Source organism: Microcoleus sp. FACHB-SPT15, from assembly GCF_014849525.1.
In the GTDB taxonomy this organism is placed as follows: domain Bacteria; phylum Cyanobacteriota; class Cyanobacteriia; order Cyanobacteriales; family Coleofasciculaceae; genus Symplocastrum; species Symplocastrum torsivum.
Window position 1 is genome coordinate 1 of sequence record NZ_JACJNU010000021.1, and the last position, 102,666, is coordinate 102,666.

At 46.2% G+C, this 102,666-nt stretch carries 90 protein-coding genes and 2 pseudogenes; 45 read left to right on the forward strand and 47 right to left on the reverse strand.

Annotation, left to right across the window (positions count from 1 at the left end; genetic code table 11):
• Window positions 1-109: 109 nt before the first annotated feature.
• Both H6F98_RS06715 and H6F98_RS06720 read right to left on the reverse strand, forming a co-directional pair.
• On the reverse strand, window positions 110-454 hold the full coding sequence (locus tag H6F98_RS06715; RefSeq protein WP_199348338.1) for a DUF3368 domain-containing protein: 345 nt from the start codon (window positions 452-454) through the stop codon (window positions 110-112).
• A complete protein-coding gene (locus H6F98_RS06720; protein ID WP_192217899.1) occupies window positions 447-698 on the reverse strand; it encodes a UPF0175 family protein in 252 nt (83 codons plus the stop codon). Before H6F98_RS06720 ends, H6F98_RS06715 begins: the two co-directional genes overlap by 8 nt.
• 31 nt (window positions 699-729) lie before the next feature.
• Here H6F98_RS06720 and H6F98_RS06725 point away from each other — a divergent pair, with 31 nt between their 5' ends.
• Window positions 730-1,056, forward strand: a complete 327-nt coding sequence (locus H6F98_RS06725; RefSeq protein ID WP_192217900.1) for a hypothetical protein — start codon at window positions 730-732, stop codon at window positions 1,054-1,056.
• 328 nt (window positions 1,057-1,384) lie between these two features.
• On the opposite strand, the gene H6F98_RS06730 is transcribed toward H6F98_RS06725, so the two are convergent.
• Window positions 1,385-2,770 (reverse strand): (Fe-S)-binding protein, encoded by a 1,386-nt coding sequence (locus H6F98_RS06730; RefSeq protein ID WP_192217901.1) that lies wholly within the window; start codon window positions 2,768-2,770, stop codon window positions 1,385-1,387.
• A 46-nt stretch (window positions 2,771-2,816) separates the two neighbouring features.
• The gene (locus tag H6F98_RS06735) at window positions 2,817-4,154 is read right to left on the reverse strand and encodes an FAD-binding oxidoreductase (protein ID WP_192217902.1); all 1,338 of its coding nucleotides are present in this window, start codon (window positions 4,152-4,154) and stop codon (window positions 2,817-2,819) included.
• Window positions 4,155-4,361: 207 nt separating this feature from the next.
• Between H6F98_RS06735 and H6F98_RS06740 the strand changes: the two genes are divergently transcribed.
• Both H6F98_RS06740 and blaOXA read left to right on the forward strand, forming a co-directional pair.
• The gene (locus tag H6F98_RS06740) at window positions 4,362-6,998 is read left to right on the forward strand and encodes an EAL domain-containing protein (protein ID WP_192217903.1); all 2,637 of its coding nucleotides are present in this window, start codon (window positions 4,362-4,364) and stop codon (window positions 6,996-6,998) included.
• Window positions 6,999-7,062: 64 nt separating this feature from the next.
• Window positions 7,063-7,920 (forward strand): class D beta-lactamase, encoded by an 858-nt coding sequence (gene blaOXA, locus H6F98_RS06745; protein WP_192217904.1) that lies wholly within the window; start codon window positions 7,063-7,065, stop codon window positions 7,918-7,920.
• Between the two features lie 196 nt (window positions 7,921-8,116).
• Here the strand turns inward: blaOXA and H6F98_RS06750 are convergent, their stop codons facing one another.
• The 3 genes from H6F98_RS06750 to H6F98_RS06760 all read right to left on the reverse strand — a co-directional run bounded on the left by H6F98_RS06750 (window position 8,117) and on the right by H6F98_RS06760 (window position 10,574).
• Window positions 8,117-8,470, reverse strand: coding sequence for a DUF1257 domain-containing protein (locus H6F98_RS06750; RefSeq protein WP_192217905.1), 354 nt, complete (start codon window positions 8,468-8,470; stop codon window positions 8,117-8,119).
• A gap of 156 nt (window positions 8,471-8,626) precedes the next feature.
• The gene (locus H6F98_RS06755; RefSeq protein ID WP_192217906.1) at window positions 8,627-10,138 is read right to left on the reverse strand and encodes an AAA family ATPase; all 1,512 of its coding nucleotides are present in this window, start codon (window positions 10,136-10,138) and stop codon (window positions 8,627-8,629) included.
• Window positions 10,139-10,223: 85 nt separating this feature from the next.
• The gene (locus H6F98_RS06760; protein WP_192217907.1) at window positions 10,224-10,574 is read right to left on the reverse strand and encodes a hypothetical protein; all 351 of its coding nucleotides are present in this window, start codon (window positions 10,572-10,574) and stop codon (window positions 10,224-10,226) included.
• Between the two features lie 159 nt (window positions 10,575-10,733).
• On the opposite strand from H6F98_RS06760, the gene H6F98_RS06765 reads away from it, so the two are divergent.
• Both H6F98_RS06765 and H6F98_RS06770 read left to right on the forward strand, forming a co-directional pair.
• On the forward strand, window positions 10,734-11,363 hold the full coding sequence (locus tag H6F98_RS06765; RefSeq protein WP_313929803.1) for a hypothetical protein: 630 nt from the start codon (window positions 10,734-10,736) through the stop codon (window positions 11,361-11,363).
• Window positions 11,364-11,600: 237 nt separating this feature from the next.
• A complete protein-coding gene (locus H6F98_RS06770) occupies window positions 11,601-12,227 on the forward strand; it encodes a response regulator transcription factor (RefSeq protein WP_199348341.1) in 627 nt (208 codons plus the stop codon).
• 6 nt (window positions 12,228-12,233) lie between these two features.
• Here the strand turns inward: H6F98_RS06770 and H6F98_RS06775 are convergent, their stop codons facing one another.
• Window positions 12,234-12,815, reverse strand: a complete 582-nt coding sequence (locus H6F98_RS06775; protein ID WP_192217909.1) for a TIGR00730 family Rossman fold protein — start codon at window positions 12,813-12,815, stop codon at window positions 12,234-12,236.
• Window positions 12,816-13,009: 194 nt separating this feature from the next.
• Here H6F98_RS06775 and H6F98_RS32710 point away from each other — a divergent pair, with 194 nt between their 5' ends.
• A complete protein-coding gene (locus H6F98_RS32710) occupies window positions 13,010-13,531 on the forward strand; it encodes a hypothetical protein (protein ID WP_199348339.1) in 522 nt (173 codons plus the stop codon).
• Window positions 13,480-13,845 (forward strand): transposase, encoded by a 366-nt coding sequence (locus H6F98_RS32715; protein ID WP_313929808.1) that lies wholly within the window; start codon window positions 13,480-13,482, stop codon window positions 13,843-13,845. The genes H6F98_RS32710 and H6F98_RS32715 overlap by 52 nt, the downstream gene beginning before the upstream one ends.
• Before the next feature lie 161 nt (window positions 13,846-14,006).
• Here the strand turns inward: H6F98_RS32715 and H6F98_RS34395 are convergent, their stop codons facing one another.
• The 3 genes from H6F98_RS34395 to H6F98_RS33965 all read right to left on the reverse strand — a co-directional run bounded on the left by H6F98_RS34395 (window position 14,007) and on the right by H6F98_RS33965 (window position 15,456).
• Window positions 14,007-14,315, reverse strand: a complete 309-nt coding sequence (locus tag H6F98_RS34395; RefSeq protein WP_313929804.1) for a zinc ribbon domain-containing protein — start codon at window positions 14,313-14,315, stop codon at window positions 14,007-14,009.
• On the reverse strand, window positions 14,264-15,208 hold the full coding sequence (locus H6F98_RS06785) for a transposase (protein WP_313929805.1): 945 nt from the start codon (window positions 15,206-15,208) through the stop codon (window positions 14,264-14,266). The genes H6F98_RS34395 and H6F98_RS06785 overlap by 52 nt, the downstream gene beginning before the upstream one ends.
• 125 nt (window positions 15,209-15,333) lie before the next feature.
• Window positions 15,334-15,456 (reverse strand): hypothetical protein, encoded by a 123-nt coding sequence (locus H6F98_RS33965; RefSeq protein WP_277927530.1) that lies wholly within the window; start codon window positions 15,454-15,456, stop codon window positions 15,334-15,336.
• 100 nt (window positions 15,457-15,556) lie between these two features.
• Between H6F98_RS33965 and H6F98_RS06790 the strand changes: the two genes are divergently transcribed.
• The 6 genes from H6F98_RS06790 (at window position 15,557) to H6F98_RS06815 (ending at window position 25,085) form a co-directional block, all read left to right on the forward strand.
• The gene (locus H6F98_RS06790) at window positions 15,557-17,254 is read left to right on the forward strand and encodes a CHAT domain-containing protein (protein ID WP_192217910.1); all 1,698 of its coding nucleotides are present in this window, start codon (window positions 15,557-15,559) and stop codon (window positions 17,252-17,254) included.
• 208 nt (window positions 17,255-17,462) lie between these two features.
• Window positions 17,463-18,086: a hypothetical protein gene (locus H6F98_RS06795; protein WP_192217911.1), complete on the forward strand. Its 624-nt coding sequence runs from the start codon at window positions 17,463-17,465 to the stop codon at window positions 18,084-18,086.
• A 775-nt stretch (window positions 18,087-18,861) separates the two neighbouring features.
• Window positions 18,862-19,887, forward strand: a complete 1,026-nt coding sequence (locus tag H6F98_RS06800) for a glycosyltransferase family 4 protein (protein WP_192217912.1) — start codon at window positions 18,862-18,864, stop codon at window positions 19,885-19,887.
• Window positions 19,888-20,173: 286 nt separating this feature from the next.
• The gene (locus tag H6F98_RS06805) at window positions 20,174-23,263 is read left to right on the forward strand and encodes a GAF domain-containing protein (protein WP_192217913.1); all 3,090 of its coding nucleotides are present in this window, start codon (window positions 20,174-20,176) and stop codon (window positions 23,261-23,263) included.
• A gap of 243 nt (window positions 23,264-23,506) precedes the next feature.
• Window positions 23,507-24,325, forward strand: coding sequence for an SDR family oxidoreductase (locus H6F98_RS06810; protein ID WP_192217914.1), 819 nt, complete (start codon window positions 23,507-23,509; stop codon window positions 24,323-24,325).
• Between the two features lie 100 nt (window positions 24,326-24,425).
• Window positions 24,426-25,085, forward strand: a complete 660-nt coding sequence (locus H6F98_RS06815) for a DUF2834 domain-containing protein (RefSeq protein WP_192217915.1) — start codon at window positions 24,426-24,428, stop codon at window positions 25,083-25,085.
• A 240-nt stretch (window positions 25,086-25,325) separates the two neighbouring features.
• Here H6F98_RS06815 and H6F98_RS06820 read toward each other — a convergent pair whose 3' ends face one another.
• From H6F98_RS06820 to H6F98_RS06850, 7 genes are all read right to left on the reverse strand, one after another.
• Complete coding sequence (locus tag H6F98_RS06820; protein WP_192217916.1) at window positions 25,326-26,237, reverse strand: WGxxGxxG-CTERM domain-containing protein; 912 nt, start codon at window positions 26,235-26,237, stop codon at window positions 25,326-25,328.
• A 72-nt stretch (window positions 26,238-26,309) separates the two neighbouring features.
• Entirely contained in the window at window positions 26,310-26,474 is a 165-nt protein-coding gene (locus H6F98_RS06825) for a hypothetical protein (protein ID WP_192217917.1), read from the reverse strand.
• Between the two features lie 471 nt (window positions 26,475-26,945).
• On the reverse strand, window positions 26,946-28,292 hold the full coding sequence (gorA, locus tag H6F98_RS06830; RefSeq protein WP_192217918.1) for a glutathione-disulfide reductase: 1,347 nt from the start codon (window positions 28,290-28,292) through the stop codon (window positions 26,946-26,948).
• Window positions 28,293-29,001: 709 nt separating this feature from the next.
• Window positions 29,002-29,169 (reverse strand): hypothetical protein, encoded by a 168-nt coding sequence (locus H6F98_RS06835; protein ID WP_192217919.1) that lies wholly within the window; start codon window positions 29,167-29,169, stop codon window positions 29,002-29,004.
• 24 nt (window positions 29,170-29,193) lie between these two features.
• A complete protein-coding gene (locus H6F98_RS06840; protein WP_192217920.1) occupies window positions 29,194-31,260 on the reverse strand; it encodes an AAA family ATPase in 2,067 nt (688 codons plus the stop codon).
• Complete coding sequence (locus tag H6F98_RS06845) at window positions 31,257-31,505, reverse strand: hypothetical protein (RefSeq protein ID WP_396810874.1); 249 nt, start codon at window positions 31,503-31,505, stop codon at window positions 31,257-31,259. Before H6F98_RS06845 ends, H6F98_RS06840 begins: the two co-directional genes overlap by 4 nt.
• A gap of 20 nt (window positions 31,506-31,525) precedes the next feature.
• Window positions 31,526-32,905, reverse strand: a complete 1,380-nt coding sequence (locus H6F98_RS06850) for a DNA phosphorothioation system restriction enzyme (protein ID WP_242058424.1) — start codon at window positions 32,903-32,905, stop codon at window positions 31,526-31,528.
• 151 nt (window positions 32,906-33,056) lie between these two features.
• On the opposite strand from H6F98_RS06850, the gene H6F98_RS06855 reads away from it, so the two are divergent.
• The 5 genes from H6F98_RS06855 (at window position 33,057) to argG (ending at window position 36,616) form a co-directional block, all read left to right on the forward strand.
• Window positions 33,057-33,866 carry an Rpn family recombination-promoting nuclease/putative transposase gene (locus tag H6F98_RS06855; RefSeq protein WP_192217922.1) on the forward strand — a complete coding sequence of 270 codons (810 nt, stop codon included), beginning with the start codon at window positions 33,057-33,059 and terminating at the stop codon, window positions 33,864-33,866.
• Between the two features lie 194 nt (window positions 33,867-34,060).
• Complete coding sequence (locus H6F98_RS06860) at window positions 34,061-34,375, forward strand: helix-turn-helix transcriptional regulator (protein ID WP_192217923.1); 315 nt, start codon at window positions 34,061-34,063, stop codon at window positions 34,373-34,375.
• Between the two features lie 128 nt (window positions 34,376-34,503).
• Complete coding sequence (locus H6F98_RS06865; protein ID WP_192217924.1) at window positions 34,504-34,770, forward strand: hypothetical protein; 267 nt, start codon at window positions 34,504-34,506, stop codon at window positions 34,768-34,770.
• Between the two features lie 252 nt (window positions 34,771-35,022).
• Window positions 35,023-35,232 carry a hypothetical protein gene (locus H6F98_RS06870; protein WP_192217925.1) on the forward strand — a complete coding sequence of 70 codons (210 nt, stop codon included), beginning with the start codon at window positions 35,023-35,025 and terminating at the stop codon, window positions 35,230-35,232.
• A 145-nt stretch (window positions 35,233-35,377) separates the two neighbouring features.
• Window positions 35,378-36,616, forward strand: a complete 1,239-nt coding sequence (gene argG, locus H6F98_RS06875; RefSeq protein ID WP_192217926.1) for an argininosuccinate synthase — start codon at window positions 35,378-35,380, stop codon at window positions 36,614-36,616.
• Between the two features lie 127 nt (window positions 36,617-36,743).
• On the opposite strand, the gene H6F98_RS06880 is transcribed toward argG, so the two are convergent.
• From H6F98_RS06880 to H6F98_RS06895, 4 genes are all read right to left on the reverse strand, one after another.
• A complete protein-coding gene (locus H6F98_RS06880) occupies window positions 36,744-37,250 on the reverse strand; it encodes an iron uptake porin (protein ID WP_192217927.1) in 507 nt (168 codons plus the stop codon).
• Between the two features lie 171 nt (window positions 37,251-37,421).
• Window positions 37,422-37,892 (reverse strand): hypothetical protein, encoded by a 471-nt coding sequence (locus tag H6F98_RS06885; protein WP_192217928.1) that lies wholly within the window; start codon window positions 37,890-37,892, stop codon window positions 37,422-37,424.
• A gap of 181 nt (window positions 37,893-38,073) precedes the next feature.
• On the reverse strand, window positions 38,074-38,727 hold the full coding sequence (locus tag H6F98_RS06890) for a DedA family protein (RefSeq protein ID WP_192217929.1): 654 nt from the start codon (window positions 38,725-38,727) through the stop codon (window positions 38,074-38,076).
• Window positions 38,728-38,838: 111 nt separating this feature from the next.
• Window positions 38,839-39,087 carry a Ycf34 family protein gene (locus H6F98_RS06895; RefSeq protein WP_192217930.1) on the reverse strand — a complete coding sequence of 83 codons (249 nt, stop codon included), beginning with the start codon at window positions 39,085-39,087 and terminating at the stop codon, window positions 38,839-38,841.
• Between the two features lie 84 nt (window positions 39,088-39,171).
• Here H6F98_RS06895 and H6F98_RS06900 point away from each other — a divergent pair, with 84 nt between their 5' ends.
• A complete protein-coding gene (locus H6F98_RS06900) occupies window positions 39,172-40,443 on the forward strand; it encodes a CCA tRNA nucleotidyltransferase (RefSeq protein WP_313929806.1) in 1,272 nt (423 codons plus the stop codon).
• On the opposite strand, the gene H6F98_RS06905 is transcribed toward H6F98_RS06900, so the two are convergent.
• On the reverse strand, window positions 40,440-41,537 hold the full coding sequence (locus tag H6F98_RS06905) for an FAD-dependent oxidoreductase (protein WP_192217931.1): 1,098 nt from the start codon (window positions 41,535-41,537) through the stop codon (window positions 40,440-40,442). The genes H6F98_RS06900 and H6F98_RS06905 overlap by 4 nt on opposite strands.
• 79 nt (window positions 41,538-41,616) lie before the next feature.
• Between H6F98_RS06905 and H6F98_RS06910 the strand changes: the two genes are divergently transcribed.
• From H6F98_RS06910 to H6F98_RS06935, 6 genes are all read left to right on the forward strand, one after another.
• On the forward strand, window positions 41,617-42,459 hold the full coding sequence (locus H6F98_RS06910; RefSeq protein ID WP_192217932.1) for a YaaW family protein: 843 nt from the start codon (window positions 41,617-41,619) through the stop codon (window positions 42,457-42,459).
• 26 nt (window positions 42,460-42,485) lie between these two features.
• A complete protein-coding gene (locus H6F98_RS06915) occupies window positions 42,486-43,832 on the forward strand; it encodes an O-antigen ligase family protein (RefSeq protein ID WP_242058421.1) in 1,347 nt (448 codons plus the stop codon).
• 117 nt (window positions 43,833-43,949) lie between these two features.
• A complete protein-coding gene (locus H6F98_RS06920) occupies window positions 43,950-45,017 on the forward strand; it encodes a hypothetical protein (protein WP_192217933.1) in 1,068 nt (355 codons plus the stop codon).
• 224 nt (window positions 45,018-45,241) lie between these two features.
• A complete protein-coding gene (locus H6F98_RS06925) occupies window positions 45,242-47,461 on the forward strand; it encodes a GspE/PulE family protein (RefSeq protein ID WP_242058422.1) in 2,220 nt (739 codons plus the stop codon).
• Between the two features lie 209 nt (window positions 47,462-47,670).
• Window positions 47,671-48,231 (forward strand): J domain-containing protein, encoded by a 561-nt coding sequence (locus tag H6F98_RS06930; RefSeq protein WP_192217934.1) that lies wholly within the window; start codon window positions 47,671-47,673, stop codon window positions 48,229-48,231.
• An 85-nt stretch (window positions 48,232-48,316) separates the two neighbouring features.
• A complete protein-coding gene (locus H6F98_RS06935) occupies window positions 48,317-48,589 on the forward strand; it encodes a DUF3143 domain-containing protein (protein WP_192217935.1) in 273 nt (90 codons plus the stop codon).
• Window positions 48,590-48,721: 132 nt separating this feature from the next.
• On the opposite strand, the gene H6F98_RS06940 is transcribed toward H6F98_RS06935, so the two are convergent.
• From H6F98_RS06940 to lysA, 3 genes are all read right to left on the reverse strand, one after another.
• Window positions 48,722-49,462 (reverse strand): isoprenyl transferase, encoded by a 741-nt coding sequence (locus H6F98_RS06940; RefSeq protein WP_396810889.1) that lies wholly within the window; start codon window positions 49,460-49,462, stop codon window positions 48,722-48,724.
• Between the two features lie 5 nt (window positions 49,463-49,467).
• Window positions 49,468-50,403, reverse strand: a complete 936-nt coding sequence (gene cdaA / locus H6F98_RS06945; RefSeq protein ID WP_192217937.1) for a diadenylate cyclase CdaA — start codon at window positions 50,401-50,403, stop codon at window positions 49,468-49,470.
• Between the two features lie 679 nt (window positions 50,404-51,082).
• Window positions 51,083-52,483 (reverse strand): diaminopimelate decarboxylase, encoded by a 1,401-nt coding sequence (lysA, locus tag H6F98_RS06950; protein ID WP_192217938.1) that lies wholly within the window; start codon window positions 52,481-52,483, stop codon window positions 51,083-51,085.
• A 102-nt stretch (window positions 52,484-52,585) separates the two neighbouring features.
• Between lysA and rimI the strand changes: the two genes are divergently transcribed.
• The 3 genes from rimI to H6F98_RS06965 all read left to right on the forward strand — a co-directional run bounded on the left by rimI (window position 52,586) and on the right by H6F98_RS06965 (window position 56,863).
• The gene (gene rimI, locus H6F98_RS06955) at window positions 52,586-53,239 is read left to right on the forward strand and encodes a ribosomal protein S18-alanine N-acetyltransferase (protein WP_192217939.1); all 654 of its coding nucleotides are present in this window, start codon (window positions 52,586-52,588) and stop codon (window positions 53,237-53,239) included.
• A 263-nt stretch (window positions 53,240-53,502) separates the two neighbouring features.
• A complete protein-coding gene (locus tag H6F98_RS06960; protein ID WP_192217940.1) occupies window positions 53,503-55,971 on the forward strand; it encodes an ATP-dependent Clp protease ATP-binding subunit in 2,469 nt (822 codons plus the stop codon).
• Between the two features lie 103 nt (window positions 55,972-56,074).
• Complete coding sequence (locus H6F98_RS06965) at window positions 56,075-56,863, forward strand: S-adenosyl-l-methionine hydroxide adenosyltransferase family protein (protein WP_192217941.1); 789 nt, start codon at window positions 56,075-56,077, stop codon at window positions 56,861-56,863.
• A gap of 128 nt (window positions 56,864-56,991) precedes the next feature.
• Here H6F98_RS06965 and H6F98_RS06970 read toward each other — a convergent pair whose 3' ends face one another.
• Both H6F98_RS06970 and H6F98_RS06975 read right to left on the reverse strand, forming a co-directional pair.
• Window positions 56,992-57,423, reverse strand: a complete 432-nt coding sequence (locus H6F98_RS06970; RefSeq protein WP_192217942.1) for an HNH endonuclease — start codon at window positions 57,421-57,423, stop codon at window positions 56,992-56,994.
• Window positions 57,413-57,820 carry a hypothetical protein gene (locus tag H6F98_RS06975; protein WP_192217943.1) on the reverse strand — a complete coding sequence of 136 codons (408 nt, stop codon included), beginning with the start codon at window positions 57,818-57,820 and terminating at the stop codon, window positions 57,413-57,415. Before H6F98_RS06975 ends, H6F98_RS06970 begins: the two co-directional genes overlap by 11 nt.
• 176 nt (window positions 57,821-57,996) lie before the next feature.
• Between H6F98_RS06975 and H6F98_RS06980 the strand changes: the two are divergent.
• Window positions 57,997-58,468, forward strand: a pseudogene (locus H6F98_RS06980) (hypothetical protein).
• A 76-nt stretch (window positions 58,469-58,544) separates the two neighbouring features.
• On the opposite strand, the gene ftsH2 reads toward H6F98_RS06980, so the two are convergent.
• Window positions 58,545-60,431 carry an ATP-dependent zinc metalloprotease FtsH2 gene (ftsH2, locus tag H6F98_RS06985; RefSeq protein ID WP_192217944.1) on the reverse strand — a complete coding sequence of 629 codons (1,887 nt, stop codon included), beginning with the start codon at window positions 60,429-60,431 and terminating at the stop codon, window positions 58,545-58,547.
• Window positions 60,432-60,850: 419 nt separating this feature from the next.
• Entirely contained in the window at window positions 60,851-62,083 is a 1,233-nt protein-coding gene (gene petH, locus H6F98_RS06990; RefSeq protein WP_192217945.1) for a ferredoxin--NADP reductase, read from the reverse strand.
• Window positions 62,084-62,627: 544 nt separating this feature from the next.
• Between petH and H6F98_RS06995 the strand changes: the two genes are divergently transcribed.
• The 6 genes from H6F98_RS06995 to H6F98_RS07020 all read left to right on the forward strand — a co-directional run bounded on the left by H6F98_RS06995 (window position 62,628) and on the right by H6F98_RS07020 (window position 66,026).
• Complete coding sequence (locus H6F98_RS06995; protein WP_192217946.1) at window positions 62,628-63,632, forward strand: phosphoribulokinase; 1,005 nt, start codon at window positions 62,628-62,630, stop codon at window positions 63,630-63,632.
• Window positions 63,633-63,754: 122 nt separating this feature from the next.
• Window positions 63,755-64,093: a hypothetical protein gene (locus tag H6F98_RS07000; RefSeq protein WP_192217947.1), complete on the forward strand. Its 339-nt coding sequence runs from the start codon at window positions 63,755-63,757 to the stop codon at window positions 64,091-64,093.
• Window positions 64,094-64,145: 52 nt separating this feature from the next.
• Window positions 64,146-64,445: a Uma2 family endonuclease gene (locus H6F98_RS07005; protein WP_192217948.1), complete on the forward strand. Its 300-nt coding sequence runs from the start codon at window positions 64,146-64,148 to the stop codon at window positions 64,443-64,445.
• A 128-nt stretch (window positions 64,446-64,573) separates the two neighbouring features.
• The gene (locus tag H6F98_RS07010; protein ID WP_192217949.1) at window positions 64,574-64,798 is read left to right on the forward strand and encodes a hypothetical protein; all 225 of its coding nucleotides are present in this window, start codon (window positions 64,574-64,576) and stop codon (window positions 64,796-64,798) included.
• Window positions 64,798-65,214, forward strand: a complete 417-nt coding sequence (locus H6F98_RS07015) for a PIN domain-containing protein (protein WP_192217950.1) — start codon at window positions 64,798-64,800, stop codon at window positions 65,212-65,214. Before H6F98_RS07010 ends, H6F98_RS07015 begins: the two co-directional genes overlap by 1 nt.
• A 440-nt stretch (window positions 65,215-65,654) precedes the next feature.
• Window positions 65,655-66,026 (forward strand): pentapeptide repeat-containing protein, encoded by a 372-nt coding sequence (locus H6F98_RS07020; protein ID WP_192217951.1) that lies wholly within the window; start codon window positions 65,655-65,657, stop codon window positions 66,024-66,026.
• Window positions 66,027-66,245: 219 nt separating this feature from the next.
• On the opposite strand, the gene H6F98_RS07025 is transcribed toward H6F98_RS07020, so the two are convergent.
• The 6 genes from H6F98_RS07025 to H6F98_RS07050 all read right to left on the reverse strand — a co-directional run bounded on the left by H6F98_RS07025 (window position 66,246) and on the right by H6F98_RS07050 (window position 77,511).
• Entirely contained in the window at window positions 66,246-66,827 is a 582-nt protein-coding gene (locus H6F98_RS07025) for a TIGR04376 family protein (RefSeq protein ID WP_192217952.1), read from the reverse strand.
• 67 nt (window positions 66,828-66,894) lie between these two features.
• Complete coding sequence (locus tag H6F98_RS07030; RefSeq protein WP_192217953.1) at window positions 66,895-69,504, reverse strand: CHASE2 domain-containing protein; 2,610 nt, start codon at window positions 69,502-69,504, stop codon at window positions 66,895-66,897.
• Between the two features lie 126 nt (window positions 69,505-69,630).
• The gene (locus H6F98_RS07035) at window positions 69,631-70,398 is read right to left on the reverse strand and encodes a DUF928 domain-containing protein (RefSeq protein ID WP_192217954.1); all 768 of its coding nucleotides are present in this window, start codon (window positions 70,396-70,398) and stop codon (window positions 69,631-69,633) included.
• 127 nt (window positions 70,399-70,525) lie between these two features.
• The gene (locus H6F98_RS07040; protein WP_192217955.1) at window positions 70,526-73,333 is read right to left on the reverse strand and encodes a CHAT domain-containing protein; all 2,808 of its coding nucleotides are present in this window, start codon (window positions 73,331-73,333) and stop codon (window positions 70,526-70,528) included.
• 10 nt (window positions 73,334-73,343) lie between these two features.
• Window positions 73,344-76,250 (reverse strand): S-layer family protein, encoded by a 2,907-nt coding sequence (locus H6F98_RS07045; RefSeq protein WP_192217956.1) that lies wholly within the window; start codon window positions 76,248-76,250, stop codon window positions 73,344-73,346.
• A gap of 46 nt (window positions 76,251-76,296) precedes the next feature.
• A complete protein-coding gene (locus H6F98_RS07050; protein ID WP_192217957.1) occupies window positions 76,297-77,511 on the reverse strand; it encodes a hypothetical protein in 1,215 nt (404 codons plus the stop codon).
• Between the two features lie 652 nt (window positions 77,512-78,163).
• Here H6F98_RS07050 and H6F98_RS07055 point away from each other — a divergent pair.
• Window positions 78,164-78,499, forward strand: coding sequence for a hypothetical protein (locus H6F98_RS07055; RefSeq protein WP_192217958.1), 336 nt, complete (start codon window positions 78,164-78,166; stop codon window positions 78,497-78,499).
• 124 nt (window positions 78,500-78,623) lie between these two features.
• On the opposite strand, the gene H6F98_RS07060 is transcribed toward H6F98_RS07055, so the two are convergent.
• The 5 genes from H6F98_RS07060 to H6F98_RS07080 all read right to left on the reverse strand — a co-directional run bounded on the left by H6F98_RS07060 (window position 78,624) and on the right by H6F98_RS07080 (window position 84,144).
• The gene (locus H6F98_RS07060; RefSeq protein ID WP_192217959.1) at window positions 78,624-78,962 is read right to left on the reverse strand and encodes a type II toxin-antitoxin system PemK/MazF family toxin; all 339 of its coding nucleotides are present in this window, start codon (window positions 78,960-78,962) and stop codon (window positions 78,624-78,626) included.
• Between the two features lie 45 nt (window positions 78,963-79,007).
• A complete protein-coding gene (locus H6F98_RS07065) occupies window positions 79,008-79,466 on the reverse strand; it encodes a type II toxin-antitoxin system VapC family toxin (RefSeq protein WP_192217960.1) in 459 nt (152 codons plus the stop codon).
• On the reverse strand, window positions 79,463-81,568 hold the full coding sequence (locus H6F98_RS33395) for a tetratricopeptide repeat protein (RefSeq protein ID WP_192217961.1): 2,106 nt from the start codon (window positions 81,566-81,568) through the stop codon (window positions 79,463-79,465). The genes H6F98_RS07065 and H6F98_RS33395 overlap by 4 nt, the downstream gene beginning before the upstream one ends.
• A gap of 188 nt (window positions 81,569-81,756) precedes the next feature.
• The gene (locus tag H6F98_RS07075; RefSeq protein ID WP_192217962.1) at window positions 81,757-83,172 is read right to left on the reverse strand and encodes a 1-acyl-sn-glycerol-3-phosphate acyltransferase; all 1,416 of its coding nucleotides are present in this window, start codon (window positions 83,170-83,172) and stop codon (window positions 81,757-81,759) included.
• Window positions 83,173-83,295: 123 nt separating this feature from the next.
• Entirely contained in the window at window positions 83,296-84,144 is an 849-nt protein-coding gene (locus tag H6F98_RS07080) for a methyltransferase domain-containing protein (protein ID WP_192217963.1), read from the reverse strand.
• Window positions 84,145-84,222: 78 nt separating this feature from the next.
• Here H6F98_RS07080 and H6F98_RS07085 point away from each other — a divergent pair, with 78 nt between their 5' ends.
• A complete protein-coding gene (locus H6F98_RS07085) occupies window positions 84,223-85,557 on the forward strand; it encodes a TrkH family potassium uptake protein (RefSeq protein WP_192217964.1) in 1,335 nt (444 codons plus the stop codon).
• A gap of 158 nt (window positions 85,558-85,715) precedes the next feature.
• Window positions 85,716-86,411, forward strand: coding sequence for an NAD-binding protein (locus H6F98_RS07090; RefSeq protein ID WP_192217965.1), 696 nt, complete (start codon window positions 85,716-85,718; stop codon window positions 86,409-86,411).
• Here the strand turns inward: H6F98_RS07090 and H6F98_RS07095 are convergent.
• Both H6F98_RS07095 and queA read right to left on the reverse strand, forming a co-directional pair.
• Window positions 86,400-87,815, reverse strand: coding sequence for a tetratricopeptide repeat protein (locus tag H6F98_RS07095; RefSeq protein ID WP_192217966.1), 1,416 nt, complete (start codon window positions 87,813-87,815; stop codon window positions 86,400-86,402). The two genes, H6F98_RS07090 and H6F98_RS07095, sit on opposite strands and share 12 nt — an antisense overlap.
• A gap of 297 nt (window positions 87,816-88,112) precedes the next feature.
• Window positions 88,113-89,360, reverse strand: a complete 1,248-nt coding sequence (queA, locus tag H6F98_RS07100) for a tRNA preQ1(34) S-adenosylmethionine ribosyltransferase-isomerase QueA (protein ID WP_192217967.1) — start codon at window positions 89,358-89,360, stop codon at window positions 88,113-88,115.
• A 151-nt stretch (window positions 89,361-89,511) separates the two neighbouring features.
• On the opposite strand from queA, the gene H6F98_RS07105 reads away from it, so the two are divergent.
• Window positions 89,512-89,901: a hypothetical protein gene (locus tag H6F98_RS07105; RefSeq protein ID WP_192217968.1), complete on the forward strand. Its 390-nt coding sequence runs from the start codon at window positions 89,512-89,514 to the stop codon at window positions 89,899-89,901.
• A gap of 269 nt (window positions 89,902-90,170) precedes the next feature.
• Here H6F98_RS07105 and H6F98_RS07110 read toward each other — a convergent pair whose 3' ends face one another.
• Window positions 90,171-90,761 carry a YraN family protein gene (locus H6F98_RS07110; protein ID WP_313929807.1) on the reverse strand — a complete coding sequence of 197 codons (591 nt, stop codon included), beginning with the start codon at window positions 90,759-90,761 and terminating at the stop codon, window positions 90,171-90,173.
• An 83-nt stretch (window positions 90,762-90,844) separates the two neighbouring features.
• Here H6F98_RS07110 and H6F98_RS07115 point away from each other — a divergent pair, with 83 nt between their 5' ends.
• Window positions 90,845-91,354: a pentapeptide repeat-containing protein gene (locus tag H6F98_RS07115; RefSeq protein WP_192217982.1), complete on the forward strand. Its 510-nt coding sequence runs from the start codon at window positions 90,845-90,847 to the stop codon at window positions 91,352-91,354.
• A 53-nt stretch (window positions 91,355-91,407) separates the two neighbouring features.
• Here H6F98_RS07115 and dnaG read toward each other — a convergent pair whose 3' ends face one another.
• On the reverse strand, window positions 91,408-93,369 hold the full coding sequence (dnaG, locus tag H6F98_RS07120) for a DNA primase (RefSeq protein WP_192217969.1): 1,962 nt from the start codon (window positions 93,367-93,369) through the stop codon (window positions 91,408-91,410).
• Between the two features lie 620 nt (window positions 93,370-93,989).
• On the opposite strand from dnaG, the gene H6F98_RS07125 reads away from it, so the two are divergent.
• Together H6F98_RS07125 and H6F98_RS07130 are read left to right on the forward strand one after the other, a co-directional pair.
• Window positions 93,990-94,187 (forward strand): hypothetical protein, encoded by a 198-nt coding sequence (locus H6F98_RS07125; RefSeq protein ID WP_192217970.1) that lies wholly within the window; start codon window positions 93,990-93,992, stop codon window positions 94,185-94,187.
• Window positions 94,188-94,190: 3 nt separating this feature from the next.
• On the forward strand, window positions 94,191-94,796 hold the full coding sequence (locus H6F98_RS07130; protein ID WP_192217971.1) for a Uma2 family endonuclease: 606 nt from the start codon (window positions 94,191-94,193) through the stop codon (window positions 94,794-94,796).
• A gap of 51 nt (window positions 94,797-94,847) precedes the next feature.
• On the opposite strand, the gene H6F98_RS07135 is transcribed toward H6F98_RS07130, so the two are convergent.
• A complete protein-coding gene (locus H6F98_RS07135; RefSeq protein ID WP_192217972.1) occupies window positions 94,848-95,522 on the reverse strand; it encodes a Uma2 family endonuclease in 675 nt (224 codons plus the stop codon).
• Window positions 95,523-95,733: 211 nt separating this feature from the next.
• Here H6F98_RS07135 and glpX point away from each other — a divergent pair, with 211 nt between their 5' ends.
• From glpX to H6F98_RS07150, 3 genes are all read left to right on the forward strand, one after another.
• Window positions 95,734-96,771, forward strand: a complete 1,038-nt coding sequence (gene glpX / locus H6F98_RS07140; RefSeq protein ID WP_192217973.1) for a class II fructose-bisphosphatase — start codon at window positions 95,734-95,736, stop codon at window positions 96,769-96,771.
• Between the two features lie 727 nt (window positions 96,772-97,498).
• Window positions 97,499-98,785, forward strand: a complete 1,287-nt coding sequence (locus H6F98_RS07145) for a glutamyl-tRNA reductase (RefSeq protein WP_192217974.1) — start codon at window positions 97,499-97,501, stop codon at window positions 98,783-98,785.
• A gap of 302 nt (window positions 98,786-99,087) precedes the next feature.
• Entirely contained in the window at window positions 99,088-102,222 is a 3,135-nt protein-coding gene (locus H6F98_RS07150; RefSeq protein WP_192217975.1) for a UPF0182 family protein, read from the forward strand.
• A 41-nt stretch (window positions 102,223-102,263) separates the two neighbouring features.
• Here the strand turns inward: H6F98_RS07150 and H6F98_RS07155 are convergent.
• Window positions 102,264-102,539: pseudogene (locus H6F98_RS07155) on the reverse strand (YdhR family protein); the annotation flags it as partial.
• Window positions 102,540-102,666 lie beyond the last annotated feature (127 nt).

The window sequence follows — 102,666 nt, forward strand, 5'->3', positions numbered from 1 at the left end:
GCTTAAGAAAATCTAAAACTACATGGGTACAAAGCTGACGGGAACGATATCTCTATCTCAAGCAGAGCAAGCTCTTGCTTACTAAACAGTACATCTGTATGGGGGAACTTCAGTTTAATCCATACAAATCAGCGATTCGTCGCGCCAAGCTATCATCAAAAACCAGCAAGCTGCCAGGGTTTTCTAAACCCAAAGCAATCACCTCAGCCTCGCCTTGTCCTAAATCGATAACAGCAGGGATAATTGTTGCCGATGCAACTGGGCGAATTTCAATCCATTCGATAGAGTTGACTTCTGGCACATCAACCCCTTGCAGTTTGCCAGTTTCTAGTTCTTGCGGAACTGCTGGCGGTACTGTAATCGTGCTGTAGAGTTGTTGCAGTAATTCTAGACAGCGTACTTGGTGAAGATAGAGGAGTGGCGATGTGTTGACAATGACCAGAGCTTCAGGCATTGTTGACATCCTGCTCTAGTTGTTCAGTTGTTAAGGAGAAGGGAGATACCTGATAACGCCCCAGTAGCATCAGGAATTCCACTCGTGACATATCCGCCAATTGAGCAGCGCGTCCTGATGATAATTTACCCAGTTCAAACAGCTTTACCGCTGCCAAGATACGGAGTTCTCTTGAGATTGTTTCGGGTGTTTCTTTGAGGCTGATTAACACTTCTTCAGGAATCTCGATTTGAACTGTACTCATGTTTGATAGCTCACTGTTCACAGTAGATTCAATGTCATTATTTTGGTGGCTGCTTGCTGTGATCGCGTTTTGGATGGATGAGGGGACAGTGCAATCACTTAATCGAGCAGTTGAATTGACACTCTGCTGGATGAATCGCGCCCAATTTTCAGTGAGCGCCAGTGCGCTTACCCCTCCCCTACAGAGTCACCTTTGTAAAGCCAGAGGCACTTCTCAGGAGAGTGTTCGACCCATTTCTCCAGCCATGTTTCGGTATGCCCTACCGTACATTTCAAACCTCAAAAAATTGGTTCTCTGGTACCTGGTGCTTAAAGGTTTTACCAGAACCAAGCTTTTCTGTACGGAACCCCCAACATAACAGTTTTAAGGTGCTTTGTAGTATTATAGTATTACATTAAACTGGATACTCAATATGAGCTGGTATTGTTGAAGCCTCTAATTGCCTATTCGTCTACTTCCAGCTTTTTTTGACAACTACGTTTCTAAAGTCAACATAGAAGCTGAGTTAGAGCGATGCGCCCGTTCTTCTGTCTAAGAAAATCTCTGGTGAAAGCAATTTAGAGTTTTAAATCTTGAGTAGCTCCAGTTATGCAAAACTATACCTCGGTTTATGAAACGTTCGTAAGCCTTGCACAACCGCTATATGATCGTGAGGACGAGAGCAAACAAATTGAGGAGGCATGGAGTTAAAGATTGAGATGAATGCCCCGAATCGAATAATCTAACAATTCCATTGGATGCTTAATAGCAATCTCCTTTCCTTTTAAGCGCAAATGTTTGGTAATTTGTAACGTACAGCCGGGATTAGCAGAGGCAATCAACTCTGCGCCTGTATTGAGCAGATTCTCAACTTTTTGTTGTCCCAACTCATCCGCAACTTCTGGTTGTAGCATATTGTAGACACCAGCACTGCCACAACACAAAGCCGCGTCTATAGGTTCTCGCAACTTCACGCCTGGAATTTTTCGTAACAATTGGCGGGGTTGCACGCTGATTTTTTGTCCATGTAATAGGTGACAAGCATCTTGATAAACCATTGTCAATTGGTTATCAGTCAGTGGTGAAAGTTTTGCTGTCAGTCCTACCTGAGCTAAAAATTCTTGAGCATCCTTTACCTTAGCTGCGAATTCTTTAGCTTTTTCGCGATACTCTGGGTCATCTGCTAGGAGGTGGCCGTATTCTTTTAACGTGTGACCACACCCAGCCGCATTGATAATGACTGCATCAACGTCTGTGCCTTCAAAGCTATCAATCATCTGTCGTGCCAAGGCGTGGGATTGTTGAGTTTGTCCTTGATGTTCTGGTAAGGCGGCACAACACCCTTGAGTTTTCGGGATGACGACTTCACAACCATTCGCGGTTAAAACCCGCACAGTTGCTTCATTGATGGGTGAGAAGAATAAGCGCTGCACACAACCGAGAATCACACCAACTCGATAACGTTTCTCTCCTTGAGCGGGAATGACATCTGGTAAGGTGTCTTGGAAAGTCTTTAGGGTGAGTTGCGGCAAAATTGACTCCATCGCGGCTAAGCGAGGGAAGACTTTCTCCAGCAAACCAGTAGCACGAACAAGCTTTTGTACTCCCAACTTCTGATAAAGATAGAGGGGAGCAAGCAGGAAGCGCAAACGTTTCGGATAAGGGAATAGGCTAAAGATCAGGGTTCTAAGTAGTCTATCGGGGAGAGAACGGGGATAGTTTCGCTCAACTTGAGGACGAGTTGCCGCAATCAGCTTGTCGTACTGGACTCCGGAGGGGCAGGTGGTGACACAAGCGAGACACCCTAAGCAAGAATCAAAATGTTGCGCTGTTGCCTCGCCAAGAGTAGCCTCACCGTTTTTGATGGCATCCATCAGATAAATTCGCCCTCTGGGAGAATCCATCTCCTTACCAATCACCCGATAACTGGGACAGGTGGAGAGGCAAAACCCACAGTGAACACAGGTATCAATTAGCTTTTGTTCAGGAGGATGCTGGGCATCAAAATTGGAGATTGAGGCGGTTGGGGCAATCTCCCCAGAGGTATCTAGTTTTGGCAATTCATTACTGGGTGTGGTCGATGAAATCTGCATATTCCCTGTATTTTCTTAAATCTTTGCTTCGTATGGTTTTTGAAATCTAAATCCCGCCGACAAATCGGGAGGGGCTTAAAAGGTTTTTTGGATCAAATTGCTGTTTAATTCGACGCATAATCTCTAAAGCATTGCCGTTGTAACCCCAGATATCTAGCTGTTGCTTAAGAGAAATAGGTGCCTCTAGAACACTCAAGAAGCCGCTTTGCTCTTGGCAATAGCGTCGCAGTTCTAAGATTGTCTGCGGTGTTGTCACGGTTGGGTCGAGTCGCAGTAACCCCAATCCGCTCCCAGCGTGAATTAATCCTAATCCTGACGAGGAGGTTAGAGTGTCCAGCTTAGTCAAGGTTGCAACGGCAGCAGTAGGTGATACCCCTATTTTGCAAGTAATTGCTGGCGGCTGTGTTGATTCCCAGATTTGTTCTGGCAATTGTTGCCATAGTTTTGCTTCATCAGCCTCGGTGTAGAAAGTGCCTGATAACCCTAATTGCTGTCCAACTTCGAGTAACCGAGAAGACTGTTCTTTAACCGACTCGCTTACACTTTGAAAGCGAGCGATTAAGCCTATACCTTGACCAAAACTGAGTTGACTGACAAGCTGGGTGGATAATAAATCAACGGCAGTAGGGGTTAGAGCGGAAGCGAGCAAGGTTTTTGTTGCCGATGCGATCGCCTTTGCCTCACCCGTTAACACGACAGTTCCCCCGGCTTCAGGTATAGGATAAACTCGCATCGTAACTTCTGTAATAATTCCCAGCGTCCCATAAGATCCAGTAAACAGCTTCATCAAGTCGTAACCTGCAACATTTTTCACGACTCGACCACCCGCTTTGGCAATTTGCCCATCACTACGGATAAAGGAAAGACCAAGCAGCATATCCCGAATGCCGCCGTACCGATGACGTAGAGAACCAGCGTCTGCGGTTGCAACAATCCCGCCAATTGTTGCGTCTTGAGGATAGGCGGGTTCTAAGGGGAGGAATTGATTAGTTTCGGTGAGAACATTTTGTAGGTCGCTGAATTTGACTCCAGCTTCTACGGTAACTGTCAGGTCATTAACCGCGTGTTCAATTATACGGTTGAGGCGTTCGGTACTAACGACCAGATCAATGTCTTTGCTCACTCCTCCCCAGCCCAGTTTGCTGCCGCAGCCGCAAGGGAGAACACTCCAACCGTTGTGGTGAGCGTGGCTCATGACATGGGCAAGTTCTTGAGTTATGCTGGGGTAAACTACGCCACTGAGTAAGTTTTCTGTACTGTTTGCTTTTGCAATCTGCTCTCGCCATCTAGGGTTTAAGCTTTCCCAGTCACAGATGCCATCACCAATGATTGGTTCAAGTTTTTGGGTGATGGACGCCGCGTCCCGCTTTGCGATCGCATTCATACCTTGTTTATCCTTATTAAGTTCGACGCTGACAGCCTTACCACTCTGCTTCTTGTCACTGATTCGTCAATAAAACTTATAGCCCAACCCAAAAATGGATATGGGGACAGAGTTCCATTTACTTCTATTTACTCTAGTATCGTAGGCTACCAGTAGTAAGAATGAAGGTAGGAAAGCCTACATTAATTTGTTTGAGGAGTGCCGGGGATGGCTCGTCGGAAAACTAAACAACCAGGTAAGCAAGCTTTAGACCGAGAAAGTTTGCTCAATCGGCTGACTACTAGCATTCGTCAATCCCTGGAACTGCAAGAGATTTTGACAACAACAGTACAAGAAATTCGTTCGTTTCTTAATACAGATCGCGTTAAGATTTACCGCTTTGGGTCTGACGAAACTGGGGAAGTGATTGCGGAGTCAATCAACACTAATCGCTTACCGTCTCTTTTGGGCTTACACTTTCCTGCTGAAGATGTTCCCCCAGTTGCCCGCGAACTGTTTGTCAAAGCTCGTCAGCGCGTGATTGTTGATGTTGTTGCAGGTCGCAAGACACTCAACCAGTTAGACTCCCCAGAAACTGGCAAAGCTTTAGTTCGAGAGGATATCCGCCATTACCCAGTTGATGCCTGCCACCAGGAGTATCTCACAACAATGGGGGTGCGTTCTTCGCTAGTTGTGCCAATTTTACATCAAAACCAATTATGGGGGTTGTTGGTATCGCACCATCTAGATCCACGACACTATGAAGAGAGAGAGTTGCAAGTTGTGCAGCTATTGGTCGATCAAGTATCAATTGCGATCGCCCAATCTGATCTGCTCCACCGCGCCCGTCTTCAAGCCTATCATGAAGGCAAAATCAACCAAATCAGTAGTCGGCTTCACTCCCCCTCAAAAGTGACAAAAATCCGGCAGACTGTTCTGGAGGAAGCCGTTATTGCCTTGGAAGGGTCAAGCGGGAGACTTTACATCACCGCTGAACCCACAGGTCAAGCGGCTCAACTTTATACAACTGGAGACCAGCCAACCCTACCCTGGATTGAGGAAAGTAGCTTTTGGCAGCGCCTGATGAATTCTTTTGAGGATGCCTCTATGGAAGAATCAGGACTTGAAACCTGGGAAGTTACACCGACAGAATCACTGATGCCTTCTTCTACCAGCTATTCTGGAGCAGGTGGGGTGGTTTCTCATCTCTACACGATTTCTGACCTCTACCAGGAACCCTCACTACAAAATTTAGTTTCGGCATTTTCGGAGACAACCATCCGTAGCCTATTAATTGTGCCTCTCCAGTATCATCAGCAATGTGTTGGCTGCCTCACGATCTTTCGTAACGAGATTGAAACAGAAACCCTGTGGGCTGGATGTAGGGATATCGACACCCGTAACCTACGCCCTCGTGCTTCGTTTGAAGCTTGGCGAGAAGTCACAAAAGGACAGGCAAAGGCGTGGACACCAGAAGACATTAAGCTAGCGCAAGCGCTGGGTATTCACCTATACATGGCAGTAATGCAACGGCGTGTTGAAGCCATGCTCCAGCATCAGGCATCTCATGATCGATTGACAGGTTTGCCTAACCGGATGCTGTTTGATGAGCGGCTTTCTTTGGCGCTAGCTCATACACACCGCTATGGAGAAATGCTAGCTGTAGTGTTTCTCGATTTGGATGGCTTCAAGACAATTAACGACACTCTTGGTCATGCCGTAGGCGACCAATTATTGCAAATTGTCGCTGAACGGTTGAAAGGATGTCTACGCTCAGAGGATGTTCTTGCCCGTTGGGGTGGAGATGAATTTACCTTGCTACTGTCAACGATTGGTAGTGCAGAAGACACGGCTAAAATTGCTACCAAGATTCTAAATGTCCTCAACGCTCCACTAAAGCTTGGGGGTCAAGAACTACACATTAAGGCAAGCTTAGGGATTGCGTTGGCTCCCTATGATGGGGAAGACGCTGAGACGTTGTTGAAGAATGCGGATGCTGCCATGTACCGTGCCAAGCAGCAGGGACGCAACAACTATCAGCTTTATACCTCTGCAATTGGCACAAAGGCACAAGAGCGATTGGTCTTGGAAAACAATCTTTATAAAGCCTTAGAACGCCAAGAGTTCCGATTACATTACCAGCCACAAATCGACTTACGAACAGGTGAGATTGTGGGGATGGAGGCGTTGATTCGCTGGCAGAACGAAGAGACAGGATTTATTCCACCCAGTTTGTTTATTCCCCTGGCAGAAGAAATGGGTTTGATTAATGCGATCGGGGAATGGGTACTTTGGACGGCTTGCGCCCAAAATCGCACTTGGCAATCTCTAGGGTTGCCGCCGATACGGATGGCAGTTAATCTTTCGGCACTTCAGTTCCAGCAAAAAAATTTGGTGAATATTATCGCGCAAGTGCTGGAGTCAACAAAGCTGGAAGCACGTTATTTAGAACTGGAAATCACTGAAAGTATTGCAATGCATGATATCCCCGTGACGATTTCCGTATTGCGGACGTTGCAGAGTATGGGAATTCAAATTGCGATCGATGATTTCGGGACAGGCTACTCTTCCCTGTCGTCTCTAAAACACTTTCCTCTCGATAAGCTGAAAATTGATCAATCCTTTGTCCGGGAGTTGGTGACGGATTCGTTTGATGCGGCGATTGTTAAAGCCCTTATTGCATTAGGGCATGGACTGAAGTTAGAAGTGATTGCTGAGGGAGTTGAAACACAAGAACAGTTGACGTTTTTGCGATCGGTGAAATGCGATGGTATGCAAGGCTACCTTTTGAGCCGTCCTTTATCTGCTGAAAACGCGACAAATCTGTTTATCAATAGAACGAAATTGAGTTTGTTAGAAGGCTAATTATTTTTATGTGCATGGCGGTGTATTATCTCCCTGTTATGCATTCAATCTGTGAGGAGAGTCAATGCTGTTTCGTAAAAGGCGTGTTGTCTTCGTTGTCCTAGGTTGCCTCGCCTTGCTCATCCTGATTCGCTTTGGGGGAGTGCGTGTTTTGGCTCAACCAACTCCTACCCCATCTGAAGATACAGTAACGGTTACTGAAGCACCAGATTTGGGACGACTCTTTAGAGAATTAGGACTTGAGGGGTCGATCTTAATTTACGACTCGAACAATAACCAAGCCTACGAACACAATCCTCAACGCAATGCCAGTGCAATCACTCCGGCTTCTACATTTAAAATTTTCAACGCGATGGTAGCGCTAGAAACGGGTGTCATTGCTGATGATGTGGCTGTTCTCACCTGGGATGGAATTCAGCGAGACATCGCGGCTTGGAATCACGATACAAATTTGCGTCAAGGTTTCAAGGATTCAACCGTCTGGTTCTACCAAGTGCTTGCCCGTAAAGCTGGACACGAGCAGATGCAGAAATTCATTGATCGGGTTGGTTACGGAAACCGCCAGATTGGCACGGTGCAAGATATTGATCGCTTCTGGCTGCAAGGACCCTTACAGATTACACCCAAGCAGCAGATTGACTTCTTACAACGATTGTATCGAGGTGATCTGCCCTTCTCAAAACGGACAATGGATCTTGTCAAAGACATCATGATACGCGAACAGACTCCGAACTACACGTTGCGGGGAAAGACGGGATTGTTGAGCAGCACCAAGCCAGAAATAGGGTGGTTTGTCGGCTATCTCGAACAGAACAATAATGTTTACTTCTTTGCCACAACCCTAGATATGCGTAAACCAGAGGATCTCGCTTCCCGGATTGAGATTACGCGACGTAGCCTCAAGGATTTGGGCTTGCTGTAGTAGCGCGATCGCTCTCAATTGTTGGTGTTAAGAGCCAGTTTTTCAAAGTCCCACTAATCAAGGGAATATAGAATTGAGTCGAGCCTGCAAACACAACACATGACCAAAGAATTCTGTGCCTACCCAGTCAGTAAGCACAAAAAAACGGGTCAACCTAATGTTGGTTAACCCGTGAGCTTGGGAACGCCTAGATAGACTATTTCTGCAGCACAAGTTTAACGTTGGCATTCTGCAAGCCACGCTGCTTGACTTCTGCCAAGGTCTTGTTCACTGCATACTTCTGGTTGATTGAGTTGATCAACTCGGTTTGGTTGTGCTTCTTAGCAACGCCCCAAAGGTCAGCAATCAGGTCGAAGGAACCATCGCTATTGCGAGACCAGCCGAGGTCATACTCACCTTCCAGAACAGCAACGAGGTCGGCACGAACCCGCTGACCGTTGTAGCCACGGACATCAGCTTCGGACTTAACGGAGATACCCAGGTCACGGAGAGAAGCCTTCAAGATTTCGGCGTCAGTGATCTTGGTGCGAAGAGTGCTAAAGTGAGACATTTGGATTTCCTCCAGTAGAGATAGAAGAGAAACGACAACGTAGCGTTTTACTTTGCTGTACTAAGCCGCTTAAGTCAAGATGCGGCTTTTTTTGTCAAACTGCTAGCAAGAAGAAGTTGCTAGCCTTTCCTCCTGTTGGGAGCAGGAGAAAGCCTGTTAGAACTCCATTCGCTGATATTCAGCAACGGAGGATGCAGCAGGTCGCGCGCGCTGCCTAGCCCAGTCCCTGAGGGCTGTTACCTGCTCTGTCATTGTCCGAGAAAGCGGAAGAGTCGCTTTGATAGCGGCAATGATATCTAGTTGCGTAAATTCCCGGTCTTGAGCAAATGCTTCGTACATCGCAGCAACTAGTGCTTGCTCAATTTCTGCTCCAGAAAAACCATCGGAAACTTTCGCTAACTGCTCAATATCAAAACGGGTGATGTCTCTACGACGCTTACTCAGGTGAATGTTAAAGATTTGCTGGCGCTCTTCCGGTGTCGGTAAGTCTACAAAGAAGATTTCATCAAAGCGACCTTTGCGGAGAAACTCTCCCGGTAGACGCTCAACTCGGTTAGCTGTCGCCATTACGAACACAGGTGAGGTCTTTTCTTGCATCCAGGTGAGGAAGGAACCGAAGATGCGGCTTGACGTTCCCCCATCTGAGTCAGAAGACCCTGTAGTGCCAGCAAAAGACTTATCAAGCTCATCAATGAAGAGGATGGCTGGAGAAATGGATTCCGCTGTTTTGAGGGCGTTGCGTAAGTTTGCTTCAGACCGACCTACCATTGACCCATCATAGACCCTGCCCATATCCAGGCGTAGCAGGGGCAGACCCCAGAGGCGAGATGTAGTTTTGGCAATTAACGACTTACCACACCCAGGTACACCTAGAATTAACATTCCTTTGGGTTGGGGCAATCCGTATTCTCTCGCTCGTTCGGTAAATGCATTGGAGCGCTGCTTGAGCCACCGCTTTAGCTCTTCTAAACCCCCAACCGAATCTAGAGTTTCATCTTCTTCAATGTACTCTAAAATTCCGTTGCGGCGGATGAGCTGCTTTTTCTCAGAAAGGACGATATCAACTTCAGCCTCAGTAAGGCGTCCAGCTTTGACTTGTGCTTTCCGATAAACTTTCTCAGCTTCGTCGTGGGTTAGACCCAACGCTGCTTTTAAAAGCTTTTCCCGCGTTTCTGTTGTTGTGCGGCGAGCTTTGCTTTGCTCTAGTTGTTGGGACAGCACTTGGTTGAGTTCTGTGAGATCTGGCATCGGGTAGTCGAGAACAACCACCTCTTTTTCCAGCTCAATCGGAACTTGCTGTACCGGGGACATTAGAATAATTGTTTTCTGTGTACCCTTAAAACTTGCGATCGCATCCCTCAACCATCGGGTTGTTACTGGCGAATCAATAAAGGGATGTAAGTCTTTAAATATATAGATACCAGCTTCTTTCTGCTGAATAACCCATTGAATCGCCGCCTCAGATGAGATGGTATTGTGCTGGGTAACGTGGCGTGATTGTCCATACTCTACGATTCCGTGGGTGACAGTCCACACGAATACACGCCGTTGTTGTGACTTCGCTTGAGCAATCATGGCTATTGCCCTTTCAGTCCGCTCTTCCTCGGAAGTCACGAGGTAGATCAGAGGATATTGAGCCTGAATGAGAATATTGATCTCTTCTTGCATGATTATCGACCCAATTAGAGACGGCGCAACCACAACCCAAGCATCATCGAGAGAGCAACACTTGTTAGCTCTTCGTTTTGCAACTTTAACAAGGAACTAGTTCCTCTTCACCTTGAGAGCCAGTAGGAGAACCTACTCCCTCTCGAACCTTTTCTACTGGAAGCTCTTCAGCCAGAATGCTGGGTTGACTATCCAGGGATACCATTTCTCCACCTTTGAGAACTACAGAGTTAGAACATTCAGGACAGCTATAGACCTGATGCGTTCTGCCGTAGCTTGCCTCTACTTCATCAACCAACTCCGGGTGGTGTAGATAGAAGACAATTGCTCTCTCTACCATGGCTGACATGGATTCCGTGTCAACTGCTGCTCTAATTTTGAGCTGGCGGTGAAGTCCTGGCGGGAGATACAACGTAACCTTTTGCTTGTCTTGCATAGAATTTTCAATCGTTTTACCCGGGTATGCAAAAAGCTTATCGACTTATTTGGTGGCTGTCAAGACATTAAACCAGCATGACGGCATAATTGTTACATTACTTAGTATTTTCCGGCTATCAAGAGTCATGGACTGGATCAAGAAAGGCACCAAACGCAAGTGGAAGCCGTCTTATCAGTGTCCATCATTAACTACGTCACCAAAGGAGCTAGAGAAGTTAGTCGCTATAAGACACACGTCACCACTCAGAGGCGAAAAGCTGTTGGCAGATGGCGAGTTAAGGCTTTGGTAATCGGCAAGATCATTGTCAGTATCATGCCGCTGATTGTCCTGCTGTTAAGCTGTAGCCAGTTCAATATGCGATCGCCAGATAGCTGGAGTATTTACCGCAACTCACGTTACAACTTTGAGTTTCCCTATCCCAGTAACTGGATAGCTTTTCCCATGCCGGACAATCGCGATGGTCGAGCCTTTCGTGACCCACAAAACCCAAACATAGAAATTAGGGGATGGGCAGCTAACAACCTGGCAGAAAGTAAGGCGCCATCACAAGAAGGAACACTAAAACAGCCACAACGCTCTCAACAACAGAATTTCATAACAGAGCAAGGATTGACGGGGAAACTGAGAGTGGAGGTTGGCTCTGATTTGAGTTTGATGACATTATCCTTGAGCCAGGGAAATGTGCTGTATAGCTGGCAAGGACAAAGCGAGAGTGAGCAATTTGCCGATTACTATCGTTTTTTCAACTACGTTGCTCGGCAATATCGCCTTCCAGTATCTGAGTGAAGAAGATGCAGAGTTGGGGGAGAGAATTTTTAGACATTTGGTGAAAACGTAGTTACATCTTCCCTTGACACAGGTTTCCCTCCTTTTCACTGCCGACAAGCTTCAGTTCTTCTAAAGGTTGCGTATTTCAGTTATTCAATGTTTGTAAAATACGATGATTCGATCTCATTATATTTGGCACAAGTTATGTCTTCCGAAACTCCACCATCACTAAATTTGCCAACTGAATCTGTACCCTTGCGGATTTTGATTGTGGAAGATGATCCCATGATGCAGCTAGGTTTAGAGCAGTCATTAACCGCTCATCCCCAAATCACGATTGTGGGACAGGCTGAAGATGGCTACATGGGTGTCGAAGCCGCAATGAAATTCAAACCCGATATTGTGGTGATGGATATTGGTTTGCCACGTTTAGATGGGATTGCCGCCACTCAGCAAATCAAAGCCGCACTTCCCGATGTCAGGGTTGTAATGCTGACCTCTCATACAACAGAACGGGAAATTATTGCCTCACTTTCTAGCGGTGCAGATGCCTACTGCATTAAAGGCGCAAGTGTAGATCGCTTGTTAAAAGCGATCGCAGCCGCTGCTGAAGGAGCAACATATCTAGATCCTCAAATTGCTCGTCAAGTCCTTAAGCATCTCACTCCTCCTTCTCCTAGCGGTAATCTCGCCAATTTGTCGCCGCGAGAAATGGAAGTCTTAAAACTAATTGTTGAAGGCTACAGCAATCCAGAAATTGCTACAGAACTCTACCTCAGCCCGAATACAGTGAAGACTCACGTTCGAGGAATTATGAACAAGCTAGCTGTTGATGACCGGGTTCAAGCAGCAGTTGTTGCACTGCGTTCCGGCTTGGTGTAATTGGTTTTAGGTTTCGTCTCGATTAATCCATTTATTAACCAAGAGGGGTTTGTATCCTGCTAGCAAATCGAGCAGTGGGATGGGTTCTTTCTCCTCTAAAACTAGGGCACGGTGTTGAGGGCGAATAAACTGTTCAGTGACACCGTGATTGCATAAAGCAATAAAGTGGTCATAGTAGCCCTCAATATTCAGTAAACCGCAAGGCTTTCTGTGCAAGCCAAGCTGCGCCCAAGTTAGCACCTCACAGAATTCTTCAAACGTGCCAAAGCCTCCTGGTAGTGCCACAAAAGCATCTGATAGTTCTGCCATTAAAGCTTTGCGCTCATGCATTGAACCAACAACTCGGAGTTCAGTTAGCCCAGTATGAGCAATTTCCTTGTCTACTAGGGCTTGAGGCATCACCCCAATGACCTCACCACCTGCTTCGAGGGCAGAATCGGCAACTACTCCCATTAACCCAACATTGCCACCCCCATAGACGAGTCCAATTCCTTTGAGTGCAAGCGCCTTACCCATTGCTTGTGCGGCTTGCTTATAGGCGGGTCGTAACCCTGGACTGGAACCACAAAACACACAGATCCGTTGCATAGCGATCACTATCCTAGATTGAATTTAATACGGCGCTGCACTCTCAGGACTTACGCAACTGTCACACGCGATCGCCACCCAGTGACTAGACCAGCTCGGCAGAAGTAACCCACCAGGCTAGAAAGGAGTGAAAACTGGGGTAAACTGCCAATAGCCAAAGCCTCAAAAAACAAGCCAGTTGGCAGCTTGAACCCATGTCCAGTCCCCAAGCCGAAAAAATTATCCTCTCCCACAGACAACAAACCCTACTTAAACAGATTGTGCGTCGTACCACGAACCCTTACCGCCTCGTGAGGCGAGCGCAGTTGATTTTATTGGCGGCCGCCGGAGTAGGTAACACTCAGCTCAATCGAGAGTTGCAATTAGAACGAGGTCAAGTGCGCTTGTGGCGAGAACGATGGCTAGCAGCTACATCTCAACTAGCAACTGTAGAAGCAGAAAACAGCAGTGACCGAGAGTTGATGGCGTTAATCATGAGAGTCTTAAGCGATCGCTCCCGTCCTGGAACAACCAATTACTTCAGCACAGAGCAAGTAGTGCAAATTGTTGCCTTAGCCTGTGAAAATCCGCAAGCATCAGGATATCCGATCAGCCACTGGAGTTCCAATGAGTTAGCCATATCGCTCAAACCCTGGATACTGACCCGGAAGCTGGCTGGATTTTCATTGTTGACCAACTTAACATTCACCAATCCGAATCTTTGGTGCGTCTGGTAGCAGAACGTTGCGAGATTAAAACTGACTTGGGCATCAAAAAGAAAATAGGTATTCTCAAGTCCCTGAAAACTCGTGCGGCTTTCCTGTCTGATACTAACCACCGGATTCGCTTTGTCTATATTCCCAAACACACGTCTTGGCTCAATCAGATTGAATGTTGGTTTAGCATCTTAATGCGGCGCTTACTCAAGCGAGGTAACTTCACCTCAACCGCAGACCTCAAGCAGAAAATTCTTGACTTTATTACCTACTACAACCACACCTTTGCTCAACCCTTTCAATGGAAGTTTGAGGGCTTTTCAGATCAGGGCTAGGCTGGTGGGTTATTTCTGCCGAGCTGGTCTAGGCTAAAGTCATAGCAATTAGAGGATGTTTTAGTTGTTGTTTTCCTAAAACACACTCCATAGCACTCTGGTGGTCTTGACAGGCAAGTAAACTACCTACACCATACCTGTACTCAGGTTGGTGTAGGCTTTCAGTAGCCCTGTACCAAATCGAATAAACTAGATTGAAAGTACTCAACTTTCCGACGTAGTTCACACGACAGGTACGAACCTCTAGGGCTGTTTACAGAAGCCCCCAAAAGTTTAATTACGTTGGCACCATTAAAATCAGCATCGCCCTTCCAGTGGCAGTGCCCACAAGAGAAAGTCTTACCACTTCGGTAGGACTTTCCTTTTACTCGATGGATGTGCAAACACTTGTGGCAAGTTTGGCTCGTGTAAGCTGGATTTACTTTGACGACTTCAACTCCAGCACCAAGAGCTTTGTAGTCCAAGAACATTCGTAGCTGAAAAATGCCCACGAATTTGAGCGTCTACGTTCAGTTTTGTTCCTTGGTTGCTCGTTTGTTCGCTCTCGAATTCCTGTTAAGTTTTCGATTGCAATTGAGCATTCAGACTGTTTTGCCTTGCCGACAATGTGCTTACTGACATTATGGTTAACCCACGACTGAAAGCGTCTCTCTCGACCAGATAACCGTTGCAAAATCTGTCTAGCCCTACGTCTAGTTGATCTTGTGCCTTCTGAAGCCTTCTTCTGGAGAGATGCTCTTACCCTTGAATACTTATCCCGAATTTCTGTTATTTGTTGACCTGAGAAGCTTTCTCCTTCACTTGTTGCCGCTACGTCACGTCGCCCTAAGTCCACCCCAATTACACCTTGGGATTTTTGAGGACTTGGGGCATCATTCTTTACCTGGATATTGACGGAGTATGTACCATTCTGGTGTTTAACCAATATTGCCGATGTTGGTGTAAAGCCAGAAAGTTTCCCCTTCTGATAACTGCCAACGTCAACCAAGAAACGCTCTCTCCCCCCAACCAGCGTTAACGACACTGACCAATCTTTCTCTCTGAAAGAGAAGATTCGAGCGTCGTAATCAGCAGAGGTTGGAAGAAACTTCTTGACGGGTTTGTTCATCCGCTTGGCTGTTTTGCGGTTGGCACTTACCCGATTGATGGCACGGATAGCAAGGTTAGAAGCCAGCCCAAAGCGTTCCCGCACTTCGCCGTAAACCTGGTTTTGGATGGTTACGTTGTGGGTAATCTTGGGTTCTATGACTTCATTGATATAGTTGCAAGCGTCCGCAAACGCCTGGAGAGTTGCCTCTATCTTGACAACCTGCTCAGGTGTCGGGTTAATCTTGCAGACTATCGTTAGCACTTGCTTTTCCATGCCAAAATTATATCACTGCAATGAGCATTTATTAGAAAACTCCGTTCCTCCGTTTCCCGGCATTCCTCTGGTCACTCGCGTCAATGCGCGGTACTCGCCTTACGGCTACGATGTGTCCGCGCTGACTATAGTGGGAGCCTCCTGCCGAAATAGGTGAGGTTCACTTCTTGCTGGGTACAGCCTACCATTCCCTGGGTCACACGCTTTGCCGCTTTTTCCCAACTTGCGATCGCGTTTGACAGTTGCATAAGTTCTGTTAGAGAAACACCAAGTGAGAGCGCACAGAACAGCGAAGACTCGGTAGACTGATAAAACAAGAGGTACAGTCGCAATTCTTCTCGGCTTTTAATGTCAGAAAATCCTTGCCTCAGTTTAGCGATCGCGCGTCTGTCAACGGCTGGGGCAGAAAACTTTGCTATATGGGTACTCAAAGCCCCCTATCCTGGGGGCTATGCTCTGCATCACTCTACTTGGTCTGAAACCATGACTCAGACTTGGCTAGCGTGGCAGGAAATGTTTTCGTTGAGGGGGTTACCCCATGTTCCTCTCATCCACCATGCAACCCAGTCTGCCCGTACTCTGCCACCCGACAGTGATGTTGGGGCAACGGGTCAGACAACCAGCTACAGTAGTCGCTTGATGCAGCGCTTGGGTATTGATCTATGGTCGTGGCTGTTTGATGGCCCGATTCAACAAGCGCTTGCGGAAAGTAGGGGAATTGCCATGGGGCAAAATAAACCTCTACGACTGCGATTGGAAATTCGCGACCCGGATTTCATCCCTCTGCCTTGGGAAATCATGCAGCCGATGGCGGGTAAACAAGCAATTTCTCTATCTCAACAACTACTGTTTAGTCGCACAACCAGTGATGTTGACTCGCTTAAAGCCTTGACACGCTTAAACCAGTCATTAAACATCTTGCTGGTATTGGGTCAGGATGCCAAGTCTTCCACCCGTCCTACGGCTGGGTTACAGTTAGAACAAGAGGCAGCCGCGTTAGTCAATATTCTCAAAGCCTGCGGACAACCGATCAGCACAAGCGAAAAGTTTGCCTCACCTGTTCCCTGCCATGTGGAGACACTGTTACAACCCACACCCGCTGAACTGATTAGCGCTCTGGAAACGGGTGTCTACAATATCCTGTTTTATGCGGGTCATGGAGAACCTGCGCCAGACGGGGGTTTGCTGTTTTTGCGCCCAGATGCAACGATTAACGGCACAGAACTAGCTCAGGTTTTGGTGCGAACTCAAGTGACATTGGCGGTGTTCAACGCCTGTTGGGGCGCCCAACCTGATCAAGTAGGGACTCAAACAACGCCACGCAGTAGCTTAGCGGAGGTGCTAATCCACCACGGTGTTCCTGCTGTTTTAGCAATGCGTGACTCGATAGCCGATCAAGAAGCTTTGAGTTTTATTCAAACGCTGGCTCAAGCCCTTGCCACTAGAATGCCGATTGACCAAGCTGTCGCCGTGGCAAGGCAACAACTGTTGACGCTTTACAAATTTAATCAACCGGCTTGGACTCTCCCCGTGCTTTATATGCATCCTGAGTTTGAAGGCGAGTTGATTAAACCGATCGAAGAGGGCATTACAGAATTACCGAGTATGCAACCCAGTTGGGTTGGCGCCCCTGCCCCCGTTGCCTCATTGCGTTCACTAGAATCTACTGATAAGGTTTGGCGAATTCGAGGTGGACTGATGCGAGTAGGACGTCGCCAGGAAAATGATTTAGTGATTCAAGAGCAGTGGGTGAGTCAGCAACATGCAGAAATTATCTGTCGTGATGCTTTCACCGCTCAAGAGGCTACTCCTACTTACTTTTTACGTGATTTTTCCCGCTATGGGACATTAATTTTACGTCCCGATAACGGCAATGTAGCTAAGCCAGTAAGTAAGAACAATGGCTATCACGATCATCAGGCAGTTGGTTGGCAAAAAATACACCATCAGGAGGTGCCATTACAATCTGGTATCCAGATAAAGTTCGGAAGTACTCACGGTCAAACCCTGGAATTTGTGATTGAATCTTCAGACCATTCGGGCTGACAGATCTACCTGTTATTGCTAATCATCCCCGTACTCGCTTGTTAATACCATGCTTCACTAAATAGCGCTCGCTGCTGTATTAAGTAACGATCACAAAAAGTGAAGACAGCTATCGTTGATTTTATGACTTGTTACGGAACTGCAGAGAGTGCGGATGTAGCTTAATTCATGCCAGGTTTCATCTACCCAAAAACACAGGAGAGCCATTATGGCAAGCCAACCTATTCACTATGAAAATTGCGAGGATGCTTTGAGCTGCATACAAGGAGAACTCTTAGAAGCACTCTTACAGCCACAGGAGGATTGTTATCCTTGGAATCCAGCAGAACCTGAAGCGGAAGCCTATTTTGCGGAACTGGAACGGGGATTTTCCCTCTGTGACTGGCAAGAAGAAGAAGTTGAGAGCGCCTCTCTAGCGTTCTTTGACCAGCTACATCAGTGCTGGGCATCACCTATGCTACCAGCAACTGAGACATTGATTACCTCTTTATCAAAGCGATTTGCTACCCTGCCTCAGGAATGGCTAGAAGCGATCGCAAACCGTGCCCGACAAGCTTTCTCAACGAACTTGTCGCTAGCTGACCAACTTGTGATGTGTGTGGAGTCGTTACTACCCAATTGGGCAGAGGATGATTTATTAGTCCTCGCACGTCCTTGGGCATACGCGATGCGAGGAAATTCCGAGCAAGCTGTTGCAGAAACTACGGGTGTTCCTCAACCCAGAGACTGGGCCGCTTTATCTCAGGTGGAACAGGTGCGATTGAGTTTGGCAGTTGCCCACTCGGCGCTTGCTCAACTCAAAGATGACACCAATGATTTGGAATCGTCATAAACGCTGACAAAAGAGCAAAGGTAGCATCTAAACAAGTTGAGGCATTGCTTAAGACAAAATTCTCGCCACTCGCTTGGTGGCAAGTGGTAAACGAAATCTGGAAGATTTACTCTAAACGCCAACCGCTAAGCGGTATGGCGTTGATTTTTATAAGAAGTTTTTGAGTACTCTTACAAAGATTTAAGCTATAGCCAAGGTTTGACAAGCAGGTTAGATGTGTCGGCTGACTTTTTTAACAAATTAGTTGGGATCGAATCAATTTAAAAGCCGATCTATAGTTTATAGTGAGCCTTAATTAGATCTCAGCTCTGGGTGCATCACTTTTGCTGTGTAGTTTTTAGAAGATTAGGCTTTGTCTACCCGTCAATTATGTAAAGAAGTTTTACAAAAAACAACATCCTGCATAAAGTGGAGAACTTCACCTGATTGATATTTAGAAGTTCAAAAAACCACGGACTTGGCAGTTTATAGACACAACCTGTACTTCTTGCCTAGATAGCAAAGCTAAGGCAGATCAGTACTACAGCGATGTAGTAAATACTGATTTTTGCAAGAAACCTCGTGTGTTAAGCACACAATACCGGATAGAAGCTGACTTTTAAAGACGAGCTACAAAGCAAAGCTTTAAGTCAGAGCAATAGCTGCAATTTTCTCTAAGTATTTTCTTAGGGTGCAGTACATAAGATTGAAGACTTGTAACTCATCAAATCAGAAGAGAAATCAAGTCCAAATCTCGCTTGCTTTTCAAGCGTAGCATTATATGGAGAATAAACTTATGCATTGGACTGTTGTTGCTCCTTTTATACGGGAGCAGAGCGATTCCCAGTGGTTGACCCCTTTCGTTCCAGGGCAACGGCACCAGTTCCGTTGTGTTCCACGTCAGGGGTCTACTATAAATTGGCATGAGGCAGCCTTGCCTGTGACGGGAAGAGAGGAGTGGCTAAGATTGTGGAACCAAAGCCAAGAAGCAGTAAAAGCCAAACAAGGTGGCATAATCACGGTCTTTCCCCAATTAGCGGCAACGGTAGGACTACAGCAGCGTTTCGCTCTCAAACGTTTTCCAGTGGTAGCTTGGTGGTTCAATGTTGGCACTTGTTACTCTGGTCTCAAAGCTTGGCTTGCCTGTAACAGCTTGAAAGATGTTAATCGATTCATAGTCCACACAAGCTGTGAGCGGGAAATTTATAGCCAGTGGTTAGGACTACCTTTGGAACGTTTTGAATTTGTCCCCCTGCAAGTGCCAGAGATTCCCGTTACTTACAAAGAAGAAACTACCCGTCCCTTTATCCTAGCGACAGGCTCTGCATGTCGTGACTACCCACTACTTTTCGAGGCTGTGAAAAAGCTTAACATACGGACAGTCGTTGTTTCTGGACCACGGGCGCTAGCAGGATTGTCCGTTCCACCTCAGGTCGAAACCCCTTTTGGTCTGGAGAGGCAAGAAATCTTACGCCTAGGACAGGAGGCGCGGATAAACGTCGTGCCGATGACCCAAGAGGGACCGACGGCAGGAACACGGGCAATTGTCGAGGCGATGCGTATGAGTCGTGCTGTAATCGCTACACGTCGTAGTGGGATAGAAGACTATATCAAGGATGGCGAAACTGGGATTCTGGTGGAACCCAACTCAGTCGATGACCTAGTCCAAGCGATCGACAAGTTGTGGAATGATCAGGAACTACGTGAGCGATTGGGTCAAGAAGCCGCCCGTTACACGGCGGAAAATTGTTCCGATGAGGCGGCGGGAGCAGCTATGGGTCGAATCCTTGACCAAGTTGCAAACGAAACCCATCTAGGCTGAGAGACCGGGTTAGAGGTATACAGTGATTGAGTGACCTAGATGCAATTTGATAATAGAGAGTCTCGTTTCTTTCCAATTTCTTAACATCTCGTGACTATACTAGAGACTCCATATAATGCTACGCCCTCTCTATAAATAGAGGGCTTTTTTTTCCACAAAAACGACTCACCACAACTCAACGGCAACTTCCTTTAATAAGCCCAGCCTGGTTGCTGTACTCTATTAAAGAACTTTCAGTGGTTAAGATTTTCTAGACTAAGGTTATTTAGCATTCTCACCACTTGAAATGACAATAGCCGAACCTAACGGAGTCGAACCCTCAACGAGTACGCAGCCTGTCGGTGTCGCTATCCATTCCTGTCCGAATCTTCTGCAAGGGGTGGCACAAGCAACTAACCAGCTCCTGACAACAGAGGATGATGCCATAGCTATCAACAGAGCTTTGGCAACGTTGGGACAAGTAACATCTGTAGATCGGGTCTATATTTTTGAAATTCATCCCCATCCTGAAACAGGCGACCCGGCTCGAAGTCAGCGATTTGAGTGGGCAAGGGAAACTGTTACGGCTGAAATTGATAATCCCCTGTGGCAGAACCTTTCCTATACCGCTTGTGGTGTGAACCATTGGTACGAAACTCTTAAGGTTGGACACTCGTTTAGTGCGCTAGTTCGGGAATTATCAGCAGCGGAACGGCAAATCTTGGAACCGCCTGGGGTTGTATCAATCTTGGTTGTCCCAATTCCAGTTCATGGCAAGTTATGGGGTTTTTTAGGCTTTGATGATTGTCATTCTGAGCGCCGTTGGTCAGAGGATGAGTCAGCCGTTTTGATGACAATGGCAGCAACGATTGGCTCCTGCATAGCTCAGCAGCAAGCAGAAGTTGCTCTGCGAGAAAGCCAATTACGGCTTGAGAAAATTGCCGCGAATGTACCTGGAATGATTTTCCAATTCCTTCAGCGTCCAGATGGTTCCCGCTCAGTGCTTTATGCCAGTTCGGGTTGTCGAGAACTGTATGAGTTGGAACCTGAGGAAATTCAAGCCAACTTTCAGGTGCTGGCTGACTTGATGCATCCAGATGACCTTGAGGTTTATGAGCAGTCTGTCGCCGCTTCCGCCGCTACGGGAGAAACTTGGGTTTGGGAAGGTCGTATGGTAACACCTTCTGGCAAACTTAAGTGGATTCAATGTGCCTCCCGCTTGGAACGACAGCCGAATGGGGATTTGCTCTGGGATGGATTGGTTGTGGACATTACAGACCGAAAGAAAGCGGAGGAGGATCTAAGAGCGAGTGAAGGACGGTTACAGAGTTTCTTTGAAGCCACTTTTGAAGCTGTTTTAATTCACGATCGCGGTACGATTCTTGATGTTAACTGTGCTACTGAGGCTTTGTATGGTTACTCAAGAGCAGAACTGATTGGTCGCTCAGTCCTGGAAATCACGGCTCCTTGCTCATGGGATTTAATTCGGTCGAGAGTAAAATCTCCCTCAGATGTACCCATTGAAGCGATGGGTTTGAAGAAGGATGGCACAATATTTGTCGGGGAGGTTTCAGCAAAAGATATTGTTTATCAGGGGCATAAAGCGCGTGTAGTTGGGATGCGTGATATAACCGCTCGTAAACAAGCGGAGGATGCTCTACGTCAAAGTGAAGCAAAAAATCGTGCTCTCCTTCATGCAATTCCCGATTTGATTTTTCGCTTTAGCAGAGATGGCACTTATTTGGACTGTCAAGCGGAAAATGCGAGTGATTTGGTTGCACCAGCGGGTGGCTTGATTGGGAAAAAACTCCAAGATTTTGTACCAGCACCTGTGTCTCAGCAATTTATGGAGTACATGGCAAAGGTTCTCACAACGGGTGTCACCGAAACTCTAGAGTACCAATTGCCAATTAACAACAAACTCCGTTACTGGGAAGGACGCTTTGCCGTTTGTGGTAATGATGAAGTGCTGGTAATTGCACGGGAGATTACTGAACGTAAGCGTGCAGAGGAAGAACGACAGCTTACAGTTCAGCGCGATCGCCTTTTAGCTCAAATTGCTTTACGGATTCGGCAATCGCTTGATCTTGAGCAAATTCTCCAGACTACCGTTACTGAAGTTCGACAATTTCTAGAATGCGATCGCGTTTTTTTCACGCATATCGATAAGCACCTGCGGGGTGAGGTTTGTGTAGAGTCGGTTTCACCCAAGTGGGGTTCCGTTATGGAAGTATTGCGAGGCAACCCAACTTATATCAAGGAAATCAAAGCGCTATTTGAATCCGGTAATGTTCAAGTCATCAGCGATGTAACGCAGGCGGGTGTCTCTCCCCTACGAGCGCAATACTTTGCACAATATCAAGTTAAAGCTTGCTTGGCTGTGCCAATTATTGTCAGTGACAACCTGTTTGGCAACTTGGTAGCCCACCAATGCGATCGCACCCGCGAGTGGCAACCCTTTGAAGTTGAATTACTCCGCGCCCTTTCGACACAAGTAGCGATCGCCATACAGCAAGCTCAACTCTACCAACAGGTACAAGCGCTCAATACCAACTTAGAACGTCAGGTAGAAGAGCGTACCCAACAACTCAAGCAAAAATACACTGAACTTCAAGAACTTAACCGCCTCAAAGATATCTTTTTGTACGCCGTTTCCCACGACTTAAGGACACCCGTTCTTGGCTGGTTAATGGTACTGAAAAACTTACTCAATCATGAGCCGTCAGCCGTTAGCTGTCAGCCATCAGCCTCTATAGATAACGGACAAAAAATGATTGCAGTATCTCGCTCGGTTCTGGAGCGGATGGTTCAAAGTAGCGATCGCCAATTGCGCCTAATTAATTCGCTCTTAGAAGTTCATACCAGTGAAGTTGCAGGAGTTGCCCTGGAGCGAGAACCCTTACAAATCGGTGAACTTGTGCAGTTATTGGTTGAAGATATGGAGCCACTACTGACAAAAAATCAGGTCACATTGGTCAATCAGGTTCCCACCAATTTACCCATGATTAACGGTGACTCTTGCCAACTCAGACGTGTATTTGAAAACTTGCTGACGAATGCCTTCAACCATAACCCAATAGGAATTCAGCTAATACTAGATGCCCAAGTCAAGAAAGGAATGATTTACTGTACTGTTACCGATAACGGTGTGGGGATGAGTCAGGAACTATGCGATCGCCTTTTTCAACTGTATTTCGTCGCTCAGGATGCCAAGGACTCCCCTCAAGGACATCGACCCTATACTGGCTTAGGTTTAGGGTTGTATCTGTGTCGCCAAATTATCACAGCTCACGGTGGTGAAATTGGAGTTAAAAGTCGCCAAAGAGCAGGTACAACCTTTTGGTTTAGTTTACCTACAACACATAAGAAGGTTCCAGCTAAAGGCTATGGGCGATAGGCTGTAGTCTATGTGCTTCGTATATTGAATCTGTCTGCTGAGAATAGTTTTGACTATTCGGCTCTTCAGTACTGAAGAACAAAAACTCTCCCTCTGATAAAGGCAACTGGTGGGAAAATTTTGCCACAAAAGTTGAGGTGGCTTGGAGATTGAAAGTCTGACAAAAGTTAGAGGATTTCCTGGCTTCTATTAAACAGACTTATAGACGAAGACAGCATTCTCGCAGAGTCTAGACGATATAAAATGCCATCCACCGTACTTATTACAGGCGCTTCTCAAGGTATCGGCAAAGCAACTGCTCTTTTATTTGCCCGCCAAGGGTATGACCTTGTACTTGCAGCGCGTCAGCCTGAGCGCTTAGAAGCTGTCGCTTCTGAGGTTCGTTCGCTTGGGCAAAATGCTCTATCCGTGCCTACGGATGTGAGAGATTCTGAGCAAGTGAACACACTCGTAAAGAAGACACTGGAATACTACGGAACTCTTGACGTACTGATTAATAATGCAGGCATCTATCTCTTAGGCTCGGTGGAAGCATTCTCGCTTAGCGATTGGCACCAAGCTATAGACACGAATTTCTGGGGCTATGTCCACACGATTCACGCGCTATTGCCTCATTTCCTAGAGCGGGGGAAGGGAACGATTGTTAATGTGAGTTCTATTGGTGGCAAGGTGCCAATTCCTTACCAAGTTCCCTATACAGCGAGTAAGTATGCTGTCACTGGGTTAACCCAATCGCTGCACGCAGAACTTGAACCCAAAGGTATTAAGGTTTGTGGAGTTTATCCAAATTTCATCTCAACCGATTTGATGGAACGGGCAATCTTTCGAGGTAAGGATGAAGAGGATGCTCAAGCTCGCGAGGATTTGCTAAGAAAAGGACTGAGTGTTCCGATTATTGAAAAGCCTGAGAATGTGGCACAGGCGATCTGGGATGCCGTCAAGCATCAGAAGTCTGATGTCATGGTTGGCTCAGCAAATGTCTCAAACGCCTCTTATAAGATGTTTCCTGGCTTAATGCAGTGGGTATTCCGAAAAGCTCTTGGGGTAAAAGATAAGACCTAATACAAATTAGCTTTTTGATGTTAACTGTTCACAGTTAACGGTTCACGGTCAACTCTCAATTAAGTTGAGAGTATTAGCGAAGCAACTTTTTATCAGGATTATGGGCAGAAAACTTGCGCTTTGGTTGATCTGGACAGCCTTTACGGCTTATACCTTGTTGCTTGCCCCTCTTGATCAGCCGGGTACATTGACGGTTATTGGTAAGCTGGTAACGCTTCAGTTGGAGGGGATAAATCCTTATGTTATTACCCTCTTCAGCCTCATGGGTGTTTGGCCAATGGTTTACGCCTGTCTCATGTTCATTGATGAGCGATCGCAAACTATCTCGGCTTGGCCATCTTTCTTGGCATCAAATGGTTCAGGAGTAATCGGCATGATTCCTTATTTAATGCTCCGTGAACCTAGTGAAGAATTTACTGGGAATAAGGGTTTCTTGTTGGAATGTCTAGATTCTCGTCAAACTGGGGTAGCGCTTACCTTAACGACAATAGGCTTGCTTGCCTACGCAGTACTTACTGGAGATTGGGGAGATTTTGTTCATCAGTGGCACACCAGCCGCTTTGTTCATTTAATGAGCGGGGATTTTTGCCTGATGTGTGTCGTATTTCCCTCATTGCTTGGTGATGATATGGCTCGTCGAGGACTCCGGGATTCCCTGATTTTTTGGGCGGTGTCGCTAGTTCCTCTGTTTGGGGCGCTAGCGTATTTGTGTCTCCGTCCTCCTTTGCCAGAGTCCAATACTTTACTAGAAAATCAGTAAAACCTAGCGACTGGAGTTACGCCTACCTGGAATGTAGGTAATCCAGCAGAAGGCAATGATCAAGAATATCCACGCTAGTCCTAGTATCAGACTGTAAGTTTTCTTGAGAAATGCTTCGCTAATCCGCCACGCGCTAACTCCCAGACTTTTTCTCCTCAAGAAAGGGGAGCCAAATCCTGGCTATCCAGTAATGTTGTACTCCCCTTTCGTCTCTAGTGGCAGACTGCAAGCTTATGCGCCTTAGTATCTCGAAGAGCCAGTGCGACTTGCCTCATTTGGATCGCGGTAAGCGGTGACTTCTTTTGGCTTGCGGAACAAATTGGCTAACCCGATTAGACCGAGCAAGCCTAGAGCACCCCAATTTGAAGCGCGATTTTCTGTTTCTGCAGACTCAACTCCCTGGTAAGTGTTGGTACCTGTCGTTGCATCGGGAGATGTAGTTGTACCTGTTGTCGCGTCAGGTAATGTGGTCGTACCTGTTGTTGCGTCAGGAGATGTAGTCGTACCTGTCGTCGCGTCAGGTAATGTGGTGGTGCCTGTCGTTCCGCCAGGAGTTGTAGTTGTACCTGCATTCCCAGTACCCCCAGATGTAGTTGTATCTGAAAGTGTTCCATCTGGAGCTGTCGTCGTGCCTGTAGGCGCTCCAGTCGGAGATGTAGTAGTGCCTGAAGTCGTGCCACCCGGAGAAATGGCGCTGCCTGCTGCACCCGTACCGGAAGTTGTACCACCAGTACCCGTACCAGTACCGAAAGTTTCTGCACCAGCACCTGTACCCGTACCGGAAGTTGTGCCACCAGCACCCGTACCAGTACCTAAAGTTCCTGTCCCAGCACCTGTACCCGTACCGGAAGTTGTGCCACCAGCACCCGTACCAGTACCTAAAGTTCCTGCACCCGTACCAGAAGTTGTATCACCAGCACCAGCGCCAGTACCCAAAGTTCCTGCTCCACCCGTACCGGAAGTTGTACCTGCTCCACCCGTACCGGAAGTTGTGCCTGCTCCACCCGTACCGGAAGTTGTGCCTGCACCTGAAGTTCCACTACCAGCACCCGTGCCAGTTTGGGCAGAAGCTGGTATAGCTAAGGGCAGAGTGGCTAAGCTCAGAGCAAAAGTGCTAGCCCAAACAATCTTAGAAAAATTAAAAGGCTTCATGTAGTGATTCCTCTTGTGTTATGAACCTCTGGAGGTTTCTTTTTTCAAAAACGGTATTTTCAACATTGCTAGCTACTGATGTCTAGCTTGATTTGGCTGTTCTAGCAACTCATTGGAATGGCTTACTAGATAGGCATAAGAGGAAGAGAGGTTGCAAAAGTGAAACTTATCTAAGCGTTCAGGGTTTTGAAAAAGCGATCGCCAGTCGTTTTCTCTTTCCTTGTTAGACTTAGCCAACAAGCCCTTCTCTCAAGTAATTACTTTAGTTTCTACTGCTTATTTAAACTTCATTCCAAAGAAATAGATCAAACTTATCGTCTCTAATTATTGGGATTTGGAAGAGGTACTACTTGTGGAACAGGACACAATACCGATCTGCGCTTATGATCTTTGCTTCGAGTAAACTTACTAAAGTTCTACCTATAGAATGAATTGATTTCAAGAAATTGTGTAACTATAAACACAAAAGCTAGCTAAGCTTATGAGGACATCAGTTCTTTAACTATCCTCCCCCATTAATTCGTGATTAAAGTAATATTATTAACCAAACTTATCTTTTCAGGCGCTTAGTTAAAACTAGCTAAAGAGGCAAAGTAAAAGAATTTCTGAGATAGAGTTATAGGCTGTGAAACCTAGATAGAGTCAGGAAAACAAAAAAGCTGATGGCTGATAGCTGAGGGCTTGCTGCTAAATGCGTTATGTTGCCATTCATCGCAGAGTAAAAAACTCTTCGGCTATTGAAGGATGAATGCCAATAGTTGAATCAAAGTCTTTCTTAGTAGCACCTAGGCGTATGGCTAGAGCTAGACATTGAATAATCTCTATCGCTCCTTCACCCACCATGTGAATACCCAGCACCCGATCTGAGCTATTGTCAACAACTAACTTGATTAGGGTCTTTTCGTCTAGTTTAGGCAGACTGTGTAAAAGAGGACGAAACTCAGAGCGATAGCATTGCACAGAATCACCCAACTTTTCATGCGCTTGGGCTTTACTCAAACCAACAGTCGCTGCCTCAGGGTGGGAGCTAACGGTTGATGGAACATATTCATAACTCACAGTATGGGGGTTGTTGCCAAACACAGTATCGGCAAAAGCTCTGCCTTGAGCAATGGCAACCGGAGTAAAACTAAGCTGATTTGTACAATCCCCAACGGCAAAAATATTCGCGATTGTAGTTCGACTATATTCATCCGTCACAATTGCACCTTGGGTCACCTGAACACCCACCTTCTCCAGAGCCAAGCTAGTGATATTGGGAACACGCTCTGTAGCATAAAGGACGGTATCCACACTCAACGTGTTATGGATTTTTCCTGATAGGATTAAATCCAGTTCATCTCCCACACGTTTAATTTCTTTGATCACCGTCTTATCAAGAATTTCAAGACCTCGCTTTCTGAGACCATCAGTAACAGCTATGCGAATATCTTCATCAAAAGCAGATAGAATCTGGTCTTCCTGAATTACCTGAGTAACCTGGGAGCCAAGATTTTTCATGATGCCTGCTAACTTCACGGCAATATAATCACCGCCGATTACTGCAATATGTTTGGGTTGCTGCTTGAGATTAAATAGTTCACCTGCGGTGATGGCATATTCAATTCCTGGTATGTCTGGTTTGACAGTTTTTGCCCCCACAGCAATCAAAATTTTGTCAGCCGTCATCTCGCGCCCTTCAACTTCTAATGTATGAGGATTGCTAAAGGTTGTCCGACCTTTAATCAGCTCAACTCCTGCTTTTTGCAATGATTGAGTATGCACTTTGCTTAGACGCTGGATTTCCTGCTCCTTAGCGGCAAGAAATTGCTGCCAGTCGAACATCTTCATGTGATGGTTCTTCCAGCCATAACCCTGTGCAACTTGAGCATCCTCAGAGAAGTCAGCAGCAAAGGACATTAGTTTTTCGGGAATACAGCCTCGGATTACACAGGTACCACCGACTAAATCCTGTTCCGCGATCGCAACACGAATACCATAGCTAGCAACCTGTTTAGCCGCCGCAATGCCTCCAGGCCCCGCACCAATGACAAAAAGGTCATAATCGAATGTCATAACTTAATCTCCTAGTATTGCCCTAAGAGAAGCATTGTTTTCTTGAGAGCGTAGAAACCTCTCACAAAGGGTTACCACTACCAGATGTTCTGAGTATCTCCCTACTAAGCAAGGTAACTGCTCCTATTTCACCCAACTTCCATCTAACGAATGGCTCTAACATTAAGTGAGTCTGTCAGCATGAATACTAAGGCTCCTTTTGAACAAGAAAAGGTAGAGGGCAGAAGGCAGAAGGGATTTATGCCCTCTGTCTCCTGCCTTATTCAAGCCATGTAAAGCCTCAGGTGTAATAGAAGTAGAGGAGAGTGTGTTATTCAAGCTGACTTAAGTTTTGACATCCCGGCAACGTTTGATATTGCTATGTGAGAATTTGAGGGTTTTGAATTGAGACAGACAAGCCTCAAGATAAGGACACTCTTCACACTGAAGCTCTTTTCCTGGATTGGAACACCCACAGGGAGGATTCAAAAAACACTCCTCAGGGTGTTTGGGCGTATGAACCTTTTTGAGTACCAAGTGGAAAGCTGTTTCTCGCAAACAAAGAATTAAATCTCGATGAAACATAACACCCCGCTTATCTAAGCAGAAAATGATGGTTATAAAAACAAAAAAATCTGTAGTTTATGTAACAAGTATTCAATTTTTATTGAAAACAGGCATCAATCCTGAGGAGTAAGCCCTTCAAAAGGCAAAGTTCAAAATGGGTGAATCAAAAGAAAGTCGGTCGGCAGAAAAAATTGAAGTAAGTGAAGAAACGCCAAGAAGCGGATGGAATCGAGTTGAAAGCGTTGGGTACTGCAATTTCCATGCTGTCCTCTAGCTTCAATTCCATCACTAACAGCGCAGTAAGGTCTAATTTATCCTCAGTCTTCAACATTTATCTACGATTTCACGGGTTTAGCTAGAAACCATAATCTACCTCTACAATTTCTGTATATTCAAACTCACTAAGGCTTTGCTTTACCAAAGGATATTGAACTCCGCCTAACTCAATTGCATCTTCTTCACAATCAAGCTTAGGAGAGTAGTAAGTCAGAACATATTGTCTACCAATATGATTCGCCATTTCTTCGTCAACTTCTCCCCGCCACTGGGTTTTAGTCACTAAAACTACTAATTGATTTGCCAACTGAGGAAGTGTCTTTGCAATTTGCCTACGATAGATTTCGTCCAAACTCCCAAACGGTGAATCCATGACAATAGGAAAGGTGCTACTATCGGGTCCCATAAGGGTATTGTCTTGAATCCAGTCCCGTACTTGGTCAATAATGGCACCAATAAATGAGAGGCTTAGGATTTGATTCTCGCCAGTAGAAGCTGCAACAATTGTTTCTGTGCCTATCGTGGTTTCCGTTAGCGTCAGCTCATATTTATCACTTAGCTTAGGAATGTAAGGAGTGAAAGAAATTGAGTTAAATATCTCCTGAACTCGCTTCTCTAAGGAAGAACGAAACTGGATGTCCAACCGGGATTTTACTTCTATCAATCGCTCAATCGATTCTTGAGTAGCCGCAATCCGCCGTTGGGCAAGAGATTGCTTAGTTTCATTCATTTTGTGCTTAGCAATCTGCTTGACTTTTGCTTCAATGTCATTGGCTATTCGAGAAATCTGCTGCTGATTTGCCCCAGTTTCTAAAGTTAAGTCACGAATCTTTTCCTCCGTCTCGTCCAGGCGTTTTTGTAGTTGACTAATATCTTCGTTAGGAAAGCTCCTCAGCTTTTTCTTAATATCGTCCAGTTGCGTCTCAATTCCAGAGAGTTCAGCCCTCCATCTGGCAATATTGTCTTGCTGTATATCAACTTCCTCCCAAAAGTCAGGTACTTGCTTATCAATTTCATCTACCTGAACACTCATACGAATTGCTGTTTCCTCAACATCAGCAATTCCTGCTTTATCCATCCAAGCTGACACTTGCTGATGGGCATGGCTTCCCTCAATGAGTTCTGCACCACAGATACAGCATTGCTTCTTCAGCAAATCATCAACAAACTGTCGTTTAATTCCTCCTGGTAATTCCCCTCTCTTTCGCAAGTCATCAACAATTGCTCTAAATTCTGCCGTTGCCTCCGAAAGCAAAGCCGTGTAACTTCGTGTAGAGATTGCTCGTTTAAGAGCCTCTTTAGCCTGTTGAAGTTGTTCTCGCAATAGCTTCTCTCTAGCTTCAAGCTCGTCTCGTAGCTGTTGCAACTCCTCAGCACCACTTAGTTCTAGTAAGCGGTTTCCAAGAGTTTTCTTTAACTCTTCTTGATGTTTTGATTCTTTTGTATTTTCAACTTGTCGCTTTGAGAGATGTTCACTCTCTTGTTCTAGTTTAGCTTGCTCTTTTAACAGGGTTTTTGTTTCAGAATCTCCAATGAATGCAAGTTCCGACTCCAGCGTTTTTCTTGCTTCTTTTAGATGCTTAACAGAACGATTTAGCACCTCTACTCCCAGAAGTGTTTTTGTCGCTTCAGCAATTTCTGATTTTTTATCAGAGCGAACGATCTGCTCAATTCTTTCCCCATCAAAAAAGAAGTATTGATGCAAGCTAGTAGGTAAAATTCGACCAATAATATCCTCTGGTAGTTGTTGAGGCAATAACCAGCGTCCATCATCTCCCGCTATTTGGAGATATAATTCACTCTTGCTTTGCTCAACTCCAGTCTCCGTCTTGTAAGCACGGCACAAACGTCTCGCTTGATAACGCCTGTTGTGATGCTCAAAGCCCAGTTCTACCCAACAGTCTACTGATTCTTTGAGTTTGGCTTCTGCGATCGCACGTTTATTTACTAATTGCTCTTCCGAAGCAAACGCAGCAGTAAATTTCTCATAGAGTACCCAAGTAAATGCATTAAGTAACGTTGTTTTACCTGCTCCGTTATTACCATGAATAATTGTTGTATTCTGTTCTCCAGATGCAAGTAGAATCTCCGGAGTTTTGCCATAAAACTGACGAAAGTTAAAGAGTTTAATAGATGTCAGCTTCATTGCACAGCTTCCTTAATAATCTTTAAAATATCTTCATTAATATTTCGCGGGAATTTCATATACAGCTTATCTTTTTCAGCTTGCAATACCCTCTCAATAATTTGGCGAACTTCCGGTGAAGCACTTGTAATTGGCTCTTGAACATCACTAAGATTAATATTGGTGTTATAAGAAGAACGCTTTTCGGATAAAAGATTTGGTACAACTACCGTTGCGTCATCTAGATATTTAAATGTCATAACCATATTGAGATTTTCCTGATACTTCACATATCTAACAGCCCATACCTTTTTTGAAGCTGTAGAAGTTTAATCCTAGCTTCTCCGGCATTATCTGCTAAGTCGGCAAACTCTAAAAAGCGCCTCAACTCTTTTTTCAGCAGATTGCGTTCGACTTCCAGCGTTTCTCGCCCTAAGTCTGGCGGCAAAACGATCATGTCGAACAAAGTAGCGCGTTCCTTACCGGAATGTGGACGCAAAACTCGCCCCCGTCGCTGAATGAACTGGCGTGGATTGCCGCTACTTGCAAGAATGACAGCCGTTTGAACAGCCGGGATATCAACGCCTTCATCTAAACATCGAATTGCTACTAAACCTTGCAACTGTCCAGTTTCAAATTGACGGCGCAACTCTTCCCGTTCAGACAAAGGAGTTTCGGCAGTGTAGGTATTGATTCGATAACCCAGTTCTGTGCCCAATAGCCGTGCGACTGCTGCCAACTGACGGTTACTTTCTTCTGTCACTGCCCCTTCTATTGAACCGTCTCCACAATAAAACAGAGTGTGGCTAGTATCCAAACGCCTAACCATTAGCTGCTGCAATGCGTTTAACTTATTAGCAGCTGCCCCAATTAACCGAGAACGTTGCATTAATAATGATGTTAGGGTGTCATTGTTCTCAATCTTTTCATTTTCCTCATCCATCAGCGCCCAGCCAATCCGTTTCGTCAACTTGGCATAGGTACCTGTCTCTGCTTCGGTTAATTCCACGAGTACAGGATAGTAAAGATAGTGAACAAGCGCCCCTTGGCGAATTGCATCAGCGAGGGTAAGTTCCGGTTGTAAGACAGAACCAAAGTAGTCAAATATAGCGTCAGTTCCATCCTCATCAAAGTAACGTTCTGGGGTTGCCGAGAGTGCTAAACGTAGCCCTATGTTACGAGGTAAACTTTCTTCTAGGCGTCGGGAACCCAAGTTATGTGCTTCATCTCCAATGATTAAGGTTTTGTCAGGAAAGTACTTTAGCTGGGATTGCAATCCTTCTCCAATCAGAGTGGCATTGGTAGTGATTATGCAAAGAAAGGGCTGATTGCCAGCATGGATGTTGTAAAGCCCGGTGGAGAGTTGATTTTGCCAGGTACGGACATTCTCAAAAGCTAAGATTGGCTCTAATCCAAAATTCTGGCATTCTCTTGCCCATTGCGTTACTAAATGGCGGTAGGGGCAGACAACAAGCAATACCTGCAAGCGAATTTTTTGGTACAGTTCAGTTGCGATCGCTAATGCTGTAATCGTCTTCCCACTACCAGTCGCCATCTTCAGCGTCCCCCGCCCCTGGTTCGCAAACCAGTTCTCTACAGCTTGGCGCTGATACTGCCGCAACTGAATAGATGGCGGTAGTCTTGGATATCCGGAAGGGGGTTGCAGATGGTAGCTTCCCTTAGCTTCAGCTACCGATAAGAGCTTGTTTATCGAGTAATTATCATCCTGTACAGGCGAGTACCCTTCATGCTGAGATGGGACTTTATAACCATTCTTTGAGAACAACTTCACTATCGAACTGCCCCTGATATCAAAAGTGAAAACCGATACCCTGTTCTATCAACTATTTCAGAATTTTCCCAGTATATTCTTTGAACTGATCGGACAGCCGACAACTGATACAAGCATCTACCAATTCACCGCACCAGAAGTCAAACAACGAGCATTCCGGTTTGATGGGTTGTTTCTGCCTGTAGCTGAGTCCTCCGAACTGCCAATTTATTTTGTCGAAGTTCAGTTCCAAAAAAAGCCGAAGTTTTATTCTCGCCTATTTGCAGAGATTTTCCTTTACTTCTATCAATATGAGGTACCGACCGAAGAGTGGTACGCCATTGTCATCTACCGCCGCCGTAGCCTTGAAGTCCCATCCCCCAGGCGATATTGGGAATTAATGGAGCATCGGGTACGACGGATTTACCTAGATGAAATTGAACAGGAAGCAGCGCAATCTATCGGAGTTGGGATAGTACAGTTAGTCGTAGAGTCAAAAAAGAAAACAGGCAACCTTGCCCGACAGCTAATCACTAAAGCAAGGCAGGACTTGCCAGATGCCACTCTCCAGCAACAAATCATAGAATTGATAGAAACAGTCGTTTTGTACAAATTTCCCAATCTAAGCCGTGAGGAACTAGAGACTATGTTGGGATTGAGCGAATTGAAGCAAACCAGGGTTTATCAAGAAGCCCGTCAGGAGGGTCTTGAGGAAGGTCAGCTACAAACTAAATTAGAAATGGTGCCCTGGCTACTGGAGGTGGGAATAAGCGTTGAGGAGATAGCCCAACGCTTGGGGCTGGATATGGAAACGATAAGACAAATAGCAGCAGAACAAACAACAAGTCCCGAATAGTTGTTTTCCTTTTGAGGAATCAGCCTGACTTGATATAGCGATCGCTTATTGTCGGCAAAGCTCACATGACTCCCGATCGCTATCTAGAACATAGCAACTTGACAACCAGCGAATCTAACCGCATTATAGACATATATCAATATTCAAATGAATCAAAAGAGTTTAGTTCTGTATTCACTCCACGGAAGTGAAGGATGAATATCACCCAATTTTCTCGCACAGCTAAAGCGTTGTCCGACCCACGACGCTTTGAAATCTTAGAAGCGATCGCATCGACAGAAGAGTCAGCCTGTTCAGCACTTGTCGAACAGTTTCCAATTTCCCAAGCGACAGTCTCTCATCACCTCAAAGAATTGGCTAATGCTGACTTAATCAGCGTGCGTCGAGAAGGACAGCATTGCTACTACCAATTTTGCCCACAAGTGCTTGACCAATACATTGAAGAACTACAGCGGCGTACAAGTGGAAGACATTTCCAAACCATAGAGCATAAGGTAGTTGCTCATTAGAGCTTTTTCAATGAACGGTAGCAGAGGTCAGACTCAGATTTGACCTACACTCAATTTAGACAAATATCTATTTGTCGATGATGGGGATGTGACTAATGCCCAAAACCTAAGACACGCGGTAAACAACTATGCTGATGAACGTTCTTTTGCTCTCAATAGGTCTGTGGGCTGTTTGGACTGGTATTAAAGTCTGTGAACAAGTCCATGGAATTGCGCTGGTCTTGACTGGATTAATTGTGCTGGTTTGGGGATTGACTGTATCTCCCCTATGGCTCCAAATCTTGGTTGAGGTTGCCTTGATTGCTCTCGGTCAATTCTTGTATAAGTTGTACGCCAAGGAATTTCTCCGCAATCGTAGAAGATACACCAAGCGTTTGAGCGATTGCACTCAGTAAGTGGATCAGTGTCTCCTTGAAGAAAGACATCACACCCATGCCTGAAAGTCTCCAAATATCGACAATAGGCACTTCTTGAACTTGAATCTGTAAGCTCCTTCGCTCCCGTTAATCGTATAGTTAGCGGGAGCTTTGCACAGTTGGATATGCTTTAACGCAGGATAAGCCGTTTGTTTGTTTATCCTGACCCATTTCCTAAGTACACAACCAGATACAATATTTCATTCAATCGTTTTCCAGGGTGAGACGTTAATGGGTTGTGCTGAAAAAGTTGTACTAGCCTACTCAGGCAGAGTAGATACCTCTGTATGTATCGCTGAACTCAGAGCGGATGAAGAAATTGACTGGATGACACAGGCGATCGCATATACTCCCAATGACCCAAAATCTTTTGAAGTTGGCTTTAACCAAGGCATTTTCACCACAATTAACAGTACACCCTCAACCTCCTTGTGGCGCTAAGCCGTCAACTCAAGCAACTGGCTGCGATTTATGGTGTCAGGCGAGTTAATCTAAGAACTCCCTACCCAAGTTCATCATTAATTGAAAAACACACTCAGGTGCGAGTGTGCTTAGTACGAGATGTTACTTAAAAGGAAAATTTGGCATGAAAGCTCAAGATTTAAAAGGAAAAACCATTGCATTTGCTGGCTCCGGTGGTCTTGATAGCTGCACAATAAGCCGTTGGCTCACAGATCAGGGAGTACAGGTGGTGTGCTTTACTGCCGACCTAGGGCAACCTGATGAAGATGATACAGAAGCCATCAGAGAGCGGATGCTTTTATCGGGGGCAACAGATTTTGTCTTATTACCAGCACGAGAAGCCATAGCAGAAGCTGGTCTTAGTGTCATTCAATCTCAAGCTTGCTATGAAGGGCGCTACTGGAATACCACAGGAATCGCCAGATGTGTCCTGGCAAAAGCCATGATCCAACAGATGCAAGAGAGAGGACTGACCATATTCAGCCATGGAGCAACAGGACGTGGCAACGATCAAGTCCGCTTTCAACTGATTGCCAATATGCTTGCTCCGGATTTTGAGGTATATGCTCCGTGGCGCGATGAGGAATTTCTAGCACGTTTCCCTGGTCGTAGTGAGATGATTGACTTTTGCCAAGAGAAAGGACTCTCTGTCACGGCGACGAAGGATAAACCTTACTCGACGGATGCAAATCTCCTTGGTTTAACCCATGAATCAGGACTCCTAGAAGAGTTGACCACACCTGCCCATTTTGTCAAGCCAATCATGGGTTGCTATCCGGTGGATGCTCCAGATGAAGCAGAGGAGTTCACCGTACACTTTGAGCAAGGTCGCCCAGTTTCGGTTAATGGTAGTTCTGTAAACTTAGTTGAGGCAATTCTTCAGACCAATGCGATCGGCGGAAAACATGGCATCGGTATCGGTACTCACTTAGTCGAGAATCGCTTTGTAGGGATTAAGTCACGAGGGGTGTATGAAAGCCCAGGTGTAGAACTGCTGGGAACCTGCTATGCACTTCTACTACAACTGATTTTAGATCGCCGTGCGCGTGAGTTTTATGACCAACTTTCTCTACTAATTGCCAAGCAGATTTATCAGGGATATTGGTATGACTTAGCGACTCAGATGGCACTGCAAGCGATTCAACCTACAGCAGAACTGGCGACAGGATCGATTACAGTCTCCCTTTACAAGGGAAATATTTCCTTTATCTCAGCAAGTAATACGCCTCATTCCCTATATTCAGAAGAAAATGCCTCGATGGAAGGCATCGGGAGTTATAACCATGCCGACTCTGAGGGATTGCTACGTGTGTTTGGGGTGAGTGCGCGTGTACTAGCGACAAGTGGTCAGATTAAGGGATGAACCGAAGTCCTCTAACAAAACGTCTTTGAGTGCTATTAAACAGAAATAACGCACCACTGAGGAAGGGTGAGAGGGATTTTCCAAACTGCGGGGAAACTCTCGCACCTGCTGCAATAGGGAGTAATCTCTATTGTCTGTTCTCGGTATCAACACCATCTACTCGCATTTGTAGACGTTCTAGCTCTGTTCTCAGGTTTTCTAGTTGTCGTTTCGAGACAGCTAAATCTTCTTGCGTAGCTAAATCGGCAGTACTACCGTTAATCAGTTGCTCAACTCGATTCAAGCAAGCATTCAACCCAGCCGCAAACTCATATCGGCTTATCGGTTGATTGCCTTGAAAGGTGCCATCGCCATATCCACTAACACAACCATAACCCTCTACTGGAGAGGGTGAGGACTGAGACGTTGAGTTAGGAGAATTAACATCTGATTGCCCAAAAATTCCAGTTTCCTGAGTTGGGGTAGATTGTGCGATCGCTTCCGGGGTACTAGCCGATTGAACCGAGAAGGCAACCGTCTGATCTGGTTGCCTAGTTTCAATCTCGGCAGCAGTGGTACGGGTTGCCAAAATTAAGGTAATACCCAGGATGACTACACCAGGCAACTGTGTGTTCTTAAAAAACGTTGGCATCATTATTCAGCCCGCAAACGTGCGTTTTTGTCAAGTGTATTAATTTTATTTGTCTGCCATGAATTAAGCGATCGCACCACAACCTCGTTGCTTGTAGAAGATACTCAGAACTCATGAACAGCCAATCCAATCTCATTGGATACAATCTATAGATTTCGTTGACGGTTAAAACCATCAATTAGTTTCCTTCTTAATTTTTGGCTTATTCAACTCTCTACACTTCACCAAAGCCTGTTCATGAGCATCCTTGTACTCCTTACCGCCTAACATAACGTCACCATAATATTCATAAGGTGCTTCCCCATAAACAGGAAGTGGCGGATCGTCTGGATAGTCTTCTTTCGCTTCTTCTACAGCAGCTTTCAGTTCTTCTACGCTAAGACGTTGTGCGGGGAAATAATAGCGTTCTTGAACATTGTCTCCTTGCTGTAGCCGCGTTGGGTCAACAAGACGATCATCAAGCTCAACCCAGCTATGTTCAATCGGAGTATACGGCTTTCCATCAACTACTAAAAAGCCTTGAACATACATTGAGCCTTCAAGCAGCAATGCGGCTTTGTAAGACTTGTTAAACGAGTCTTTTTCCTTACTTTTGATTTGGAGAGCGATTTCTCTGGAGAGGGCTGCATCTAACGGTTTGTTCATATCTGTTACCTTGAGTGTCACTCCTCAAAGTGTCACACATAAGAATACTCGTCTAGTTAAAGAAGCGTAGGCTTAAATAGTGTGAGGAGCAAATGAAATGAAAAAGCGCTTGGGGTCGAAACACGGCAAGACTCCCAGGCGCTTTTTCCATGCTCAGCAAAAAATTCTCTTTCCCTATGCTTTACTCTCCTGGCGCTGATGGCTGCTCTCCAGTAGAGGACTGCTTGAGTTTACGAGACTCCAACCACATGGGAACAGCAATCCAAGCGATAACAAGAACAAGCGCAACGATCGCAAATCGTGCCACCCAGGAGACTAATTGCTCTAAAGGCACTACTCGTCCTAAAAAGAAGGACAACGTTACCATTACTGATGCCCAGAGAGTACCACCAGCTAAATTACATAAAATAAATTGTGGGTAAGGCATTTTGGCAATTCCTGCCATTGGTCCGGCGAAAATCCGCAACAGAGCCACAAATCGCCCAAAAAATACAGCTCTAGCTGCATTTTCACTAAATTGATTTTTCGCTTCTGTAAGTTGCTCTTCCGTGATGCGAAAGAAACGCCCTACTCGCACTAAGAAGGGCCAACCTCCTACCTTACCAATCCAGTAGCCAAAGTTGTCGCCAATGACAGCACCTGCGATCGCAGTACCCAATACCAACCAATAATTCAGCTCGCCGCTACCAGCTAAGAAACCGCCCACCAAGGTGATCGTTTCCCCAGGTAGGGGAATCCCTGCACTTTCGAGAGCAATTCCCAAAAAAACAGCCCAGTAGCCGTACTGCCTCGCAATTTCCTGGATCGTCTCCAGTGAAAGAAACTCAAAAGACATCCAGCTTAGCCTTTACAAAAATTCATCGCTTCTCACATCTTGGCGTGATCCCAGGAATTGTGTCAATAAACCGTAAGTAACAAGGTACAGATTCCCAAGTGGTAGTTTCTGTTAGGTTGGGACTAACTCACCCGGACGTAGCTTTGCCCACTTCCCAGTTTCTTGCTTAAAGCTGAGGCAGCCGACAACATCCCATTCCATCTCCACATAATCTTGATGGGGGCGGATGTTGACATTGATGCTGGGTTCAGTCGCTTCAAAATTGGGAGTTTCTGTCAGATGAGGCACCTCATGCTGCGTTTCTACAGCATGGTAGGTAGTGCAGCGGTCTACATAGTGGCAGTTAACGCAAATACACATTGCCAAAGACTCCAAGTCACCTCTTTAATCTAGCTTAGCCAGGACATTGGTTAACCTGTATTTGGATTGATTTTATTTAAGCTGGTGAACGTAAACCTAGACATCGCATCCTCTGCTCTTTCTCCTCAAACATGGCCCTTTAGCCAAGAGTGGCTACCACCACAAGCTTGTTTAGTCGGTGGTGTAGTACGGGATGCGTTGTTGGGAAGACGTGCAGAGTATCTGGACTTAGACTTTGTTTTACCCACAGATGCTATACAGACAGCGAGAAAGCTAGCTAATCACTACAAAGCTGGCTTTGTTGTACTCGATCCTCAGCGGCAGATTGCTAGAGTCGTGTTTGAAACAGCAACCGTTGACTTGGCTCAACAAGAAGGTGAGAGCCTTGAGACTGACTTGCAGAGGCGAGATTTTACGATAAATGCGATCGCCTACAATCCTCATACAAAAGAACTCATTGACCCACTCCAAGGCATCGCTGACTTGCAAGCAGGTGTCATTCGGATGGTAAAGGCTGCCAACCTAGAAGATGACCCATTACGACTCCTACGCGCTTATCGGCAAGCCGCTCAACTCGGTTTTAAGCTTGAGCCAGAAACCCAGGCAGTCATTCGCCAGTTAGCCCCCCTGTTAGGACAAATCGCAGCAGAACGGGTGCAAGTCGAGTTGAGCTATCTCCTTAAAACCTCTCAAGGAACACCTTGGCTTATAGCTGCTTGGAAGGATAACTTACTACCAGTTTGGTTCCCCGATTCAACTGCTCAAGGCATAGCGCAGCTAGCTGCTATTGACCAAGCAACTGCTGTGTTGAGAGAAACTTGGACTGAACTAGGAAGAGAACTGCAAGCGCCAGTGGGCGGAAAGTCAGCCTCTTTGCTAAGTCTGGCGAAGCTGGTGAGTTTGTTGCCCACCATACCAGAAATCGCTGAAGAGCAACTGTTGCGTTTGAAGTACTCTCGTGCTGAGATTCGGGTTGTAGTCACAGCAATCAAACACTTACCTCAACTGCTACTCCATATCACCTCCCCAATGTCATTACGGGAGCAGTATTTTTTCTTTCAGGCTGTTGGGTCAGTTTTTCCCGCCTTAGCTGTTCTAGCGATGGCAAGGGGAATGCTAGTGGATGAAATTGCACCTTTGGTCAACACCTACCTCAACCCCGATAATCAGGTTGCCCATCCGATACCCCTAGTTACTGGTAACGAGTTGATGAAAGCCCTTAATCTCCCGGCTAGTCGCCAAATCGGTAAACTACTCATAGAAATTCAGCTAGCACGCATTGAGAACAAAATCTCCTCTGTTGAAGAGGCTATCAAGTTTGCCGCCAAGCTGGTTGACTCTGAGTTAAGTTCTTAAACGGCATCCCAAAAACTTTCCCCTGGTAAACTGCGCTGTTGCAGTTGGTGATTTATCTGAGTCGCTGCTGCAAGCCCAGACTGTAAAGCGCTTTCGATCCGGTTCCCACCACACCAGTCGCCACAACAAATCACTGGTAAGGGTGTTGTGGTAGCGAGGTAGTCCATAGGTAAAGAACGTCGAGGAAAAGCATAGCGCCATCGGTGGACTTGTAACCATTTGGGTGTGTCCAGCCAGGGAATAAGCAACTGTGCAGCACGAGACAACATCTGACGTCCAGCCGGGTGTAAGTCAGTAGCGTCTAAATAACGGCTGGCAAAGTCAGCAGTGCTTTGAAGGACAAAGATTGGTGTTGAGGTATCGAGACGCTTGCTGCTATCTAAACCAATCCAGCCTAGATAAGGGTCTTGGCTAAATGTAATAGATTTCCAGGCTGGGTTTAGCTCGTCTAAATCTTTTTGCCGTTGGGTTGGGTAAAGTGCGATCGCACTTAGGCAAGGGTCAAACTCAACAGAGCGTAGACTATCTAAAAACACTGATGGTAAACCCATACCTGCTAAGGGTTCTAGTATCATGAGAGCTTGAGGCGCTGGAATTGCAACAACAACAGCTTTAGCCATTAGTTCACTAGGTTGCTCATCTGTTGGCTCTAGGGTAAGCCGCCATGCTTGTTTCTCAGTCGGCACCATTGCCTGTACTCGTCGGTTTAGCCAAATATCTAAACCAGTGGCAAGTACTTTAGCAACGGCTGTCATTCCTGCGGGTGCGACGTAACAAGTAACTGATGAGGGATGCAACTCACTTCCAACTCCAAACTCCGGTTTTGCTGAATCGAGTTCGTAAGTTGTAGTAGTCCAGGTCTGGAGAATGTTGCGCTGTAGTAGTATTTCAATGAGTTGCTGTACCAACTTTCCTTGCGATTCCAGATAGCGTACTCCATGATCAGCACGGGTGTCATGTAGGCGACGTGTTGCCACTCGCCCTCCGACACCACGGGATTTTTCTACAACGACAACACTATACCCAGCTTGGTGTAGCTGTTGGGCGCAGGTGAGTCCTGCTAAACCAGCACCGATAATGGCGACATCAAACACAACTAATGCTCCTCGTGCATTGAGTTATTAGAAGTAGAATAATTGACAATACCGAACTGGGGTTGTGGAGGGAACGACGTTGGATGAATTAAGAGCCGCCTTAGACTTAGCGACAGAAGAAGAATTACAGCAGTTGACGGAAATATTATTTCGCCGTAAATTTAATCCTCTAGATTACGTTCAAACACCTGACCCAATGGATATTCAAAGCCAAGACCGTGAGGCTTGGTTGGATGCTATAGAGGAGCGATTTCGCTTTTTGGCAGCAGATGGCATGACGGTGTTGAAGGGACGCACTAATGAATTTACCTACCGACAGGCGTTGATTCAGGTTTGCCATTACCTCAAGATTCCTTACTCGAAAAAGTTTGCAACTACTGAAATCGAGGCAGAGATATTCCTCAATTTGATGGGTCGAGCCTGGAAACGCTTACCTGCATCAGAGCGTAAATCCCTAACAGTGCGAGTACAGCGATCGCTTGCTCAATGTAATCTCTCTGAGCCGCTACCTGTCCATATCCAGCACAATCCTATGGCTTTACTGGTCAAGGGTGGCAGTGTGCTAGCGGTTAGTTCCATCCTGAAACCGATACTGCTGCAACAGATGGCACGTCAGTTTGCGATTCATTTTGCTACCTATCAGGTGGCTAAAGAAACCCTTGTTCAGGGCGGTGCGATCGCAACGGCACAGTTTCAGAATCAGTTGGCGCTGCAAACGGCAAAACGGGGAATGGCAATGAATGCGGCTCGCTATGGTGCAACTCGGAGCATCTTTGCCATGCTGGGACCGCTACTCTGGGGCTATTTCTTTGCTGATTTAGGCTGGAGAGCGATCGCAACAAATTACGGTCGTATCATCCCTACAATTTTTGCTTTAGCACAAATTCGCTTGACTCGTGCTGAATGTTGGGAGCCAGTTTAAAGTTGTTATTAGTTATTAAGTGTTAGTTGTTAAAGGGAAAGCGTCGGTCATCTCATCCTCGCTCTTCAGCAGCATGGAATTTTGCACAACTGGGGCTGCTGGTTTTCCCCTTGATGCCTGCTTTAGGAGCGCTAGGACTATTTATTGCAATAGTTGTCACTTGGAAGCAACAGTACCAGAGGATTGTTGCACGTCCTCTGACCTGGGGGCTAGCGATTTTGAGTGTCTGGCTGGTGGTAAGTTGCTGCTTTGCCTTTAAACCTGTTGAAGCTTTCCTCGGCTTAGCAAATTTTCTCCCTTTCTTCATCTTTTTTGCTGCCTTTAGTGTTCTGATTCAGACACCAGAACAGTTACGGCGATTGGCTTGGATTCTAGTTATTCCCTCCCTCCTAGTCGTTATCCTTGGTTTTGGTCAGCAGTTTTTGGGTTGGTCTAGTCCAGAACTAGTACAAGCTATCTTTGGTTGGGTGCTGGAAGCTAACGGCAATCCTCCAGGTCGGATGGCTTCGGTGTTTATGTATGCCAATATCCTGGCAGCTTATCTCCAGATGGTTTTGATTTTGGGGCTAGGGCTATGGATTGAGACGTTTCAAACTTGGCGACAGCGCCGAAATCAGTTTCCTTATCGGCTGTTATTTTTGAGTGTAGTGGTGATTGGTAATGCTCTTGCGCTTTTTCTGACCAGTTCTCGTAATGCTTGGGCGATCGCATTTTTGGCAAGTCTTGCCTTTGCACTTTACTTAGGTTGGCGCTGGCTCGTAGTAGGTGTTACCGCTCTTGCTGCTACCATCCTTTGGGCATCTTTTGGTCCCGAATTTGGGCGTCAACCACTGCGTAGCATTGTCCCTGCATTCTTTTGGGTACGCCTTGCTGATCAAATCGAGCGACCTGTTGCTCAACTACGATCAACGCAATGGCAGTTTGCTTGGTCGATGACTCAGGAACGTCCCTGGCTAGGTTGGGGGCTAAGAAACTTCACCCCACTCTACGAAGCAAAAATGCAGCTTTGGCTTGGTCATCCCCACAATATACTGCTGATGTTGACAGCAGAAACAGGGATTCCAGCTACATTGCTATTTTGTAGCTTAATTACCTGGATTTTGGCGCAAGCTGTCCTACTTATCAGCATCTGGTCAGATGTTGCACCCTCAACAGCTAGGCTGCAATGGCATCAAGATAAATTAATTCTTTTCACTTATTTAGTCGCTTTTGCTGGCTGTACTCTATTCAATTTACTAGACGTAACACTCTTTGATTTGCGAATGAATGTACTAGGTTGGCTACTGCTTTCAGCGATTTGTGGCGTAGTTCACCATTACCAGGCACTTCTGCTTTGGATACAGTTCGATAAAGTGGCTAATTCCAACCAATGAATAACTTTATTACTATTAATACTTAATCACAAATTTACTTCTGTACGGATAGCATCAATCTATTCTTAATTTATAGAATTTATATACCAACTTTTAATCTTCTTCTAGGCAAACAGTATGAGAATTGAAATTGTGGTGACTACAGCAGTGCTGTTCGCGATCGCTCTAGCTGCTCCGGCTAAAGCAAGAAGTCCTGTTCATGCTGCACAACTGCTGGAAAATAAGCAATGCCAAAAGTGTGACAGGAGCGGAGCTGATGTGAAGGAAGCTAGGCAAGAACGTAGAGAGCAACGCCAACAACTTCAAGAGGCTCGTCAGGAAGTCATAGAACAACGACAACAACTTCAAGATATTCCGCAAGATGCCCCCCAAGAACGAATAGAGCAACGACAACAACTGCAAGAGGCTCGCCAGGAAGTCATACAGCAACGCCAACAACTTCAAGAAGCTCACCAGGAAGTCATACAGCAACGCCAACAACCGCTAGATATTCCGCAGGAGACTCGCCAGGAACTCACAGAGCAACGTCAACAACTTCAAGAGGCTCGTCAAGAGCGCACAGAGCAACGTCAACAACTTCAAGATATTCCGCAGGATGCTCGCCAAGAGCGTACAGAGCAACGTCAACAACTTCAAGAGGCTCAGCGGGAAGTCACAGAGCAACGCCAACAACTTCAAGATGTTCGACAAGATGCTCGTACAGAAGTCATAGAGCAACGGCAACAACGGCAAGCTGTTCGTTCGTACTGGGAACTGGCGAATTGGCAGTATCAGAATCGGCAGTATGTTTATCCAGATGTTCGATTGCACTGGCAACCAGAGGATTGGCAGCATTTTTATCCAACTGTAACTGGAAGTCCAGCCTCAACCGTAAGCAGCATCAGGGTCGATTTTGTTTCTCTCACGAATGATCAGGTGACAGTTTTAATTGAAGGCGTGAATGGTAAACAGGAGCTTGCCTTCAACGGCAGTCAGACCAAGCAGACTATTCACCTTTCACCTGGAGTTCACAAGCTTTGGTTCAAAAACCCTCAAGGTAGCTCATGGATGTCCGGCACTTTAAACCTTGGGATGACTAATCTGATTCAGATTAGATTTGACAAGGATCAGAGGCTAGTACAGGTTGGTAATGACCTGTTCTCTTGGAATGAAGATAGACATTTCTCCAATGAGTCTATTGAGTAGAACAGATTCTTATGTACTAGATTGGCTACGCTTTCAGCTATTTGTGGCGTAGTTCATCATCACTAGGCAATTCTAGTTTGGAGACAGTTCCATAAAGCGGCTAATTCCAGTTAGCTATCAGGTTTTGAATTTTGTAAATTATTTAATCGACATTCCTTAGTCCTGCTACGATTGGCAAAACTATGATGCAGCATGGGACTATACCATCAAGTTAGCCTGATGCCATGTCTGTACCCAGTTATTTTTCTCCTGTTGCGAAAATATTAACTCAGTCAGGCTATGTTAACCCCACTCAGATGCGGCAGGCGATCGCAAAATTTCAGAAATCAGGCAGATCGATAGCACAAGGTGGTCTCTCTTTAATAGAAGTCCTCGAATCCATTACCCAGCAACCTCTGCCAGCGCATCTACAACACCATCTACTGCATGACTTTTCTTGTTCTTCTTCTTCCTTTGCCGAAAAATTGATTCAGTCGGGTTATGTGAACCCTGACCAGATGCAGCAAGCCTTAACAGAATCCCGTAAGTCAGGAAGACCGTTGATGGAAAGTCTTGAGTCGATAACTGGGCATCAATTTCCACCTGACTTACTGCGCGAGTCTAAAAAACAACTGCTGTTTGAACTAAAAATTCTTTATGGTGTTGAATTTGTAGATTTAGAAACTCAGGAGATTATCTGGCATCAAGTTGCTCAACTGATCGATACATTCATTCCCATTGATATCTGTAGTCGCTATCGACTATTACCCATAGCGAAGAAGGAAACACAGCCACCAGCTATCTTGGTGGCAATGGTTGACCCCGATAATCTAGATGCCCAGGATGATTTAACTCGGATTCTGCGACCTCAGGGGATTGGGTTGCAACGGATGGTGATTACTCAAGAAGATTATCAGCAGCTAATTTCTAAGTACCTTGATGAACACCTTGCCCGTCAGAGGCAACTGGAGGTTGAAAAAGCGGTAGACGTTAAAGAAGACATTGAAAGTTTTAACATGTTGCAGAATACACCAGATGAAGTTGAGGTGGATCTGGATTCCTCTTGGAATGATGCCTCTGGTGCCTCGGTAATCAATATGGTTAACAAAATCATGGCGAAGGCACTGCAAGAGGATGTGTCTGACATTCACGTTGAACCTCAGGAAAATTCTTTACGCATTCGCTTCCGTAAAGATGGCGTGCTGCACCAAGCGTTTGATTTACCCAAGAAAATCACGGCAGCGATTGCCGCCCGATTCAAAATTATGGCGGATTTGGACATTGCGGAACGACGACTGCCCCAAGACGGGAAAATCCGGCGGATGTTCCAAGGTCGCAAAGTGGACTTTCGGGTCAGTACCCTACCCAGCCGCTATGGTGAGAAAGTCGTTTTGCGGATTTTGGACAACTCCACCACGCAGCTAGGTTTGGATAAGTTGATTACAGATGAGGAAACGTTGCAAATGGTCAGAGAAATAGTACACAAACCATTTGGACTCATCTTGGTGACGGGACCAACTGGTTCTGGGAAATCAACAACTCTATACTCGATGCTGGCAGAACGGAATGACCCTGGAGTCAATATCAGTACGGCTGAAGACCCGATTGAGTATTCTTTACCAGGAATTACTCAGGTGCAGGTGGTGCGAGAAAAGGGCATGGACTTTGCCTCGATTCTCCAGTCATTTCTGCGGCAAGATCCAGATGTGATTCTGGTGGGTGAGACACGGGACAAAGAAACAGCGAAAACAGCGATTGAAGCGGCTGTTACAGGACATTTAGTCCTAACAGTCCTACATGCGAAGGATACGGCTAGTGCGATCGCACGTTTAGTCAAAATGGGCGTTGAATCCTTCATGCTTGCTGATGCGCTGATTGGCATCATCTCGCAACGTTTGATGCGGCGTGTTTGTTCCAATTGTCGTACTTCTTATCATCCCAGTGCGGCTGAACTGACGAGATTTGGTTTGTCTCCTGCGAGTGAAGAGGAAGTGACCTTGTATAAAGCTAATACGCTGCGACCTGAGGAAATCAATGAAGCTAGAGCCACTGGTAAACTTTGCCAACAGTGTAACGGCTATGGCTACAAAGGACGTGTTGCCGTTTATGAAATCATGCGCGTTAGCGATCGCATCGAAACTTTAATCATCGAAGGCGTTCCTACAGAGCAGATTAAGGAAGCCGCAATGGACGAGGGAATGACAACATTATTAAGCTACAGCTTAAACCTTGTGCAACAAGGCTACACCACACTCGATGAAGTAGAACGGGTAACATTCACTGATTCTGGGATGGAGGCAGAACTCAAGGCAAAACGCAAGACTTCTCTGACCCGTCACTCTTCCCCTAATGCCAATGTCGAAGCACAATTGACCAATCCTCGGCAGCGACTTCAAGAACTGGAGAAACAACTGGAGGCACTCACTCATCAGTTTCAACAACTGAAAAACGAGATTGAGAACTGATAAGAGTTGAATGCTCTTTTTCAAAAGCCTGTGTGCGCTCTTGCTCGAAAAGAAGCCAGCTTGCTAACGTAGCGCCCCCTCTTCGCTTCGCTTAGAATGATCAGAAACCCTTTAAACAGAGGCAGGCTGGAAGTGCGGTGGCTCAAGATCGGGTAAGACAAACAATCAGGGAGCGCGTAACCTCAAATTCAACGAGTTATTACGCGCTAATGGGGTTACATCCTAGTGCCTCACCGCTGGAAATTCGACGTGCCTATCGGGAACTCAGTAAGCGCTATCATCCTGATACAACTGACCTCCCCGCTGCAACGGCAACTTCTAAATTTCAACAGCTTAACGAAGCTTATGCTACATTGAGTAGTCCAGAGCGGCGAGTGCTGTATGACCAGAAGATTGGCTACTCAAGGCTAAATGTGATTCAAGCCCCTCCAGGCTTAGATGATCCAGTTAGACAACCTAAGCGAGTCTACAAGTCTTCGGCTTACCTTGACCCAACTGACCGACCTCTCTCGCCTGGTGAGCTTTTCGCACTATTCATTCTCGGCTTAACGTTTGTAGGTTGCTTACTACTAGCGATCGCGATTGGTCTAACACGAGGGGATTCAGCTTTCCAAGTCTCTCAACCTAACAGTAATCCCTCACCAACTCAACGACAGCAGAGGATACCAATCAATAATGTTGAACTTCAGCCACTCTCAGAAAAACCGTTGTTGACAACCAAAGCGCCAATAATTTCTGAATCAAGTACGTCGATAGGTATCACTCTATAAGCCGTCTGACAAGAAGCAACCTCTGACTACAGCTAGACATGATTCCTCGTCTCTTGTACCAAAAATTTATAACTCTTAACTCCCTATGACTCTTCCGTTAGCTGACACCCCTTTATATAACCATCCTCTTCATGAAATAGAGCAGTGGCTACAAGCACAGGGGTGTGAACAAGACCGTAATGATTTACACTGCTGGCGCGTTGAGCGACCAGATTGGAAAGCAGAACTCTGTCTGGAAGTTGAAGAGCTAACAGTACGATATCTTGAGGCAGGTGAAGGTAAGCGGGATATTTTACGCTCCTTCAAGTACTCTCTGACTCGTGAGGATGTAGAAGCGGCAGTTTTCTCTGGTCCTTGATTAGATTTTTGATTTTGGATTGGGTTAGTGGGTTAAAGCCAAAAATTTGCGGACTTTATCAGTAACCTTGTAATCCAAAATCCCAAATCTGTTAGCGGATCAGCTCCATTAGAGCTACTGCATCTAAAATTTTCACACTTTTCCAAATCGGCGATCGCGTTGCTGATAGGCAGACAAAGCCTGATGAAACTGCACCCGGTCAAAATCTGGCCAAAGGGCATCTGTGATATAGAGTTCAGCATAAGCCATTTGCCAAAGCAGAAAGTTCGAGAGGCGCATCTCTCCACTGGTGCGGATGAGCAAATCAGGGTCACACACATTGGCTGTATAGAGGTGACGTGAAAACAGCGCCTCGTCAATCTCATCCGGTTGGAGGTGACCTTGCTGGACTTGTGTTGCGATCGCACGGGCAGCGTGCAAGATTTCCTGCCGTCCTCCATAGTTGGTGGCAACAGTAAACTGAATGCCACGATTATTCTTCGTTTCCTGCATTGAGCGCTCAATTTGTTCCTGGAGACTTCGGGGCAAATCCGCTAAGTTCCCGACAAACTGAATCCGCACATTCTCCTTCATCATCTCCTGGAGTTCTCGCACCAACACCCGCTCAAACAGCGTCATTAAGAAATCAACCTCTTCATGTGGACGTCCCCAGTTCTCTGTAGAAAATGCATAAGCGGTGAGGGCTTGAATTCCCCAGTCATTGCAGCACCGTAGCAACCCTTTGAGGGCATCTACCCCTTGTCGGTGACCCATAATTCGGGGTAGACCTTTACGTTTAGCCCAGCGCCCATTTCCATCCATAATCACCGCCACATGCCTGGGCAAACGGTCTTGGTCAAGGTCACTTGGTAATTCTTGTAAGATAGTTGGCATATAAGTCATTTCTTCTCTTGAGAAGTTGATGACGGAAGACGGAGTAAACGCAAAACCATTCTCCTTCCCTTAGACTTAATTTGGCGACCAAAACTGCGTAACCCTGGAGCGACTGCCTCACGGTCAACAGCGGTCGAAAATCTCGCCTCTAGCAATTCTTTCAATTTACTGCTGGTTAATGGTCGGTTTAGAGTTCCCCTTTCCGCCAAAGAAATTGAACCTGTCTCTTCAGATACAACTATACAAAGGCAGTTTTCGACACGCTCTGTAATTCCCATTGCTGCTCGATGTCGGGTTCCCAGTCGCCGCGAAGCCGTGCGGTCTGAAAGGGGTAAAATTACACCAGCAGCAGCCACACGAGAATCACGAATCAAGACTGCCCCATCGTGTAACAGTGTAGATGTCTGGAAAATTGTCTGTAGCAGCTCTTTAGAAATCTCAGCATTAAGCTGAACACCCGGTACTGAAACATCCCGCTCATCAATCGGACCACTCGTCTCCATTATCATCAGAGCGCCTACCCGATTTTGGGATAATTCTTTGACAGCGTCCACAATTTCATCAATTACACTGTCTGGTTTTGGATTTGGGCGTCGCCTCGCTTGAAACAAGTGTACGATTTCTCCCCGCCCTACTTGTTCTAGAAAGCGGCGAAACTCTGATTGGAATATTACAGCCATTGCCACGGCTGAACCAACCACCAACTTTTCTAGCACAAAACTCAACAGCGTCAGCCCTAGACGATTACTGAGCGCTGCTGCCAACATTAGGACAATTAAACCCCGAACCATCCACAAGGTGCGGCGTTCCCCAATGATCAGGAGTACCAGATAAGTGAGCGCCAGAACCAATCCAACATCGATGCTGTGAAGCAACAAGGACTGTGCCCAGCTGGGGTCAGAAACAGGTCCCGACGACGGCGGCAATGACGACGGGGGCATTGGACTTTAATAAAATTAGCTATTTGGATGCTTGATTCTGGCTTGATTTTAGCGGGATAAAGCCGCCAGTTGTTAGGTATTCAGTCGGTAGGTATAAATCAATATCAGTTAAGGAGATTGTTCCTAATTAGTTTTTAGGTCTTGAACAAGTTGGAGCAAATGGCTAAAACGTCTTTATTACAAGACTTTTTAATCTACCACTCTCCAACCTGCAACCAATAACCACAAAACATACTGTTGTTTTGATTTATACCTAACGGCTTAGGAGTATGGATTTATTAACCTTCAATTCCTTGGTTAGGGGCAGGACAGGGCAATGCCCCTACAGGTTTTGAATTTTGCCAATTACAGGACTTACACAGTGAATCGTTAAAGCCTGGTTCTGTCGTAGGAGCAAGGCGCATTGCGTGTGCCCTTACAGTGTGTTGCCGTGCGTAAGTCCTGAATTATCTAATCCACGTTCCTTAGGCATTAACCGTTGGCAATACGATTGAGCTGCTTATAGATTTTTACACTCGCCACAAGTTAATTTTGCGATCGCGCCCTTTCTTGACACAAGCTTTACAAACCTCGAACACCTCTCTTAACGTTTTACAGTTCAAGAGTAGCTTCTAACTTGATTGGACTATGCCCCCTGAGACATGCTCAAGAAAGTCTGGCGCTGCCTCCACAAACCGATTTAGGTCAGTCGTTTTGGTAAACGATCCTGCCGAATTAAATCATCGTAGGTTTCTCGCTCCAAAATTAGCTGAGCTTCCCCCTCATTTACTAACACCGCTGCTGGTCGAGGTAGACGATTGTAGTTAGATGCCATGCTGTAATTGTAGGCTCCGGTGCCCATTACAACAAAGATATCTCCTGGCTCTGTTTGAGGCACGATTGCTTCTTTGATGAGAATATCTCCCGATTCGCAGTGTTTGCCCGCAATGGTAACGGTTTCTGTGAGGGCATCTGACATCCGATTAGCAACAACAGCGCGATATACCGACTGGTAGGTAATTGGACGAGGATTATCGGACATCCCGCCATCAACAGCCAAGTAGGTTCGCATTTCGGGAATGATCTTACGGCTACCCAATGTATAGGCAGTGACACAGGCTGGTCCAATAAGCGATCGCCCTGGCTCAGCGAGAAGCTTCGGTAAGGGCAACTGCTGCTCCTCACAAACGGCGACAAGCGCTTCACAAACCCCTTTTACCCACTCGTCAATACTTGGGGGATCATCTGATTCTGTATAACGAATCCCCAAACCACCCCCAACATTTAACTCTTGAATTCGCAACCCGTAGCGCGAGGCTTTATTCAGAGAATCTACAAGAACACCCGCCAAATCTCTGTGAGGTTGCCTCTCAAAAATTTGAGAACCAATATGAGCGTGTAAGCCAATGCAGTTCAGGATTGGGTGTTGGCTAATAAAGGCAAAAACATCGTCTAAGGCGTTGGGATCAAAACCAAACTTACTATCGAGGTGTCCCGTGCGAATGTACTCATGAGTGTGACACTCGATCCCTGGAGTCAGCCGCAGCATAATCCGAAGCGGTTGCTCTTGGAACGTCCCGGCAATGTCTGCCAAAGTCTGTAACTCTAGCCAGTTATCCACCACAATGGTGCAACCGCTCTTGATCGCTAACTCCAGTTCAGCGATTGATTTGTTATTGCCGTGGAAATAGAGCTTCTCAGCACTGACACCTGCTTTGATTGCCGTATAGAGTTCACCGCCTGAAACCACATCGATCCCCAAGCCTTCTGAAGAAGCGATCGCACAAACGGCAAGACAACTCCAAGCTTTGGAAGCATAGAGGACAAGTGATTCCCCTGTGTAGTAACGAGCAAAGGCATCGCGGTACTGGCGACAAGCCGTTCTTAGGGTTACCTCATCTAAAATATAGAGAGGGGAACCAAATTGCTCTACCAACGTCTTCACATCACAGCAACCAATTTCCAAGCAGTCATTGCTGTTGACTTTAGCCGACAGAGGTAGCAGTTCCTGATTGGGTGAACGCTCAGAGAGTGGACTAGTGGGTGAGGAGAGATACTGACATCCAGTATTTTGCACCTGGGCAGAGAAAGTCGATCGCATAATGTATTTGTTTTCCTTGGTTGGCTTTAAAGGCGGAACTGGCGATGAGCCGACAAAGATGCTCCGCCTTGGGTCTCCTTAATCAGTGTACAATTGAGGGCTGTGACTTTCTTAGAACTCCATCCGCTAACAGCAGCAGAGCTGAGCGCAGTCGTGAAACTAGACGAACTGTGCTTTGGCGGACTTTGGACGCGATCGGGTTACGAGCGAGAGTTGGATAGTCCCAGCAGTCAGTTGCTGGTTTTAGAAGCGCGGCGAGAGACCAAGGAATCCGGATTCCCAATCGTATCGTCTGAAAGCTTTACTCAAAACTCGCTCAAGGCAGAGATTGAAGCCGACCCGACCTCTCAAAAATCCTTACTGGGATTAGGTTGTTACTGGTCGATTTTAGAGGAGGCTCATATTACAATTCTTGCGGTGCATCCAAACTACCAGCGTCAAGGGCTGGGTCAATTAATGCTGTATGCTTTGCTTCGGGATGCTAAAAAACGTCAGTTGGAGTGGGCAACCTTGGAGGTGAAGCCATCGAATCAAGCAGCATTGTCTCTTTATCACAAGTTTGGCTTTACTGAAGCTGGACGACGCAGACGTTACTACAAAGACACGGGGGAAGATGCTCTAATTCTCTGGCGCGGCGGTCTGCAAGCGCAGGAATTTGAGGAAATTCTTACCAATTGTTACCAACAAGTAGAGCGTCAACTCACTTTATGGGATTGGCAACTGTGGACAGACGAAGCCATTGAGGAGGCAAGCTAGGGTATCAAACCAGCACTTGTTTACTCAAAGACTTCGCCCTCTACAAGGAGGCTCAAATGACTACTAGTCAAGCGAGATGAGCATCCCTAAAGAGTTAGCTAATCCCTAAGGCAAAAACCTACATTCCCAAAGATCCCCACTGATTAGGTAGGGAAATCCCAACCAAAATCATTGCATCCGGTTGTCGTAAAACAGACAGCCGGAGAATTGCCCTATGCTAAAATCAGCTTACACGGGCACGCAACAGGTGATGGAATTACGCCATGTTTGAACGCTTTACAGAAAAAGCCATTAAGGTGATCATGCTGGCCCAGGAAGAGGCACGTCGCCTGGGGCACAACTTTGTCGGCACGGAGCAAATTCTCCTGGGTTTGATTGGGGAAGGGACGGGCGTCGCCGCCAAAGTCCTCAAGTCGATGGGTGTCAATCTCAAAGACGCTCGAATTGAAGTAGAGAAAATCATCGGCAGGGGTTCCGGCTTCGTTGCGGTAGAAATTCCGTTCACCCCCAGAGCCAAGAGGGTTCTAGAGCTTTCTCTAGAAGAAGCTCGCCAACTGGGGCACAACTACATCGGCACGGAACATCTGCTTCTGGGGTTAATCCGGGAAGGAGAAGGAGTCGCCGCTAGAGTGTTGGAAAACTTGGGAGTCGATCTGACCAAGGTAAGAACACAAGTGATTCGGATGCTCGGTGAGACGGCAGAAGTCTCAGCCGGAGCTACGAGTGGGCGCACTAAGACACCGACACTCGATGAATTTGGCTCGAATTTGACGGTGATGGCGTCCGAAGGCAAGCTTGACCCGGTGGTCGGGCGTGCTAAGGAAATTGAGCGGGTAATCCAAATTTTGGGACGCCGCACGAAGAACAACCCCGTGTTGATTGGAGAACCTGGGGTTGGTAAAACAGCGATCGCAGAAGGATTGGCTCAGCGGATTGCTAACAATGACGTACCCGACATCCTCGAAGAAAAGCGGGTCGTTACTCTGGATATTGGTTTGCTAGTTGCTGGCACCAAGTATCGAGGCGAGTTTGAAGAGCGCTTGAAGAAAATCATGGATGAGATTCGTCAAGCTGGGAACGTCATCCTAGTCATTGACGAAGTTCATACTCTGATTGGTGCGGGTGCGGCGGAAGGTGCGATTGATGCCGCCAACATTCTGAAGCCGGCATTGGCAAGGGGTGAACTCCAGTGCATCGGTGCGACGACGCTGGATGAATACCGCAAGCATATTGAACGGGATGCCGCACTGGAGCGTCGTTTCCAGCCTGTAATGGTTGGTGAACCGTCGGTCGAAGAGACGATTGAGATTCTCTACGGTTTACGCGAACGCTACGAGCAGCACCACAAGCTCAAAATCTTAGATGAAGCCCTAGAAGCGGCAGCGAAGCTTTCAGATCGTTATATCTCTGACCGCTTTTTACCTGATAAGGCAATTGACTTGGTGGATGAGGCTGGAAGCCGAGTTCGCTTGATCAACTCCCAGTTGCCACCAGCGGCGAAGGAGTTGGATAAGGAACTGCGTCAAGTGCTGAAGGATAAGGACGATGCGGTTCGTTCCCAAGACTTTGATAAGGCTGGGGAATTGCGCGATCGCGAAATGGAAATCAAAGCCGAAATTCGCGCGATCGCACAAAGCAAAAAGACTGAAGTGGGTGCCGAAGATGCTTCTCCTGTTGTTAATGAGGAAGACATCGCCCACATTGTTGCCTCTTGGACAGGTGTTCCGGTGAACAAGCTCACCGAGTCTGAGTCTGAGAAGCTGCTGCACATGGAAGATACCTTGCATCAGCGGCTGATTGGTCAAGAGGATGCCGTTAAAGCTGTCTCGCGGGCGATTCGTCGGGCACGGGTAGGCTTAAAGAACCCCAACCGACCCATTGCTAGCTTTATCTTCTCTGGTCCTACCGGGGTTGGTAAGACAGAATTGGCGAAGTCCTTAGCGTCTTACTTCTTCGGTTCCGAAGAGGCGATGATTCGCTTGGATATGTCGGAATACATGGAGCGCCATACAGTTTCTAAGCTGATTGGTTCACCTCCAGGATATGTGGGCTACAACGAAGGTGGTCAGCTAACCGAAGCAGTTCGCCGTCGTCCTTATACCGTGGTACTGTTCGATGAAATCGAAAAAGCGCACCCCGATGTCTTCAACATGCTGCTGCAAATCCTTGAAGACGGGCGTCTCACCGATGCTAAGGGTCGGACAGTGGACTTCAAGAACACCCTGCTGATTATGACCTCAAACATTGGCTCTAAGGTGATTGAGAAAGGTGGCGGTGGTCTTGGCTTCGAGTTTGGCGAAAACCTTGCCGAGTCTCAGTACAACCGTATCCGTTCACTAGTCAACGAAGAACTCAAGCAGTACTTCCGCCCAGAATTCCTCAACCGTCTGGATGAAATTATCGTCTTCCGCCAGTTGACGAAGGATGAGGTGAAGGAAATCTCCGAGATCATGCTCAACGAGGTCTTTGGTCGCCTCACAGAACAGGGTATTACGTTGAAAGTGACCGACAAGTTCAAAGATCGGTTGGTGGAAGAGGGTTACAGCCCCAGCTACGGTGCCCGTCCCCTGCGTCGAGCAATCATGCGCCTCTTGGAAGATGTTCTAGCTGAGCAAATCCTCAGCGGTAGCATCAAAGATGGAGATACCGCGATTGTCGATGTTGATGAGGCTGGCAACGTGAAGGTTCTACCTGGTGAGAAGCGAGAACTCTTACCTCAAACGGCTGAGTAAGAAGCTTCACTTGAGTTAAGCAACGATCAACAGTTAGCTTTAAATTAAACGGTAGGGAGGTCAGTCTTCTCTACCGTTTTTTGCTATTACAACCCAACACCCTATGTTCATCTGCCTCATTGCTGACTACGGCACAGGCGACCCAGCGTTTGCTGAGGTCGCACAGCGTCTAACTGGGCTATTGCCTTCATCCCAAACTTACTTACTCTCAGTCCCTCCGTTTAGCACCCTCGCAACAGGGTTTTGGATTGCTCAACTTGGGCTGAATCCTGGCCCGGAAGAACGCTTGATCTATCACAATTGCGCCCCACGCAAGGATGACTCAGAACCCAGACCTGATAATGAAGGGGAGGGATTGACTTATGCCCTACTGCCGAATGGGGTCAAGGTCGTTGGTGTCAACGCGGGTTACACACTTTCCTTTATCAAAAACCAAGTAAAAGCCTTACATATTGTCAATGTCTCTAGGGGTGGCTCACAGTTCCGTTCGCGGGATGTATTTCCTGGTGCTGCTGCTGCTATTGCTAAGGATGACTTTAGCCTCTTGGGAACAGCCCTGAAGCCTGAGCAAATCCCTGACCCACCAACTGATAGAGTTGCTTGGATTGATGGCTATGGGAACATCAAAACAACGATTCCTGCCTCAAGTATTGATTTGGAACCCCAAACTAAAGTCGTGATTCGGATTGGGGATGTAGTGAGTGATGCGGTGTACTCAGACGGTACATTTGATGTCCCGGAAGGGACTCTAGCGTTTGCTCCGGGAAGTTCTGGTTGGGCGATCGCTCAAGGAGAACCTGTACGTTGGATGGAGCTTTTCTTACGCGGTGGTAGTGCTTGGGAACGCTTTGGTAGACCGCGTGTGAATCAGTTGGTAACGCGCATTGGTTGAAGAGAGAAAGCAACTGGCGGCGATGAGAGGATTGCTCAGCATTCGAGAGAAACCCGACAAAAGCTACAGACTTCCTCCTAGAAAACTTAATCTATCCACTCCTCCATAGGAAATCATTTCTGGAGAAACTAGGATTCCTCTGGTGGATGCAGTTTAGCCATAAACAGTAAACGACGCAAATTGACCACCCCAATGCGATTCAAGCGTAGGGCTTCTACCGTTGCTCTTCCACAGGGTGTTTTCCCAATCACTTGAGTAAAGTCACGGCTCCAACCAAAATGCTCTGTCCAAACCTGCTGACGGGGATTATACAGCGATTCTTGTTGATCTGTTTCAGGGTCAATGCCGTTAATCTTGGTATGCTTGTGACTGTTACAGCCAAAACAACTCCAGGCTAAGTTCTCCAGTGTAGTTTTGCCCCCAGCTTGACGAGGTTTTATGTGTTCAATCGTGAAACTTTCAGTAGCAAACTGACCGGGACAGCGACAATACTCGCAGTAATCTCGTGCCCTTGCCGCAACAATTTGCCTGATTGCACCAGGTACTCGTTCAGAAGGCATCAGGTAGTTTATGGGCTGGCAAAAACTCGTTAACTAGGGTTTTCAAATGAACATCTCGGAGTTTAGCCAGTTGAATTAAAGCCTCAGCTCGTTCTGCATCTTGACGCTCTATCTGGTCTACATAAGTTAGTAGCTCCTGATGCTCTGTATCTGTAATCTCTCCACTCTCATTGCGCTGACGCAGATACGCCAGTCTAATCTGGTTGTCTTGTGGCAGTCGGCGCTGAATAATTTGTAGTAACGCCTCTTCTTCTTGCCTTGAGGCTGCTACTTTGCTCGTCTGATTCGCTTCGCTGCACAAGGATTCTAAAAATTCAAGTGCTTTAGCCAAGGATTCTCCCGGTAGTTGGTCAACTAACTCCTTGGCTCTCTGGCGAATTTCTGTTGGTGCAGTCATGTTACACCTGAATTAACATATAGCCTGATTTGATTGTATCTAAACGTTAGGTTGAAGAGGTTGATGGAAGCGATTGCTCCTCTACGTCTCTGTGTAAAAGGCGATCGCTTTTACAATTTCATCATGCACCACAAAGCACTACAGTAAAACGCACGATTTAACTACAGAGTCATACCATGTTAGCCAGTACCGCCAACTACGAAATTACTTGGGAAAAGCTACCAGATGACTTCGTTCTAGACGATGAGCCAGTGGACAACATCAATCAACCGTCCCTTGCCGCAGCCTTAACTGGAAGGAGGTGAATATTCCAGCAAGCCTACCTACCCCCCAAGTAAGTGGTTTTTCTACCAGCGAGTTCTAGAGGTTCCCAACTACGTCATTTTTGAACCGGATGCAGGGGAACTGGAAGTTTATCAGTTGGATGGTTCAGCACAGTATCAGCTACAAAACCCCGATGCCAATAACCGTTACTGGATTGCCCAAATGGGGTTATTCCTAGGAGTATGGCAAGGAACTAGGGAAAATCGCACAGGCTACTGGTTAGGCTGGTGGGATGAAAATGGAGAACTACTGCTGTGGGGTTCAGAACGAGCCGAACGATTAGCCGCACAACTTAGGGCAGCAGGAATTGAACCAGAGGCTTGAAAACACAGGATTTTAAGCAAAAAAATGGAGATGATTTTTATCATCTCCATCGACTTATTTACTTAAGTGTTTGAGATTAGAGCACAGGAACGAATTGCTCCTTCTCAGGAACCTCCGTGTACTCTGCAACAATCTGGCGGAACTCTTCACCATCAATGGTTTCCTTCTCGATTAAGAGGTCAACCAGACGGTCAATCACGACACGATTTTCCCGCATGATTCGCCGCGCATCTTCGTGGCAATGCTCAACAATAGTGCGGACTTGGTTATCAATGCGTGTGGCAATTTTTTCTGAGTACTCTGCTCTTGAGGTCAAACCAGCACCGAGGAATACTTCTCCTTCCTGGCTTTCTAAGGAGAGTGGGCCTAAGTCTGACATACCAAAGCGCGTTACCATTTGCCGCGCCATTGCCGTCACTTGCTGTAAGTCACCACCAGCACCCGTTGTCACTTCAGAATCGCCAAAGATTTCTTCCTCTGCCGCTCTGCCTCCCAAAGCTCCACTAATCCGAGCTTTGAGTTGAGAGCGAGTAATCAAGCCTTGTTCTTCGTTAGGAGTAAACCAGGTCAAACCCTGAGCTTGTCCACGAGGAATCAAGGTAACTTTTTGTACGGGATCATGGTCTTTGAGTACAGTACCAACGATCGCATGTCCAACTTCGTGGTAAGCAATTAAGCGCTTGCTCTTGCTATCTACGAGTGGAGTGCCTTCCATCCCCGCTACAACGCGGTCAACAGCGTCATCAACTTCAGCCATCGTAATCGCTTCTTTACGGCGACGGGCGGTAAGAATTGCGGCTTCATTGAGCAGGTTAGCTAAGTCAGCACCTGTAAATCCAGGAGTACGCCGTGCGATTGCTTCTATGGAGATTTCTGGCGCTAGTTTTTTATTACGAGCATGAACTTCCAAAATACCGATACGTCCTTTCATATCAGGCGCATCGACCATCACTTGGCGGTCGAAGCGTCCTGGACGCAATAGGGCGGAATCCAAGACATCAGGACGGTTAGTCGCTGCGATGATGATAATCCCGGTATTTCCTTCAAATCCGTCCATCTCCGTGAGCAACTGGTTCAGGGTTTGCTCTCTTTCATCGTTGCCCCCACCGATACCTGCGCCACGCTGTCTTCCAACTGCGTCAATTTCATCAATGAAGATGAGGCAAGGAGCGTTTTCTTTGGCTTTCTTGAACAAGTCACGGACGCGGGAAGCACCGACACCGACGAACATTTCAACGAATTCTGAACCGGAGATACTGAAGAAAGGCACTCCCGCTTCACCTGCGATCGCTTTTGCCAGGAGAGTTTTTCCTGTACCCGGAGGCCCAACTAAGAGGACACCCTTAGGAATACGTGCGCCAACGGCTGTGAAGCGTTCTGGCTGTTTGAGGAAGGTAACAACTTCTTGTAGTTCTTCTTTAGCTTCCTCAATCCCTGCCACATCATCAAACAAAACACCAGTTTTCGCTTCCATCTGGAACCGAGCGCGTGACTTACCAAAGTTCATCGCTTGACCGGGGCCACCTGTGATGTTGCTAGAACGACGGAAGAGGAAAAACAGCCCAGCAATTAGGAGAATTGGAAAAATTAAATTTCCGAGCAATCCCCAGATTGCGCCATCATTCCGCATTGGATGTGAATCCAGAGTGATATCCGCCTCTCTTAGCTTGGCAACTAATTCTGGGGCATTCGTTGGCAGATCAACTCGTAGCCGTTGCACTCGGTTATCCAGTTCCGGATCGACCGCTTCAACAATTGCTGTCCGACCAGCATCATAGAGGTCAACACTAGTGACTCGACCAGCATCCAGGTATTCCAAGAAGCGACCATAGGTCATGCGAGTACTAGCTGTATTCTTACCCATATCACTGGCAGCGGTAGAAAATGTTCCCTGCCAGAGGAAAAACCCAATAACAAGGGCAGGTAATGTCCAAAGTAATATTATTCTCCAAGAAATTTTCATCTGTTATTTACCTCTAAATACTGGTCATACACGCTGGTAATAGCCTTACAGAACCATTGGGGCAAGCAAAGCCCAGCTAAAAAATTGAATGAACAGAAAACTTTACTCTTACTACCTATCCATCGTTTTATCAAAACTGTCGGGTTTTGAGCTGTATAAAGGTGAAGACAAGCACTTGTAACGTTATCTTAACTAAATTTAACTTAATTTTCATGCTCTAAGCAAGCTGCTCTCATTTTTAAGGCAGCTGAGAGCAGGGATTATAAACACATGAAAAACGACTAATTGTCAAGTATTTGACCGATTTATCTCCCAAAAGTATTAGCGCGTCTGCATCTTTTAGCAGAAGCCTAAAGAGCAGACGCGCCAATTAAATTTGAGTAGGGCTAATTGCCGATTAAGTACACGACGAGATAAACCTAGTAGGTTTCAACGTGCCAGCGACCAGCTCTCTTCATTTGCTTTTGATACTCAGACCAGGTCACACCTTGCTTTTCGGCAGCGGAGGAAAGCGCAGCATCAATGCCGTCTTCCATACCCTTTAAACCGCAGATGAAGCCGTGAGTCTTCTCGTTTTGCATCAGGTTCCAGAGTTCTTCAGCGTTCTCGGCACATCGATGTTGGATGTACATTCTGCCGCCTTCAGCATTCTTCTGTTCCCGGCTGATGGCATAGGTAACGCGGAAGTTATCTGGGAACTGCTGCTGCAACTCCTCTAGCTGTTCCTTGTAAAGAATGTTAGGAGTAGTAGCGACACCGAAGATCAACCAAGCCAAACCCTTGAACTTGTAATCTTCGTTCTGCTCTTTGAACATCCGCCACAGGAAAGCCCGGAATGGTGCAATTCCAGTACCCGTTGCCATCATGATAATGTTGGCTTCCGGGTCTTCGGGTAACAACATTTCCTTACCCACTGGTCCCGTGATTTTTAATTCATCTCCTTTCTTGAGATTGCACAGGAAAGTAGAGCAAACGCCATAAACAGTTTCGCCTGTTTCAGGATGCTTGTACTCTAGCTGTCTGACACATAGGGAGACAGTCTTGTCATCCAAATGGTCACCATGGCGAGTTGAGGCGATTGAGTAAAGCCGAAGCTTATGAGGTTTGCCTTTGTCATCTGTTCCGGCTGGAATGATGCCAATACTTTGACCTTCTAGGTAGCGTAAATCTCCTCCAGAGAGGTCGAAAGTTAGATGGCGACAAGTGCCGATTCCACCTTCCTTAACTAGCTCTTCATTCGATAGACACCGACCAACAAAAGGAGCATTAGGCCGGTAGATATTGACGGGAATGTCAGTTTTCGCTTTTGCTTGAGTCATGGACTTGCCTTTCTCTTCTGACTTGGTTTGCTGTGGTTCAGCTTTTGGTTTAGCTTCTGGTTCAGCTTTTGGTGCGGCTTCGACCTTCACACCATTGTCAGCAGTTAGAGGCTGAATGCTAACAATTTTTCCACCCATACGGGCAATGCGCTGCATCTCCTGATTCATGCGGCTGTAGGGTACTGTGATCAACACACTACCGCTTCGACGAATCGGGTAGTTCAGCTTGTCGGTTTCTTCGTTCTGACGTAGACCAACCACTTCGTAAACAAACATACGACTACCAAATTCCGTAGTGTTGGCGGAATTAGTAGCCGCGCTAGGACTGTACATTGCTTCAATATCTCCAAACCAAACTTTAATCTGTTGCTAAAACGCGCCCTTTCACCACAAGCCGATTCCACTGTTGGATTCGGGATATGCTCGCGTAGAGCCGACGAAAGCACTCTTAGCGTAACATTGTAAAGCTATGCCCAGTCCTGTTTTACAGTTGTCGTAGGAAAGCCAACTGTAATGCCTCCACTCCATAAGTTACATAGTCACCAACACAAAAACTGTCAATATTGAGTCAATTTCAGGTTTTCTTTACACAAAATGCACGGGCTACCTTAGCATAAATACTGAGGCGAGATGATGCTGTTTGCAGTAAGCCTTGTATGGGTAACCTTGTTTTGGTAAAATTCACTGTTAGCAGCTAGTAGTAAATACTTACGCCGTACCAAGCTTAAAGTCTTCCCTAAAGAGGCAGTCATAACGCACATTGTGCCTTCATGATGTGTCGTTAAATCGCACTAAAACAGAGGGGTTGACCCACGGCTAGAGGCTTTGACTTGCTGGAAGATCTATTTGAGAATATGTTTTACGTTAGAGGGAAGATATGACCACTCAGCTGGACCGCGTGGTATTAATCGGTGTTGCCGGAGATTCAGGGTGCGGTAAATCAACATTTTTGCGCCGCTTGGAAGACCTGTTTGGCAAAGAGTTTATGACTGTGATTTGTTTGGATGACTACCATAGTCTGGATCGCAAACAGCGTAAAGAACAAAAAGTTACGGCATTAAACCCTAAGGCAAATAACTTTGACCTGATGTATGAGCAAATCAAAGCGCTCAAGGAAGGTCAGTCTATTAATAAGCCGATTTATAACCACGAGACTGGTGAACTTGACCCGCCAGAGCTGGTGAAACCGAATAAAGTCGTCGTGATTGAGGGGCTTCACCCACTGTATGATGAGCGGGTGCGATCGCTTCTTGACTTCAGCGTTTACCTTGATATCAGCGATGAGGTCAAAATTAACTGGAAAATCCAGCGAGATATGGCAGAGCGGGGTCACCGCTATGAGGATGTGCTGGCAGCAATTAATGCCAGACGCCCAGATTTTTCGGCTTACATTGAGCCACAAAAAGAACACGCCGATGTCGTTATCCAGATTTTGCCCACCGAACTCTTGAAGGAGGACAAGGAAAGCAAACTCCTGCGTGTGCGCTTAATTCAACGAGACGGTGTGGAAGGCTTTGAGCCAGTGTATCTGTTTGATGAAGGGTCAACCATTGACTGGAGACCTTGTGGACGGAAGCTAACTTGCGCCTACCCTGGTATCAAACTCTTCTATGGTCCAGACAGCTACTTCGGTCACGATGTTTCAGTCTTAGAAGTAGATGGTCAGTTTGACAATCTAGAGGAGATGATTTACATCGAAAGTCACCTCAGCAACACCTCGACCAAGCACTACGGCGAGATGAGTGAGTTGTTGCTCAAGCATCGAGATGCTCCAGGCTCTAACAATGGCTCTGGATTGTTCCAGGTTCTCGTTGGTCTGAAAATGCGAGCAACCTACGAACGCTTGACTGCTAATCAAGCGCAATATGCTGTCAATGCGTAGATAAACTTCCTGTTGCAACTCAAATAGTTGAGTACGGCGCGAGATGCTAATGTTGGCTCTTGCGCTTTATTTTGGTAAACAGGAGTTAAAGACGTACATTGAATGGGGCGAGGGATTGAGTGATGAGAGTCTGGATAACCTGTTTTGTACTCGTGTTTGGCATGGCAGAGTTTTATCAGTGGGTGAGACACTTCACCATACCTCTGCCAGTATTTATTTTGGCTGGAGCAATACTAGCGATCGCATCTAACTACGGCAAATATGCGGGCTGGTCTTTCCAACAACATGACCAAACTGGGGCAAATCAAGGACAATCTCCTTCAATTGGTTTTACAAAGCAAGCGGACTGGGCGACGCTCAATCCATCGGCTGCCACACCAATGCCGAAAGCGAATCGACCAATTTCCTTCATCATCAATCGCCCGACTCAAGAAAGAGCAAGGGAAGACAGAAGAGGATGAGGTGATGGGGTGATGAGGGGAAAGAGAAAGTACTACATTTGAGGGCTAACCCATGACCGCTGCGATCGCCACACCCATCAATCACATTAAGTTGGCTCCTGGTAGTGCCATGATCATTTCAGGGCTAACCTGGAAGACCTATGAAGCTCTGCTGCAAGACTTGGGAGATAATCGCTCGACTCGCATTGCCTATGACCAGGGAGTATTGGAGATCAGGATGCCAGGAGAACCGCACGAAATCGTCAATCGGCTGCTGGCAAAAATCATTACGGTGCTGGCAATGGAGTTGGGGATGGAGTTGGGGATGGAGGCGATCGCTGAGTTTAAAGCAGGGCATTGCCGAGAAATCTGATCTTGTAGATTAGGTTGACTTCATGAAACCCAACAACTTCTTACCCGATCACTTCCGCTAATGGGAGCGATCGACAACCTGAACACTTAGCTTAAACTTAGCGTAAACATAGTTTTTTATTGTTATAAATGACAACATTACCAGAATTACAAAAACAAATATTGCAGTTGTCAACTAGCGATCGCTGGCAGTTAGTACAAGTTCTTCTGGAATCGCTAAAACGGGAAGCACACCCCAAGTTGAAACGGGGAAACCTGTCCCAACTGCGGGGGATTGCCAAAAGTCATACAACACAAGTGGAGGCTGATGCCAAAGAGGATTATCTAACCTATTTGACCGAGAAATATCAGTAATGCGAGTTTTGATTGATACAAATGTGGTTCTCGACTTCTTGCAAGGGCGGGAACCCTTTGTGGAAAATGCAGCAAGACTGTTTGAACGTATAGATACTGGAGAGATTGAAGGATTTATTGCAGCAACAACAATCACTAACATCTACTACATCGTCCGTAGAGCAGCAGGGAGAGAAGTGGCTCAAAATGCAATCACTCAAGTTTTATCAGATCTAAATATTTGTGCAGTCAATTTAGGAGTGCTGGAACAAGCCCTTGCACTGAATTTTGAAGATTTTGAGGACGCAGTGCAGTATGCCTGTGCAGTAGCGCACAATGTAGATGCAATCGTAACTCGTGATACGTCTGGATTTGTTAACGTGGAGATTCCTGTAGTGTTGCCTGATGAGCTTGATACTATCAGCCCTGGTGAGTGAAGAAACTAAAACAACACTTGACGCGGCATAACAACTTCGAGCTTGCTTAATTGACACACGTTTCGTTGATCGCGATCGCCAAGACTACACAGCAATCAATCGCCTTAGTTACATAAAATAGCCAGAGATGAATTTTTCTTTCAATTTTGAACAATCCTAAATGTCCTTTTTTCTGCACTTCTATTAACAATTAAATGTTAAGCCAATGATAGATGCGATTACTCATTTATTTTGGAGCATTTATTTAACAGCGACACGATTAATCTTCCGTTTAACGACCCCTGATAAAACCTTTAGCCTTACAGAGAAGCTTTTACGAAAGATTCCCACTTGGCTATTTGTTACAGGGGCTATTGTTTCTCTTACTTCGATTGCATTATGGGTTGAAGCCGATAGCATTAAATCATTTCGAGATGTTGTAAGGATACTTTTTGAAAGATATGAATACTAGTCTTTTTATCAGAGGCAATTTTTGTAAGGCAGATCTCAGTCATGCCAATTGCTGGAGAACGATATTGCAGGACGCTAAATTTTGCAGTGCGACCTTAGTCGAAGTAGATTTTCGGGGTGCCCAGCTTCAAAATTCTACTTTTCTTGAGGCTAATTTAACAGGAGCAGATTTACGCTGGGCTAAATTGGATGGCGTTAATTTCTCCAAAGCTAAACTCAATAACGTTGATTTCACAGAAGCAGAGTTTGGTAATGCTGACTTTAGTGAAGCGATCGGATTAACAGAGGAACAAGTTAGAGCAGCTTTGGATTGGGTTAGGGCAATCTATCCCGAAGATTTATGCCGTCAGCTAGGACTTTAGCGGCAGGCTAACAATTCAAATGTAGCGGACGGACGCAAGCCACTAGCAGGGTGGCAAAGGTTGTCTGCCGCCGCTGATTTGAGTCGTTGAGAGTTCAAAATGGCTGCAACCGCAATCTCTTGATTTGCAGCAAGAAGAAACTATGCCAATCAGAAAATATTTAGTCTACCACTGGCTAGTCACTGGGACGGACGCTCACTTGAATTTTGAATTGCGTTACTATCGCCCCAGATTCCGCTTCAACTGTTCCAACTCGTCATCCATTTCCCAACGCCTAAACTTATCGTCTAAGGGGTCTGCTCCACTAGGGATATTGCGGTTGCTAGTTTGGTTCCAGGCAAATGCCTCCGACCCAGAAGGAGACTGATAACTACTAGCACGCGCAGCTTCCACCTCAGTCGCTTTTGCCTTGACTTCCTGCCGACGGACTTGAATCTGACGCTGTAACTCCTGCGCTTGGGTAATTCGCTGCTTTAGCCCTTCCATCTGTCCCCAACGTTGGTTCCCCTGACGTAATAGAGCTGACTCTCGCTCTTGAGCACCTTGAGCTAAATCCTCTCTACCCGCCGACCTTGCCTTGTCAACCCGTGCGTGCCAGCGTTGAATATCTTGGGCGATCGCAAGAATATCATCCTGCAAACGCTTTTGCTCAAGCTGTAAGTCAGCAACTAACCGGAGCGTGTCTTCTTCCTGCTCCCGTAGCTGCTCCTCTAGTGCCTGTAACTCTAGATGAGGGTTATTGCGGATAAATTCCTCTAGGCGGTTTTCAAGAAACCGATTGAGATCGTCAATCAAACCCACTGAAGGCACTCCTAAGCTCAGGTATGACAAACTATGTTAGCAGTCCTGCTCTCGCCAGATCCAAGAATTAATCGACAAGAGCCGCGATCTCGATTTGCTGACAGCGTTCTAGATAAATTTGAGCAACAGTGTCCCTAGGCGTTATCTTCAGACAATCTTGAAGTAGCTGGCCTGCCTCCCTAAGCGAATTCATATTGTAAAGAAATAGGGCTTGTTCAAACATTGATTTTGTAAGTAGCTTCCCTATTCTCAGTTCTGGAGGATCGGCATCAAAGATTTCAAAGACTGAGACGATTTCTGATTTACCCTTAACTTTGACCTGATCGATAAAGCGGAAACAATACTCAACGGGGTGATGTAAACACAGAAAAGTATGATGAGAAATAACGAGCGACACCCCATAAGCTTTTGTCAATTCTTCTAAGCGGGCGGCTAAATTAACAGCATCACCAATCACAGTGCCATCCATTCGGTTGTATCCTCCTACTGTCCCCAACATTAGAGAACCCGTGTTGATACCGATGCCGATTTGGATGGGTGGACGTTCCTGACAAGTCCCTGTTGTATTATATTCGGCGAGTCGATGTAACATATCGATTCCGGCTTTAACTGCGTCATCAGGACTGCGACTAAATAGAGCCATAATTGCATCGCCGATATATTTATCAATAAAGCCATTATTTTCAATAATTGTAGGCTCCATACGGCTCAGGTAGGCATTGATAAATTTGAAATTCTCTTGGGGAGTCATCTTTTCCGAGAGAGTCGTAAAGTTACGAATATCGGCGAAGAGAACTGACATGAAAAGCGCTACCTGGTCGCCTAATTTGACATCACTAATACTTTCTTTATTCAACAACTGGAGAAATTGGCGTGGCACAAAGCGTGCATTTGCCTGATTGAGTTCATAGAGTTGATCAATAAACCTTTGTCGCTCTAATTCTCCCCGTTTGCGTTCAGTGATGTCTTGAAAGGCAGCGATCGCATAAGCAATGTTACCCAAGTCGTCATAGATCGGCGTTCCCCAAGCTTCGATCGGGATAATCTTGTCTCCTTGATGAATTTCTATATCATCAGTGGTGGTACGTTCACCCCTCAACGCACGCACGATGGATAAGTTTTCTACAGGATAAATCTGATTTGTACCTGCGAGATAGATTTGATAAACCTCTGATAACTGATCAACGGTTGCTGAGGCTACGACCCCTTTACCCAGCAACTCAATAGCTTTCTGATTAGTAAAGTAGGGTTTACCTGTTGCATCAAGCACAGCTACCCCCACTGACACACCGTCTAGAAATTGAGCTAACCGCCGCTCACTATGGCGCATCGCTGTCTCAGCTTGGTGCTGCAACTCGGTGGTCATGGAATCGTAATGCTCGGCGGTAGTCTCCAATAAGATTTCCAGGTCAACCTTTTCACGCTGCAATTCTAGTGTTTGGTAAAGAGCGATCGCAATCACAGAGCCTGTAAATGCGAGAAATGGGGAAACCACAGGTATCCACCATCCTCCTTCAACAAAGACGACGTAGCTGCCCGTGAGCAAAATACACCCCGCTGAGATAATGCACAGACCAAGGACTGTCCATCTCAGCAATACATTCTTTCTGAACAGATTTACCTTCAGCAAAGCTGAACTTAGTGTGCTGCCAGCCAAAGACCAACCCAAAATCCACAACCACTCGACAGGTTCCTCCCAACTCTTAATCAAAGGTCGTCCTTCTAGGGCTGTACTTAAAATCTGGCTCGTTAAATTCGCGTGAATCACGACACCAGGCATTTGTTCAGGACTAGAGAAGAACCTGCTACGAGTATTAAAAACCGTACTGGAGTAGGGAGTGAAGAAATAGTCGTTGAGGCTTTGTGTAGTGGAGCCAATCAGGACGATGCGATCGCGTACCAAGTCTGATGAAATGCGATTTTCTAGAATATCTGTAAGCGATACAGTCCGGAAGTTTTCTTGTGTCCCGCGAAAATTCAACAAAATTTGGTAGCCACCAGAATTTGCCTTGATGTAACCACCTTCATTACCCGTAAAGGGCGTAAATACGGCTTTACCCAATCGATAATGCTTCTTGTTAGGATTAATCACCTCAAGGGCAATGTTCTCGCTTTTGAGATACATTAAAGCCAGTTTTACTCCTAGGCTTTCTCTAGTTTGACCATCCTGTCCTTTAATCGTTAATAAGCCTCGGCGAACCTTGCCGTCCGTATCTAATACCAAATCAGCCATGCTCACTTGCTCAAGCTGGCTCAAGGTTTTTGATGGTGCAATAGTCTTCCCAACCACCTTCTCAACACCAATAAGATTGGGTGTTGATTTAAACACATTCACCAATGCCTGATGACCTGGTTCTACTGGCAAATCCCGGTAAATATCCAGGCCAATGGCTCTAGGCTTTTGTGCTTTCAGGTTTTTAATGACTTTTGCCAGGACAGCATCAGAAATCGGCCATTGCCCAACCTTTTGAATATCCGACTCATCAATAGTGACAATAACAAGGCGTGTATCAACAAGCTCCCTAGGACGTAGACGAAAAAAGTGATCGTGAGTCACCCATTCCGACGGTTGCAAAAATCCCAGCGAGTTCGCAGCGACGACTAAGCCCGCTACACTAGGGGCAATAATCAGTACCTCTCGCCATTTCCAAATTTGTCGCTTGAGCTTTTGCCGCATATACCATCAGCAATCAGTAATACTTAAAAGTTGACCCTTTGCTGATTGCTAATTATTGACTTGAGAGTATTTAATTACTATCAGCCATTAGCCATGGATTGTGTAGTGTCCTGATAATTTAAAACCCTATTGTAGTAGTGGCTTAGTTGCGATCGCGTCTAGCCCCACTGACTTTAATAAGTTTGCCCAAGTAGCGGCTAAGGTTAGATCATTCGGTTGCGATCGCCTTAGCTCTGCCAACGTTGCTACAGTATCGTACCAAATGCCATCAGCTCCGTACACGGCTGCACGCTCTAGGGGTGATAGATTCTTGAGCTGACTACTGAATTCTGTATTAAGTTCAATTCGCTGAATCTGACCTTCAACTCTTGGATCGTCAACAGCAAGTCTTTCTCCGCAGATTGTGACAAACGACCATTGATAGCTCTTGCCAATTTCAAGAGCAGGTGCATCCGCTGGAAGCTTGAAGCTAACAATGCCAGACGTTTCAGGCATTGGTAACGTTGCTTGATAATAATAACTCTCGTCTTTATCCTTAAGAGAAAAAAATGCTTTTTGTGCAGATGTTTGAGGGACATAAACAAAGAAAGTGGGACGCTCAACCAGCGTTAATCCCCGATTAGTGGTTGGCATCAATGGCGTAATCGTCTGTTGGGAGGCGATCGCATCTTGGAGACATTGCCCACTATCGCGAGAAGCTCCTCCCACCGTATTATCAGGTTTCCCCTCACCTGGAGGTTCAAATGTCACTTGAAAAACTGTATGACCTGGTAGGGTTGGATTTTGGCTTGCCAGTCTAGACTGTATCTCTGCCTGTGCGGGTAAGAGAGCCACTAACATGAGTCCTAAGGACAGACTCCCTGAAAATAGCATCAGGGAACTTTGCCGACCCATAATCAAGTATCCTCCTAAAAGCTGTTCTCACCAACTAACTATAATTGCTTTTTGTTTAGACTGTCACCGATTAGTCAATCTAGCTGTACATAACTTTTTATTCTTACTTTTTATAGAAAATATTCTTTCAAAGCCAATTTCCGATCAGAACAAATGGTGCCCAATAAAAAGGATGTTCATAATTGGGTTTGTGTAACAGAACTAACTGAGCCTGACGGAGAGCTTCGGCTTTACTCACCTCAGTCTGGACTAGTTCTTGGTAAAACGCAGCCATAAGTTCGGCAGTCGATTCGTCTCGTACCGACCACAAGGTTGCAAGGGTACTGCGGGCACCAGAACGCACGGCAAATCCTGCTAATCCCAAAGCCGAGCGCTTGTCACCAGTTGCCGTCTGACACGCACTGAGGACGAGTAATTCAATAGGATGTGTATTGGATTGGTTTCTACTTTGAAGTAATTGATCCAACTCTTTGACATTGACGCGACCATCCCAGGTTAAGAGAAATGTGTCCTCTGCCTTGGAACTGAATTGAGCGTGGGTAGCAAGGTGAATGATCGGAAAAGGGAAAGCATTAATCTGCCGTTCTAGTGTAGTTTTGATAAACTCCTGATTCAGAAGTACCTTAGATGGCAACTCCGAGGCAATTTGCTTGAGTTCAGACTCTACAGCGGGTAGCGAAGAAAAGCCTTGACGAGCCTCAGTAAGTCCACCCGTTAAAACTTTGAGCTGTTCTCGAATTAGCGATCGCGTTTCCAACAACTGCAAGCCGGGACTCAGGGCAATGCTATATTTCTCTACAAGATACTGTTGTCCATCATACAAAGCTGCCATTGGCAGACTCCGCAAGGCACCATCTAATACGAAGACTAAAGTTTTAACTCCACTTGCCGCTAACTTACTTTCAGCAGGTTGGACGAGCCAGTTATAAACTTGTTGGGAGAGGCGCAAACGCTGTTTATTAGAGAACGCAGGATTGAGAGATTGTAATAGCTGCTCTAGAAGGCTTTGTACTTCACTCTGCGGTAACTGAGTTTGGTAGTAACCTAGAGGTTGCCCTGGCAGTGATACGATTACCGCTAAACGCTCAGGCAGAATAATCGGATAAATCACAGCGGCGGTTGGGTCAACTCGGTCAATCTGCTCTGGCTTAGCACTTAAACAAGCTTGCCGGAAGAAGTTGTCTAATTCCGCTAGCTGAAGTGATTCAATCACTTGACGCGCTTTATCGAGGTTTTCTTGACTGACTTCTTCCTGATTACGAGGAGGTTGCAATAGCAATTGAACTAACTCTCGATAGACAGGTTCTACAGTTTCTCGAAAGGAGAACTGAATATTAGGATTAATAGTCACCAAGTCACTACGAAGCAATTGGAGTGAATTAACGGCTTCCGTGTAAGCTGCTGTCGCTTCAGTTAGCTTTCCTTGCTGTTTGAGAATCTGACCCAGTTGCCACTGCCAGCGATAGGCAGTATCGGAAGCATTAATAGATTGAGCAATTTGTAGAGCTTGCTGAGTAAGGTTTTGAGCCTCCTCCCACTGCTGTGTTTGTTTGTAAAGCTGTCCCAACTGACCAAAGGCATAAGACTCTGCTCTTGGGTCTTCCAGCATTCTTGCCTGTTGTGCAGCTGTGGCTAAAAGCTTCGCAATATCATTTGTGTTTTGTGGGTTACCATTAACGACTGGCCATTTCATCAAGCTTTCCGCCAAATTAACTTGAGCGTAGACAGCATCATGACTGACAGGCAAATCAGGTAGTTGAGACTGGATTTGAGGCAATAAGGCTTGAGCCGCATCCCACTGTTTGAGTTGTAGATTTAAGCTTAGTTGGTTGAGTTGAGCTTCGAGTTTAGTGATTGGGCTAGTTGCATTGGTTGCTGCCTTAGTGTACAAGGCAAGAGCCGTCGTGTAATCTTCTAAGTCTCTGGCAGTATTACCCAGACTAAAAAAGGTTTCACTGGTATCAAGGGAAGAGTCAAGGCGCTGGATTATTGCCAAGCTTTGCTCTAAGACTTCCTGGGACTTCTGCAAATCTCCCACAACCTGTAACGCAACCCCTAAGCTACGCAACCCAGTAGCCTTGAGGAGGGAATCAGGATAAGCTTGCAGATCCTTATTCACCTGCTCTAGAGTCGTTTGTGCGCGTCGGTACAGTCCTAACGTTTGCAAAGCTTGAGCTTGGTTAATCTGGCTGCCGAATCTGCCAATGTCATCTCCAGCATCAGTGTAGGCTGCTTGTGCTTGTTTCCAGGTATCGAGAGCCGCTTGGGCTTGTCCCCTAGCCAGTTGAAGACTGCCTTGAGTATTTAGAGTATGAGCAAAGATCAGTTTTGAGTTTTGAGTTCTAAGTTCTAAGTTGTTGAGCCGTTCTAGACTTTGATTAATCGCTGTTTCTGCGGCTTGCCATTGCCCTAAGTCTTGATAGGCTAACGCCAGATAACTGAGGCTCAAAGCTTGGTTGAGGTAATCATTTTGCGCCTCATAACGTTGAGCCGCTTGTTGCCACAAAGTAGCCGCCTGGGCAAATTGTCCTGCCTCGTAGAGGGTTCTACCTTGTGCAAGTTGGCTTGAGGCATCCACTTGAGACTTTATACCAATTTGGTTTAAGTTCGACAGGTTTTCTTGAACGGCTGCCCCCTTAACAAGAGCATTTTCTTGAACTACTCCCCCCTTAAGAAGGGGAGTTGAGGGGGTATGAAATGTACTATTGTTTAACCCAATTGGTATTAGAGGAGAAATTTCTGTTCCTACCAAAAGGCGGGATTTCGGTTGTTCAGATAAAAGTAGCAAGCTCGATTGAGAGGAAGAATACTGCGCGGCTACAGGCAAGACTGTTGTTACAAAGAAAAGGGTGAGAAAGAACACTATCCAGTGTGAAGCCTGAAGTCTGATAATAGACTCGCCCTTGCGCTGAACAAATTTGTTAACCCTTTTCATCTGATCAACCTTATTTTGAGCAATTAGCTGGATGATCCCAAGGCTGTTGAGAAGTCACATCAGATGTCAAAGCGACTAATTCTACTTGACCAGTATCATTAATCAGCCAACCTTTTGCCTCAGTAAGGGGTGTTGGTTGTTGGTTTTGTTCGGATGGCTGGGATTTCGGGATTTTCTCTTGCTCCCCTGCACCTGTGGTGCTACTGGCGAAACGTAAATCTTGCCAAACTGTCCGACCTCTGAGCGTTCCAGTCGGATTTTCGGGTAAGCCACCTCGTCCGGTTATGGCAAAAGAGTTCCCTTCATTCGCTGGACAGCCAGCGACGATGCGCGAACTATTATCAACAACATTTTCTGGTAACTCAACTAATCCCTGTGAGGGGTCAACACTCAGTTGAGTAAGTTCCACAACTCCATCTACCCCCAGTTTTGAACTGGCTGTAATGTCACTTAGTGGAGTCAGTTGGTCACGTCTCTCAAGACCAAAGATACCTTGGGCTGTGATGTTGATGTTACCACCACTCCCATTAAAGGCATTAGCGGTAATATCACTATTTTCTCTAGGGATAGCAACGATCAATTCGGCGTTGATCGTAATATTGCCACCATTTCCGCCGCCCGTATCTTCCGTACCCGCCCTCGTAGAAATTTCACTTTGGTTACGCAAAACTAAATCGTCTTGCACTTGCAGAGTGATATTACCTCCCTCACCGAGGAGGCTGGTAGCGGTAATTGTTCCATCATTAAGTTGGATTGCTTGAGCATTGAGTTGAATGTTGCCACCGTTGCCAGAAACATTGACAGCGCTTATTGTTCCTTGCTCACTTAGCACAATTGAGTCAGCCGTTACTGTCAGATTGCCTGCTGCCCCTGAACTTGTGCTTCTGACTCCAATTTCCGCCCCATCTCGAACGGCTAATACAGAGGTATCAATTGTCAAATCACCTGCCATTCCTGCACCACTGGTATTCGCTTCAATGGCGCTAGGTACAATGCCATCACCGATAATTCCAAAGGAAACTTTTTCCACTGAAGGATCAACGCCAGTGGCAAACCCAGTTACTTCCACTGACTCGGACGCATTGATTGTCAGATTTCCGGCTGCCCCATCGCTACCCGTTGCCGCTGAAATCTGAGCACCGTTTTGAACACTCAACTGTCTCGTTGTAACAGATAAATTCCCGGCTGACGCGGTTCCTCTCTGTCCTGAAACAGTCAACAGTGAGGAAGAGGTGAGCAAACCACTCAGAAACCGACCATCGACTGAGATGCCACTTAACGCGATGGAATCGGCAGCTACAGTAAGTTCTCCGCCGCGCCCACTACCAGCAGAAGACGAGGAGATTTGTGCGCCATCGGCAACAATCAGTTGACCTGTAGTTGTAACTGTTAAATCACCTGCATCTCCAGCACCAAGCGTTGCAGTAAATAGACCAGCAGGAACAGGTGAGAACGCTGGAGTTCCTCTCAATTCGACAAACTCAGCAAGTACAGTAAGCTTTCCCCCACTACCAGTGCTTGCACCACTAGTCGTCGTGCTAATGGCTGTGCCGTCCAAAACCCTTAGCTGTTTAGCGGTAATTGCTAAATCACCTGAATCCCCAATGCCAGCCGTCCCAGTGAGTAAGAGAGAACCATTAGCAAGTTCTGACAACTCGGAAATGTTTAGAGTTAAATTGCCTCCCCGACCATCAGCAAATGCTGTAGTTAAGATATTTGCGCCGTTTTGCATAATTAACTGGCTTGCGTCAATGGTTAAGTCTCCCGCTGCACCACTTATTAAGTCTCCCGTTGCACCACTACGAACACTCAAGCTATACAAGCCGTTGCTAAGGTTAAATGGGTTAAAGGTTCCCTCTAATAACTGTCGTGAGGTTTCTAAAGGAGTTGTTCCCGTGAGTTTTACAGTATCAGCGTGGATACTGAGAGTTCCCCCAGCACCAGAACCAAAGGTAGACGTGGAGACAAAAGCTCTATCTTGGAGGCTGAATTGAGTTGCTTGGATGTCAACACCCCTACCGTCAAAATCGCCAAAGGTTTCAGCAACTAGCTTTGAACCCTCAAGGAGAGTAACGTCTTCTCCTCGCACCCGGATTGCGCCACCGCCTAAACCCGTCACATTGACGGCTGCACTCGTTAACTCAATGTTGCCAAAGTCTTGAATACCTTGATAACCCAAGGTAAAGCCAGTTGTAGTAGGAGTGAGGCTAACGAATCCAGAACTCGCAACGCTACCTAGTTCAATCTGCCCACCGGAAGCGGTCAGATTGCCCCCATCTAAGGTCAAATCACCACCGACTAGGGCTAAGGTTCTACCGGGATTTTCCAGTCCAACACGGGGAGTTGCCGTTAGTACACTATCAGCAACAGATTGATTAATAATCGGGGCAGGGTTTGAACCAAACTGCAATCCGATTGGAAGATTAACTGTAAGCAGTGGTGGAGCCTGAGGATTTATGGCACTAAACTCACTATCTGCTGCAAACTGAATGCTACTGGCTGTTGAGGCAATAAACGAGCCACCAATATTTAATTGAGCATTTTGACCAAAGATAATCCCGTTGGGGTTGATGAAAAACAGGTTAGCCGTGCCGTTAGCGCCAATCAAACCGTCGATATTGGAGGTATTTCCCCCAGTAACGCGGCTGAGGATATTCTGAACATCCAAAGCGTTGTTGAAAAAAGCGTTTAAGCCTGTGGGGACAGAAAACTCCTGGAAGCTGTGAAATAGATGGCTACCAACTTGCGTACCGTCTTCGATCACAAAGGTGTTGCCATTAGAGGTGACAAGAGAATTACGCGGCAGCGTTCCATCGGGTATGATTTGCCCCCTAGCTGTGCTGGCAGTAGCCAGAAGGCAAAGGCTGACACTAAGCCAAAGGTCGTAACAACTCAGTTGCCGGAAAAAGCTGCCCATAATCTTATGGCACCTTTGTTAGTGCTATTTAGATTTTTATCGTCTTTTAGAACTTCTGTCCCACATAAACAGAACGAACTTCGCCATTGCGTCGAATCACAGCTTCCTGGTTCGCTACCGAGACTAAAATCCAGCCGCTAGCACCGATCGCTTCTCCCACAGTAATACGTTGAGTGACACCACTAACGTCAAATAAGGCAGCAGAGCGATCGCCAAGTTCCAGTAACCCTACAAGAGTATGGTTTGCCACAGGTGCAGGGGATTGCACAGTCGGTGAAGTTGGGACGGCGACCGAGGGGGGCGCTGGCAACCTCCTAGGAGACGGTGCCGCAGCCTGAGGACTGGTGGGTGCTGGGGGTCTTGCGGCTGATGGTTTTGCGGCTGGGGGTCTTGCGGCTGATGGTCTGGTGACGGGTGGAGGGAGTGGAACTGATGACCTGACTGGTGGTGGTGGAAGTTGGACTGATGGTCGGGCTACTGATGGTACTGGTGGAATTGATGGTCTAGCTGCAACCGAGGGCGCTGATGGTGCCGCAGGAGTTGATGGTGGATAAACGGGGATGTAGACTCGTTCAAGAACAGTTGGTGCTTGGTTCTGAGCAAGAGTACGATTGCCAGCCGTCGGAACGGGGGGTAGGTTAGTCGCAGTTGCAGTACTAGATGCTGTAGTGGCTGGTGTTGCTGGCTTTTGATTCGCTCCAGTCTTACGGTCAATCACCTCAAGCGATCGCTGCATGTAGCTAATAAACTGGGAATCCGAGTCCGTAATCTGACCATTCTCGGCGGAAGGTGAACCCGCAAAATTCAGCCATCCCGGCAAAGCCAGCTTGGTCTTATTGCTCAGCAGCATAATTGCCATCACAACAAGCGAAGCGACACCGACTGCCAGTAGGACTTTTTCAATCGACCAGTTCCACCGCTTATTCTGAACAACGGGGGGGCTAGCAACATCTGTGTCTAGTTGCTCTAGCGGCACCATATCAATTGACTCATCAAGACTTGGCTGTTGTACCAATTCCTGAGGAGGCATTACTGCTGGTGGCATTGTGATTTGCGGAATCACAATTGATTTTAAGGAGACATATTCTGGCTTAACCGGTTCCGTTGGTAACTTACTTCCCCCCTCCAAAATCCGGTCGATATCCGAAAATAACTCATCCATTAACTTATCGGCTTCGGAATCTGCCGACCAAGGTTGGATAGAAGCGGGAGCATTCAGTGGCTGACTTGCCCTTTTGTTTGTGATAACGTCCTGAGACATGGATGGCTGGCTCTCGTGGCTACAGAATTAACAAGAAGATTGAAGGCATTTGCTGTCGCTTAGATTATCAGTGAAATTATTGATGTTGAGACAAAATTCACACATAACAGCTAGCTTAAGATGCGCCCTAACTCCATAAGTTTTTATAAGGCTAACTTGCTCGTTGTCTCTTTTACACCTCTAGCACCGCAAATTTATCGCTAAATGCAGTTTAAACTCGATGATAAGCTGCTGTGCGTCTAAAATGCATAATTTTACTAATTTTTTGGGGAAGATCTAACCCCTGAGTTTGGGCGAGTTTCCGGTGTTAAGCCTAAAAGCCTTACGCTGCTTGGGATAGGGAGACGATGACTCAAATTTAAGCTGACAAATGTCTTGCAGCACCAGTCCCTTACGATTCTTGATGTCCAGGAAGCGGCTTCTATTACACAAGAAGCTCAGGAACTAGCAAAAATGGTGTATCGCTGGCATCGTTTGTCCTAAGCGACTCGTCTTTTAGGGAGTAAAGCGAGCGAATTAGTTTGCAATGATTGCGATCACGTCCAATGTGTAATCGGCAACAACTACTCTTAAGACATCTTCATTCAAGCGATATATACGAGAATTAGGAGCGTTTACTAAATTTGCAGAGGGATAAATAACTACTGCAACCATGAATGAGAAGCGGACAGACGAAAACCCGTATGAGTTGGACAAAATTCGAGATTTAATAAATAGGGTTCAGCAATCAATTGTTGATGTCGAAACACAAACCCACACAATTGAGCAGGCAGACGAAAACCCGCATGAGCTTGAAAAAATCCGAGATTTAATAAATAGGGTTCAGCAATCAATTGTTGATGTCGAAACGCAAACCAACAAAATTGAGTGGCTTAGGTTGTATTTTGCTCTGTATTTTCTTATGAGGGGTAAATCCATTGCCCCTTCTAGCAAAGGTTTTACAGACCACATGGCAAGTGATATAGACGAGAACACGGATGAGGTCTAGGGTTTTCGGTTGAGGAAGTTCTCGGAAATTTAGGTTCTCTGTGGACAAGTGCAATCGCGTTGACTATACCAGGACTTGCTCAAAATCAGACCAATACCGAAATCTAAATTAACTTAGACCTACATTACTCAGTTAGCAGCTTGCACAACTGCTTAGCCATGTGACTTTGTATATCTACTGAGAGTTCTCCTAATTCACGCTGGAGTATTAGTGCAGAAACTGTCACCAGTTGATGCAGCCTGATAGCAGAAGGCTGTTGCAATCCTGTAGCCGCAAAATCGGAAAGGTTAGTATCTAACAGGATGTCTGTTTCCAGTAATTTAGCGGGAATTGGACTAGTAATATAAGCCAAGATGATATGACGACGCGCTCCTATAGGATTAGTCAAGCAAGCTGCTGGACGCAGTTTATTAACTGATAAATCATCATAGGGAAAAGGCGCTAGAAAAATTTTACCCTTCATTAAATGTTTTACCTTCAGCTAAGGTTAAAAAATTAGCAATTAAAATCAAGGAACCTCTGGAATTGTAAAGTCCTCCAAGTCATAAACCAATTGAGGTGAAGTTGTTAGTTTACGCACCAGTTTTTTATCTGCTGTCACCATTGGTACGGTCAATCGCTGGGAAAGTGCTACATAGCAAGCATCATAGGCGGATATCCCATAAGTTAAACCAATCTTCAAGGCATCAGTCATGAGGTCTGCTGTCGAAGTCCGTTGCAAAGATAGAGCATACAACCTAGCTAGGTCTATCTCAGCTTTTGCAGCAGAATAAGGGGACTGTCGGACATATTTCCAGAGAATATTTGTACATTCAATGTAAAACAGGTCAGGTACATAAAATCTGCACTCTGGATCGGCAGTAAGATGAGCGAACAGGGCATCAACTTTATCGGATAACGGATCGACTACAAAGAGTTTAATGGCAACGCTGGCGTCAACCACGCACCTGAGCGACCCTTGTGTCATCTATTCCGATCCTCACGTAGTAGCGTTAGGCTATCGGGTAAACTAAACTCGGCAGGGTCAAAAGAGCGCTCCCGACGGATGTCAGCCAAAATCTCTGCCTGAGTTGGCTTATCTTCCTCCGCGTTAAAGGGTTTGCCAGATGCTCGTAAGCTCACTACCGCTTCGCTATCGTCTAAGGTGTCAACGTCTTCTTCAGTGTCTTTTAAATATTTCCTCACCCAAGCGCGAAAGGATTTCCGGACTTCTCTTGAGCTTGCTGTGATATTTTTCTCAATGAAGCTGGGGATTTCTTTAATTGGAAAGCTCCCCATAGCAAGACTAGTATCAGTTTCTTTGTATTTTCCAGCTTCAAGCTGATAGATACACAGAACGTTCATGTTATAAATCCAAATCTCAGGAACTTGCAAACTCGCATAAATTGACAGTCTGTTTAGTGAAGGGCTTGTATAGTCTATTTCTAAAATCAGATCTGGAGGTGGGTCTTTAGAAAGGTCAATATTTGGCTTGATACCCCGAATTGCTGGCTCATTCTGAATGTAGAAGCAATTATCAGGTTCTGCCCCCTTAAGTAGGTCTTTTCGTTTCCAAGTGGTTGAACCAAAAGACTCGCAATCAAGATCTAGTTCTTCTGCCAGGTACTTAATTAAATCCCTGATAACTTCTTTGTAGTATTCGTGTTTTTGGGATGGCATTCTGGTTTCTAGCGTACCTTGGTTATAAGCCAGTCTTGAAGAGCGATTATCTCCCAATTCAGTTAGGAGATTTTCAAACTCTTCCCAGCTAACGTTGTGAAATAGTTTTGTTTCTCCTTCCTCTAACTTGGCTATACCCAGATGCTTGACATCAATTTTTGCAGATCGTGGGGAAAGAGGTTGCATCTGAATGATGGTATCTTTTTCTACATCAGTTTCTCTTTCTTCCCAACCGCTTTCCTCCTGAATCAAAGCCTGGAAGCGCTCATCTTCTCGAATGCTGTCAAAATCTGACTCATTTTTTGCAAAATCTCGCCATTGATCGGGAGCAAGATTGATGGCTTGTTGCAAGTTTTCAATAGCCTGCTCAACATTGCCTTGCAGAGCATAACAACTAGCTTTGTTGTACCAGGCTTGCTGAAGGTCAGGTTTAATCTCCAAGGCTTTGTCAAAGCTAATGAGCGCTTCCTCTAATCGTCCCAATTTCCTCAATACATTGCCCCGATTGTTCCAGGGTTCGGGAGAGTCTGGTCTAAATTCGATAACTTTGTTGAAACTAACGATCGCTTCCTCTAAGCGTCCCAATTTCCTTAGCGCATTACCTCGGTTGTACCAAGCTTCGTAATAGTCTGGTTTAAAGCCTATGGCTTTGTCGTAACTAGCGATTGCCTCTTCATCGCGCCTCAAGTCAGATAGCGCATTGCCTCGGTCATACCACGCTTCAGGGAAGTCTGGTTTAATTACGAGGGCTTGGTTGTAGCTAGCGATCGCATCTTCTTGGCATCTTAAGTTAGACAGCGCGACACCTCGGAGGCTCCAAGCTTCAGGAAAATCTGATTTAACTTGTATTGTTTGATCGAAGCTAGCGAGCGCCTCTTGATAACGCCCTAAATACAACAACGTAAGACCCCGGTTGTACCAAGCTTCCAGAAAGTCTGGTTTAATTTTGAGGGCTTGGTTGTAGCTAGTGATCGCATCTTCTAAGCATCCCATGCTGCATAAAGCAGCACCTTGATATATCCAAGCTTCAGGGAAATCCGGTTTAATTTGTGTAGCTTGAGCAAAGCTAGCCAGTGCTTGTTCTAAGTGTCCCAATCTCCACAGCAGAACACCGTGAATCAGCCAAACTTCGTGATTATCTTGTTTTAATTCTAGGGTTTTGTCGAAGCTAGTGATTGCCTCTTCATTGCGTCCTAAGCACAGTAGTGCAATGCTCCGGTTGTACCAATCTTCGTAGGAATTCGGTTGAATATCCAGCGTTTTCTCGAAGTTAGTAATCGTATCTTCATAGCGATCTAACTTAAGTAGTTTATTCCCCTTGCGATACGATGTATCATCTTTATCAGGTTTGATGTCCAGGAGTCTTTTACTACTAGCGATCGCTTCTTTATCTAAGAGAGCTAAACTCATTGGCTTATTTCTTCCATTCAAGTTTTGCCAAGTTGGTCATTTGAGCATTGATGGATTTGCCTTTCACCTACCCCTAATATCTCCTACGAAAGCCTGATATTGCTTATTCTTGGGCAGACAATCCCAATCTCGATCGGTGCAGGGGAGAAGAAAATGGTTTGTTTGAATTAATGCGATCGCATCCCCTTTCATCCTGATACAATCAAACCCTCCAGAGCGTGTTGAATGTCTTTCGTAAGCTCACCAACAGCTAGCCTCGCCCCCTGACGACTCGCATGATAGGCAGGGTAACGGTCTGATACTGATAGAGGCTGTCCTATCGTTAGTTGCACTTGTTGCTTACCCAAGCGAGGGCGATGGAAGGGGTTGCTTCCCTTAATCCGAGTCACCATATCCCACAACAGCAAAGTTGTCTCTGCAAACCGCTCGACTGTTGGTTTTTCAATAACATACTGTCCTGTTACTGAAACGAACGTTTCTACCAGTCGCATATGCCACATCCGCAGGTTTGCTTCCTCCGCTACTCGATTCGCTAATCCGCGTTCTAGAGGAGAAAGCGCTTTAACATTCTTCAGTTCTTCCCGATAGATATAATTCCAGCCAGCTTGCTCTAAACGACGGCAACGGTCAACCACACTTCCCCGTGATGGCAAGTTAAAATACGCCTCTGCTACCTGTAGTGCCGTGTTCTCCAAAGCCTGAAGACGAACTGCTAAAGCTTCGTTAGGACTTGCAGGTAAGGTATCGCCCTTCCTGGTTGGGATTTGATGATAAAACCGAGTGTAAAACTCCTCCATTAATGACAGTAAATGTTCGCCCAAACGATACAGCCGTTGATAGAGAGCGGCTTGAGTTGGTGAAAGGTGAGTGGGTAGGTTTGCACTTTCTACCTTTAACTCGGCTTCTGATAAACCACTCGCTGCTTCCAATTCACTCAAAAGCTTTTCTACAGCATTCCAAGGAGCATCAACATAACGATATTGAATCCCCACTGGCACAATCAATACTTGCTCAGAGCGTCCTGCCTTCAGCAAATCTTCAGCACACCAAAAGCCTAATTGAGCAATACCTGGCTCTAAAGCGCTGATAATCTCACTATGACCATTAACTGCTCCTTCGGGCGCGGCTGCCATTGGAAACTGACTATTAGCAAATAAGTCACGAGCCTTTCGCAAACCTGTCCAATCTGCCTTACCCCGATGGATGGGAGTGCCACCCAAGCGAGAATAGAGCCAACCGATATAAGAGCCTGCCCAGAGAGGAATCCCTCGGTCATAGATAAAATGGGCATGAATTGGGCGCTGTAACGATACACCCTGTTCTCTAGCGACTTGTGGCACCAGCCGCCAAAGTAAATGAGTCATGCAGAAGGGGTCATCAACGCTGGGATGGCGAAAGGCAAGCAAGAAGCGGATTTTACCGTCCTGAAACTGGCGATACAGATCGACTAAAGCTTCGACGTTGTTTGCCTCAATTTGGCTGATTGAAGTTTGCGATCGCATCCAGCTAGGCGATACCTGTTGAGCGAGTCGTAAAACTAAGGGATTAAAAGCTGGTGGAATGAATTCTAGGGAAGGCTGAGCGTGGATAATCGAATCGGGCAAGGTCGTTTTCTCCTGAATAAGCGATCTATGCTAGCGCAGCAGCGTTGACACAGATTTTAAATTTCACAAAAACAACGATTATCCAGACAGGCTACGGTTGTGTGAAGCTGGTACCGATACATATCACTTATTTGCACACAGCAACCCAAACCGAATCAACCCGCGACGATAGCCTCGACTCATTAAACTGAGGGAAAGGGCAGCCTGAATTGTACTCCAACCGCTTTGGAGCAAGCCGAAAATCGCTTGAGGCTCAAAGGTGGAATCAATCACGATATCCCAAAATGGTGCAACGGCATCCGACCAATCTGCTGTGCGAATATTTTGGAAGGGGAGATGATGTGCAATTGCTTCATACTCCGGTAGCGAAATTACATAAGGTAAGCAGTAAACTCGGTAAATTTCCGCTAAGTGCTGCTGTTCATCTATCGTTAGTTGTCCTGTTGCTGGCGTTATCGGGCGATGACACCAGGTTGCCATTAAGAACGTCCCGCCTGGTTTAAGTACCCGATAGCACTCTGCCAAGAATTTCTCCTTGTCGGGCATATGTTCCCCACTTTCCATCGACCAGACAAAATCAAATGTCTCATCAGCAAAAGGCATATCCAGGGCATCGGCAACCTGAAATTGAACGGCTGCTGCCAACCCTGCTTCTTCTGCTCGTTCAGTTGCTCTCGATGCTTGTACTGGACTTAGCGTAATCCCGGTAGCACGGGCATTAAACTTCTGGGCCAGGTAAAGGGAACTACCGCCAATGCCACAGCCGACATCGATAATTTGCTCAGCTTGCCTTACCTCCGCCCACTTCAGCAGTTCTTCAATCAGGTCAATTTGTGCCTGTCGGCGGTCTTTCTTCTCGTTACCAGTTGCACCGTAGTAGCCGTGATGCATGTGTTCGCCCCAAACCTGTTCCCACAAACCGGAAGAAGCGTCATAAAATTGTTGAATTTGACTCTGTATCGTTGATGTCATCCTTGACTCCTAAGATTTCACTCAAAGTAATCTAAAATCGCTGTTTAATCCTATCGTTGCCCTTATCCACATCCATCCATGACCATCTCGCGAACTGTTTGCCTGGGATTCCTTGCGCTGATTACTGTCGGGACACTTTTACTGATGATGCCTTTTTCCGCTAGTACTGGGACGTGGATTCCCCCACTGGTGGCTTTGTTCACAGCGACTTCTGCTGTCTGTGTCACGGGTTTATCGGTTGTAGACCCTGGAAGCTATTTTTCTTTCTGGGGTCAGTTTCTGATTGCTGCTCTTGTTCAGATTGGCGGGTTGGGCTATATGACAACAACAACCTTTCTTATCCTACTCGTGGCACGTCGGTTTGACTTAAGGCATAAAATAGCAATTCAACAAGATTTGGATCGACCCGGTTTACAGGGCAGTACACTAATAATCCGCTCGATTGTAGCAACAACGCTACTTTTTGAAATTACAGGAGTTTTTCTACTTCTACCTGTATTTGTTCCAGATTTTGGTTGGCAACGTGGATTATGGTTTGCTATTTTTCATAGCATTAATTCTTGGAATAATGCAGGATTCGGTCTATTGAAAGATAACTTTATAAGCTATCAATCATCAATCTTACTAAATATTGTTGTTAGCGGATTAATTATATTTGGTGGTATTGGTTATCGAGTAATTTTTGAAATGTTTTTATGGTTGCGAGATCGCCTTCTGAATAAATCACGACGAATCGTATTTTCTCTAAACTTTAAAGTATCTATCAGTACGACACTCTTTCTTTTGGCTTTTGGCACTGTTGCCTTCTTCTTAACTGAACTCAACAATCCAGGAACTTTCGGTTCCATGAGTTTGGGAAATAAGCTCATGGCAGCTTGGTTTCAATCTGTTACTACTAGAACCGCAGGATTTAATACGATTGATTTTAGTAAAGTGACGACGACGGGTCTATTTCTTACTATTGGTCTTATGTTTATCGGAGCCAGTCCTGGGGGGACTGGGGGTGGAATAAAAACAACAACATTGCGAATTTTATTCTCTTGTACGAAGGCAATTTTGCAAGGGAAAGAAGAAGTTGAACTGTATCAGCGTCAAGTCCCCCTGTCGTTAATTTTGAAAGCAATTGGTGTTCTGGTTGGTTCAGTAACAACAGTAATTATTTCACTCGCTTTAATTTCCCTGACAGATCCAAAGTTTGATTTTATTCAACTCTTATTTGAAGTTGTATCAGCCTTTGCTACTGTGGGTTTGTCCACTGGTATTACAGCTAGCGTCTCAGCTTGGGCAAAGCTAGTTTTAATTGTGACAATGTATGTTGGACGAGTTGGTGTCTTACTACTAATGGCAGCTCTCCTCGGAGACCCTCGACCTAGCGCAATTCACTATCCAGAGGAGAATGTACTGGTAGGATAGTCTGCTAAATTTCGGTATAGACAAAGTACTCGAACCCATTGATATGCCCTAAGGTCTATCCTCAAAGGAAAGCAAATTCAGTATAGTCTGGATTAAGCTTAGTGGCTCAAGGTTCGTTGGGTGCCTAATTACACCTATTTAGAACAAAGGTATAAAGTGTGAATCTGTCTAATTTTGGATTTTTTCGCAGTCTACGTCGAGACAATCAGCAGTTTGCAGTTATCGGTTTAGGGCGTTTTGGTCGAGCTGTTTGCTCAACGTTGCACCGTCAGGGGTATGAAGTGCTTGGGATTGATGTTGATGAAAAGCGAGTCTCTCAATCCTTGACTGACCAAATTGTTGCCCATGCTGTGCAGTTGGACTCGACACAACCAGGGGCGCTGAAAGAAGCTGGGATTTTTGAATTTGATACAGTCATCATTGCAATTGGCAACTATTTACAAGAAAGCATTATTACTACGTTAAATGTGAAGGAATCGGGTGTCCCTAACGTTGTTGCCAAAGCCTCTTCAGAAGTCCACGGGAAGCTGTTGCAGCGAGTGGGTGCTGATCATGTTGTGTATCCAGAAAATGAGGCAGGTTGTGCCTTGGCGCGATCGCTTACAAGACCCGCAATCCTAGAACGTTTTGACCTTGACCCCAACAACAGTATTGTGGAAATCTTGGTGCCAGAAGAATTTCATGGCAAAACGGTTACAGAACTTCAACTCCGCTCTCGTTATGGCTTGAATCTCCTGGCAATTGGTCAAGATGACAAGTTTGAGATTAACCCCGACCCAAACAAGCGTTTACACAAAGGTATGGTGATGGTTGTGATTGGCTGCAACCGAGATATTGATCGCTTACCGATTTGATGGACTTTTCTGGCTAGGGGCAAGGAAGGGGGATATATCAGGTAGCCTATTAGGCTGTCCTGTAGAGGGTTGCATGGGCTGGCTTCTCAAGGGAGTTGTTGGTGTTGTCGTGGGTGCTGTAGACGGTTGCCTCAGTTGATTTCTTGAGGGAGTTGTTGGCGTTGTCGCAGGTACCGCTTGGGTTGGTGCGAGTTGCCGAACATATTGGTCAACCTCACTGCTTCTTTGTAAGTTACCTTCCTGACTAAACAGATTTCTGGCTTCCATCAGATAGGAAATTGCTTCCTCTCGCCGTTGAGCTTGATCTAGCGATACACCTAAGCTGTAGTACGCTTCTGATAAGCTGGGGTCGAGACGAATTGCTTCCTGATATGCCGCGATCGCTTCTGGGTACCTTTCAGCTCGTTGTAGTGCTACCCCAATGTTGTAGTGTGTTAGAGCGTTACCTGGCTCAAGTTGGGTAGCGGTTCGTAGAGCGGTTACAGCGTCCTCGTACTTACCCATTTGGGTCAAAGCCGCTCCTACACGTTGGTAAGCCTCAACGTTGTTAGGTTCCAGGCGCGTTACTTCCTGAAAACGAGCGCCTGCTGCTGCCGTCTCACCTTGTTGGGCCAAGATTAAACCGAGTTGGTACTGAGCCTGAGCCGATTTCGGGTCAATCTCGGTTGCAGCTTGCATCGCTACTTCAGCTTCTTCCAAGCGGTTTTGCTCAAATAGCAATAGACCTAACTGGTATTGAGCTTCAACTAATTTTGGATTGCTCTCCACGGCTTGTTGAAATGCTGTAATCGCAGGTTCGCTTTGACCTTGTTTTGCCAAAAGCAGTCCTAAATTATACTGAGCGACATCAAAGTTGGGGTCTGCGCTAACGGCTTGGCTGTACTCATTGAGCGCAGCTTGTGTATTCCCCTCTGACTCAAATATTACTCCCAGGTTATAGCGAGCAGGTGCCAAGGTCGGATTGAGGGAGAGTGCTTGTTGGTACTGGGCGATCGCTTCCTCGGTGTTACCCTGCCGATACAAGCTCAAACCCAGGTTGTAGTGAGCCTCTGCCATATTTGGGTCAAGCCCAATCGCAAGTCGGTACTGTTCAGCCGCTTGCTGGTATTGTCCCTGCTGGAACAGCGTATTCCCCAACAAATAACGTGCCATCGGAATAAACGGGTCAGATGTCAGCGCTTTCTGAAAAGCTCGCTCTGCCGCGTTGAATTCACTGCGAGTATATTGTGTTACGCCTTGTTGAAAGTAAGTCGCCGCCTCCAAATCTTCAGTATATAAACCTTCAACTAGCTGCTTCGTGCGCGTCTGCGGTTGCACACCAGCAAAGGCATGATGAGGCATTGTTAAACCGAGACTAAGAATCGCGGCGGCAAACAATGATATTTGTTTAGAGTGTTTGGACATGGTAGAAGACCGTCCTCGGTGGCTATCAGCTATGAGATATCAGCTTTTTATCCAGATTTGAATCTGTCTAAAGAGTTGTTAGTTGTTGGTTGTTCGTTATTGGTTATTAGTTTTTAGTAGAAAAAGATGACTAAAGGACTAATCATCTAGTTCCCGCTGTTTTGAAATTAGGTAGGGGAAGCAGAGGAAGCCGGGGGAGAAGAATTTTCATTTCTTCGTTCGTGAGCTTTTGTCTCATAGTGTCTAACTTGCCAAACGTTGTCTAACAACTAACAACCAAAGACTAACAACCAAAGATTAAAGAGTAACAACTTTCCTGGATTCTGGCAAAATTAGCATGGCATCCCCAAAAGAATAAAAGCGATATTCATGTGCGATCGCTTCTTTGTACAAATCCAGCAAGCGCTCACGCCCGATCATTGCACTCACTAGCATCAACAAACTCGAACGGGGTAAGTGAAAATTCGTAATCAACCCGTCCACTGTCCGCCACTGGTAGCCGGGATAGATAAATAACTCTGTCTTGCCTCTAAAGGGTTGCAGTTCTCCACTGGCTGATGCACTCTCCAAAGCTCTTACTACCGTTGTTCCCACCGCAATGACTCGACCCCCTTTGGCTTGGGTTTCTCGAATCTGTTCCACTGTTGACTCGGATACCTCCACCCACTCACGATGCATTTTGTGAGCAGTGACATCATCCACTTCCACAGGTCGAAATGTCCCAACACCCACATGTAGAGTGATTGCTGTCTGCTGAATTCCCTGTTCCTGACACCGTTGTAAGAGTTCGTCAGTAAAGTGTAGCCCAGCCGTGGGTGCTGCGATCGCACCGTTGGTTTGAGCATAGATTGTTTGATACTGTTCCGGTGAGGCTTGGGTGTTTGTGATGTAAGGAGGGAGAGGAATCTGACCATATTGCTCCAACAACATCGCCAAAGACGCTCCTGTCGGAACATCAAACTGTAGAACACGTCCGTTAGTTGCCTCATCCCTTGCGACAACTGTGGCATTAAGTGTCGGGAGTGGGGGAGTTTCCCCATCGCTTAATTGGGTGGGGGTGGGGGATTGTGTTCTATCTGTGTTCGCTTCAAATAAAATTTTTGCCCCTGGTTTGAGACGCCTACCCGGTTTAACTAAAGCTAACCAACAGTTATCCTGCTGCTCCTCTAGCAGTAATACCTCCACAGGTGCCCCCGTAGATTTACAGCCATAAAGCCGTGCTGGGATAACGCGGGTATTATTCAGTACCAACAAGTCCCCCGATCGCAGCAAGTCGGGTAAGTTATGGAAGATGCTGTGAGTGTGGTGAGTTGGCGAATCAACGACAAGCAGACGCGAACTATCTCGTTGTGAGAGCGGTGTTTGAGCAATCCGCTCTTGTGGAAGCTCATAGTCATAGCTAGAAAGCAAGCCGTCTATCTCAGAGGCAAGAGGCGAGAGGTGAGAGGAACGAGAGGCACATTCAGTCTCTTGCCTAGTAATAGAGGTGTCCAGGTGTTGAGACTGGGCATCCAACGAGTCCGTGTCTTTGTCAATTCTTGTCATCCGTTATTCTACTGAGCGACTATCGCTCCATGAATCACTAAATTGGGTAGAGTCCCCTATCCAATATCGGGTGCTTTTCCCCTATCGCGTAGCAGTTCCTCTTGCAAGAATTAAGGTATAGCACTTCCTTGGACTCAAGCCAAGCATTTCTATGGATTACCTCTACTTCTTGGCGAATGCCAGTCTGACTTTACGAGTGGTTGAGTATCTAAACTCGATGCCCCAGCTACCCGTTCAATCGATGACGGTGATTCATCAGATTGACGGCTGGGTGATTAAGGTCAAAATGAACTGTCCTCTCACACCTCACCAGCATGGAAACTTCCGGGCGTACATGAACGAATTAGGGATTCCCTACGACCCCGAAATTCGTTTGCAAATGGCGCTTTGGAGCCTAGAGACAGGACAATCACCCATTGATGTTATGCGTCGCTACCAAGTCGCCGTCGTTTCTCATGGTTGTCCCGACAAGAGCGACATTGAAGCGTTTCGCCAACAGTTCACTATGGGCTTAGGATACTGCCCAGAGACTCTGGCTTAAGTAGCAATTCCAAGCACTTCAAGGCTTGGAACTGTACCTTCTAACCCAATCTACATTATCCAAAAGCAGGCGTACCCAGTAAGCTACGCTTGTTTATACAGATTCAGCGCCTATACAAAACAGAACTTTAGGAAAATTATTTCCCCTGTAGCGCCTCTGTTGTTCCTCTGGTTAACGAGAGCAACGGGGGTCAATTTTTGGACAGTACCCTTGTCTCTATCGCACTTCAGAACACTGTACAGGCTTCGTGTCAAGCCCACAGGACAGAATTAGGTTCGATCAAAGGCTGACTCAATGTAGTCATGCAAGCAAAGCCGATATCCTGCGACTTGTACAGGTTGACCGAGTTGTACCTGTGGAAATGCGATCGCTTTATCAATTGTTGATGAGGCAGAGGTATCGGTTTCATCACGACGTAGACGAGGAGATAGGCGCTGGCAGCTAACAAGAGCAACATCAAACTGACAGGGACGGTTAGCTAAATCTGGATGTTCTGCGAGAAATAGCTGAGCTGTTTGCCAGAGTTTAGCTTGTTTTGAGGGCGTAATCGCTAACAGACCATCAGCATCCCAGTTCCTCTGACTGCGGGTTTTGACCTCGACAAATGATAAGAACGAGTGAGAGGGTAAAAAGGTTTTTGCTTTGGCAGGGCTTTTGCGATCGCGTGAAGACTTCTCCCCTCCTTCAATTGGGTGTCGTTGCACAATCAAGTCGATTTCTCCCCAACGGCAATGCCAACGATGATGTAAGACGACTCCATTCTGAGTTTGTAACCACCAAGCCACTAGCCGTTCTCCCAATTCGCCTATAGTAAGCGTTTGGTTTGCGGGCATTGGAGTGTGGTCAGCCCATAGATTCACGGCTCTTCCTTACTGGTAAGATTAGTGTAGTCATTCATTAACAATTTTTGTCAAAAGTAAGGCTTTTTGTGCCTCAAAACAGTATGATTTGTCGGCAACGTCTGTGTCTTCCAGCTATTTTGTCTAGTTTAGTTCTCTTCTTGGTGGCTAGTGCCTGGATGTTCACTAGCTTCACTTCCCCTGTTCTAGCTGAAGATTACAACAGAGAAAGTTTAGTTGGTGCAGATTTCTCAGGTCGTGTACTAACCGACGATAGTTTTACTAAAGCAAATCTCCGTAACAGCAACCTCAGCCATACAGATTTAGAAGGGGTGAGTTTCTTTAGTGCCAATCTAGAATCCGCTAACTTAGAGGGAGCTAACCTCCGTAATGCGACTCTAGACACTGCCCGCTTAACCAACGCCAATTTGAAGAATGCTGTCCTGGAAGGAGCTTTTGCCTTTAACACCAAGTTTGATGGGGCAAATATTGAAGGGGCGGATTTTACAGATGTTCTGTTTCGTCAGGATGTCCAAAAACAACTCTGCAAAGTCGCTACTGGTACTAACCCCACAACTGGGCGCGAAACTCGTGAAACGCTATTTTGTGATTAGTGGTTAAAGGTTTTTACTTCAACCTCTCCAATCTGCTAACTCTTCGACTCTACTTAAGCTGTCGCACTTCCAATAATGTCTGATAGGTTGAACTGACGGAGTTGGTCTAGTTCCAGGATTCGCTGAGTAACGGCGTATAGTTCCTGCCAGTAATACTCTCTGCGTTTTAAATCAGTGGAGGGGTCTAGCTTTTGCCACTGCTCAAGACAATAACGCCGATGTTTTTCACAGGATACTTTCTCAAGACAAGCCGCTGCTGCCCGAATCAGTAGTGGCGCACGAACAAGGTCTTCTTGCCGCCTCTCGTCTAAATGGAAGAGATGGGCAACAGCCGCAATCTCATCGGGAAATTCAAGACTGCGGTCTTGCAACAATGAAATCAATGGGTCAGGTGTATCGTTGTACAATCGCGCAGGCACTGCCGCCAAGGCAAATCGCTCATGCGCTTGCAGTTCTAAAATTTGCTGCCACAAAAAGCGGTGATGCGAGAGGCTAAAGAGCAAATCTTGCGCTTCCAGGGTGTCGATAATTGTTTGTCGGTATTCTGGACAGTGGAGATAGATGCGTAAAAGTAAGGCTTCTGCTTGTTCTAAAAGGTTGCGTTCAGAAGAATCTTTTAGTGGTGGAAGAGAATTATTTACCTTTTTACCAGGTCGCCCTTGTCTCTTGATTTGAGAAAATAGATATTCAACTCGCAGAGGTACGAGTCGATCATCACCTCGGCTAAGCACTTCTCCACAGTGGCGGACGTAATGAGCGCGTGCATCATTGTTGTCAATTTTGCTAAGTAACTTCACCATTTGCTCAGCCACTTGCTGAAATTGATTTGCCTGCTTAAGATCTTTACCAATCAGGAGTTGGTTTATCTGCCAATCAATCCATAAGGAAGCGCTCTGTAGATGTTTCCGATATTTTTCAGCAGCGTCACGATAGCCTTTGAGAAACTCATCGGCATCTTTACCATCTGGCAGATTAAGAACCCGTAGCTGAACTTGCCCTTGGTATGCCAGGTTAGCAATTTCCCCGATCGCTCTTATAGAAGCGTTGGTTCCAGCCGCATCAGCATCGAAGTTTAGGACAATCTGCTTTGATTCGGTGTAGCGTAGGAGTTGCCGCACTTGACCTAAACTCAGAGCAGTACCCATCGAGGCAACAACGTTGCTAATTCCTGCCGCATGAAGGGCGATCGCATCGAAATACCCTTCCACAACTACAGCTTGGTCTTGCTTGCTAATCGAGTCACGCGCTTTATCGAGAGCAAAGAGAGTTTTCCCTTTATCAAATAGCTCAGTTTCCGGTGAGTTGAGATACTTCGGTTGCTCATCCCCCAAACTCCTCCCCCCGAAGCCAATCACTCGTCCTTGGGTATCACGAATTGGAATGATTAAGCGATCGCGGAACCGATCATAATAACCATTTCCCTCCTTTCGAGGCACAATCAATCCCGCTTGCTCTACCTGTTGCACAGGCTTCCCTTTCTGTTCAACCAGGTACTTATAGATGGTTGCCCAACCAGCCGGCGCATACCCTAGTTGGAACTGTTGAATCGTTTCCTCTGTTAAACCCCTCGTCTGCTGCAAATAGGTGAGGGCGTGTTGTCCTAGTGGTTGTTGCAGTACGTGCTTGTAGAACTCAGTTGCGATCGCCAGAATCTCATACAGTTGCTCCCTCAGTGATAGTTGACGCTGCAATTCCTGGCGTTGTTCTGGTTCTAGGGTTTGAACTGATACCTGATAGCGCCGTGCTAAATCCAGCACAACATCACTAAAAGAACGCTTTCCCACCTCCATCAAAAACTTGATCGCCGTTCCACCCGCATTACAGCCAAAGCAGTAGTACAACTGCTTCGTTGGACTCACGCTGAAGCTGGGTGACTTTTCGTCATGGAATGGGCATAAGCCAATATAGTCTTTACCACGCTTGCGTAAAACAACGTGTTCGGAGACAACATCAACAATGTCAGCCCGTTGCTTGACTTCCTCAACTGTGTCCGGATGGAGGCGAGGGATTTCCACTCTTACGATCTAAGTATTTGTATAAGTTATTCTAATTTAAACGAATATTCATAGTCTCCAGTCCTAGAATACTAAGGGATAGCGTAAGGAGGTGCGTCTTGACACTCTGCGGTCTAAAGACACGCAGATTCTTTAGAAGAAGAAAAGACTCTATAGTCAATTCTTGAACCATACTCACCCTCATTGCTTTCACCATTCATTCATGTCAAGTATTTATGCAATACAATGTCACCAATTCGATGGTTAGACGAGAGCTTTCTGCATCAAGGCGGTGTCAATTGCCACTAGACTCTCCGGATTGCTCCATTGAGCTTGCCTATATTCACACTCACCCTAGAAGTTTTACCTCAAGCAGGTTTCAGCTTGAGAACCCGCTACTTCTATTCCGTTGTCTTGGTTCGTTTTATAGCTTCCCAATTTGCGTTCATTTTAGACCCCTGACGTTACTGCAAACCTTGCAGTGAAGTATCTCACGCGGAAGTGCCTACCGACTGGTTAACGGCGCAGTGATTGGTTCATTGCTAACAATAATTATATCAGTTTGTAGGCGGTTAAAACCGCTAATTCCGTTTCCACTCGCGTGCTGAAGCTACGTGGTTTCCACGTTTTAGGAGTTCATAATGAAGTGTTCAGACCAAATCTGCCGACGTGGGTTAAATAAGGGGGTTTCTTTTCCTAGAACAGCAATGCCTACCCGACCAGATTTGCGATCGCGTTTCGGTCAATCTGTGCCACTACATAGGCGATCTCATCTGCTTACAGAAAGCAAGCCTATAGCCTGTAGTAAGATTCGGTACGATAGGGCGAAGCGAAGGTAGCTTATGGCTTATACTCCATCAAGATTCCTGACTTTTGAGGAATTTCTGAATCAGTACGGTAACAACCCACGCTACGAACTTGCTGATGGAGAACTCATAGATATGGAACCTACGGGACATCACGAAGCGGTTGGGGGGAAGCTGGCAACAAAAATTAGTGTTGAGATTGAGCGGCAGAACTTACCTTGGCTGATTCCTAGAACTTGCATCGTGAGTCCTTTTGCGAATGAAGCCACTGCGCGTCGTCCTGATGTTGTCATCCTTGATGAAACAGTGCTATCAAACGAACCACTTTGGAGTCGAGAACCTGTAATTACGCTGGGGCGTTCCATTAAGCTGGTCGTTGAGGTTGTCAGCACTAACTGGGAAACGGATTATGCTCGTAAAGTCGAGGAGTATGCTCTATTCGGTATTCCTGAATATTGGATTGTGGATTACAAGGGACTCGGCGGGATTGAGTTTATCGGTAGACCGAAGCAGCCAACGTTTACAGTTTGTCGGCTTGTGGGTGAGGATTATCAAAAACAACGGTACCGACTGGGAGAAGCGATCGCTTCAGAGCATTTGCCAGAGTTGCGTTTGCAGTTAGATGATGTGATGCCTCGGTAGGAAATAGTAGACTAGCCATTATGAAGTGGTTGAGTAAGCCGCTATGCACTCTCAAAGCTCATCTGGATTAACGCCCATTGAACGCAATCTCTCTGCCAATCGCTCAACTTTAGATTGAGCTAATTCCTTTTGCTGTCGTTCTTGCTCTCTTTGTCTTTCTAGTTCCACATAGGTTAAAAACTTCTGCCCATCCGGTCGATAAATTTCTAATTCTGCTGACGATAATTCAAACCGTATCCCCAAACGTGGACTTACCCAACCTGCCATCGACTCAATCTCCGTGAGTTCCGCACCAGAGCGCTGCCAGCCAGTTAAATCAATGTTGTCAGGGTCATAAATGTAATATTCTTCCACACCATAACGTTCGTAGAATCTCAGTTTCCTGACCATCTCACCTAAGCGATTTCCTGGAGAAAGCACTTCAAAAACAACTTGAGGAGGGATATTATCTTCTTGCCATTGTTGATAAGAACCTCTATCTCCTTTTGGTCTGCCAAAAACTACCATGACATCAGGAGCCAATCGAATTTTGTTATCTCCCTCAACGGGATACCAAAGTAAATCTCCAGCGACGAAGATATCAGCATTATCTTTGAACAGAGCGTCTAGCCCTCCTTGAATTGTTGTAATGCAGCGAAACTGCTTGGTGTTGTCTGCCATCGGCTGTCCGTCGCTGTCAGGGTAAACGATCACTGGTTCGGCAGAAGGTTGAACTGATGCTGTCATTGGGATGTCTCCGTTTTAACCCTACTACGCTCGACGATAGCAAGGTGACACTTTTTCGGAGTACGGCTGAAGGCTAGAAAATGAATTGCAGCAAAACTTTACACGACTCTCAGACTAGACTTGTCTCCAGGGGTATGCCCTCTGATAGACTTGAAAACTGGAACAGCCAGAAAAAACGTCGCAAAATCAAGCATTTGGGAGAACGGGTGTCGTGGAAAATACATTAGGTTTAGAAATTATTGAAGTTGTCGAACAAGCCGCGATCGCCAGCGCCAGGTGGATGGGCAAAGGCGAAAAAAACACAGCCGACCAAGTGGCTGTGGAAGCGATGCGGGAACGGATGAACAAAATCTATATGCGGGGTCGCATCGTCATTGGAGAAGGGGAGCGAGATGACGCTCCGATGCTCTACATTGGCGAAGAAGTCGGCATCTGCACCCGTGAGGATGCCAAAGCCTACTGCAACCCAGACGAGCTAGTTGAGATTGATATTGCGGTTGACCCCTGCGAAGGCACCAACTTGGTCGCCTATGGACAGAACGGTTCAATGGCAGTGCTAGCCATTGCCGAGAAAGGTGGTTTGTTTGCTGCTCCTGACTTCTACATGAAGAAGCTAGCCGCACCACCACAAGCGAAAGGTCATGTCGATATCAACAAGTCGGCAACCGAAAACCTAAAAATTCTCTCCGAGTGCCTGGAGCGCTCGATTGAGGAATTGGTGGTAGTCGTCATGAAGCGGGAGCGTCACGACGACCTGATTAAGGAAATTCGCCAAGCTGGGGCAAGAGTTCGACTGATCAGCGATGGAGACGTTTCTGCTGCGATTTCCTGCGGCTTTGCGGGCACTAATATCCATGCCTTGATGGGTATTGGGGCTGCACCCGAAGGCGTTATCTCAGCAGCAGCGATGCGCTGTTTAGGTGGACACTTCCAAGGTCAATTAATCTATGACCCTGCGATCGTGAAAACGGGTCTGATTGGCGAAAGCAAAGAAAGCAACCTTGAGCGGCTCAGCTCAATGGGGATTAACGACCCAGATAAGGTTTACAACGATGACGAGCTAGCATCGGGTAAGACCGTGCTGTTTGCCGCTTGTGGTATTACCCCTGGAACCCTCATGGAAGGTGTCCGGTTCTTCCACGGTGGTGCGCGGACTCAGAGCTTGGTCATCTCCAATCAGTCACAGACGGCTCGGTTTGTGGACACAATTCATATGTTCGATCAGCCAAAGACCCTACAACTGAGGTAGGAGCAACGCCGAATCATAGATACTAACTGAATCGCTCTTATCTAGCAGCAGTTAGTAGAAAGCCAGAGTATAAGCGATCGCCCTCATCTCCTCTAGCTGAACCAAGAAAGGCAGAGGGTAGAGAGCAAAAGGCAGAAGGCTTTTATGGATTTATCCCGGTGCCGATGCTACGAGCATAGGAGCGACGGATTGTAGCCAAGGGTTTCAATCCCCGTTTGAACGGAACATAAAAGCCCTCTACTTCCTGCCTTCTGCCTTCCCTTGAATGATTATCTTCACAGGTGCTACCGCCCCTAAAGAGTGCGGAAGCCTGAGTCAATGATCAAAAATTGGGGATTGAGGAGAATTGTGTACCGTGCAGGTTGTTAGGCTAGGAATAGTTTCAACCCGTGAATCTATCACTACAAAGAACCTTGCCTATTCCCAACGGTCATACTTGAAGCGATGTGCAACTTTTGATTAGCCCCCCTTTCAGGGGAAAAGAGGGATGAAGACATAAATTGTCTAGCCTTAGCTTCCTCCTTTGCCCCGGAAAATGGGAAATCAAAATTCTAAAGTTGCACATCGCCCGTACTCTGGTTTAATTAAACGATATTTTCTAAATACTTCATTTTCTAGGGAAATCGGGTCTTAACCTCTGATAATTAGACAGGTTGCAACCATCCCTGAGTCTCTTTACAAACATCGTGATATCTGACCGAAAAGACGACAAATAGTTGGAGAACACATGAATATCGCAGTCGTAGGTCTAAGCCACAAGACAGCGCCAGTTGAAGTTCGGGAAAAACTGAGCATTCAAGAAGCGAAGATGGAAAGTGTCGTACAGCAGCTATGTAGCTATCCTCACATTGAAGAGGTAGCAATACTCAGCACCTGTAACCGCTTGGAAATCTATGTTGTTGCGACGGAAACTGAAGCAGGAGTTCGAGAACTAAGCCAGTTTCTCTCAGAACTGGGTCAACTTCCCTTACACCAGTTGCGACAACACCTGTTTGTCCTGTTGCATCAGGATGCAGTAATGCACCTAATGCGAGTTGCCGCTGGTCTTGATAGCTTAGTGCTAGGGGAAGGACAGATTCTAGCGCAGGTCAAACACACCCACAAATTGGGTCAACAGTACAACGGCATTGGTAGACTGCTCAACCGACTCTTTAAACAAGCAATAACCGCAGGCAAGCGAGTCCGCACAGAAACTAGCATTGGGACAGGTGCTGTCTCGATCAGCTCGGCTGCTGTAGAATTGGCTCAGATCAAAGCCCAAAACTTAGCGGCTTGCCGAGTTGCGATTTTGGGTGCTGGCAAGATGTCACGCTTGCTGGTGCAACACCTGCTATCCAAAGGTGCTGTTAATATTTCAATTTTGAATCGTTCTCAGGCACGATCTGAGGAATTAGCCCGACAGTTTGCCAATGCCAATCTAGAACTGCACTCGCTTTCGGATATGATGCGAGTAATTGCGGAGTCAGATTTGGTGTTTACCAGTACGGCAGCGACAGAACCATTACTCGATCGCGCAAAACTCGAAGCTGTCCTGGAGCCAAATCGACCAGTAATGTTATTTGATATCTCTGTGCCTCGAAATGTTGCCGCAGACGTCAATGAGCTAGACAATGTTCAAGCCTTCAACGTTGACGATTTAAAAGCTGTTGTTGCCCAAAACCAAGAAAGCCGTCGTCAGATGGCACTGGAAGCAGAAGTACTTTTGGACGAAGAAGTTGAAGCCTTTGAAGTGTGGTGGCGATCGCTTGAAACCGTAACCACGATTAGCTGCCTGAGAGACAAAATTGAAACAATTCGTGAGCAAGAGCTAGAAAAAGCCTTATCACGTCTGGGAACAGAATTTGCTGAAAAACATCAAGAGGTCATCGAAGCCCTAACACGGGGTATTGTGAATAAAATTCTCCATGACCCGATGGTGCAATTACGTGCCCAGCAAGACATTGAGGCAAGACGCCTCGCTATGCAATCGCTGCAAATGCTCTTCAACTTGGATAAAGGCGAACAATTTAGCTAAGGAAGTAGGAAGATGGGGTGATAGGAAGGTAGGAAGTTAATATATAGCCCTTCTCGATTGGATGCGGTACACTCTGACCTCTCTGGAAAACCTCTCTCCTACTCTTGAGTGAGGCTTTGATTCTTACTCCCCTTCTCGATTCTGGGAAGGGGTTGGGGGTTAGGTTTTTCTGATGTACACGCGCGTAACTGAGAACTGCTATACATAAACTTTGGGAGTTTTTCACTCATCACCCCACCCCCTCATCACCCTATTATTGAGGGAATTTATTAGAAACTTGTGTTGAAAGCTCCCTTCAGTTAATGCTCAAACGGTTCTGGAAGCATAGTTTTCGTTCAATTGTCTTACTACTAGGACTCGCATTGTCTTGGGACTTGCTGTCTCACCTACTAGCAGAAATCCTATGGTTTCAGGAAGTTGGCTATCAAGCTGCATTTCTCAGACGCTTAGAAACCCAATTTGGTCTGTGGGTACTTGTTGCTAGTATCTCGGCTGGATTTTTACTCGGTAACTTGTATCTCGCCAACCGACTTAAATATCCCAAAGAAAGTCCTCTAGGGATTGAACACTCAGATATTGCCCAAGAAATACGGGTTGGACGAAATAGAGCAAACTTGTCAAGAAGAATCCAAAACTCCGACTCGATCACTCCTCGTCAGGGTGGTGGAGTCATCCATTCAAAACTTAGGACAGAAAACGAGGCAATACCCCGACCAATCGGGACGAACAGAGGATTACAACTTCCACAAAAGGCTTCTGACACTTCAGCTACCCTAAGGTTGCGATCGCTTTTGCCAGTTGTGTTGTTGCTCAGTGTAGTCGTAGGGTTGATGTTGCTGCACTACGGCAAAATCGCCCTTTCGCTTTGGCATCCTCATTTAGAAACACGCTCAATTGCGTCTGTAGCGGCTGCAACGCCACCGATACCATCCTCCTTTGATTTGGGAGCCATACAACAATTACTACAACCCTTATTAGCAGAAATTTTGCAACTAGGCGTACTGACAGCGGTTGTGGTTGCACTGATTGTCCAGCCTCAGTTTTGGTTGACGGCAATAGCTGCTGTACTTTCTTTGTTTTGGTCGCTGCTTCTCTCTGGACAGTGGGGCAAGATTTTGCAGTATTTCTATCCCACTTCCTTCAACACCAAAGAGCCACTATTTGGCAATGATATTAGCTTCTATATCTTCAAATTTCCCGTATGGCAGCTATTGGACTTTTGGTTAGGGGGACTGTTTGTCTTTGGTCTAATCGCCGTCACACTGATTTATTTACTCTCGGCTGATAGCTTCTCTGAGGGTAAGTTTCCTGGTTTTTCTCAAAGTCAGTTGCGCCACTTGTACGGGTTAGGTAGCACTGTCGCAGCAAGCGTTGCTCTTCACTATTGGCTTTCACGTTATGAATTACTCTATTCCACCATTGGGGTTATCTATGGGGCAAGCTACACCGCCATCAATGCCCAATTACCAGCCAATACAGCTTTGAGTGTCGCGGCGGGTGCGATCGCAATTTTCTTGCTGCTGCAAACGATTTTCTGGTTTAGATACCGCAAGACAAGCGGTAAGACAGCATTAATCCTATTAGGACTGTACTTGGCGATGGTCGGACTAGTTGGTGTAGCTGTCCCTGCTGCTGTGCAACGCTTTGCTGTCCAACCGAATGAACTGGCGCGAGAACAACCCTATATTCAACGGAGTATTGCCCTCACACGAGCAGCCTTTGAACTAGAGAGTATTAACGTTGAAACCTTTAACCCCGAAGGTGAACTCACGAACGCGGATTTAGAAGAGAATGACCTAACGATTCGCAATATCCGCCTTTGGGACGAACGCCCTCTTTTAGAAACTAACCGCCAACTGCAACAAATTCGCCTCTACTACAGGTTTCCTGACGCTGATATTGACCGATATACTCTCAAGGTTGAGCCAGTCGCCAGTGGTACAGAACAACCAACTCCGGACAACGGACAACCGACAAACACTGAAAAGCAACAAGTCCTTATTGCTGCGCGTGAGTTAGACTATAATGCTGTTCCTCAACAGGCAAAGACTTGGGTAAATAAACACTTAATTTATACCCACGGCTTTGGTTTTACCCTAAGTCCTGTTAATACGGTAGGTCCTGGTGGATTGCCAGACTACTTTGTCAAAGATATTGGTACGGGTGCTGATGAGACTAGTACCTTAACAACGTCGAGTGAACGCATTCGAGAAAGTATTCCGATTGGAAAGCCTCGGATTTACTACGGCGAAATTACTAACACCTATGTGATGTCGTCAACAACAACTAGGGAGTTGGATTATCCCAGTGGCGATGAAAATATCTACAACACCTACGACGGTAAGGGTGGTGTGCGCTTAAATTCCCAGTGGCGACGGTTGCTGTTTGCTCAGTATCTCAAAGACTGGCAGATGCTGCTGACTGGCAATATTTCTTCTGAGAGTAAACTCTTATTCCGTCGTAACATTAACCAGCGCATTCGTGCGATCGCACCTTTTTTACGCTACGACCACGATCCGTATTTGGTAGTCGCTGATGCTAGTGAGGAAAAAACAGAGAACTACCTTTACTGGATTGTTGATGCCTACACAACAAGCGATCGCTATCCCTATTCCGACCCTGGCAAGAACGAATTTAACTATATCCGCGATTCAGTCAAAGTCGTCATTGATGCCTATCACGGTGACGTGAATTTCTACGTCGCTGACCCCCAAGACCCGATTATTAAGACCTGGGCGGCTGTTTTTCCCAAACTATTCAAACCCTTAGATGCGATGCCAACTGCATTACGCAGCCATATTCGGTATCCACAAGACTTTTTTAGCATTCAATCCGAGCGATTGCTGACTTACCATATGACCGACCCGCAGGTGTTCTACAACCGGGAAGACCAATGGCAAGTTCCCCAGGAGATTTATGGTGGTGAACCGCGAGCGGTAGAGCCATATTATTTGATAATGAAGCTGCCAGCTGCTGACTCAGAAGAATTTATCCTGCTCCTACCCTTCACACCAACTCAACGTACAAACTTAATTGCTTGGTTAGCTGGACGTTCTGATGGTGAGAACTATGGCAGGCTATTACTTTACCAGTTCCCTAAACAGCAGTTGGTTTACGGCCAAGAACAAATCGAAGCTTTGATTAATCAAGACCCAGTGATATCTCAACAGATTTCGCTATGGAATCGCCAAGGCTCACGGGCGCTTCAGGGGAATCTTTTAGTGATTCCGATTGAGCGATCGCTTCTTTATGTCGAACCTCTCTATCTAGAAGCTGAACAGAATAGCTTACCAACTTTAGTACGGGTGATTGTGGTTTACGAAAATCGGATTGTTATGGCCCAAACTCTTGATCAAGCCCTCCAAGCCATCTTCCAGCCAGACCAACAGTCAACACCTGCAATCGTCCGCCCAGTTGAGGAACCGGCTCTACCTTAGCCCTCTCCTAAGAAATAGCAATGTTTCTTGAAAGAGGGATACTATGACTGCAAAGAACTCTGAGTGGGAATTGGTCCCCGTGTCTGCGCTGTTAAAGACTCAATCACCCCAAATTGCTGTGTGCGAATGTTGCTAAAGGCAGGATTGGTGTTCAGCGCAGCCACAATAGGGCTTTCCAGATAGTGAGTCACAGCTTGAGTGCTTTCAAAGCAGTAAACGCCGCCTGCTGTTTGTTCTGCCTCATTGAAAATCCAAACCTTCCAAATCAGACCCGGAATGGCGGTGATCGCTTCGGCTGCCGGGGCGCAGGCGGTCGTGAATTGGGCTTTAGCCCTCTTCTGTCACTCTCCGAAATACGAAGTAACAAGAAAGCCAAACTATCCATCAGGAAAAAAAGGTTGAAATTGATTCATGGCATGAATTAACTCGTGAAAGCCGAGCAAC

Bases quoted from the DNA above. Each gene is read 5' to 3' on its own strand.
- H6F98_RS06715 (WP_199348338.1), bottom strand. From the start codon at position 454: ATGCCTGAAGCTCTGGTCATTGTCAACACATCGCCACTCCTCTATCTT.
- H6F98_RS06720 (WP_192217899.1), bottom strand. From the start codon at position 698: ATGAGTACAGTTCAAATCGAGATTCCTGAAGAAGTGTTAATCAGCCTC.
- H6F98_RS06725 (WP_192217900.1), top strand. From the start codon at position 730: ATGTCATTATTTTGGTGGCTGCTTGCTGTGATCGCGTTTTGGATGGAT.
- H6F98_RS06730 (WP_192217901.1), bottom strand. From the start codon at position 2,770: ATGCAGATTTCATCGACCACACCCAGTAATGAATTGCCAAAACTAGAT.
- H6F98_RS06735 (WP_192217902.1), bottom strand. From the start codon at position 4,154: ATGAATGCGATCGCAAAGCGGGACGCGGCGTCCATCACCCAAAAACTT.
- H6F98_RS06740 (WP_192217903.1), top strand. From the start codon at position 4,362: ATGGCTCGTCGGAAAACTAAACAACCAGGTAAGCAAGCTTTAGACCGA.
- blaOXA (WP_192217904.1), top strand. From the start codon at position 7,063: ATGCTGTTTCGTAAAAGGCGTGTTGTCTTCGTTGTCCTAGGTTGCCTC.
- H6F98_RS06750 (WP_192217905.1), bottom strand. From the start codon at position 8,470: ATGTCTCACTTTAGCACTCTTCGCACCAAGATCACTGACGCCGAAATC.
- H6F98_RS06755 (WP_192217906.1), bottom strand. From the start codon at position 10,138: ATGCAAGAAGAGATCAATATTCTCATTCAGGCTCAATATCCTCTGATC.
- H6F98_RS06760 (WP_192217907.1), bottom strand. From the start codon at position 10,574: ATGCAAGACAAGCAAAAGGTTACGTTGTATCTCCCGCCAGGACTTCAC.
- H6F98_RS06775 (WP_192217909.1), bottom strand. From the start codon at position 12,815: ATGCAACGGATCTGTGTGTTTTGTGGTTCCAGTCCAGGGTTACGACCC.
- H6F98_RS32710 (WP_199348339.1), top strand. From the start codon at position 13,010: ATGTCCAGTCCCCAAGCCGAAAAAATTATCCTCTCCCACAGACAACAA.
- H6F98_RS34395 (WP_313929804.1), bottom strand. From the start codon at position 14,315: ATGTTCTTGGACTACAAAGCTCTTGGTGCTGGAGTTGAAGTCGTCAAA.
- H6F98_RS06785 (WP_313929805.1), bottom strand. From the start codon at position 15,208: ATGGAAAAGCAAGTGCTAACGATAGTCTGCAAGATTAACCCGACACCT.
- H6F98_RS33965 (WP_277927530.1), bottom strand. From the start codon at position 15,456: ATGCAACTGTCAAACGCGATCGCAAGTTGGGAAAAAGCGGCAAAGCGT.
- H6F98_RS06790 (WP_192217910.1), top strand. From the start codon at position 15,557: ATGTCAGAAAATCCTTGCCTCAGTTTAGCGATCGCGCGTCTGTCAACG.
- H6F98_RS06795 (WP_192217911.1), top strand. From the start codon at position 17,463: ATGGCAAGCCAACCTATTCACTATGAAAATTGCGAGGATGCTTTGAGC.
- H6F98_RS06800 (WP_192217912.1), top strand. From the start codon at position 18,862: ATGCATTGGACTGTTGTTGCTCCTTTTATACGGGAGCAGAGCGATTCC.
- H6F98_RS06805 (WP_192217913.1), top strand. From the start codon at position 20,174: ATGACAATAGCCGAACCTAACGGAGTCGAACCCTCAACGAGTACGCAG.
- H6F98_RS06810 (WP_192217914.1), top strand. From the start codon at position 23,507: ATGCCATCCACCGTACTTATTACAGGCGCTTCTCAAGGTATCGGCAAA.
- H6F98_RS06815 (WP_192217915.1), top strand. From the start codon at position 24,426: ATGGGCAGAAAACTTGCGCTTTGGTTGATCTGGACAGCCTTTACGGCT.
- H6F98_RS06820 (WP_192217916.1), bottom strand. From the start codon at position 26,237: ATGAAGCCTTTTAATTTTTCTAAGATTGTTTGGGCTAGCACTTTTGCT.
- gorA (WP_192217918.1), bottom strand. From the start codon at position 28,292: ATGACATTCGATTATGACCTTTTTGTCATTGGTGCGGGGCCTGGAGGC.
- H6F98_RS06835 (WP_192217919.1), bottom strand. From the start codon at position 29,169: ATGTTGAAGACTGAGGATAAATTAGACCTTACTGCGCTGTTAGTGATG.
- H6F98_RS06840 (WP_192217920.1), bottom strand. From the start codon at position 31,260: ATGAAGCTGACATCTATTAAACTCTTTAACTTTCGTCAGTTTTATGGC.
- H6F98_RS06845 (WP_396810874.1), bottom strand. From the start codon at position 31,505: ATGGTTATGACATTTAAATATCTAGATGACGCAACGGTAGTTGTACCA.
- H6F98_RS06860 (WP_192217923.1), top strand. From the start codon at position 34,061: ATGAATATCACCCAATTTTCTCGCACAGCTAAAGCGTTGTCCGACCCA.
- H6F98_RS06865 (WP_192217924.1), top strand. From the start codon at position 34,504: ATGCTGATGAACGTTCTTTTGCTCTCAATAGGTCTGTGGGCTGTTTGG.
- H6F98_RS06870 (WP_192217925.1), top strand. From the start codon at position 35,023: ATGGGTTGTGCTGAAAAAGTTGTACTAGCCTACTCAGGCAGAGTAGAT.
- argG (WP_192217926.1), top strand. From the start codon at position 35,378: ATGAAAGCTCAAGATTTAAAAGGAAAAACCATTGCATTTGCTGGCTCC.
- H6F98_RS06880 (WP_192217927.1), bottom strand. From the start codon at position 37,250: ATGATGCCAACGTTTTTTAAGAACACACAGTTGCCTGGTGTAGTCATC.
- H6F98_RS06885 (WP_192217928.1), bottom strand. From the start codon at position 37,892: ATGAACAAACCGTTAGATGCAGCCCTCTCCAGAGAAATCGCTCTCCAA.
- H6F98_RS06890 (WP_192217929.1), bottom strand. From the start codon at position 38,727: ATGTCTTTTGAGTTTCTTTCACTGGAGACGATCCAGGAAATTGCGAGG.
- H6F98_RS06895 (WP_192217930.1), bottom strand. From the start codon at position 39,087: ATGTGTATTTGCGTTAACTGCCACTATGTAGACCGCTGCACTACCTAC.
- H6F98_RS06920 (WP_192217933.1), top strand. From the start codon at position 43,950: ATGAGAATTGAAATTGTGGTGACTACAGCAGTGCTGTTCGCGATCGCT.
- H6F98_RS06925 (WP_242058422.1), top strand. From the start codon at position 45,242: ATGTCTGTACCCAGTTATTTTTCTCCTGTTGCGAAAATATTAACTCAG.
- H6F98_RS06930 (WP_192217934.1), top strand. From the start codon at position 47,671: ATGGGGTTACATCCTAGTGCCTCACCGCTGGAAATTCGACGTGCCTAT.
- H6F98_RS06935 (WP_192217935.1), top strand. From the start codon at position 48,317: ATGACTCTTCCGTTAGCTGACACCCCTTTATATAACCATCCTCTTCAT.
- H6F98_RS06940 (WP_396810889.1), bottom strand. From the start codon at position 49,462: ATGCCAACTATCTTACAAGAATTACCAAGTGACCTTGACCAAGACCGT.
- cdaA (WP_192217937.1), bottom strand. From the start codon at position 50,403: ATGCCCCCGTCGTCATTGCCGCCGTCGTCGGGACCTGTTTCTGACCCC.
- lysA (WP_192217938.1), bottom strand. From the start codon at position 52,483: ATGCGATCGACTTTCTCTGCCCAGGTGCAAAATACTGGATGTCAGTAT.
- H6F98_RS06960 (WP_192217940.1), top strand. From the start codon at position 53,503: ATGTTTGAACGCTTTACAGAAAAAGCCATTAAGGTGATCATGCTGGCC.
- H6F98_RS06965 (WP_192217941.1), top strand. From the start codon at position 56,075: ATGTTCATCTGCCTCATTGCTGACTACGGCACAGGCGACCCAGCGTTT.
- H6F98_RS06970 (WP_192217942.1), bottom strand. From the start codon at position 57,423: ATGCCTTCTGAACGAGTACCTGGTGCAATCAGGCAAATTGTTGCGGCA.
- H6F98_RS06975 (WP_192217943.1), bottom strand. From the start codon at position 57,820: ATGACTGCACCAACAGAAATTCGCCAGAGAGCCAAGGAGTTAGTTGAC.
- ftsH2 (WP_192217944.1), bottom strand. From the start codon at position 60,431: ATGAAAATTTCTTGGAGAATAATATTACTTTGGACATTACCTGCCCTT.
- petH (WP_192217945.1), bottom strand. From the start codon at position 62,083: ATGTACAGTCCTAGCGCGGCTACTAATTCCGCCAACACTACGGAATTT.
- H6F98_RS06995 (WP_192217946.1), top strand. From the start codon at position 62,628: ATGACCACTCAGCTGGACCGCGTGGTATTAATCGGTGTTGCCGGAGAT.
- H6F98_RS07000 (WP_192217947.1), top strand. From the start codon at position 63,755: ATGAGAGTCTGGATAACCTGTTTTGTACTCGTGTTTGGCATGGCAGAG.
- H6F98_RS07005 (WP_192217948.1), top strand. From the start codon at position 64,146: ATGACCGCTGCGATCGCCACACCCATCAATCACATTAAGTTGGCTCCT.
- H6F98_RS07010 (WP_192217949.1), top strand. From the start codon at position 64,574: ATGACAACATTACCAGAATTACAAAAACAAATATTGCAGTTGTCAACT.
- H6F98_RS07015 (WP_192217950.1), top strand. From the start codon at position 64,798: ATGCGAGTTTTGATTGATACAAATGTGGTTCTCGACTTCTTGCAAGGG.
- H6F98_RS07020 (WP_192217951.1), top strand. From the start codon at position 65,655: ATGAATACTAGTCTTTTTATCAGAGGCAATTTTTGTAAGGCAGATCTC.
- H6F98_RS07030 (WP_192217953.1), bottom strand. From the start codon at position 69,504: ATGCGGCAAAAGCTCAAGCGACAAATTTGGAAATGGCGAGAGGTACTG.
- H6F98_RS07035 (WP_192217954.1), bottom strand. From the start codon at position 70,398: ATGGGTCGGCAAAGTTCCCTGATGCTATTTTCAGGGAGTCTGTCCTTA.
- H6F98_RS07040 (WP_192217955.1), bottom strand. From the start codon at position 73,333: ATGAAAAGGGTTAACAAATTTGTTCAGCGCAAGGGCGAGTCTATTATC.
- H6F98_RS07045 (WP_192217956.1), bottom strand. From the start codon at position 76,250: ATGGGCAGCTTTTTCCGGCAACTGAGTTGTTACGACCTTTGGCTTAGT.
- H6F98_RS07050 (WP_192217957.1), bottom strand. From the start codon at position 77,511: ATGTCTCAGGACGTTATCACAAACAAAAGGGCAAGTCAGCCACTGAAT.
- H6F98_RS07055 (WP_192217958.1), top strand. From the start codon at position 78,164: ATGAATGAGAAGCGGACAGACGAAAACCCGTATGAGTTGGACAAAATT.
- H6F98_RS07060 (WP_192217959.1), bottom strand. From the start codon at position 78,962: ATGAAGGGTAAAATTTTTCTAGCGCCTTTTCCCTATGATGATTTATCA.
- H6F98_RS07065 (WP_192217960.1), bottom strand. From the start codon at position 79,466: ATGACACAAGGGTCGCTCAGGTGCGTGGTTGACGCCAGCGTTGCCATT.
- H6F98_RS33395 (WP_192217961.1), bottom strand. From the start codon at position 81,568: ATGAGTTTAGCTCTCTTAGATAAAGAAGCGATCGCTAGTAGTAAAAGA.
- H6F98_RS07080 (WP_192217963.1), bottom strand. From the start codon at position 84,144: ATGACATCAACGATACAGAGTCAAATTCAACAATTTTATGACGCTTCT.
- H6F98_RS07085 (WP_192217964.1), top strand. From the start codon at position 84,223: ATGACCATCTCGCGAACTGTTTGCCTGGGATTCCTTGCGCTGATTACT.
- H6F98_RS07095 (WP_192217966.1), bottom strand. From the start codon at position 87,815: ATGTCCAAACACTCTAAACAAATATCATTGTTTGCCGCCGCGATTCTT.
- queA (WP_192217967.1), bottom strand. From the start codon at position 89,360: ATGACAAGAATTGACAAAGACACGGACTCGTTGGATGCCCAGTCTCAA.
- H6F98_RS07105 (WP_192217968.1), top strand. From the start codon at position 89,512: ATGGATTACCTCTACTTCTTGGCGAATGCCAGTCTGACTTTACGAGTG.
- H6F98_RS07115 (WP_192217982.1), top strand. From the start codon at position 90,845: ATGATTTGTCGGCAACGTCTGTGTCTTCCAGCTATTTTGTCTAGTTTA.
- H6F98_RS07125 (WP_192217970.1), top strand. From the start codon at position 93,990: ATGAAGTGTTCAGACCAAATCTGCCGACGTGGGTTAAATAAGGGGGTT.
- H6F98_RS07130 (WP_192217971.1), top strand. From the start codon at position 94,191: ATGGCTTATACTCCATCAAGATTCCTGACTTTTGAGGAATTTCTGAAT.
- H6F98_RS07135 (WP_192217972.1), bottom strand. From the start codon at position 95,522: ATGACAGCATCAGTTCAACCTTCTGCCGAACCAGTGATCGTTTACCCT.
- H6F98_RS07145 (WP_192217974.1), top strand. From the start codon at position 97,499: ATGAATATCGCAGTCGTAGGTCTAAGCCACAAGACAGCGCCAGTTGAA.
- H6F98_RS07150 (WP_192217975.1), top strand. From the start codon at position 99,088: ATGCTCAAACGGTTCTGGAAGCATAGTTTTCGTTCAATTGTCTTACTA.